The sequence below is a fragment of the Streptomyces sp. NPDC025721 genome (genome assembly GCF_055558595.1).
Genome location: NZ_JBVHMF010000001.1, coordinates 1 through 115,343 on the forward strand (window position 1 = coordinate 1; position 115,343 = coordinate 115,343).

Below are 115,343 nucleotides of genomic sequence, written 5' to 3' on the forward strand. Positions count from 1 at the left end.
CCCGAAAAACACCCCCTGGCCCCCGCAGCCGACCAGGCAACCACCAACGGTTTCGACACTGCGAGCGAAGCGGTGTCTCGAGGGGGGGGGGGGGGGGGTTGCCCCCCCCCCCCCCCCCCCCCCCCCCACCCCTGTGATGATCCGTCAGATCATCCTGCGCAGAGGGTCAGATTGACGGTGTCGCCCTTGTGGACGACGGTCGGGGCGTGCGGGGAGACGGCGATGACGGTGCCCGGCTTGCAGCCGGGGGAGGCCGTCTTGATGACCCGGCCGATCTTGAGCTGGGCCTTGTCCACCAGGACGGGCCTGGCCAAGTCGAGCGTGAAGCCCGCCAGTTGGATGGGAATCTCGCCGTACTGCACGGTGGTGCGGTTCTTGTCGGTCGTGGCGGACGTGTGGGCGGCGGGCCGCGAGTCGTGCGAGCCGCCGGAGGTGCCGATGGCCAGGGCGGTGCCGGTGCCGGCCACGACGAGGGCGGTGGCGATACCGGCGATGGCCGTGGCCCGCTTGCGACGGGCCCCGCGCGCGATGGCCGCGGTGTCGAAGTGCGGCGCCTCTGCGCCGTTGACGAAGTCGTTCATGGAGTTCACCAGTTCCTGCTCGAAGGGTGTGTAACCCGTGCAGCCGGAAGGCCGCGAACCGTGTGACGTCATCGTGTTCCTTCCGTGGGCTGCGGCGGCGAAGGGGCGGAGGGCGCGGGGAACCGGCCTCTGAGCTTGTCGATTCCGCGAGTGAGCTGGGACCGTACGGTGCTCAGCGAGATCCCCAGATCGGCTGCGATCTGGGCGTCCGACAGGTCGTGGAAATACCGCAGCACCACGACCGTCCGCATGCGCATCGGCAGACCCTGAAGAGCGCGGACCAACTGGTCCCGGGTGTCCACCTGTCCGTACTGGTCCCCCGGAGCGGCCCTGTCGACGCCGTCCTGATACGGGACCGTACGGCGGAATCTGCGCCATCTGTCGTTGGCCAGATTCACCATGATCCGCCGTACGTACGCGTCCGGGGAGTCCTTGGCGGCGATGGTGCGCCACTTGCGGCACGCCCGTTCCAGAGTCTCCTGGACCAGGTCCTCCGCCGTCTGCCGGTCTCCCGTCAAGACGAGCGCGCCGTGGAACAGTACGGCCGACCGGGCGACGACGAAGGCGTGGAAGTCGTTCTCCACCGGCTCGGGTCCGCTCAGTTCCGTACGCGGTATCCGCTCGGTTGCCAGTTCCAGATCCACACGCTCCTCCCTTCCTGTCACCCCTCCTTGACGTGGAAGCGGCCCCGTCTGCTGCACGGCCCCGGTGTGACCTGGACCACAGATCTGGCCTCGCCGGCCGGGTACGGCCGGTCGCCTACCGCGCGAGCACGGCGGACGCCGCCTGCCGGATCGCCGCCACAGCAGGGCGGGTTCGGGAGGCGGCCGACCAGGCCAGGGCGGAGGTGCAGGGTGCCACGTCGCTCAGATCGACGTACGCGACCCCGGGACGGGGGAAGAAGCCGCGGGCCGCCGCGGGGAGAAACGCCACGGCGGTACCGGCCGAAACGGTGTGGAGCAGCGCTTCCAGGTCGGCCGCGACCGGGCCGTACCGGACGGGCGAACCGTCCGGGCGCGGATCGGTCACCCAGAAGTCCCACCACGGGCGCGGTACTTCGGGAGGTACGTCCACCACCGGCCGACCCGCGAGATCGGCGAGCGCTACCGAGGCGCGGGCCGCGAGCGGGTCGTCGGCGGGCAGGCAGACGACCCGCGCCTCGCTGGCCATGTGGAGCGATTGAACCCCCGGCGGGACCGGCGGGCGCGAGAAGACCACGTCGACCTCGCCGTCGATCAACCGGGTCATGTGGTCGACGAAGTTGAGGTTGCGGATCTCCACGCTGATCCGCGGGTAACGGCGGCGGAGTTCGTCAAGGACGGCCCGGGCATGCGGCATTGACGTCTCGGCGCCGATCGCCCCCACCACCAGTTGTCCCGACGGCCCCCTGGCGTGTTCCCGCGCGGCCTCCCGCAGACGGTCCATCTCCCGTACCACGGACTCCGCTTGGGGAAGCAGCGCCAGACAGCCCTCGGTCGCCTCCACCTTCCGGCTGCCGCGCTCGAACAGCGGGAAACCGAGCCGCTCCTCCAGAGCCCGCACCTGTCTGCTGAGAGCCGGCTGCGACATGAACAGCCGCGCCGCCGCTCGCCCGAAATGCAACTCCTGCGCGATGACGAGCAGGAGCCGTAACTGGTGGACAGTGGGTTCGGGCCGACCCGGCCTGCTCGCCCTGCCGGTACCGTCCTCGGCTTCGGTCATAACCGTCAGTTTATGGATCAGGCCCTGAGTGTCATCGCCCCGTCCTGGAATTCCCGAATGGCCCTTGAAACGATTGGGTCACGCGGGGCGCATGGTGCGCCTCGGGGAGGGGACACGATGAAATTGCGTGGGCGCTCGGAGGCACGTGTCGGAAGGCGGCGGATCCGGGCGGGCCGGTTGGCGCAGGCGGCTGGTGTCGCCGTCGTCGCCACCGCCGCGGCTGTCGTGGCGGCGGGACCCGCGAGCGCCGGTACCGGCGCCATTTACACCACGGACGGCAATCCGGGCGGGGAGGCGTATTACACCGGCGCGGGCGACACCCTCCTTGCCTGTGACATCCAGGCGGACGGCTATCGCGCCTTCGCGGAGATGATCTGGATCGGTTCGGGAAAGAGCAATGTCGTGACGGTCGAGGACGCCGACGGCGCCAATGGAAATTGCGCGCAGAACGACTCGGCGAACATCCCCAGCGGAACCGCCATCAGTATCACCGTCTGCCTGAAGGACGGCGCGAACGGCGCGCGCAAGTGGTGCGCCACCGAGCACGGGAACGCCAACTGACCCGGCCTGACGGCACCGACCGATCACGGCCGTCTCGGTCTGAACCGGTGTACGTGTGACCGCGGTTGGACGTCAGCGGCGCAGGGGGGTGCTGACGTCCAACCGCCGCACGTGTGGGTCCTACGTGGTGGGGGTGTCGGCGTCGAGGGTGTTGGTGTGGCGTTCGGTGAGGGGGCCGACGCGGAGGTCCTCGCGCATGAGTTTGCGCATGTCGGCGGCGGCTTTGCCGCGTGCTTCCCAGCGGGCCCGGTCTTCGGTGCTGCCGAGGGCGGTGCCGGCGGCGTAGCCGTCGCAGATGCGGCGCAGGCAGTGGAAGACGTTGTTGGAGGCTTTGACGACGGGTTCGGGTGCGATGAGCCACATGCGTTCCGAGGCGGTGGCGATGCCTGACTCCCGGAAGGCTTCGCGCAGCGCGAACGCCCGTGCGTCGTCGGAGGAGTGGTCCCGTCCGGCCAGGGCCCGCAGGGTCTCGCCGAGCACTTTCACGGTGCTGGTGTACTGCGTGTAGATGTCCAGCCGCAGCCGGAGGGCTTCTTTGTCGTCCTCGCGCTTCCAGCGGTTCCGGTCGGCTATGAGGGTGGCGACGATGCCGATCGCGGCGCCGGCCAGGGTGGAGAGCAGTGGCAACCAGTCCATGCGGGCCACCTTGGGCCATCGCGTGACGGCGGCGCCAGAGGACGCCGGGAACGGACCCGCCGGCCGTCCGTATCGCGCCGCCCGTCCGTATCGCGCCTGCCGTACGGGGAGTTGACGGCCCGTCACTCCACAGTGGCCGCCGCCGTGTGGAAGGCGTGGCGGACGGCGGTGATGCCGTCGGCGGTGCGGGAGGGGTGGACGCGGTTGGTGAGGAGGACGGCGTAGCGGGCGGTGGCGGGGTCGATCCAGAGGCTGGTGCCGGTGAAGCCGGTGTGGCCGAAGGAGTCGGGGCCGGGGGAGGGGCCTACGGGGGAGCCGACCGGGTCCTGGCCCTGCCAGGCGAGGCCGCGGCGCAGGGCGAGGTGGTCGGTGTGGGGGGCCGTCATCTCGGCGAAGGTCTCGGGGCGCAGCAGTTCGCGCGCGCCGCCCGCGAGCGACCGGCCGAGCCGTTCCACGTCCGCGAGAGGGGCGAACAGCCCGGCGTGGCCGCCGACTCCGCCCATGACCACGGCGTTCTCGTCGTGCACCTCGCCCGCCACCACGCGTCCGCGCCAGGGGCAGTCCTCGGTGGCGACGGCCCGCGCGCGGCCCGCCTCGTCCGGGTTGAAGCCGGTGTCCTTCAACCCGAGCGGCGCGCAGACCAGTTGGTCCACGAGTGCGTCCAGCGGTTCGCCCGCCGCGCTCTCGGCGATGAGGCCGAGCAGGATGAAGCCCTGGGAGGAGTACTCGACCCGGGTGTCGGGCGCCGAGCGCGGCGGCAGGAGGCGCAGCGCCTCCAACAGGGCCTCGCGCGTGGGGTGTTCGCGGTAGAGCTGGACCTGGCCCGGCAACCCCGAGGTGTGCGTGAGCAGGTGCCGTACGGTGAGGTCGGCCTTGTCGCCGCCCCGGTAGGCCGGAAGATACCGTCCGACGGTGCCCGCGAGGTCCAGCGCCCCGCGGTCGACCAGGGCCATCACGGCGAGGCCGACGACGGGTTTCGTCACCGACGCCAGGTCCCACAATTCGTCGCCGGTGAGCGCGGGTCCGTCCCAGGCGCGGGTGCCGGTCCAGCCGCGGTCCAGCGGACCCGCCGCCGTACCGACGGACCAGGCGGCGCCCGAGTACGCGCGGCGCGTACGCCCGGCGGCGACGATCTCCCCGAGCGCGCTCCTGACCCCCACCCCGACGCCAGCCCCGGCCTCGACGTCAGCCCCGCCCCCGGCTCCGGCGTCAGCGCCGCCCCCGAACCCGGCCCCGAACTCGTCCCCGACCCCGCTCACGCCAGCTCACCCGCCTCGGTGTCCACCACAAGAAACGGCGTCGCGGGCACGCTGCCCAAGATGCCTCCCGCCGCGCCGACCGGGCCCCTGCCCGACACACCGCCCGAGCCGCCCACGCGCCCCGGGCCGCCCACACCGCCCAGCCCCCCCGACACCGTCCGCGCCGCCGCCCGCACCATCGGACCGAACATCTCCGCACTCCGCTCGTCCAGCGTGAAGGTCAGGCCGCGCACGCCGATCGCGCCCACCACCCGCCCCTCGCCGTCGAGGACCGGCGCGGCCACCGACCGTACGTCCGGCTCGTCGTACTCGTCGTCCACGGCGTAACCGGTGCTCGCCGCGTCCCGCAGCAGCGCGCGCAGCTCCGCGGCCTCGGTGAGGGTGCGCGGGGTGCGCGCGGCCAGCGGCCCGGCGTCCAGCAGTGCCGCCGTCTCGTGCGGCGGCAGCGCGGAGAGCATCGCGAGCCCCACCCCGCTGCTGTGCAGCGGGACCCGGCCGCCCGGCCGCCCGCTCATCCGGTACTCGCTGGCGGGCTCGGACTCCGCCAGCAGGACGGCCTCGTCGCCGTGGCGTACGGCGTACTGCGCGAGCAGTCCGGTGCGCCGCCGCAGGTCGGCCAGGACCGGGCGGGCGAGCGCGAGGTCGCGGCTGTCGTGCAGCGCGGCGGCGGCGAGCCCCAGCAGGCGGGGTCCGGCGCGGTAGCTGCCGCCCTCGGCGGGCTGGGCGAAGCCGTACTCGGCCAGCGTTCTCAGATGGCGGTGGACGGTCGGTTTGGTCAGTCCTGTGCGTCGTGCGAGATCGCCCAACCGGTGCGGGCCACCGGTCTGTACGAGCGCTTCGAGCACCTCCATCGCCTTGTCGACGGGACCCTTCGCGGGCTCTTGCTCGCTGGCTCGGGTGTTGACCGCTTTCGACATGTCGCTTAGCTTAACCCAACCGCATTCCATCTGCCGGAACGGATGTGTTGTTCAATGGAACGAATACGTCAAGGGCGGGCCGTGGACCGCAGCCGTCCGCGCCGCCGCGACGTCCTGCGCCTCGGCGGCCTGCTCGTGCCGGCCATCGCCGCGCCCGGGCTGCTGACGGGATGCGGCGCCAACCCGGCGAGCGGCGCGGGCAACGTCCTGCGGGTCTCGCAGCCGGGGGACCCGGTGACCATGGACCCGCAGAAGCAGGGCGACATGGTCTCGATGAACGCCCTGATCAACATGTTCGACACCCTCACCACCCGCGGGCAGGACAACACCCTCCACCCGCGGCTCGCGCTGACGTGGACGGCGCGCGACGAGCGCACCTGGCGGTTCACGCTCCGCCCCGGCGTGACGTTCCACAACGGCGAGGTGTGCGACGCGGCGGCGGTCAAGTTCTCCATCGAGCGGCTGCTCGACCCCAAGACCAAGTCACCGATCGTCGAACTGCGGTACGTGAAGAGCGTCTCGGTGGTCGACCCGCTCACCATCGACGTCCACACCACGCTGCACGACCCGATCCTGCCCGACAAACTCTCCCTGTTCGGCGGCGTCGTCGTGCCGCCGCGCTACCTCGCGGAGGTCGGCGACCGGGGCTTCGCGGCCCACCCCGTCGGCACCGGGCCCTTCACGTTCGTCAGTTGGCAGCGCGACCACGAACTGCGCATGCGGGCCTACCCGAAGCACTGGTCAGGCCGCCCGCACGTGGACGAACTGGTCTTCCGCCCGGCGCCCAACGCCTCGTCCTCGCTCGCCGCACTCCAGAGCGGCGGCGTCGACCTCGTCGCCGGACTCACCCCCGACGCCGCGCAGCAGCTCGACGGCTACCCCGGCGTCACCCTGGACGCCTACACCGGCATCCGCACCTCGTACCTGTCCCTGAACACCCTGGAGAAGGGGCCGCTCAGCGACCGGCGGGTGCGCCAGGCCCTCAACCACGCCATCGACGTACCCCTGTTGATCAAGGCGGTGCTCGGCGGCAAGGCGCGCGAGGTGCCCGCGATGATCCCGCACGGCGCCTTCGGCTTCGACCCCTCGGTCAAGCCGTTCACCCGCTCGGTGGAGACCGCCCGCGCGCTGCTCGCCGACGCCGGATACCCGCACGGCTTCAGCACCACGCTCACCGCCTCCAACAACGACTCCAACGTCGCCGAGGCGCTGTCCGGACTCCTCTCCAAGGCCGGTGTACGCGCCAAGGTCAGCCTTCTCGACCCCGGCACGTACGCCAGCCGGCTCACCTCCACCAACCACTCGGCGCTCGGCCCGATGTACCTGGCCGCCAGCACCATCTGGACGCTGGACGGCGAGAGCATGATCCAGTCGAACGTCCGCAGCGACCGCAGGCAGAGCCGGTGGCACTCGAAGGAGGCGGACCGCCTCGTCGACATCGAGGAACTCTCCGTCGATCCCGCCAAGCGCACCCAGGCGTTCGCCGACCTGCAACGGCTGATGCAGCAAGAAGCGCCGTTCGTCTTCCTCTACCAGCTCGACAACATCTACGCCCGCAACCGACGGCCGCGTTGGAAGCCGGGCCCCGCAGGCGTCCTCGACATGTCGAGCGCGGAGGTCTCCCGATGACCGACATCTCCCTCCAGCGGCGGCCGTCCGCCGCCGACGGCGAGCCGCGGGAACGCACCCGCGACCGCGCGGGACTGCGGCTGCTGCGCACCGTCCTGCTCAGGCTCGGCACCGCGCTGCTGGTCCTGCTCTGCACGGCGACCGTCTCGTTCTTCCTCGTCCGGCTCTCCGGCGACCCCGTCAAGCTGCTGCTGCCGCCCGACGCGACGGCCCAGCAAGAAGCCGTGCTGCGCGGGTCGTTGGGCCTGGACCGGCCGCTGTTCACCCAGTACCTCGACTTCCTGTGGGGGCTGCCGCGCCTGGACTTCGGCAACTCCCTCTTCTACAACGAGCCGGTACGCACCGTGCTCGCCGACCGGCTGCCCGCCACGCTCCAACTGGCCGCCGCCGCACTGGTGGTGACGCTCGTCGTCGCGGTCCCCGCGGGCATCTTCGCGGCGATGCGCCGCGGCCGGGCCTCCGACCGCACCGTGATGACCGGCGTGCTGCTCGGCCAGTCGACCCCGCCGTTCTGGGTCGGCATCCTGCTGATCCTGGTCTTCGCCGTCGGACTGCACGCGCTGCCCGCCTCCGGCTACGGCACGTTCGCCAACCTCGTGCTGCCCGCGGTCACCCTCGCCGTGTACTCCGTCGCCGTCGTCGCGCGGCTGCTGCGCTCCTCGCTGATCGACGTCCTGTCCTCCGACCACATCCGCACCGCCCGCGCCAAGGGCTTCGGCCCGGTCAAGGTGGTGCTCACCCACGGCCTGCGCAACGCGTCGCTGCCGGTGGTGACCGTGGTCGGCCTGGAGGTCGGCAGCCTGCTGGGCGGCGCGATCCTCACCGAACAGGTCTTCTCCTGGCCCGGCGTCGGACAGCTGACGATCGAGGCCATCTCGCACCGCGACTTCCCGCTCGTCCAGGCCACCGTGCTGTTCTTCGCCGCCACCTTCGTCGTGGTGAACCTGCTCGTCGACCTCTCCTACAGCTTCCTCGACCCGAGGGTGAGGACGTCCCGATGACCGTCACATCACCGGCCGTCGCCGCACCGGCGACGACGGCGGGGCCCGGCCCGCGCGCCGCCGCCCTGCGGACCCTGCTGCGCAACAAGCTCGCCGTCGTCGCGCTCGCCGTACTCACGGTCATGCTGGTCTTCGCGGTCTTCGCACCGCTGATCGCCCCGCACGACCCCAACGCCCAGGACCTGCTGCTCCGGCTGAAGCCGCCCGCCTGGCAGTCCGGGGGCAGCGGCGCCCATCTGCTCGGCACCGACCAGCTCGGCCGCGACATGCTCTCCCGCGTCATCTACGGCACCCGGATCTCGCTGCTGGTCGGCGCGGGCGCGGCGCTGCTCGCCGGAGTGATCGGAACCGCCGTCGGACTCGCCTCCGGCTACTTCGGCGGCTGGCTCGACCGGGTGCTCATGCGGCTCGCCGACGTCCAACTGGCCTTCCCCTCCATCCTGCTGGCCCTGGCCGTCGTCGGTTTCCTCGGCTCCGGGCTCTGGTACGTGATCCTCGTGCTCGGCTTCACCGGCTGGGTCTCGTACGCCCGCGTCGTGCGCTCCGAGGTGATGTCGCTGCGCTCGCGCGACTTCATCACCGAGGCCCGCGCGATCGGTGTCACCGACAGCGCGATCATGCGCCGCCACCTGCTGCCCAACGTGATGGCGCCGCTGGCCACCATCGGCACGCTGCACATCGCGGCGGCCATCGTCGCCGAGGCGTCGCTGAGCTATCTCGGACTCGGCGTGCCCAAGGAGACCGTCACCTGGGGCTCGATGCTCGCCGACGGCCAGCTCTACCTCGGCACCTCCTGGTGGGTCGCGGTGTTCCCGGGCATCGCCCTGATGGTCACCTCGCTCGCCGTCAACATCACCGGCGACGCCCTGCGCGACGTCGCGGACCCGAAGGCGTACCGCCGATGACTACCGACCGCACGAGGCCGACCGACCGCACGGAGCCGGCCGACCCTACGAGGCCGAGCGACCGTACGACACGGGCCGGGGCCGCACCCGCCCGCCCCGAACCCGTACTCGACATCACCGATCTGAGCGTCGACTTCAGGCTCGACAGCTCCACCGTGCACGCCGTCCAGGGCGTCAGCCTCCAGGTCGGCGCGGGCGAAACCCTCGCCGTGGTGGGGGAGTCGGGCAGCGGCAAGACGGCCACCGCGCTGTCCGTGCTCCGCCTCAACCCCGAGCCGCCGTGCGTGTACGCGGGCGGCGAGATCCGCTTCGGGGGACGCGACCTGCTCGCCGTGAGCGAGAAGGAACTCCGCGCGGTCCGCGGCCACGACATCGCCATGATCTTCCAGGACCCGATGACCAGCCTCGACCCGCTCCAGCGGGTCGGCGCCCAGGTCGCCGAAGTGCTCAGGCACCACAGGGGCGTCTCCCGCGCCGAGGCCAAGGAGGCGGCCGTCGCCGCGCTGGACGAGGTCGGCATCCCCGACCCCGAGCGGCGCTACCGGCAGTATCCGCACGAGATGTCCGGCGGCCTGCGCCAGCGCGTGATGATCGCGACGGCGCTGGTCGGACGGCCGCGCGTGCTCATCGCCGACGAGCCGACCACCGCGCTCGACGTGACCGTGCAGCGGCAGATCCTCGACCTGCTCGTCGCACTCCAGGAACAGCACGGCATGGCCGTCGTGCTGATCACCCACGACCTCGGAGTCGTCGCGGAGACGGCCGACCGGGTCGTGGTCATGAACGCGGGCCGGGTCGTGGAGAGCGGGGACGTCATGGACGTCTTCGACCACCCCGCCGAGGACTACACACGGCGGCTGCTGGACGCCACCCCACGATTGGAGTCGGCATGACGCTGCTCGAACTCGACGGACTGCGCAAGGAGTTCGGCGGCAGGCCGGTCCATGTGGCGGTCGACGACGTGTCCTTGACCGTGACCGAGGGCGAAACCCTCGCCCTGGTGGGCGAGTCGGGCTGCGGCAAGACCACCCTGACCCGGCTGCTGCTCCGGCTGATGGAGCCGACCGCCGGAAGCGTCCGGTTCGACGGCCAGGATCTCGCCGCCCTCTCCCCGGCCCAACTGCGGTCCGTACGGCGCCAGATGCAGGTCGTCCTCCAGGACCCGTACTCCAGCATGAACCCGCGCATGCGGATCTCCGATATCGTCGCCGAACCGCTGATCACCCACGATCCGGACGCCCGCGGCAGACGCGGCCGGGCACGTACCCGCGAACGCGTCGGCGAGCTGCTGGAGTCGGTGGGCCTGCCCGCGACGATCCAGGACCGCTACCCGCACGAGTTCTCCGGCGGCCAGCGCCAGCGCGTGTCGATCGCCCGCGCGCTCGCCCTCGAACCGAGGCTCGTGGTGCTCGACGAACCCACCAGCGCGCTCGACGTCTCCGTGCAGGCGCAGGTGCTCGACCTCCTGGCGGAGCTGCAACAGCGCCTCGGCCTCACCTATGTCTTCGTCTCGCACAACCTCGCCGTCGTCCGGCAGGTGGCCGACCGGGTCGCCGTCATGCGGCACGGCAAGCTGGTGGAGGTCGGCGCCGCGGCCGATGTCTTCGGCGATCCGCAGCACCCGTACACCCGGCAGCTGCTGGACGCCGTGCCCGTACCCGACCCGCGCCGCGCCCGCCGTACGCGGTCCCGCCCCCGTACGGAGGCGGTCTAGAGGTGGGGTCCGAAGCGGGACCTGAGGTGCGGCGTGTGGTGCGTCCGAAGGTGGGTTCGGCGACGGGGCCGGGCCTAGAGGCGGGAGAGCACCAGCCCCGCGCCGCCCAGCAGCGCCACATCGTCCACGGCCGCGCCGCTCACCAGTACCTGCGGCAGCTCGGCCCCCGCGGAGGCTCCGGCCGAGGCGACGTCGGAGCGCAGCCGTTCCTCGATCAGCGTCCGGAACCGTTCACCGCCCTCGCGCGCCTCGCCGTGCAGGACGAACAGCCCGGGCGCGAACAAGTGCTGGACGTTGATCAGCCCCAGGGCGACGTTCTCCGCGTACTCCTCGACCGTCCGGCGGGCCGCCTCGTCGTCGCGCTCCACCAGCGCGGCGAGGGTGGCGCCGTCGCCGAGCCCGGCCGCCCGCGCGCGCTCGCGCAGCCAGCGCGTGGTGGCCACCGTCTTCCAGCAGCCGCGCCCGCCGCAGGTGCACGCCTCGCCGCTGGCCGACACCGTCATATGGGCGCCGCTGCGGCCGCCGGCCGGGGCCAGCACCTGGCCGTCGTACAGGATGCCGACGCCCAGCACCTCACCGGTGGACACCGACGCGAACGTACGGCGGCCACGCCCGGCGCCGAACCACCGGTCGCCGAGCACCTGGAGCCTGGCCCGGTGCTCGACCCGTACCGGGGCGCCGGTCAGCGCCGCGAGCCGGGCGGTCACCGGATAGCCGTGCAGCGCCGGTACGTCGTTGACCTCGGTGATCAGACCGGCGCCGGGATCGACGATCCCGGCCGCCGCCACGCCGACCCCGACCGGTTCGTACCCGGCGAAGACCTCGGCGGCCAGCGCGAGCGCCGCGTCGATGTCGGCGGGCAGGGCCGTGGCGGCGTCGTACGACGCCTCGGCCCGGCGCAGCACCGCGCCGGACATCGTCAGCACCGCCGCCCGGACCCGTCCGGGCACCAGTTCGACAGCTCCGAGCGTCCGCGGCGGCCGGGGCGCGACCGTCCCCGGCGCGGGCTCGGGCACCAGCCGCAACGGAGAACCTTCATGGACCATGCGCCGACTCTGCCACGACACGGTTTCCGGGAGGTAGCGCTGTGAGAGATCTGACCCGGCTGACCTGGCGCGAAGTCCGCGGGGCCGGGGCGACCGGAATCGCCCTGCTGCCCATCGGATCGCAGGAGCAGCACGCCGCCCACCTGCCGATGGGCACCGACACGCTCCTCGCCGAGGCCGTCCTCGACGCCGCCGCCGCGCTGCTCGACCGGGACCCGACGCCCTCGGAGCTCGTACGGCTGCCCGCCCTCCCGTTCGGCCACAGCCCGCACCACCTGTTCGCCGCCGCCGTCTCGCTGTCCGCCGCCACGCTCGGCGCCGTACTCGACGACGTCCTGGACTCCCTGGTGACCAGCGGTTACCGGCGGATCATGGTCGTCAACGGGCACGGCGGCAACGACGAGATCATGCGGCTGGCCGTGAAGCGCTTCGCGCTGCGCGCCGACGTCACCGTCGCGGCCTGCTCGTACTGGACGGTCACGTCCGGTGACGGCGAGCCCGACGGGGGCAGGCCCGAGGTGACTCCGGGGCACGCGGGCTGGTTCGAGACCTCCCTGATGCTCGCCGCCCACCCGGAGCTCGTCCGTACCCCGGTCGCCGCCCGCGCCCCGGTCGATCCGCCGCCGCTCTTCGACAACCCGCCGTATCCGGGCCTGACCGTGGAGCGCCACGGCGAGTGGGCGCGGGTCGGCGGATCGACCGACGACGCCTCCGGCGCGGACGCGGGGGCCGGGCGCCGGCTGCTGGCCGACCGGGCGGTGGGGCTCGCGCGGGCGATCAGGGCTTTTGACGAGGCGACGGCGGGGGTTTTTGACGAGGCGACCGCGGGGGCTTTTGACGCGGCGACCGCGGGGCCTTTTGACGCGGTCACCGTACCTAGGGCCGACGCGGCCACCGCTGTCCCCGACGCGGCCACCATCCGAGCTGAGGAGAAGAATGAAGATCACTGACGTCGACGTATGGGTGGTCAATCTGCCCCTGCTCAACCCGTTCACCAGCTCCTTCGAGACCAAGACCGGGGAGACCAGGACGGTCGTGCGGATCCGCACCGACGACGGTGTCGAGGGCTGGGGCGAGACGATGTGGGGCCGGCCCGTCGCGGCGATCGTCCGGGCGATGGCCGACGATCTGATCGGCACCAGCCCGTTCGCCCTGGAGAGCTTCCACCGCAAGCAGCACATGGTGCCCTTCTTCCACGGCTACCTCGGGTACGCGGCGATCGCCGCCCTCGACGTGGCCTGCTGGGACGCCATGGGCCAGGCCACCGGCCAGTCGCTCACCGACCTGCTGGGCGGTCCCGTACGCGACGAGGTGCCGATCACCGCCCTGGTGACCCGCGCCGACGCGCCCGGCGCGAGCCCCGCCGCCCTGCCGGGACAGCTCGCCGAGCACGCGACGCGGGTGGTCGAGGAGGGCGGCTTCAGCGCCGTCAAACTCAAGGGCACCACCGATGTCGCGGGCGACGTGGCCATCCTGCGGGCGCTGCGCACCGCCCTGCCCGGCATCAATCTGCGGGTGGACCCGAACGCGGCCTGGTCCGTACCGGACTCGGTACGCGCCGGGATCGCCCTCGAGGAGCTGGACCTCGAATACCTGGAGGACCCCTGCGTCGGCATCGAGGGCATGAGCCAGGTGAAGGCGAAGGTCCGGATACCGCTGTGCACCAACATGTGCGTCGTACGGTTCGAGGACTTCGCCCCCGCGATGCGGCTCAACGCGGTCGACGTCATCCACGGCGACGTCTACAAGTGGGGCGGTATCGCCGCCACCAAGGCGCTCGCCGCCCACTGCGAGACGTTCGGGCTCGGCATGAACCTGCACAGCGGCGGTGAGCTGGGCATCGCCACGGCCGCGCATCTCGCGGTCGTCTCCAGCACCCCCGTGCTCTCCCGCGCGATCGACAGCATGTACTACCTGCACGCCGATGACATCATCGAGCCGCTGCACCTCGCGGACGGCCGTCTGCGAGTACCCACAGGGCCCGGCCTGGGAGTCAGCGTGGACGAGGACAAGCTGCGCCACTTCGCCGAGGCCAACGAGCGGGACGGGGATCTGACCGGATGACCAAGGAAGCGGTACGCACCGCCCACGCGCCCCAGCCCGCGGGCGCCTACAGCCAGGGCGTCGTCGCCGGCGGCTTCCTCTACACGGCCGGCTTCGGCCCCAAGGACCCCCTCACCGGCGAGGTCCCCGAACTCGTCGGCGACCAGACCCGCCAGGTCCTCCGCAACCTCACCGCCGTCCTCGCCGAGCGCGGCCTCACCCTCGACGACGTCGTCAAGGTCACGGTCCACCTCCAGCACCTCCACCGCGACTTCGCCGCCTTCGACGCCGCCTACCGCCCCTTCTTCACCGCCCCCTACCCCGTCCGCACCACCGTCGGCTCCGACCTCATGAACATCCTCGTGGAAATCGACGTCGTCGCCCTCCTCCCGACCGCCTGAGCCGCCCGCTCCGACGGTTCTCCGCGGTCCGTCGCGGCCGATACGGGGATCCCTCCCCCGGCCGCGGCGGAACCGTCCGGGGCGCCGGCGGCCGAAGCCGTACGCGTCGCGCTGAGCGGTGGTCCGCGTGAAGAGCGACGCGGGGGTTCGACTCCCCACCGGACAGCGCAGCTCAGCACCGCGTACGGGTACCGGCGTACGTCGCCCAGCACGGACCGGCACGGCGCTCGGTCGGCGGGCGGGGGCCGCCACCGGATGGCTCTTACTTCCGGCGCCTCAGCAGCCTTTCCAGGTCTTCCGCCGCCTCGGGCAGCCCAGCGTCCGCGGCTTTCCTGAGCCAGCTCTCGGCCTGAGCGAGATCCCCGGTGTGCCATGAGCTGACTCCCAGCTCGTGCATGGTGGCGGGATCCCCGGATTCGGCGGCCTTGCGCCGCCATATTCCCGCCTCAACGCGATTCCCGTCCCGTTCGAGCAACCGCCCAAGTTCCCTCATCGCGTCGGGTCGCCCGGCGCGCGCCGCCTCGCGGTACCACTGAACGGCACCGTCGCTGTCACCGAGCCGCTCGAGTCGGGTGGCCTCGTTGACCATCGCGGCCGGATCGGAGATGCCCGAGTGTGCCCGGTTCCTGGCCAGTGCGAGACGGCCGACCGTATGGGTGTTGCGCAGCTCGGGCCGCGGATGCCCCTTGCTGGGCAGAACCCTGGCGAGGTGCTCGTGAATGGCCTGCAGAGTGAGGAATTCTGCGGCGTCGGTGGTCCCGTGCCTCATGAGATCCAGCAACTCGCCGGTGTATGCGGTGTGGCGTGCGCCGACAGGAGCGTTGGAAGGGCGATTCGCCGGCGAGGACGTCAGGGTGCAGGTGCCGGCCACCTCCAGGTGGCCCGCCACTACGGAGCTGGTCGTGGCCATCGCGCCAATGGCCAGGCCGGAGAAGCAGCAGTCGAGAATGAGGACTCTGTTGTTCGCCCGCGCGTTCGCCAGCGTACGGCGTATCAGAGTGAACGGTATTCCCGTCCACGCGACCAGATCCGGTTCGCTGGAGGTTCCGGGCAGGGACAGATACAGCTCGCCGTCCGGGCCGATGAGGCCGTGACCGGCGTAGTAAACGAGCAGGAGGTCCTCGGCCTCATCGGCGGCGGCGGCCAATCGGGCTCCGATGGATGGTGCGTCAGCGAGCCCGGCGGTCGGCTCCGCTTTGCCGCGCCGTGCGCAGTGCTTGTCCGGGAGGGCTGTCCCCCACGGGCTGGTGAGCACCTCGGCCAGGTCGTCGATGTTGTGTGTCACGGCGGGCAGGTCCGTCAGCGCGGGATCGGTGAACGTGTCGAAACCCAGTAGCACCGCTCGGGACCGCAGCGGGTCGGGCAGGCGCATTCACCGCTCCAGGACGCGTCGGAGCAAGGGTTCCAGATCCGCCGCCGGCACGTCGCGCAAGGAGATCTTGACGTTCCGCCCGCTGGGGCCGGTCACCTCGATGTCCGCCGAGGGCCGGCGATGCCTGATCCACACGGACACCGACGCCGCCAGGACAGTCCCGGCTCCCTGAGCGCCGAGGGCCACGATCAGGACTTCGGAGATCCCGCCCATGTGGCCGGGGCTCGGCTCGGGCGGCTCGATGGCGGAGCAGCCGCGGAGCCCGTCCTCGCGCGACAGCCAGTCGGCCAGCCCTGTCAGATCCGCCCGGGCCGTTTCACCGGTCAGCCGTATGTACGCCTGCATCGCTCTCCCCTTCAGGGAGTCCCCTGTTGAGGACTTTCGCGGTTCAATTCCCGGGCCCGTGCTGTGCTTCCAGTACGGCCTTGAGATCTGTCACGGCATTGGGCACTCCGGCGTCGACCGCTTTTCTGCACCACCGCTCCCCGGCGGCCACGTCCCCCTGCGTGGCCAGGAGAATACCGAGCATCGCCATACAACTGCCGTTGCTGACGGCGGATCCCCGGCGGAGCCACATTTCAGCATCCTCCAACTCGCCTCGATTCATGCGCAGGTTGGCCACGAGGTACATGCCGAATTCGTTACCGGCCTGGGCGGCTCGCTCGTACCACCGATCGGCCTCGTCCACGTCGCCCTGCTGCCTCGCCAGCGACCCCGCCTTGACCATGGCCAAGGTGTTCCCGGTGGCAGCGGACTTCCGGTACCAGAAAAGCGCGTCGGCCGTGGCACCGCGCTTTTCGAGCAGATAGGCCAGCCGTGGCATCGAATCGTCGATCCTGGCTTCGCTCGCCTCCCTGTACCACTGTTCCGCCTCGGCCACGTCGCCTCGCTGTTCCAGCAGGGTGCCCAGGAAGTGCATCGCCGTCGGCACTCCCTCCTCTGCCGCGTGCCGGAACCACGGTTCCGCCTCGGCCGGCCGCTGCTGCTCCGCCAGCAGCGACGCCAGCATCAGCGCCGAGCGGAGGTGACCGGTCTCAGCCCCTCGCCGGTACCACTCCTCGGCCTCGACGAGCCGTTCCTGCTGATCGAACACGTTCCCGAGGCTGAGCATCGCGGGGACGTGTCCCTCGCCGGCGGCCCACCGCAGGAACTTCTCGGCCTCGGCCAACTCACCGCGCTCACACAGCAGCGAGGCGAGCAGGGTGAGCAGATCGGCCATGAGCGTGCGCCCCTGCTTCTCGGGCAGGTCGTCCGCCTTCGCCAAAGCCCCGGCGCCTTCCCGCAGAAGCCGCTCCGCCTCCGCCGAGTCACCGCTCTGTACCGCGATGCGCGCGAGATCCCTCATCGCGTCGCACCGCGCCAGAACCTGGCCCGCGTCGTCAGAACCCGCCGCTCTGCGCAGCCACTCTCGCGCGTCGTCGAGACGGCCGCTCTGCTCCAGCAGCAGTCCACCGCGCCACATGGAGAAGACGTCACCACGATCCGCCCCCTTGCGGTACCAGTCCTGGGCGTCCGCGAGTTCACCGCGCTGCTCCAGCGCGGATCCCACGTTGCCCATCGCGGGCACGTTCCCCGCGTCAGCGGCCTGACGGCTCCAACGCTCCGCTTCCGCGGACTCCCCGCGCTCCTGGAGGATCCCTCCCAAGCGGAACATGCCCTCTGCATGCCCGGCTTCGGCTGCTCGCCGAAACCACCGCTCGGCTTCTGAGCGGTTCTCCCGCTTCTGGAACAGCCAGCCCAACTGGATCATCGCGTCCGGGTCGCCGCCCTCTGCGGCTTCGTCGTACTGCTGTTCCGCCTGCTCTTCCATCGGGTCCCGTTCGTCGCGGCGGCTCAAAGGCGGCCTTTGGCGAGATCGTCCAGCATGCTCTCCTTCACGGGTGCCGGGCCGATGCGCTCGATCAGGCGCTTCGCGGTGCGCTTGTCCGTCGTCGCCAGCGTCCTCGCCATGTTGGCGAACGCGCCGTCCCGTTCGTGATCCGTCCTGATGGTCAGCGCGATGCGCTCGGCTTCAGGGGCGTTGACGGCGACCAACTGCTCGGCCAGTACGCGGACAGAGAAGTCCCGACCGTTCTGCACGATGTGGTCTTCGTAGGTGACGGAGTTCGCGATGCGTTCGGCCTCGGCGATGTCGCCCGGACCGATGGCCACCTGAACGGCCAAGTCGGTCAGGGCGGCTGCTCTCTGCCGCGCATTCGGGACGGCGCGGGCCATTCGCTCGGCCTGACGTATTTCTTCTCTGAGGCGGCGTCCCACCATGGCTTCCCCCTGAGGCCCGGGTGACTGCGTTGCTTTTGATGACAGCACGTCAGGTGCGAGGCCGCAAGGGGCGGTGAAGACCTCCACCGGCTCACGGCCGTGACCCTGCACCGGTCATCCGGCCTCGTGCGGTGCTGCTGCACGCGGCGACCAGGTCGCGCATCGTCGGTCGCGGTAGTGATCCGCTCTCGCTGCTCGTCGGTGGGCGGACCAGCCAGGTGGCGCCGTCGCGGATACCGATGACCGGGTGGCGCAGCTCGTTCGAACCGATCGTGTTGCCGCGCGTGCCGGTGGGGGGCAACTCCCTCATGGTGCGTCCTCCGTGGTGTCGTGGTGCGGTTCGTGCGCTTGCCGTCACCGCCGCCGCGCGGGTCGGCGATCGGGCTGAACTGCACTGCCGCCAGGCGTAGTTGGTCGTCCCCGCCGTTACCGCTTGCGTCACGGTCGGCGAGGACGGCGACGCGGGAGTCGCCCCCGGCGCGTTGGCCGCGGTGCGCGCAGTCGTGGCGGGCGTGGCCGATTCCGATCACGGTGTCCCCGTGGACGCGGATGGAGTCGAGCGTCCAGCCGAACGCGTACGTCACGAGGTCGCCGCCGCCGTAGCGATCGAGCAACTGCCCGCGGTCGAGGACGAATCCGAACGGTCCCGACCGTGGTGAGGTCATCGGTGACGAGCGCGGCCAAGGCGTCGGCGTCGCCGGTACGTTCGGCGTCGGCCCAGCGGTCGGTGAGTTCGGTGAGTTCGGTGAGTTCGGTGAGCGACGCGGCGGGGTCGCCCGTTGCGGTCGTCATGACACTCTTCTTCGTACGGGTGCGGGTACGGGCGTGGGCGCGGGCGCGGCGTCGACGGGTCGGTGACGGACGCCGTCAGAGCCAGTACGTGTCGTGACGGCGCATGAACTCGTCGCGCTCCGCGTCGCCCATCGGGTCCTCGGCCAGGGTGGCCAGCCGCTCGGAGTACTCCTCGCGCGGAGCGCCCGCTGAGAACAGCAGCAGCATCGAGGCGGCCTCGCCGGAGTCGTTGCGGAAGCCGTGGACGCCGCCGGGCGGGATTAGGATCTCTAAGCGTTGGATATCAAACGATTAGGTCAGCAAGGATCCGTTGTAGACTCGCGGCCATGCCAGCGCCGCAGGGCCCGCCGTTCGGGATGCATCTCACCCGGGTGGCGAAGGTCGTCTCAGGACAGTTCGACGCGGCGCTCACCGCTGCCGGTGGGTCGCTGCCGGTGTGGCTGATCCTGATGTCGCTGGAGACGACACGGTTCGGCAACCAGCGCGGTCTCGCCGCCGCCATCGGCATCCACGGCGCGACCCTGACCCACCACCTCAACGCGATGGAACGCGACGGCCTCCTCACCCGTCGACGTGCCGACGACAACCGCCGCGTCCACGTCGTCGAACTCACCGAGACCGGCCACGCGCTCTTCCTCCAACTCCGCGACGCCGCCGTCGACTTCGACCGCCGCCTCCACCTCGGCTTCACCCCCGCCGAACTCGCCGCCGTCTCCGCGGCCCTCGACCGCCTCGCCTCGAACGTCACCGACTGACCACCCGCCGCGCGGTTCCGCTGCCCCCCGCCGCCATGACGGGCCGACGCCGTATTGCCCGGTGAGAGCGATGGCGGAGGACACGAGATCCGAACTCGTGGAGGCCTCTACCCGAGATCCGGTACGGCGCTGGCGTGGGCGGCCAGGACGCGCCAGGTGCCGTCAACGTGGATCCAGGTGCGGGTGTAGCGAAGGCGCGCCTTGAACGGATGTCCGCCGGCGGTGCCTTCAAGCCCGGCCAGTACGCGGGTGATCCCGGTGGAGTCCACCACGGTCACGTCCAGGTCCTGCTGCTCGAAGACCTCGACGGCCAAGGTCCCGGACCTGTGCGCCCCCAGGTCCTCCTCCTTCGTCACGGTGCTGCCGTCCGGCCCCGTGTAGACGACCCGGTCGTCCAGGAGCACGTCCAATGCCCGCGCATCACCTGATCGAACCGCGGCCTGCAACCTCTGCTCGGCATCGTGAAGAGCGGCTTCAAGAGCCACCTGATCCATCCCCATCCCCATCCCCATCCTCCTCGCCCTGCCGACCTGTGAATCCTCGGCCGATCGCGACGGTACCCACCTCGCCGGATTCAGCGGTCCCAGCATCGAGGGGCTGGCGGAGACTGCTGGAACGGTCACCGCCGCCGTACGAGATCCGCCCCAGCCTGATCCCGGTCGATTCCCGTCGTGGCCGGCGAGCCTTCTGGAGAATATGGCTTTCGAACCGGTGAGGGGTTGCCTTCAACACGCTCTCCGACGTTCTGCTTTGGTGTGCGCCGGGGCGTGGATGGTCTGAGCTGGGCCGGGGTGGTGGCTCCAGGGCTTGCTGGACGCTCGTGGACGGGGGCGAACGCCCCCGACCTGCAACCTTCGGGGGTGCGGGCGCTGGCCCTGTCAAGCCGGTGTGTCGTGTGGTGGGCTGGGTTCAGCAATCTGGGTCTGGGGGAGGTGTGGGTCTCATCCCTGCTGCTTCTGCCAGCTGCGCTCGTGGGTTGGCCGTCTGGAAGTTGGTGCGGCCAAGGCGGCCAGGTTCGCGTAGCCGGGCCCCTCGTGGTGGCCGTAGGCTGGGCGACTGCGTGTCGGCCCGGGGCGGCAATACGTGTTTTGCGGCTTTCTCTGAAGTTGGTTCTGTGCGGCCTGCGTCCACGCAATGACTGCAGGTCAGGCAGCCTGTTCCCCGCGCGAGCGGGGATGGACCCCGATCTGGAGTTTCCGCCAGGCAAAGGCGACGCTGCTCCCGCGCTCGCGGGAATGGGCCCGCCACCTCCCTGCACAGCGCGGTGATCAAATACCGCTCCCCGCGCCCGCGGGGATGAGCAGCCGGATCTCCGGCGTGCCGTTGACCAGCGTCAACTCCTCGTTGTGCGCGGTGGAGCCCTGCATCGGCACGAAGCCGCAGATCTTCGCGGACTCGCTCTCCAGGTGGTCGCCGACGCGGGTGAAGGCAATGGAACGGGTCAGGCCGCGCATCCGCAGCGGCACCACCAGGCGGCCGTCGGGCTTGAGTTGGTCGATCCACGTCGGCGGGACGTCCCAGGCGTCGACGGTCACCATCAGGACGTCGACCTTCCCCAGGCCGGGAGAGGGCTGGGCGGCGTCGGCCGTGACGACGGTGACCCGGCTGTAGCCGTGCGCGTCCAGCGGCAGGCGGGCCCGGTCGGTCACGACGGGTTCGATGTCCACCGTGGTGACCTGGCCGTCGGCACCGCCGCGTACGGCTCGTACGCCTTCCTCACGCTCACCTCGGGGGTGAACGCGTGCCGGGAGACGGCACGCATCACGGCCTCGACCTCGGGAGTGGTGATCCACCCCTCCGCACAGAGGGTGTCCGTGACGAAGCCGGACCCCGGCTCCGCGCGATGCTCCACACGCGAGAGGCATGGGCATTGGCCGCGCTGGGCAGGACAGCGGCGTTCAACCGCGCTACGGAGCAAGCTCGGCACGTGCTTGCAGCCGCCGGTCTCGACGAGCCGTACTGGATCGGCTACTTCGATCAAGCGGAACTCGCCGGCGTCATCTCGCCCGGCGCGACCCTCGGCTCCACGCCGGGCATGCCGAGGAACAGATCCGCACCGCACTCACCCGTCGAGGACCGGAGGCCGGGAGATCACACGCGTTGGACCGCCTCGGCCTGGCCGAGGTCTATTTCCTCTCCGGCGACCTCACTGCAGCCGTTGCCGAGACCCAGCAGCCTGCGACGTCGCCGAGCGCGTCCACTCCGGACGCGTGCGAGAGGGCATGGCGGAGCTGTGCGCCTACACGGTGGGTCACGGTACTTCGGCACCCGTACGAGAAGCGCGCGCTAGGCTCCGCGAGCAACTCGCCGACTGACAAGGAACGCTGTGACCATCCTCGCCGTGACCGGCCACATGGACCTCACCGATGCTTCTGTCCCCCTGGTTCGCGCAGCCCTCGGCGAGTTGATGAGTGACGTGGCGGACGGTGAACTGGTCGGCGTCTCCTGCATCGCCGCCGGGGCGGACTCCTTGTTCGCCGAAGCCGTCCTCGACGCCGGCGGAAGCCTCGTCGCCGTGATCCCTTCCCGCGACTACCGCGAGACGAAGGTCAAGGATGCGCACGCCGCCCAATTCGACCGGCTTTTGGCTGCCGCCACCGAGGCAGTGGTGATGGACCACGCCACCGCCGGTCGCGACGCGTACGAAGCCGCCAACAGCGAATTGCTGCGCCGGGCCGACCGTCTTGTCGCCGTCTGGAACGGCATGCCGCCCGGCACCGAAGGCGGCGGCACCGCCGACGTCGTCGAAGAGGCCCGCGCCCTCGGCATCCCCGTCACCGTCATCTGGCCGACGGGAGCCGCACGGCGTATCGCGTGACCTCAACGCGTCCCTACTGTCGCTCCCAGCACGCGAGTTGCGAGTGGCGGTGCTACTCGGTCTGCCACCAGCCTTGTCCCGTATGCCAGTCAGTCGCCCAGGTCAGGAAGTCGCCTGCTTGCTGATCCTGAGGTGCATCGGCGTAGGGCGCGGCGCATCCGTCTCTGAGCCACCAGACCTGGCCGCGTTGCGGCCCGGCCACCACCAGGGTCCAGTACGCCCCTGGTCTTCCTTTGCCCAGCAGCGCCGAGCCGTGCAGGTAGGTCTCGTGGAGCAGCGGCGAGTGGAGGGTGTCGTCGGAGTAGTCGTACTCCCACTGCCACTCCTTGGCGAGGGGGAAGGCGATGCCGGGCACCCGTGCGGCGGCGCCGTCGAACGACTCGGGGCTCATCCAGCAGTCCGCCTCCCAGACGAACCAGCTGCCACCGGTCTCAGACGACCAGCCTGCGGGGCACTTACCCCCACCCGGCGCACCGTCAACCGAGCCCTCGCCCAGGCACGTACCCCCGTCGAACGCGGCATCGCACGGCTAAAGTCCCCTTCCGCTACAAAGCTCAGCGTTACCTCAACGCTGTTAAGCCCGCAGATCCGCGGGTGGTGAAATGTGATTGTCCCAAGGCGCCTTGGGAGAAATCCCGCGGATCCAGCAGATTCGCGTGAGGCAACGACTCTGAGCCCAGGGAGGAATTCAGTGGAAGGTTCTAGCGCAGTCGAACGGACCGAGGGGTCGGCTCCCAGACCTCGAACGCGGCGCGCGCCACGTGGGCGGTGGGGAGCAGTGGCGGTAAGCGTGTTCGCCGCAATCGCCTTCATCCTGGCCCTTTCGGCGCCCGCGCAGGCCAATGTGATCAACAAAATGCCGCAGAACGCAGACGGCACGGAGCAGGCATTCTCTCCCGCCTATGACTACGACGGGGACGGCTGCTACGCGACAGCGGCGATCAGCTCTGACGGATACGTCAATCCGGGACTGAAGCCGGGCGGCGCCACAAATGGGCACTGCCACGACTACGGTCAACTCGACCAGTCCAACACCTATTCGCGCAAGTGGTGCAACCACGGATGGTGCGCGATCATGTACGCCAGCTACTTCGAGAAGGACCAGGTCTCGGCATGCGTTTCCGGCGCCTGCGCTGGCCACCGTCATGACTTCGAGCACGTCATCGTCTGGGTCCAGAACAACCAGATCCAGTACGTCTCGGTCTCGCAGCACAAGGGCTGGGAGACCCACGACCGCAGTCAGGTTCGCTTCGACCCCGGCGGTCACCCGAAAGTCGTCTACCACAAGGACGGCGGCTCAACGCACTGCTTCCGATTCGCCAACAGCGGTGACGACGCGGTCGAGAACGTCACGGACAACTGGTTCTTCCCGCGCCTGGTCGGCTGGAACGGCTATCCCAGCGTCGCTTTCCGGAACAAGTTCATCTATCACACGAGTTTCGGCAGCGCCACGATCAAGCTCGGTACCGGCACATTCGGCGACCAGCTCAACCAGGCCAGGGGAAACCGGTACATCCCCCTCGACCTCCAGGGCGCATGACGCCTGCCGCCCACGCGGAAGCGCCCCGTTAACCACGGTGCGCTCCAGAGTGGTCACCCCGGCCAGCCCTGACTACCACGACGCCCCCGCCGACGCGGGGGCGTCGTGCGTGTCGGTCCGTTGTCGAACCCGCTGGCGGCGCGGATACCGGAACCGCCGCTCCCACTTGGGCAACAGCGGCTCGATCCGCTCCCACGGCGCATCCGATACGACTCACGGCGAGGCTCCCCCGACCAGCCCAACGCCGAACTCGGAGGCCGGACTTAGGCAGCCGCAGAGGTGGCGCATATGTGCGGTCAGCCATACGAGGTGACCTATCCTGCCAGACCACGGGACAGGGCGGGACATCGGAGCGCGGGGGATAGGCATGGGCGGACAAGACGTCGTTCTGCGGAATCGGTATCGGTTAGTGCGGTACGTCGGTTCGGGGGCGATGGGTGAGGTGTGGCGCGCACGGGATCTTGTGCTGGGACGCGAGGTCGCCGTCAAACTTCTTCACTCAGGCCTAATGAACAGTCCCCGGTTCTCCGAGCGTTTCCGGGACGAGGCGCGCATTCTGGCGAGCCTGAAGCATCACGGCGTCGTGACCGTCCACGACTTCGGCGAGAGCGACGACCCGCGTGCCGCCTTCCTCGTGATGGACCTGCTCGACGGGCGTCCCCTGAGCGAACTCACGGACTTGGGCGAGCCGCTGGGCGTCGTCCGCACGCTGACGATCGTCGTGCAGGTCCTCGACGCCCTTCGGGCAGTGCACGAGCGCGGGATCACGCACCGGGACCTGAAGCCGGCGAACCTGATGCTCGGTGACGGTGACAAGGTGATTGTCACCGACTTCGGCGTGGCCCGGGCGGTGGGAGCGGCCCGGCTGACCTCCCACGGCATGGTCATGGGTACCCCTCAGTACAGCGCCCCGGAACAGGCCGGGCCGGGCGAGGTCACGGCGTCAGCCGACTTGTACGCGGTCGGGGTCATCGCGTACGAGTGTCTGTGCGGTCAGCCGCCCTTCTACGCGGAGGACCCGGAGTCCTACGTCGCCCTGCACGCCTCGGCCCCGGTACCGGACATGCCCGAGGGGATCCCGGACGTCGTGCGGAAGCTGGTGCTGCGCGCGCTGTCCAAGGCTCCGGAGGACCGGTTCGCCGACGCGGCGGAGATGGCGGACGCCGTTCAGGCCGCTCTGGTCGGCCTCGGCGCCGATGGCGTATCGCGGTGGCGAAAGGGGGATGGCACTGCGGACCGGGCCTCCCGCACCGCGCCCGGTCGCCTCGCCGCCGTACTGCGGAACAGGGCCCAGGCCGGCCGGGGCGGCACGTCGGTGCCCAAACAGCGCCCCTGGCCCACCCCGTCGGTGTCCTTGGGCGCGGAGCCGGGTCGCCGCCGCGTGCGCGCGATTGTGCTCACGGCGGCCGCGGTGGTGCTCTGCGTCGGCGTGGCGGCAGTCCTGACGATGCCCCAGCACCACCGAGCGCGTCCGAGTGCGTCCGGCCCGCCCTCGCTCCCCGCTTCTGCGAACTCGGCCCCCACGGCCGGGGGCCCGCTGTCCACCGCGCCCCATCCGTCCCGTTCGCCGCGCCCGACGCACCACGGCGCGGCGGGCGGCCCCGCCGTCGGACCCGGTACGGAGGCCACGGGCGGCCCTCCCACGGGGGGCCCTGCCACGACCGACCCCACCACGCCGTCGACGGTGCCCACCCGGGCCCCGACCACTCCGGCGGGCGGCCCGTATTCCATCACCGCTTCTGTCACCTGCGACTCGGGAAAGCCGGTGGACGACGGCCTCTACGTGCAGGCGGACACGGGGAGGGGGGAGGCCACCAAGGTCGTCTCGGGCGGTGTGACGACGTGGCGGCGCACGCTTCCCAAGAGCGAGTACTACACGATGCACATCGGCTGCGGCACCGACGCGAACCGTGAATGGGAACCCCTGATGTCGGACGGGACGCGAGGTCTGCACACCGAATGGGTGACCGGCACCTACCACGCCTTCGCCTGTCACGACGTCCAAGGGGCCGCGGGATACGGCAAGTGCGAGGAGCGTCCCGGGGCGTAGCCCGGCATGGGGGCATCTCCAGCGAGGCCGGGACGCCGACGGGCGTCACGGCGCCGGTGCGGACCGACGGGCCGGGGCTGCGGTGCGAGGCGGACGGCGTGCGGAGCAGGTCCAGCGGCAGGTGACGCGCGGACGCTCGCACACGGGGCTCGTCCACCGACGCAGGGCGCTCCCGAACCGGTGCTCCGTCTCTCGGTCGTCGGGGGTGAGCGCCGCGAGGTGCTCGCCGATCCGGTCGGCCCCCTTCGGCCATCGCCCCCTGACGTTCTTTTGGAGCCGGAGGAGGGACTGGAGGATCTCGATCCGGTCATCGGTGTTGCGGAAGGCGAGCATCCCGTGGATTCCCGCCGCGCGGTCGAGGTCCCGCAGAGCGGGGCCGTACCGGTCAAGGTGGGTCAGCGTCCCGCATCGGGCCACCAGGATGTCGGCGAAGCTGGTGCGGTAGGTGTCGGGGAACCGTGCGGCGAGGTCCTCGCGGAGCCGGACGGCTCTGTCGAACGCCTCCAGAGCCTCCTCGGATCTCGACAGTGCGGTCAGGCACCGCCCCTGAATACTGAGCATCTTCGCCAGGCTGGCCCGGGTGTCGGGGAGGACGTCGCGGAACTGCTCCTGGATGCCGATTGCGCTGCCGATCGAGGCAAGGGCCTCCGGGTGCCGTTTGAGCCCGTGGAGGTACGCTGCCCGGTTGCGGAGGGCGGACGCCAACTCTGCCTGCCCGTCAGGGCTAGAGTCGGCCAGCTTCCTGTGGATCGCGATAGCGTGATCGATGACACGGAGTGCTTTCCCCCGTCGGCGCACGCAGTTCAACAGCGTCGCGCGGGTCCTGAGCACCGAGGCGTACAGGGACCTCTCCTCATCTGTGGCCCTGGCCCGCGTCAGTCGTTCGAGCCTTTTCTCGGCCCGGTCGGCGTACGCGAGACCGTCACAATACCGACCCGCGTCGAACAGCCTGAACGCGACCTCGCTCTCAGCCCGTGCCAGGTCCGCGAGACGTGTGCGGCGCTGAAGCGAACGGATCGAGCCGTGGCGACTGTACGACCGGCGGCGGTCGGACACCTGGCGGAGCGCCGCGGACAGGGCCAGTTCGGCGAGCATTTGCGTGCTCTGGGGAATTGCCTCAAGAAGAGCCGTCACGGCCCGGGCGTCGGTGAAGGATTCCATCCGCACCTCCCGGAGGGCCTCGGACAGGACGCGGCTCGTCCGGGAACGGAGCGCCACCTGGACAGCCGGTCGGGCGAGCCGCTCCGCGTGCTCGGTGATCAGCTCCCGGACAGGGCCTTCGAGGAGCGGAGTCTCGTCGGCCAGCGGGCCGAGGATTCCCAGGGCGCGCCCTGCCTGCCGGTCGCTGACGGCGGGAAGGACTCTGGACAGCAGGGCGCGCCCGTCGAGCTCCTCGGTGAGCGCCTTTTTCAACCAGTGTTCCGCGAGGCTGTCCGGTTGCAGGCTGCCCCAGTACTCCTGCCCTCCGGAGGACGGGTACAGGTCGCTGATCGTGGCGGCGAGGCGGCGGCGATCGGCTGTGGCGGCGGGGCTCGGTCCGGTGTCCAAGGCAGCAAGGGTGCGTTCGGCCTCGTCCCTGTCTGCGGCCCCCACCAGGAGGGCGGCGGTCAGCGCGGTCACGGGCGGCTCGTGACCGAGACCCCGGGACTCGGCCATAGACGCCCAGTAACGAGTCTCGTGGGCCAGGATGACGTCCATGGGCGCTTTCCCGCCAGTGGTTCTCCCGTCGACCGACGCCGCTTCAAGCACGGCGGCCAGCGCGGCGTTGTGGAGCGTCAGCGGATGACCGTCACGCAGCACATCCGGGGAGGGGGCGTCGAGCGGCAGGGGATCGAGGTCGGTGTGTGCGTAGCCCTCGACGCTCCGCAGTGCCGCCGCGAAGCACTTCACGGCCTCGGCGTAGGTCTCGGCGCGGTCCGCTTCCGCGAGCGGGCCCAGTTCGAGGGGCGGGTGCGAGAGGACCTGGTATTTGTCCTCTTGCTGAAGTTTCTGCCACCATTCCCCGTCGCTGCGAGCCAGCATGAGGACACGGACCTGGCTCAGCGGTGTGTCGAGGGCGAGGGTGTTGATCAGCGCCCGCATCGCGGTGACGTTCTTCTCGGCGTAGTCCACGACCAGCAATACCTTGGAGGTGGTGCGGGCGACTGCCTCCGCGACGTCACGCGACCCTGCCTCAGCGGGTGCGGCGCAGGCGGCCGCGTGCTCCGGGGTGCGGAGACGGCCGACGGTCCAGCCCTCGCTCAGAAGTTCCGCCGCCAGCTCGCGGGCCAGCCGGGTTTTCCCCTGGCCGCCTTTCCCGATCACCAGGCGTCCCGAGAGGGCTCCGTCGGCCGCGCACCACTCCCTCAGCTCGACGAGTTCCGCGCGCGACCGGAAAGGCACCGTCTCGTATTCCGGTCGGAGCAGGCAGGCCGGGGTCCTCGGGCGGATGTCGAGGTGCCAGGGGGCGAGGTATCCCTGGAGCTCGGCGGATTCCAGCATGAGGGGGCGCCCGGTCGCCTCCTCCACGAGCGCGCGGAATTCCGCACTGCGGGCCATGACGTACACCGGCAGCACACTCAGCCGTCTGCTTCCGAAGTTCTTCCGATCCTCGATGACGATGCCGCACACCAGGCGGCCGCAGGTCACCGCGGCCCCTGACATGCCGGCCCATCCCGAGCCGCCGGACGGGTCCCGGTCCGGGGCGATGACCAAACCCAACTGATATCGCTCCGCGCGTTGCCCGGCGAGGGGGCCGATGGACCCCTCGACCTGATCGGAATCACCGCCGCTGTCGGGATGACGGCGCACACTCGCGGGCAGCCCAACCGCGCTGACACGTACGGGTGAACTCCCGCTCAGCACACCCCACCTCAGCTCGGCGGTGACATCGGGCGGCCGCCAAGCGCTGTCGGCGGATTCCACGACCCGCAGCACAGCGGCGTCAAGGTCGCCGTCCCCCAGCCAGGCGACGGCGGCGCGGACGAGGCCGGGGCGGTTCAGGAAACGCACCGCGACGGTTTCCAGATGCCGCTCCTCGTCCAGCAGTACGTGCCGGGCAGTGAGGATCAGGTTTCCCCCGATCCACGTCCCGGTCCCGATCCGCACCTCGCCGCGCGGCAGGGGCTCCGCGAAGACCTCCATCACGCGACTTGTTCCACTGCTTTTCATGGCGTCCCTTCCGTCGGCTCGGCCTAGAACTCCGGGATCGCGGGGAGGGTGCCGTTCACCAGGATGTCGTGGCCGCGATCGTCCAGCGGGGAGAGCGTCAGCTTCAGGCGGTGCGTCACGGTCGAGGTCCGGTCCACCTTCCCGCTGAGCACGTAGACCTTGGCCCCGGCCCCGCCCGACCGGACCACGGACACGTCGAATTCGAGTTCCACCGGCCCGACCCTGAACCGCAGGTCCTGCCCCGCGCCCTCAGCCATCGCCGCCTGGAGTTCGGCGCGCACCCCGAGCACCGCCGCCGCGAGGCCCACGCTCGCGTCAGTGTCCACGAATGTGCTCCCAGGCAGGGAAGCCATGTCCATGGAGCGGTGCGGCCACACCGCGGGGGAGGGCCGGAGCCGCATCGAACTTCGAGATGTTCGAGTCGTTGCAGGCGCACAGTGACGCGACTCCCAGCAGGAAGATCGCGCAGCCCAGAGCGCCCCTGCGCCTGGTGTTCCCCGGTCCGCGGCTTTTCTTCTTGTTCATGTCCTCGGCAGCTCTCTCTTCGGCGAGGGGGCCCGATCAGTGCGTGTCCCCCCGTGGTTTCCTGCGGTGCCGGCCGCGCCGGAACCGGCCACTTCGAGCAGCCCCCGACGTGGCAGTGTTGCGTTCCCAGCTCACCACGACATGACCGCGGGGCACCTCCCGCGTTGAGCTGACGATGAGCTTCGGCGTGGTGTTGACTGACCGTCATGAAGGTGTTGCTCACAGGTCCCGTCCGTCGGCACAGGGAGATGGTGATCCTCCTGCAGCCAATGGGGTTCGCCCTTCTCACGGTGCCGCGGATCGACCAGCTGGCGCTGGCGGGCCACTGGCCGGACGTCGTTCTGCTGGAGTGCGACACGATCAACAATCCGGTTCTGGGAAAGTGCGGACGGCTGCGTGCCGCCTGCGGCGCCCCGATCGTCGCCATCACCCGGCACGCCGACACGGATGCCTGGAAAGCCGGGCGCGAGGCGGGGATCGACGAATTCCTCGTGGAGCCGTTCAGCCTGGATGAACTGGTCGCACGGCTGCGCATCGCGGGACACCCGGCCCCCGCCGTCACGACGGGAAACAGCAGCTCCCACATCGCCTACGGACCGCTCCGGATCTCCCAGGAGTCCAGGAGGGTGACCGTGCGCGGGACCGAAGTGGAACTGCGGCCGACAGAATACGAGTTGCTCGTGACGCTGGCCCGTCGGGCCGGCCAGGCGCTGAGCCGGGACCATCTCGTCAACTGCCTGTCACGCAACGGTGCGAAGGACCCGGAACGGGCGCTCGAAGTGCATATCCACGAACTGCGGTCGAAACTGGCCGTCCCCGGCCTCATCGCGACGGTGCGCAACGTCGGATACCGCCTCATCACTCAGGAGAGTTACCGGCGCCTGGAGGGGAACTGAACACGGTCCGTGTCCCACAGGGAGTGGCCGCAGAGCCACGGCCGCCGAGATCGCCGGACTGGTGGCGATCATCCAGCACCACCCCGGTGACCAGCGCGACCCGCTCGGCCACTCGCGTCCGCCGGGGACCACCAAGGCGCGCTTCGTTCTGTGGCCGACGCCCGCCTGATCGCGGAGCGCATCGACGGGAGTCAGGCCGCCGACACGTGGTTCGGCCACCCGCTCCAGAAACACCACGTCCACTTCTCGCAGGCGTTCACCCTCATGGGGCGTAGGCGCGAGGCCTACGCCGAGCAGGAGGCGGCGCTGGATCTCACCGCATCGCCGCCCGTGATGACACGGGCGATGCTGGGATAGGGACGCCGCCACTTCTCTGAAGTTGGTTCTGTGCGGCTCGCGTCACGCAATCACTGCAGGTCAGTCAGACTGCTCCCCGCGCGAGCGGGGATGAACCAAAGCCCGCGCCGCGCAGGAAGCTGCGACCGCCCTGCTCCCCGCGCGAGCGGGGATGGACCCCGCGCGAAGTCGAAGAGCCAGCCCATGGTCGGCTGCTCCCCGCGCTCACGGGGATGACCGGTCAGTAGCTGTGTCTGCCCTCCAGCTCACTCGCCCCGGAGCCGGATGGCCATGACGGTTCCATCGGCGCGGACGGACACCGCGTTCCACTGCTTCGATGTGCTGTGGTCCGGCCACTGCCCGCGCAAGTCGTGTACCTCGCGTCGGTATTCGTTGACGCGCCCATGGTGGAGGTGCAGGTACAGGCTCCTCCGGAGGCCGGAGAACGCCTCTACTCGGGTGCCGTTGAGGCGATAGATGTGATCGGTGCCGACGAAGTCGATGCCGTGGATGGTGTGCTCTGCGTCGCGCAGCCTGGCCGTGTTGGCGTTGGCGTCGTGCTGGAAGTGGCGTTTCCCTTGTTCCTTGGTCAGATACTGGACAGTGGGCTTGCCGCCTCCAGTGAAGGCCATGAGAGCGGCTGCTTCCGTCCGTGCCAGCACGGAGCTGAACCAGGCGAAGGAGTCGGGCATTATCTGGAATCCGGGGACGGTCGTCTCTCCGTGACCCGCGGGCCGTACGGTGTCGGCCGCGCGGTTCTCCTGTTCCAGGTAGAGGTCGAGATCAGGCGCCGATGGCTTTCCGGGCGGGCGGAGAGCGGTGGCGCCCGGCGCCTCCAAAACGTGCACGGCGAGGCTTTCCTTTGTGGGGATCTCGGTGCCGATGAGCAGGTACGGGACTGTGCCGTACGGTCCGATGTGCACGGACTCCACGTGGGCGCTGGCCGTGCTGAGCTGCTTGTGCACCTGACGAACGCTGCTGTGTGTGCCCTTGGAGGCGAGCAGGAGGACGTGGGACGGCTGCCCCGGTTGCCAGGCTTCGACGAAGAAGTGGGGCCGTCGCTGTAGCGCCTCCGGGCGGCCGTCGGTACCGGAACTGCGCAGAGTCCAGCCGGCCTTGAGGGCGACATCCGCCGGGATCACAGAGACCGAGTGGTCGGGGTACCGGGACCTGACGACGTTCTCGGCCAGCAGCGAAGCGAAGCCGGTGCCGATTTCCCCGGATTGCGTGGCCTTGTAGAAGCGCAGGAGATCGCGTCCCTCGGACGATAGCTGCAGGTAACGGCCCCGGTTGGCTTCCATGGCCTGGCTGTAGCGGAGGCTGCCCCAGTGCTCGGCGAGACCTCGCCCCGCGCCCTGGCGGCCCGCGGCGGCACCGAGGCTAATGGCGTGGATGACCTGCCACGGCGTGAGTGCCAACGATTGCGGAGCTGTCCGAACGGCTAGGTAGTCGGTGCGGCGGCGCAGCGGACCCCGCCCGTCCTCCAACCGTTTCTTGTCCTCCTCCGCTGCTGCCTTGCTGACCTGGTCGGCGAGTTCGGCGGATGAGCGGACCTGGACATGGGAGGTGGTGCTCAGCTCTTCGAGGATCTCGGCGATGGCTTTGGACTCGTCCCCGTTCACCGACAGCCCTTCCGTTGATGTCATATGACGTGAGCCGGAGGACGGTAGGACGAGGCGGGGGAGCGCAAGCAAGTGAGCATAGGTCGGCGCAGGTTGGTATTTGGCCAGACCGTGGCTCTGTCAGTGACCGCCGGGCGGGGACCGCTAACTGCCGTGCAACCACATCGCAACAGCGGCGAGGTCCGGGTCGGTGAGGCCGTGGCGGTGGTCGACACGGTGGAGAAGGGTTCGTGCGGGGTGGTGCGCCTGCGCCCACGTGCGGTCGGCGTCGGAGATCTCGTCGTCGAGCCAGGCGAAGGGGCGCTCGGCAGCCCAGTCGAGAAGAGTGCGCGTTTTCCAGTGCAGCCCGGACGGATTGCGTTCCTCTGAGGGTTCCGGCCAGGTGACCACGGGGAGTTGCGCCAGCCCCAGGAGCGGCGCGAGGCACTCGTTGGCCTCGGCTTCCCACGTGGTCGCCCACACCAGATTGCAGGGCAGCGCCAGCAACTTGCGCCCGAGAGCCGGATCGACCCTGGCAAGCAGCGGATTCGCACCGGCTTCCTGCGGCACGTACGTCGGATATCCGTCCGGGTACTCCTCCCGTGTCGCCCCGAAGGGAATGAGTGGTCCGTCGACATCGAGAAAGAGGAGGGGCCGGGGCGGGGGAGCGATCACACCCGCACCGTACGGGCAGACAGGTTGTCCCGGAAGCGGATCGCCGACTGTGCCACATGGTGTGCGCGCCGTTGGTGTGATGCACCCGCCAGGTGCCTCGCTTGCCGTCCGTATTCTGTTTGCTGGACGACTAGGTGTCGGCCCATGGGAAAAATATTCTTTTTGCGGCTTTCATTGAAGTTGGTTCTGCGCGGCCGACATCCACGGAACGACCGCAGGTCAAGCAGCCTGCTCCCCGCGCCCGCGGGGATGGACCCTCGCTCGGGGCCCCGTTCATGGGCCGCCCGACCTGCTCCCCGCGCCCGCGGGGATGGACCATATCAACTGGGGCCGACGCTCTGACCCTGGCCAGGGTGAGGGTCAACTTACGTGTTCATCAAACCGCTGGGCGGCCCGCTGAGTCCGAACACGGACTACCACGACGGGAAACGGCCCTTGGTGGGAGCCGGGCACGTCGGCGAGCATGCGGGCGCGGTACCTGCATGTGCCGGACGCCATGCTCAAGGACGTGGCGCGCAAGATCGCCGGTGCCATCTGGGGCCACCCGGGAACGCCCGCTGTGGGCAAAAACCAGGACACCGATGGCCCCCACCGCGAACGGTGGGGGCCATCGGCATATTGCCCGGTGAGAGCAATGGCGGAGGATACGAGATTCGAACTCGTGAGGGGTTGCCCCCAACACGCTTTCCAACTGTTCGTCCTGGGGTTCAGGCGGGTTCGCCACGGTCCTGACCTGTGCCGATGTGCGTCTCTGACGGCTAACGGACGCCGCTGAACGGAGGTGAATGCAACCCGAACTGCAACCCTTCCGTCCGTGCCCCTAGCGCTACCGGATGGGTGGGGGGCTCAGAGGCGGGCTGGAGGTCTCAGGTGGATCGCGCTGTGCCGGCGCGGACGCTGAGCCCGCTGAGGGAGACCTCCTCGACGTCCGAGCACCGGTCGTGGTTGACGAGGCGGCGGGTGGCCGGGGCCCACGGCTCCCGTTCGCCGGCGCAGTTCCTCCTCCCTCGTCTCGAACCAGGGCCGGCCGAGGTCGGGCAGCCGCCTGCGGGCGGGATCGGGGATCCGCATTTGTGGATAGTTGCCGAGTACGGCGCTAACCACGGCGTAGGAGCCGAGGTCGACCATCCGCAGGAGACGGGTCGTACCTCCAGCAATTCGCGGTCGGGGTCGGCGCCGTCGTCCGTCAGCGCCCCGGCGATCTCGTGGGCGAACCCGACCACAGCGACCCAGAGCACCGGGAGGCCGTCAGTGCCCGGGGTATCGGGGTCGACGCCAGCTTCGAGAAGAGCGGTGACCGCGCCCGCGTCCCTGGCGGTCACCGCCGCCACAAGCCGCTCGTCCAGCCCGTGTTCCGGCGTTGGCGTCAGCCACCCGTGATCGTCGACCGCATCACCGTAGCCGAGCCGAGACCCACGATCATGAGTGCCGGCCCGGCGGTGAACACCCGCTGGCCCGCGACGGCATCGATGGCGAGCATGGCACCTGTGTCAGTCGTGACGCGCGAGATCCGCGCCCTCTATTCCGCCGAGACGATCACGGTCTACCAGGCGTATTCGCCGGAGATCGCCTACCCGGCGGCTTCCGCGGGACGGTTTCCCGACGGCTACGACCGCGGGCGGATGACATGGATTAAGCCCTCGTTCCTGTGGATGATGTACCGCAGTTCCTGGGGTTCGGCGGTCGGGCAGGAGCGGGTGCTGGCAATCCGGATCCGCCGAGAGGGGTTCGAGTGGGCCCTCGCCCACAGCGTGTTGTCCAGATACGACGGCCGGGTGCACACGTCCCGCGACGAGTGGAAACGCGAGATGCGCCGCAGCTCCGTGCGCATCCGGTGGGACCCGGAGCGGGACCTCCGAATGCAGCCGATGCCGGATCGTTCCCTCCAGGTCGGCCTCCGCGGCGAGGCCGTTCACCGCTACCTCGACGAGTGGATCGTGGGCATCGACGACGTCACCGAACTCAGCCATGCGGTCCACGCACTGACCGGAGACGGCCTGACGGCTGAGGCCGCACGGCTGTTGCCGGTCGAGCGCCGCTACCCGCTGACCGGGCCACTCGCGTCCCGCATCGGCGCCAGGTCCCTGTGACGTCCGCCGGACGACGAACATCCCGACGGGTCGAGCGGCAGAGGAGGGGAGAATGCGGCCGGTGAGCGATGTCGAGTTCTACGCCGATGTGCTCTGCTCCGGCACCGTGCTGGGCCTCGATGCGCACAGCACGCCGGAGCAGGTGACTGCCGTGCTGGGAACGGACTTCGGTGAGTACCGGTCGCGCGGTGCGGTGATCTGGGATTTCGGACTGATCGAGTTCACGTGGGAGCGTCGGCGGGCCGACCGGACGTGGCGGGGAGTGGGTTTCGCCGTTCAGGTCCACCGGTTGGAGACGGTCGGCGCGGAAGCGGTCAGCCCTGCGATCACGGCGGCCTACGGCATGTTCCCCTCGGCGCTGCCCTGCCTCGAGGAGCTGAGGGCGCTGCTGGATGCCGAGCGGTGGCCGCTACGGGGTCTCCCCGGCCCCGATCCGGACTTCCATGAGCTGTGGCAGCCCGAAAGCGGGGTCTCCGGCCTGGCCGGCCCGCGAAGGAACATTCTGTCCTCCGGCACGGACGACCTGCGCGTCCTCCGGATCGGAGCACAGCTCACCGTTGGGCAAGCAGTCGTACGCTCCCAAGGCTTTGCCAGTCGCAGCCCGGCGCTGGACCGTCTCGACCACCTACTCGGGGCCACCCCGGAGGAGCGGTCGGACTGGCTCGCCCGTCGCGGACCCGCGCCGGAAGCGGGACGGACCAACTGGTGGCTCTATCACCTGCAAGTCATCGACTTCCGCATCGCCCAGCAAGGGGAGAGCCAGGTTTCCTGGATCGAACTCAAACTCTGGCTCCTCGACCAGGGCGAGCGGCAGGGGCTGTTCACCACCGCAGCGACGGTCGAATCGCGCGCCTGGTTCGTCGCGGCGCTCCATGACCGGTACGCCCCGCTGCCCGATCGGACCGTGCTCCCGGAGGCCGACACTCTGGTCCGCGACTGCCTGGAAGCGATCCCTGGCACGGCGGCGGATCTCGCCCGCCGCTGCGACCTCCGCTCCTGCTCCCGCACCGAGTTGCTCCGCTCGCGCCACGCCAGGAATCTCATCCGGGCCGCGGAGCAACACCGCAGCCGTCTTCGGGACCCACTGCTGGCTGCGCGACTGGACGACTGGTCCGCCTTGTGGCCCCAGCTGGTGTGATATCGAGGCTAGGGGTCGGCGTGTTGGCCTCAGCGCGGCGATGAGGGTCAGGCATGGTGTGCGCTGATGATTCGCCCGTAGTGGTGCTCTTGAGGCAGGGGTCGATGAACGTCCTGGGGATTGATGCTTGCGGCAAGCAGGGCTGGGTCGGCGTCAGGCTAGTCGACGGCGCGTACGGCGGCAGCCTGGTCGATGTGGACCTTGGCGCACTGGTTGCGCGGGCCGAGGAGTGCGGGACCGTCGCGGTCGACATGCCGCTCGGACTGCTGGAGACGGGGTGGCGTGCCGCTGACACCGAGGCTCGGGCGTACCTGGGACTCCGCTGGAGCAGCGTGTTCCTGACCGCGCCGAGGGCTGTGTGGCGCGAGGCCGACTATGCATCCGCCAGCGCCGTCTGCATGTCCATCACCGGTAAGGGTCTCAGCCGGCAGGCGTGGGGCCTCGCGCCCAACGCCGGCAGGCGTGGGGCCTCGCGCCCAAGCTCGTTGCGGCGCGGAGGACTTGGGCCGAGGCACCGGATCGTATCCACGAGGTGCATCCCGAGGTCTCGTTCCAGAACATGGCAGGTGGCACTCCGCTGACGCACAGCAAGAAGAGCTGGCGGGGTCAGGCCGTACGTCGTGCCCTCCTGGCCGCCGCAGGCATTCACCTCGGCGACGAACTCGGCGAGGCCGACTCCGTCCCCACCGACGACGTACTCGATGCCGCCGCGGCGGCCTGGTCCGCGCACCGCATCGCCACCGGGGCTGCGGCATGCCTGCCCGCCACTCCGGAGCGAGACGCCGAGGGTCGTCCGGTGGCCATCTGGTACTGAGCCTTCGGCTGCCTGTCCACACTGTACGCGGCACGACGGCGCCGTCTTCGGGCGCCGCTTCGGCGATACCAGTCCGGGAATGACCATCAAGGTTCATGTGCTCCTTGATCAGGCGCGCCAAGTCCGCTCCGTCGAGGAATTCGAGCCGTCCGTGCTCGTTGGCGAACACCCCACTGGCCCGGCCGAACACAGTCATGAGCTGGGCGCCTGGCGAGTCCGCGAGGATGTGCGCGCGGTACGTACACATCGCAGGTCCCATGCTCACAACGTCGCGCAGCAGGTCGGCAACGCCATATGGAGCGAACCTCAGGACCAGGCCGCAGACGAAGAGGACGCCCCGCGAGACTCCGCAGGTCGCAGGTGAGACGGAAACCGAGACAGGAGACATCGCTGGCCCCCATCGCGCACGGTGGGGGGCAGCGACGTCGTGCCCGGTGAGGCACTGGCGGAGGATACGAGACTCGAACTCGTGAGGGTTTACCCCCAACACACTCTCCAACTCTGCATGTGGAGGTACGTGCCCGTTCAACGATGTACAGCTCCCAGCGAACAGGCGCCTCTTCCCGTCCAGTGGACGGTGGCGAACGGGAGCGGATGAGACTGGGGCCTCGTGGGCAGATCGGTGGGTCTCCCAGACCATCACGGTCGGGCGGAGCCGATGCGCAACATCGTCGACCGGCTGACGAATCTACGCTGACACCGGCAAGATGGACGCGTGGACGTAGCGAAATTGGTACTGGAATATATTAAAGTCGCAATTTGGCCTCTATTGATTGCGCTGGTGACTTACGGCTTCAGAAAACCAATCGCCAAAGTGATCCAGGAGGGAAAACTAAAGGTCGACACCCCATTGGGCTCCGTCGATATTCAAGCAGCGGAAGTCCGGGCAGAAGCCGAACAGGTTGCAAATGATGACACCGCCGCCGCAAAAATTCCAGCACTAAATAGTCCTCTGGACAATCGCGATGGGCGGCCACCCATTCGCCCTGGAGGCGAGTCCGTTATCCATAAGATGCAGGCCCACGACCAGGCCATTATTGGGGCTCAGGATAGCGTAGCGGAATCACCGCTTGGCGCGATGCTCGCCGCTTGGAACGCACTGACGGCGGCTTGTGTCGATGTGCTCAGTCTGTACCAAGACCCGAAACCATCCGGGACTCACCATGTGCCATCAATCCTTAATGGACTAAAGCGCGCCGGGATGAAAGATGAGGAAGTCAGAATTATTGCCGAGCTGGGCAATATCAAGAATGCGGCAGTTCATCGATCGACCATGGTGAGCGCCTCGGCCGCATACGACTTCATTCGATCTTGTCGAGTTCTCCTGCGTGACTCACTGGAGGAGTTGGTCTGGGACTAACCGACTAATGCGCTCTTTCCTTAAACGAGAAGGAAGACGTAGCGCATTTACCCTTTTTACTGGCCCAACGCTAGGCGAAATTCTGAAATATCCTTCATCCACCATGAGCGTCGTTCGAGTGCGGCAATGCCAGCCGCAACTACTGGCAGTCGTTGATCATGGGCACGTATCGCCAACCTGTAGTTTTCGCCAGTCAGACGAACTTTCACGCGCCTCCGGCTGCGTCCAAGCACACCGTCGATAACCGCGACACCATCTTCTTTCCCATCTGCGCGTTCCAGCCGCACCACTTGACCCACTACTGACTCCGAGATCGACAAAGGCTGCTGGCGAAGCGTCCTGCTAGCTGCCGGAGCCCGCTCCGCCTGCTCTCGCGGCAGGACTACTCGATGAGGCGTATCCGGTGATGGCGCTGCGTGAGATGGTGACCACCGGAATGACATATCGAGTGAATTGAGGCCATCCCACGCGCCCATACGACCGATGGAGTCGATTAGCTCGGCGCTCATGCCCTGCTCTACTGCCGCTTCTTTTGAGATAGATGGATTTTCACCAAGAAATTCGTTTGCCGCTCTGAGTCCAGTTGCGAGAGTGGACATAACTCGCCGAGTGTATGTTTCGATCACTTCCGCTGACTGGCCCTGCGGATCGCCCAGTCGCGGACTCTCAGGCAATTCCTCATTCGTGCTTGCGTCGTGTCGCGCCAGGATCGTGATAACAAAGCTGCCGCGAAGCGTGTGCCCCATCCTCACTTCCTCGGTCAGAAAATCTTTCGCAGCATCAGGCTTACGGCCCGGGTACGCAGACCGAGGGTGAATTGCGCTGCATGCGGCGGCCAGCACCATTTGACTGGCACCGTTGATCAGGCTCTGTGCTTCATTCAAGGGAATCGAGCCGTCCAGCGTGGTTTGGTCGGCCCTCAAGAGCAAAATGTCACTGCGCGCGCTGGCAATCTCTAGCGCCAACGCCTCCCCTTGGACGTTGTGGACATCCGAAATAATGCGAAGGGCATCGTGCATTCGGGTGGAGAAGTCCCGATATGAGCGATTGTACGGGAGCATTAGAGTGGCACCCTCGCCCTCATTGCTCCAGATGCTGTTGATGCCTTCGCGTCGGTCTTCTTGTAGCCAACCGGAAGTACGGAGAAAGGCTTCGATAGCTACGGGGCTAAGATCCTTAAGAGGATCATACTGACGCACATGCTCACCGTAAGCAACGCTCATGGCCGGCCTCCGTTACCGACACGGTGCAAAATATTGAGCAACTGTATCACGTCGAAAGTCTGATCTTTCGGTAGATCCACCCAGGTGGAACCTGTTTCGATCGCCCCAAGCCCCTCAAGGCAGACCCAGTATGCCTTGCGCTTGAGGAGAAGATGCTCCTCGCCGAACTCTACCCAATCACTCAGTGACTTGGGAACCCTCAAGACGACAAGGATCTTCCGATTGTAAGTATCCTTATCCCGTAGCCAGTCATAGTGATCGCGGGATAGACGCCAGCGCAAACCTTCTTTGTACTCAAGATCTTGATCCGTGCATTTAAGCTGAACATCCACTTGAGATGACGTCCATTTTTTATGCTTAGCACTCTGGCGTACCGTGAAGTCGATTCTCTCGATATCGACTTTTAGGTCAGAGATCGTGCATCGAGCTGCCGTGGTTATGGCATGCGTGTAGGCAAGACTGAACTGCTGCTTACATTCGGCTGCGTGCAACGAACCGTATGGTACGCCGTCTTCTAGGGCGATGAATTTCCCGTCCCATGGAGAAGCCACCTGCGTCACTACCAAGCCCCCCTGGTGATCGACCGACTATGCAGTGTCGCACAGGTGGCGTGCCCCACACCAGATCCAGTCTTCACGCGTTTTACTTGTACGCATTTCGGCGTAGATGCAGTTGGTTCAATGCGCTCCGACACCTGAAAAGAGTGCGCGCACTTCCGCCTGAGAGGATCAGATGTTCGAATGTCTCGTGTGACGCGAGGCCGGGATCATGTCGCTAGGGCTGCCACGTAGCTGTCTTCGGTTGGGCCGTCGGGCCAACTGGAAGATCGGGCTCCCCATGCTCCGCCGAGGATGCGCACACCGTCATGAGTTCGCACGGTGCGGTGCTCGTGTCTAGGGTCCCTTGGGTCTACTCCAAGGCGAAGCACTGGGACTGCAATGACCGGACGTGGACTTGATCAACGGCACCATCCGCGTCAGGAAGAACCGACTGCGTCCGAAGTACCTGTACGGCTGTGGTGGCGACTGCGGCCGGACGCCCGGCTACTGCAAGCAGCGGGTCCGCAAGAACGAGGACACCGCCAACAGGAAGTCCCGCGCCGGCCGCCGCGTCATCGGCCTTCCGGACGAACTCGGTCGCCTGCTGCAACTCCAGAAGGAGGAACAGGCGCGAGCCGTCATCATGCTCCTGTCAGTGGTCAGCCTCGCAGGAGGGCGCCAATCTCGGGGTTCGGCAGAGGGATGTTCTTGCTGCGCGAGATCCAGTGCGTACGCCGGCGGGGTGCCAGCAGTTGGAAGTCCAGAGTCCGCAGCCCGTCGCCTTCCGTAAGGTGAGGCAGCGCAACGCGCCACAGGCCGTCGCGGTCCTCAACGGGTTCGACCGGGCAGCCGGTAAGAACGAGTTCCCACTGGTCGGTGCTGCCATTGTCCCTGTCGTCGTCGACCGTGACTGTGCCGGTGGCCCGATGGGGGAGTTCGTGGCTTTCCTGGCGCGCGAAGTAGTTTTCTGAGAGCTCCTTGATCGTGAAGTGCTTCTGCAGGTGGACTTCCACACCTTCAGATCCAGGTTCCAGGATGAACTTGCCCGCCGGGTAGATGCGCCCATCAGCACCGGCCTCAATCAGGTCCCCCTCGAAGTGCACTTGGACTCGCCGATCACTCGCGTTGGTGACCGTGAGGTGCTGCTGAAGGTATATCCGGTTGGCCCCGTCCTGCTGCGCTGGAAAGTGCCACTGATGCCCGTCGGGCCATGGGCTAACGGGCATTCCGCCAAGGGAGGGGGCGGAGGGCGGGGGCCAAGTCGGCGGCGAAAGGGTGACTCTCACGGCCGGCGCCTGCGAATCAAGCCGAGCCCGGATCGTGTCGGCGGCTATGAGCCGGTTGACCTTTCCGTCGGCCCGTGCGAGATATGCCTGCCACGCGATTGCAAAGAAGCCCGCCGTGGCGCCGATTGCGCCGAGAGCGACCCAAAAAGTGTCTGACATGGATGAATTGTGGACCCTGTAGGTGAGCAAAAGCGAATCCGCAGGCCACAAGGACCTTGGCGCGGCAGGGCACCGCACGGCACGGCCCTGCTGACGTGGCAGTGCCGCACTCTTCAAACGGGTGCCGCGTACGGGACGGGTCCGAACGGCTCCGTGTAGCTCACAGACCGAGCAGCCGCGGGGACAACGAGAGCAGCAGTGCACCGCGGCCTCATACTCGTCGATCTGGCGCTCAACCCTCGGAGCTTTAGGACAGCCGTCGGCGGCCGACCGGTGACCGGCTTGAGCTGGTGACTCGGTGGTGGCTCGCGGTGGTTGCCCTACTGCTTGCGGCGTCGTACTGGGGGCCGTTTGTGGGCACGACATCCCCAGCCGCCTTGTCTCCACAGGGAGGTGGCACAACGAGCCAGCTGCTCGAGAGACGGACTGTGTACTGGTACAGCGGAAGCATCGCTGTCCACTCGTACGGCGCCGTGGGCTCCCGTGCCCCGCGCTGCTCTTGCTCCTCGGTCCCGGCCTGCGTCGCTGGCGCCGGGTGGACGACCGCGAGCGACGCGTCGGCGTCGCCCTGGCCACCGGTGGGCCGCTGGACAGCCAAGGCGACAGCGACGGGACGGCGGCATCCAGCGCTGCAACTCGGTCTGCTGCAGGCGAGTAATCGCGCCTTGCCCGCCCCCGGCCGAAGCCGCCACGCCGGGCTCCTTCCCGCTGGCCGCTGTCACAGCTGGAAAGTGCCACGGCGCTGACCTGGCCGACGCGTACGATCCGTAGAACGCGGTGCGTGAAATCAGGGAGGACTGGGATGGCTGCTCTCGAAGATGACGGTGAGGTAGAGGCGACCACCCTGGGCAGGGGCCCGAAAGCCCCAGACGGACTGTGGAAGGGACTGGAAGTTTCGGACGTGGCTGCGGGAATGAAGTCGGCCTCGGCGGACCTTCGCCTGGCCAAGTCACGCATCTCGTCTTTGACCGACTTCGGGACGGCCTATGGCGAGGTCATCAGCCGGATGCCGGCGTTCAAAGCGCTTATGGCCGAGGGCACGGTTCTGCCGGGTCTCAAAGACGCCGTCGCCGATGCCGTGAGCTTGGGCGCCGTCGCAGAGGAGTTCCGGAAGACCATCGCTTCGGCCAGCTTCGCTCAGAGCGCCGCTAGTTTCCGCGTGATGGACCAGCTCGCAGGCGAGCAGCGGGCCTATCTGAAGGCAACGTCTGCGCTCAGCGAGTCAATTATCGGTTCGGGCACCATTACTGCATGGCGTGCGGCACTGCAGACCGAGAGCGCCCTGGGCGAGATCTTCAAAAGCTCCCTGTTCCAGACACCGACGATGTCGATCTGGGCTACCGACGACTTCCGTAAGGGTCTGGGTGCCACGGTCCGAAGCCAGGTTCATCTGACGGACTGGCTGGTCCGCGCCGATGACGGGCGCAGTCTTCTGTCCGCTGTCAGCACCAGCCCGCTGCTGCGGTACCGCGACTATTTGGTCGACCTCGGAGTCACCCCGACCCGCTTCGAGCTTGACGCCACCCTGTACTCCGGCTTGGGCGTAAACGGGCTGCTGGGCGCCGACGCGCTGAGTTCCGAGGACGTGCAGGATGACGTAGACCTAGATACGGAGCTTGCTGACCGGGTCGAAGAACTGCTGCTCACTCCCCAGCAGGCCGGCCGGCTGGCTGTGCTGGAAGACCTCCGCAGTGCACTGGCACGAGTCGACGGCACAGTCGTGGAAATGCTCGAAGGCGGCTGGGCTGTCGTCCACGAAGCCCCTCCAGCCGCCGCTGAGATGGCAGCGCACTGCGCAGTCGAAGCCATCGACCGTGCCCTTCGCGCGGCATCACCAGACGCCGAGGTCGAGTCTTGGCTGCCGGCGTCGGGGCGCCCGGAGAAAGAGTGGTACTCAACTAACCGTCGGCTCACTCGCGCCATGCGGATCCGCTTCATCATGCGTGGTCACAAAGGTGAGGCCGATATGGCATCACTCATGACCGACAGCCTGATCGCCCTGCAGAAGAAGACAAGCGACCAGGCACAGGCCATCAAGCACGCGTCGGCAGGCGACCTGTCCAAGGCCCGCGGACTGCTAACGACCGCCGAAAGTATCCTCACCCTGATCTTTCTCACCACGTAGTGGCTGGGCCTGTTCCCCCGGGTCGTCCCAAGTTCCGGAGCACAGACGCGGGGCGCCTCTGGCGGCCATGCGTCGTCACCCGGCCAAGGCCAGGGAGCGCTCAACCGGCCAATGTGGGGAGAGATACCGGGCGTTACGAGTGTCTTTAGCGTTGCCTCTCCAGGAGGAGGACGGCCTTGGCGGTGACGGTCATCTGGTTGGGGCTGATGCGAGATCTGCAGAAGATCTGCCAGGACTTCAGTCGTGCCATGCCGCGTTCGACGGGGGCTCGGGGCCTGGGCGGGTGCGCGGTTGCCCAGACGACTTCGTCGCCCGATCACTGGCCACGCTGAACGGCTCAGTGTCGGCTCCCACGCGCTTGCTTTCCAGTACGACGATCGGGCAATTGGGTGCAGCGGCGATCTTCATGAGGTTCGTTGGGGTGGCGCAGCGCCAGCCGGACTCGATCTCGCCCATCAGCTGCTCGCTGATGCCGATCATGTCGGCGAGTGCCCGCTTGATCAGGCTGGCCTTCTCCCGTGCCCAGGTGACTGCCTCGGGCTCCTGGTGGAGCCTGCTCGGCCGGTTACGGCGGCGGGTGGGCACCTCAACGTCCCTCGGGGTGATCGGTGTGACGGACAGGGTAGGGCGGCAATGAGGGCCGTGCGGTGGCCTCTGCCTGGGCCAGCCCTGGCGGCAGGGCTGACGTGGTGAGCGGTTGCTCCGGATGGTGGGCGAACCAGTCCTCACGGGCGGTGATGAGGGCGGGCAGGACTTCGTCGCGGAGCAAGTCGGCCTGGGCGCGCAGCTTCGACGCGATGTCGGCGAGTTCGCGCGGGTCCAGGCCGAGAATCCAGTGGGCGGGACTGACCTGGATGTTCACGACGGGAACGCGCAGGCGTATGTCGGTGTCGTAGGGGTTGCAGTCGATACTTCCCGCGAAGATCGCGTCTTCCTCTGCGTCGTCCCTGCTGCCCGTCGCGGTAAGGTCCACCATCGGACCCTCGAAGAGGTTCCGGTGGTTGATACCGCCCAGCCGTACCGGCAGTAGGTCGAGCGGCACGTCGGCCTCGCTGGGATCGTCCTCCGCCCCTTCGGGCAGATAGCCGAACGTCGCGAAACCGGACGTCGTGGTGATCGTCCATAAACCCGGTGTGCTCCACGGTCTCGGCTGCCCGACTGCGTCCGCAGGCTGCGGGGCCTGGGCGGCATGCTCCTCGTTGATTGCGGTCTCCTTGAGGGGAAGGTATTGGCTGGTGGTTGCGGCTCCACACTGTCGGGCTGGAGCCAGGAGTCCCGCTTCACGCTCGCCTCGCTGGGCGTCCCGCGCAGTGCTGGTCGTCGGAGTGCTCGTGCTGAGCCGGGCGGTCAGGCTTGGCGTGCGAAGCAGGGTCTTGTTACGCGTTCGCGCGGTGGTAGGCGCGCATGACGGATGTCCCCTCAATGGGTGGACGAGCCTGCACTGTCATCACCGCGTCTCCGCGACGCGCAACGTGCACCATGTGGTCGTGCCGCCGGGGCTCACTCCCCAGTCGTCGGCTATCGCGGCGACGAGGAACAGGCCGCGGCCGGTCTCGCTCTCCTCGTCGACGACGCTCAGCCGCGGGCGGCGGCCGGACCCGTCGTTCACTGCGATCAGCACCCCCTGGAGGGTGATCACGAGACGGAACCCGATCTCGCGGTCCTCGCCGTACCGCAGCGCATTGGTCACCAGCTCGCTCACCGGCAACTGAACGTCGTCCAAGAGCGAGTCCAGGCCCCAGGCGCGCACTTTGGCCGCGCTGATACGGCGAAGCCGCCCCACCCACTGGCCGTCCACGTCCCGTTCAAGGGTGCCGTCCGTGTTGGCGGCGCCGGAGACCCGTACCGCGAACTCATCGCAGATGGGCTCGGCGAGGTCCGGAACGGGGGCCGTAGGTGTGGTATCCGTCGCAGTGTGCGCGGTGCAAGCCATGGGGCCGGCTCCTTTCGACGGGCGCGGAGGAGACGCGACGTCTTCACAGCCGGGATCCGGGTACGCATCGGCGACGGTTGTGCTCGCCGGATGCAGGCCGGCGGCAGCCGAGAAGAGGTCCCGGCGGCGTTCGCGGTCGGCGGCGGTTCGCCGTGGCCGGGTCATGACGCGGCCTCCTGGCCGCCGGGGTGCAGCAGCGCCACCAGTTCACCGCAGAGCGCCTCGGCTTCTTCGGCGGTGAGTACCAGCACCGTCGCGGTGGCGGCGACACGCTTGCCGATTCGGCGGAGACAGACGGGGACGGTGACGCGGCCAGCCTGGGTCAGCTCGGCCGCGCCCGGGGCGCGTTCGATGCGCCAGGCTCGTAACGTCCCGCTCAGTGGTAAGTGACGTCTGGTCATGTCACGCACCGTAGGAGCACGGTTGCGGAGTGACCCTGAGAAAAAATCAGGGCTGACCGACGGTCAGGGCGTACAGATCTCTACGCGGTCATCCCGATGTGCTGCGCCACGTCTCTCAAATCCTGTCGCCACATGGGCTTTTCGCGCTTGAGCAGGTCCGCGACCGCTTCCCGGACGAGTGGCGAGAAGCCCACCTCTTCAGGGGACTGGGCGGTGATCCACTTGAGCATGTAGACGGTGGCGAAGTCGTCGCGCTGGATGCGGTTGCAGTTCATGACCTCGATCAGATAGCGCGTGCGGCGCTCCAGCGGCAACTCGGGTTTGTCGTCCACGTTGTCGGCCACCCGCAGCGCCTCCACCGTGTCGCCCTCCTCGGCCCGCAGGTGCACGGCGTGCATGGCCACGTTCGTCGGGCCGAAGCTGGTGTGCCAGTCGTTGCGGTCGTGCCCGAGTCGAGCGGCGACCCGCTCGGCACCGTGGTACAGATCCCACGCCACCGGGCCCTGGTGATCGCGTACGGCGGCCACGGCAGCCGACAGGTGAAGCGCTCCGTACGCCGACAGATACTCGGCCGAAGCACCCTCGCCCGGGCGGCAGTTGGCGATCGTCTCCCGCGCCAGGGCCACGCTGTCGGCCACATTTCCCGAAGCGGTAAGTACGCATGCCAGGCTCCATGTGGCCGCCGCGAGCAGCGCCGGGTCTCCGACCTGGTCGGCCGGAGCCACGCCCCGGTCGGCCGCCACGCGAGCCTGCACCGGCTCGCCGACGCGCCGCAGCCAGACCTGCGCCATGCCGTACACGGAGATCAGCAGCGCCACCGCCTGCCGCTCCTCTTCCTCGCCCTCCGCATCCCGCACGGCCGCGTAGCCCTGCCGCAGAAGGTCCGGCAGCCGGCCGCCGATGTCGGCGTACCGGTCCCGGGTCTGGGTCTCGTACACGCGCCACGCGTCGTCCACAGCCACCCGGAAGTCGTCCACAGGCATCTCGCCGACCCCGGACGGCAACAACGACGACGGCATGGACAGGACCCGGCGGATCGCGGGCACGGCGTCGTGCTCGGACGGCGACCCCGATACGGCACCCGTCAGGACGCCGCCGGTCAGGTCGGTGAGGTCGCGGACGTGCAGCACCCGCGCGAGATCGATCAGCACCGAAAGGCGGTCGATGGGCAGCATGCCTCTCTCGACCTTGTAGGCCCAGTTCTCCGTCTTGCCGACGAGCTCGGCCATGGCCTTCTGCGACAGGCCCCGGCGCTCGCGGTAGTACCGGATGCGAGCACCGATACCGAAGTCCTGCTCGACAGTCATGGACCGACGTCCCCTCGCCCGTACGGCAGTTGCTGCGCCTTCCCTCGCCAGCGTATGACTTCGGCCGGGACGGCGAGGAGGATCGGCCGACGGTTACCATCCGAGCTACAGCGTGCCCGCGTCCCTCGGGGCGAGTGACATCGATGGAGCCAGCAATGACCTACCGCGGCCTGATCCTCGACTTCGGCGGAGTCCTCACCATCCGGATGCGGCTCAACGGCGAAGCCTTCGAACGCAGCGAAGGACTCGCCCCCGGCACCTACACCCGCGCCCTGAACGAACACCCCGACGGCGTGGCGATCTACAAGGCGCTGGAAGTCGGCGAGGCAACCCAGGAACAGTGGAACCAGGTCATCGGCGGCATCCTCGGCATCGACCCCACCGACCTCATGCGCCGCGCCCTGGCCAACCTCCACCTCGAACCCCGCATGGTCGACGCCGCCCGCCGCGCCCGCGCCGCTGGCATCAAAGTCGCCATGCTCTCCAACAGTTTCGGCCTGACCCCCTTCAATCCCTACGAAGCACTGGGCATGTGGGACGGGCAGTGGGACGCGATCGTCCTGTCCGAACAGCTCGGCGTACGCAAACCTGACCCCGGCATCTACCTCCGTACCCTGGAACAGCTCCAACTGCGCGGGGAGGAATGCGTCTTCGTGGACGACCACGCGGTGAACCTGCCGCCGGCCGCTGCCCTGGGGATCCGTACGATCCACCACACGGACGCCGCCGAGACCGTGGCGCAGCTCGACGCGCTCCTTGATTACGCCGCGCCAGCGACGTAGCTACCCGGCACTCGACAGGTGGCCTCTGCCTTCGTAAGTCGCCGGAACAGAATCTGGAACGGGCAGATACAGGCCCGGATCAAGAAGGCGGCTCGGCATGCGACCTGGCGTGGCGGTTCTACTCGGTTCGCCACCAGCCTCGTCCGGTGTGCCAGTCGCTCGCCCAGGTCAGGACGTCGCCTGCTTGCTGATCCTGAGGTGCATCGGCGTAGGGCGCGGCGCATCCGTCTCTGAGCCACCACACCTGGCCGCGTTGCGGCCCGGCCACCACCAAGGTCCAGTACGCGCCTGGTCTGCCTTTGCCCAGCAGTACCGAGCCGTGCAGGTAGGTCTCGTGGAGCAGCGGCGAGTGGAGGGTGTCGTCGGAGTAGTCGTACTCCCACTGCCACTCCTTGGTGAGTGGGAAGGCGATGCCGGGCACCCGCGGTGCGGTGCCGTCCCTCGGCTCGGGGCTCATCCAGCAGTCCGCCTCCCAGACGAACCAGCTGTCCGGGTTCTCTCCCAGGGGCAGCAGACCGCCTTCGTCGGGCTGGGAAGATCTCGGCCAGGAGGGCGGTCGCACTCGACGTCGCATCGTCCACGCGCCATGGATATCAACGGGGGCCGACGCTCTGACCCCGGCCAGGGTGAGGGTCAACTTACGTGTTCATCAAACCTCTGGGCGGCCCGCTGAGTCCGAACACGGACTACCACGACTGGAAACGGCCCTTGGTGGGAGCCGGGCACGTCTGCCAGCATGCGGGCGCGCTACCTCCACGTGCCGGACGCCATGCTCAAGGACGTGGCGCGGAAGATCGCCGGTGCCATCTGGGGCCACCCGGGAACGCCCACTGTGGACAAAAACCAGGACAACGGGGGCTGAGAAGACACCGATGGCCCCCACCGCGAGCGGTGGGGGCCATCGGCATATTGCCCGGTGAGAGCAATGGCGGAGGATACGAGATTCGAACTCGTGAGGGGTTGCCCCCAACACGCTTTCCAAGCGTGCGCCCTAGGCCACTAGGCGAATCCTCCGGGAGGAACAGTACAGGGCGTGGGGGGGTGGTTGCGAACTCGATGGGGGGGTGGGGGATCGGGTAGGGTGGGCGGCAGCCCCTCACGTGGCGCTATCTCGCTGAACTCCCCCAGGGCCGGAAGGCAGCAAGGGTAGGTGGGCTCTGGCGGGTGCGTGGGGGGTCTTTGCGTGGGCCGGCGGGGATGACGGGGCCGGATGTCGGTGGGCCCGGATAACCTCGTAGGCGTGTCCCTTGCTCTGTACCGCCGCTACCGTCCCGAGTCCTTCGCCGAGGTCATCGGACAGGAGCACGTCACTGACCCGTTGCAGCAGGCGCTGCGGAACAACCGGGTCAATCACGCGTATCTGTTCAGCGGGCCGCGAGGCTGCGGGAAGACGACGAGCGCGCGGATCCTGGCACGGTGCCTGAACTGCGAGCAGGGGCCGACGCCGACGCCGTGCGGGGTGTGCCAGTCGTGCGTGGACCTGGCGCGGGGCGGCGCGGGGTCGATCGACGTGATCGAGATCGACGCGGCGTCGCACGGCGGTGTGGACGACGCCCGTGATCTGCGGGAGAAGGCGTTCTTCAGCCCGGCCAGCAGTCGGTACAAGATCTACATCATCGACGAGGCCCACATGGTCAGCCCGCAGGGCTTCAACGCCCTGCTGAAGGTGGTCGAGGAGCCCCCGGAGCACCTGAAGTTCATCTTCGCGACCACCGAGCCGGAGAAGGTCATCGGCACGATCCGGTCGCGTACGCACCACTATCCGTTCCGGCTGGTGCCGCCCGGCACGCTGCGCGACTACCTGGCGCAGGTGTGCGAGCGCGAGGCCATCGCCGTGGAGGACGGGGTGTATCCGCTGGTCGTACGGGCCGGGGCCGGGTCGGTACGTGACTCGATGTCGGTCATGGACCAGTTGCTGGCGGGCGCGGCGGCGGACGGCGTGACGTACGCCATGGCGACCGCGCTGCTCGGCTACACGGACGCCGCGCTGCTCGACGAGGTGGTGGACGGGATCGCCGCGGGGGACGGGGCGGCGGTCTTCGAGATCGTCGACCGGGTGATCGAGGGCGGGCACGACCCGCGCCGTTTCGTCGCCGACCTGCTGGAACGGCTACGGGACCTGGTGATCATCGCGGCCGTCCCGGACGCCGTGGACAAGGGCCTCATTGACGCGCCGCGCGACGTGGTAGAGCGGATGCAGGCGCAAGCCTCCGTGCTGGGCGCCGCCGAGCTGAGCCGCGCCGCCGACCTGGTCAATACGGGGTTGACGGAGATGCGCGGCGCCACCTCGCCCCGCCTCCAACTGGAGCTGATCTGCGCCCGCGTGCTGCTGCCCGCCGCCTACGAGGACGAGCGCTCGTTGCAGGCCCGCCTGGAACGGCTGGAGCGCGGCGTCGCCGCCGGGGTCTCCGCCGGATTCGCCCAGGGCGGCGGCCCGTCCAGCGGCACGGGTCCGGGTCCGGGTACGGGTCCGGCTGCGGGCGCGCCGCAGGCCGTCGGACCCGCCGCCGCCAGGGCCGCACTCGGCGGCGGCCGTACCTCGGGCGAGAACGGTACGGCGTACGCCCCCGCCCAGGCACCGCCCCCGCACCAGGTCCAACCGCAGGCCCAGCCCCCGGCCCCCGCCGTACCCGCGTACGTACCCTCAGAGGCACCCGCCGCCGAGGCCGCCGCGCCCGCCGCACCGCCCGTGCCGCCGCCCCCCGCCCAGACACCCCCGGCCCAGGTGCCGCCCGCCCAGGCACCCCCCGCCCAGCGCCCCGGCGCCTGGCCGTCCGCCGCCTCGCCCGGCCAGCCGCAGAACCGGACCCCGGCGCAGCCCCCGGCTCAGGCGCCCCCGCCCGCCGCGCCGCAGACCCCACCAGCCCAGACCCAGGCGCAGGCCCCCGCCCCGACCGCCTCGCTCGGCGACCCCAGCCGGGTGCGCCAGATGTGGCCGGACATCCTGGAGGCGGTCAAGAACCGCCGCCGCCTGACCTGGATGCTGCTGTTCAACAACGCCCAGGTGGCGGGCTTCGACGGGGAGACCCTCCAGGTCGGCTTCGACAACCCCGGCGCCCGCAACAGCTTCGCGAACAGCGGCAGCGAGGACGTACTCAAGGCCGCCATCAGCGACGCGCTCGGCGTGCAGTGGAAGATCGAGGCGATCGTGGCCCCGAACGGGGGCGGCGGCGCCGGGAGCGCGGGCGGGCAGGGCGGAGGCGGCGGTTACGGAGGCGGCGGTGGCGCCCCCCGCCCCTCGGGCCCGCCGCAGCCGCCGGCCGGTCGCCAGGGGCAGGACCGGCCCCAGGGCGCCCCGAGACCGGACTTCCAGGCCGGACCCCCCTCGTCCCAGGGCCAGGGACAGGGATACGGGCACGACCAGGGGCCGGGCCAAGGTCAGTACCAGTCCCACTCCTCGTCCCAGGCGCCGTCCGCGTCCTACCAGTCCGGGCCGCCCCCCATGGACGACATGCCGCCTCCGCTGGAGGACGACGTCCCCGAGGACGACGACCCGGATCTCGTCGACTCCGCGCTCAGCGGCCACGACCTCTTCGTGCGGGAGCTGGGCGCCACGGTCATAGAGGAGATCGCGCACGACTGAGGGCGCGGCGCACAGGGCGCGGCGCACAGGGCGCGGCGCCCTCAGCGCGGCGCACAGGGCACGGCGCGGGTGCACGGCTGAACGCACGGCGCGGGGCCCGACCGCGTCCGCGGCCCAGGACCCGGCCCAGGACCCGGCCCAAGACCCGACCCGTCCCCGGCCGAGTTCACCACCGGATTCGGGCACCCCACCGCTGGTGGACGCGTTGTACTCCCGTCGGGTGGTCTCCGCCCGGTTCCGATCCTCCGTACGGCGTAGGGCGCTGGGCCGTACGAACACGTAGGCTCGCCCTGTCACGAAAAAGGTGGCACCGCACCGCAGACGCCAGTCAGGAGTGAAACCGTGATTCCCGGTGGTCAGCCGAACATGCAGGCGCTGCTCCAGCAGGCCCAGAAGATGCAGCAGGACCTCGCCACGGCCCAGCAGGAGCTGGCCGAGACCGAGGTCGAGGGCTCCGCGGGCGGCGGCCTGGTCACCGCGAAGGTGACCGGCGCCGGTGAGCTGCGCGGCCTGGTCATCGACCCCAAGGCGGTCGACCCCGACGACACCGAGACGCTCGCCGATCTGGTGGTCGCCGCGGTGCACAACGCGAACGAGGCGGCGCAGGCGATCCAGCAGGCCAAGCTCGGCCCGCTCGCCCAGGGGCTGGGCGGCATGCCCGGCCTCCCGTTCTGACCCCTCCGGAAACCCCACCGGAGAACCGCGGAAACCGTGAGGAAGGCTCGTCGGCGTGTACGAAGGCGTGGTCCAGGACCTGATCGACGAACTGGGCAGGCTGCCCGGCGTGGGTCCCAAGAGCGCCCAGCGGATCGCCTTCCACATCCTTCAGGCCGATCCGGCGGACGTACGGCGCCTCGCGCACGTGCTGTCCGAGGTGAAGGCGAAGGTGCGGTTCTGCGGGGTGTGCGGCAATGTCGCGCAGGACGAGCAGTGCCGGGTCTGCCGTGACCCGCGCCGCGACCCCTCGGTGATCTGTGTGGTCGAGGAGCCGAAGGACGTGGTGGCGGTCGAGCGGACCCGCGAGTTCCGCGGGAAGTACCACGTGCTCGGCGGCGCGATCAGCCCGATTGAGGGCGTCGGCCCCGACGACCTGCGGATAAGGGAGCTGCTGAGCCGTCTCGCGGACGGCACCGTCACCGAGCTGATCCTCGCGACGGACCCGAATCTGGAGGGCGAGGCGACAGCGACGTACCTGGCCCGGATGGTGAAGCCCATGGGACTGCGGGTCACGCGACTGGCCAGCGGCCTCCCTGTGGGCGGTGACTTGGAGTACGCGGACGAGGTCACGCTGGGGCGGGCCTTCGAAGGGAGGCGGTTGCTGGATGTCTGAGACCGTGACGAAGAAGCAGGACCAGGACCAGGGCCAGAAGCAGGCTCAGGCGCAGGGCCAGAGGCAGGACCGGAAGCAGAAGCAGGACCAGATGCGGGGTCGGGCACAGGACGTGGCGGGCAAGGAGCAGGAACCGGACGAGTTCGCCGTACAGATCGCGGACCAGATCGAGAGCTTCATCCTCTCGGTCCGCGAGGTCGCCAAGGGCGACGATCCGGACAGCGCGGTCCCGTACCTGCTGCTGGAGGTCTCGCAGCTCCTGCTGGCCGGCGGCCGGCTCGGCGCGCACGAGGACATCGTCCCGGACGAGCGGTACGAGCCGGACGTCGGTCCCGAGCCGGACGAGGACGACCTGCGGCAGCGGCTCGCGGCGCTCCTCGAACCGATCGACGTCTACTCCGAGGTCTTCGACCCGTACGTGCCGCGGTCGACGCCGGTGGCCTGCCGTATCTCCGACGACATGGCCGATGTCGTGGCCGATCTCACACACGGCCTCGCGCACTTCAGGGCCGGGAGGATCTCCGAGGCGCTGTGGTGGTGGCAGTTCTCGTATCTGTCCAACTGGGGCTCCACGGCCAGTGCCAGCCTGCGCGCGCTCCAGTCGCTCGTGGCCCACGTACGGCTGGACAGCCCGCTGGACGAGCTGGACGGCCTGGACACCGGCGGCGACGGGGACGACGAGGAGGAGCTGGCCGAGGAGGCGGGCAAGGTCATGGAGGCCGAGCTGGGGACGCTGGGGCTGCGCCCGGCGACGTAGGACGCCCCCGCGCCTCCGGCCGTAAAACTTGCGGCTGATCACGCCTCGGGCGACGTATCTCACCATGCGATACGTGCGGGGCGGATCGTGCCTGCTCGTTAAACTGGGCCGACCGCAACAACCCCTGGAAATCCCCCGGCACCCCCTGGGAATCCCTGAGCGAGGAGCGCACGTGGGCCTTGTCGTGCAGAAGTACGGCGGCTCCTCCGTCGCCGATGCCGAAGGCATCAAGCGCGTCGCCCGACGGATCGTCGACACCAAGAAGGCGGGCCACCAAGTGGTCGTCGTGGTGTCCGCGATGGGCGACACGACGGACGAGCTGATCGATCTCGCGGAGCAGGTGTCACCGATTCCCGCGGGGCGCGAGTTCGACATGCTGCTGACCGCCGGTGAGCGCATCTCGATGGCGCTGCTGGCGATGGCGATCAAGAACCTCGGGCACGAGGCGCAGTCGTTCACCGGCAGCCAGGCCGGAGTGATCACCGACTCGGTGCACAACAAGGCGCGGATCATCGACGTCACGCCCGGCCGTATCCGTACGGCGCTTGACGAGGGCAACATCGCGATCGTCGCCGGATTCCAGGGCGTCTCGCAGGACAAGAAGGACATCACCACGCTCGGGCGCGGCGGCTCGGACACCACCGCGGTGGCGCTGGCGGCGGCGCTGGACGCCGAGGTGTGCGAGATCTACACGGACGTCGACGGCGTCTTCACGGCCGACCCGCGGGTGGTCAAGAAGGCCCGCAAGATGGACTGGATCGCCTTCGAGGACATGCTGGAGCTGGCCAGTTCCGGCTCCAAGGTGCTGCTGCACCGGTGTGTGGAGTACGCGCGCCGCTACAACATCCCGATCCACGTACGGTCGTCGTTCTCCGGGCTGCCCGGCACCTGGGTGAGCAGCGAACGGCCCGCGAACCTTCCGCGACCGCAGCAAGCGCGTGCCGCGTACGAGTCAGCACAGGGAGACAGTCCGATGGAGCAGGCGATCATCTCCGGCGTCTCGCACGACACGTCCGAGGCCAAGATCACGGTGGTCGGCGTGCCGGACAAGCCGGGCGAGGCGGCGACGATCTTCCGGGCCATCGCGGACGCCGAGATCAACATCGACATGATCGTCCAGAACGTGTCGGCCGCGGCCACCGCGCTCACCGACATCTCCTTCACGCTCCCCAAGGCCGAGGGCCAGAAGGCGATGGCGGCGCTGACCAAGGCGCAGACGGTCATCGCCTTCGACTCGCTGCGCTACGACGACCAGATCGGCAAGATCTCGCTGGTCGGCGCGGGCATGAAGACCAACCCCGGTGTCACGGCGACCTTCTTCGAGGCGCTGTCCAACGCGGGCGTCAACATCGAGCTGATCTCGACATCCGAGATCCGTATCTCGGTGGTGACCCGGGTCGACGACGTGAAGCCCGCCGTGCAGGCCGTGCACTCGGCGTTCGGCCTGGACAGCGACAGCGACGAAGCGGTCGTCTACGGAGGGACCGGGCGATGAGCGCCGCGCCGCGACCGTCGCTCGCCGTGGTGGGGGCGACGGGAGCGGTCGGCACGGTGGTGCGCGAACTCCTCAGCACGCGCCAGGACGTGTGGGGGGAGATCCGGCTGGTCGCGTCCGCGCGCTCGGCCGGGCGGCTGCTGCCGGTGCGCGGCACCGAGGCGGAGGTCGTCGCGCTCGACGAGGCGGCCTTCGACGGGATCGATGTCGCGCTCTTCGACGTGCCCGACGAGGTGGCCGCGCGGTGGGCGCCGATCGCGGCGGCCAAGGGCGTGGTCGTGGTGGACAATTCGGGCGCCTTCCGGATGGACGACGAGGTGCCGCTGGTGGTGCCCGAGGTCAACGCGCACGCGGTACGGATGCGCCCGCGCGGCATCGTCGCCAATCCCAACTGCACGACGCTGTCGATGATCGTGGCGGTCGGCGCGCTGCACGCCGAGTTCGGACTGACCGAACTGATCGTCTCGTCGTACCAGGCGGCCTCGGGCGCCGGGCAGGCCGGGATCGCGGCGCTGCGCGACCAGATGACGAAGGTCGCGGGGACGGACGCGGGCACGCAGGCGGGCGATCTGCGCCGCACGGTGGGCGACTTCGGGCCGTTCGCGGCGCCGCTGGCGCTCAATGTGGTGCCGTGGGCGGGCTCGCTCGCGGGCGACGACGGCTGGTCGTCGGAGGAGATGAAGGTACGCAACGAGTCGCGCAAGATCCTCGGGCTGCCCCATCTGCGGGCCACGGCGACCTGCGTACGGGTGCCGGTGATCACGACCCACTCGCTGTCGGTGCACGCGCGGTTCGAGAACGAGGTGACGGTCGCGCGGGCGCACGAGATCCTGCGGAACGCGCCGGGTGTCGTGGTCTCCGACGACCCGGGGCAGGGTGAGTTCCCGACGCCCGCGGACGCGGTCGGCACCGATCCCACGTGGGTGGGGCGCGTACGGCGCTCGCTCGACGACCCGTGCGCCCTCGAACTGTTCGTCTGCGGCGACAACCTGCGCAAGGGCGCGGCGCTGAACGCCGTCCAGATCGCCGAGGTGGTGGCGGCGGACATCGCCGTCTGAGGCCGCTCGGGCGCGTCCTCGGCAATGTGCCCGGGGGCTAAGTTGCTGGTCTGGACCACTTGAACTCACGTACCCGAACGTTGGAGACTTTGCATTCCCCCGCGGGAACCGACTCGCTCGGGGGAGCGTCTTTGTGTCAGCGCACTGCCCTATGGTCTGGTCCCTAAGGTGCTGCACACCGAGCGTGGTCCGGGGGGAAGCGTCGGTGCAAACAGGGCGTTGAGGAAGAGCTGGTACGCATGGGGATATTTGACGCTCCGTCGAGCGGCGTGTCTTGCGCGTACAACCCTGAGGGGGGGATGCGTGTCCAACAGTCGTGGCGGAGGCACTGGGTATCGAGACGGCATTCGGACGGCACGGGACGATCACGCCGCCCCGGCTGCCGCGTCCACGCACGTCGGCGTCCGGTGCGCTCTCCGGTGGCATCCCGGTGATCGCGCCCTGGCCGGTCGTGCGGGTCACGGCCGCGGAAGGCGAGGACTCTGACTCGGCGATGGCAGTAGGCACCACGGTCGACCACCTCACCGAGACCTACCGCGCGCACTACCGTTCACTGCTCGGCCTCGCCGCGCTGCTGCTGGACGACACGGCCTCGTGCGAGGACGTGGTCCAGGAGGCGTTCATCCGGGTGCACTCCGCCCGCAGCCGGGTCCGCGAGCCGGAGAAGACCCTGGCCTATCTGCGCCAGACGGTCGTCAACCTCTCCCGCTCCGCCCTGCGCCGCCGCATCCTGGGCCTGAAGCTGCTCTCCAAGCCGATGCCCGACATGGCGAGCGCGGAGGAGGGCGCGTACGAGATCCTGGAGCGCGACCAGCTCAAGGCCGCGATGCGTACGCTTCAGCGCAGGCAGCGCGAGGTGCTGGTGCTGCGATACTTCGCCGACATGACCGAGGCGCAGGTCGCCGAGACCCTGGGTATCTCCCTGGGCTCGGTGAAGGCGTACGGTTCGCGAGGCATCGCGGCGCTGCGCGTCGCGATGGAGGCGACGGCATGACCACCCCCGACGACGCGCACGGTATGGAAGACCAGAACAAGAACCAGGATCAGGACCAGGGCAAGGGCGCGGACCACGGCGAGGGCCGGGGCCGCGACCTGGGCTTCGGCTCCCCCGACGCCGCTGACGCCTCGGGCTCGGACGGCGCTTCCGCCTCGGGCTCCGGCTCCGACCGCACTTCCGCCTCGGGCTCCGACAGTGCGTCCGGCTACGGCTCCGGTGCCGACGGCCTCTTCGGCCTCGACGGCGGCTTCGACTTCGCCAGTCTCGAACTCGACCTCGACAGTGCCGACGGCGTCGAGCACACCCCGGAGGAGGCGGCGCTGCGGGCGCTGCTGCACAACGCCGTCCAGGGCATAGAGGCGTCCCCGGAGGCGCTCGACCACCTGCGGCGCGCGGTCCCGGCCCGCAGGCAGCACCGTCGGCAGGCGCTGGCCGGTGCCGCCGCGGCCGTGGTCCTGGCCGGCATGGCGGTGCCCGCGCTGATCCACGCCGCCGACACCTCCAGCAGCACCAACGCCCTCCCGGCGAACGTCTCCAGCACCCACGCCTCCGCCCCCGGCCAGGACGGCCACACCAACTACTGGGCGGGCGGCCCCTCCTCGGGCCAGGCGGCCACCGGCACCGGCGGCGCGGGCACCTCGACGAAGAGCCCCACCGACGATCCGCCGCCCGCGACCACCGCCCCCTCGGACTCGGCGGCGGTCTCCGCACCCGACTGCTCCAGCGTCCAGCTCGGCCAGGGCACCAGCTCCGCCGACTCCCCGGACTCCTCCGGCCGCGTCTACGGCTGGTTCCGCGTCGCCAACGTCTCCGGCGTCCCCTGTACGGTCCCCGGCAGCGGGCAGGTGCAGGTCCTCGCCGAGGGCTCGGCCGACCCCTCCCGTATCCAGGTCGTCGGCCACACCCCGGGCGACCCGGCGAGCAGGCTGCCCTCCGGCGTCGACGGACCCGTGGTGCTCGCACCGGGTGACACCTACGAGGTGCAGTTCGCGTGGATCCCCGCGGGCAACGGCACCGGCGGTTGCCCCACGACGCCCACCACGCCGCCGACCACCCCGACACCCACGCCGACGTCGAGCGACCCCGCGAGCACCGGCGGCCCCACCGGCTCCGACCCGGGCACCGGCACGGGCAGCGGCAGCGGCAGCAACGGCGCCTCCACCCAGCTGGGCAGCGGTGACCCGCCGACCAGCCCGCCCCCCGGCAGCGTCGCCCTCAACCACACCCCGGCCGCGGGCGCCCCCGTCGTCGACGGCCCCGTCATCCAGAACGCCTGCGCGGGCACCCTCTACACGACGGCCGCGCTCCCCGGCACCACCAGCGGCAACACCACCCCCGGTACGGGGACGAGCGGCGGCACCGGAACCGACTCGGGAGCGACCGGCTCCGGCTCGTAGGGCCTTCGGGCACTGCGGGTACTTCGGCGACTGCGGGTACTTCGGGGACTTCGGGGAACTCTCCCCGGACCCCCTCCCCGCACCTCGCGGGACCAGGACCGGCGCTCCTGGTCACCGGGGGCCGAGCCCTGCGCCTGGCCGCGCGCCCTGCGTCGGCTCCGGGCCGGTGCGGGTCCCCGGTTGCGGGGCCGCGAACGGCCCCCCGTACCGTTGTGGTGTGTACCGGTTCCTGCTCACCCCGCGCTGGCTGGCGGTCAGCGTGCTGTCGCTGCTCGCCGTGCCGTTCTGCGTCTTCATGGGCAGTTGGCAGTTGAGCCGGTTCGAGCTGCGGGTCGACTCCCACAAGAGCGCCGAGCACGCCCAGGGCAAGGCCGTCGCCGAGGCGGCGGTGCCGTTGGCGACACTGCTGCCGCAGCCGCGCACCCAGGTGCCCGACGGCGCCTCGGGTCGTTCGGTCAGCGCGACCGGCCGCTACGACTCCTCCCATCAGCTCCTGGTCCCCGGCCGCACCCTCGACGGCCACGACGGCTACTACGTACTGACCCCCCTGCGGGTCGGCGCGGACGGCGCCGCCCTGCCCGTCGTCCGCGGCTGGCTGCCGGGCGACGCCTCCTCCGCCGCGCGTACCGGTGCCGTACCGGCCGCGCCGACCGGCGAGGTCACCGTGACCGGCGCCCTCCAGTACCCGGAGAGCACCGGCACCGACGGCGTGCAGTCCAACGGCGCGCTGCCCTCCGGACAGCTCGGCATGATCAGCGCCGCCTCGCTGGTCAATGTGCTGCCCTACCCCGTCTACAGCGGCTGGATCACCGCGAGCGACCCCGCCGCGCCGCTGAAGGCGGTGCCCCCGGCGGCGGCCCCCAACAGCGGCCTGGACATCAAGGCGTTCCAGAACCTCGGCTACACCGGTGAGTGGTTCGTCTTCGCCGGCTTCGTCGTCTTCATGTGGTTCCGACTGGCCCGCCGCGAGGCCGAGACACGCGCCGACGCCGCGCTGGGTCTTGTCCCCGACGACGGTGACGACGAGCCGGGGTCCGGGCCGAAGGCGGAATCAGGGCCGGACGCCTCCGGCGCGGGCCGGGCGGACGCTGTGGTCACCGCGTCGGCGTCCGCCGACGCCTAGGGCCGGACGCTTCCGGCGGGGGCCGGGCGGACGCTGTGGCCAGCGCGTCTGCGTCCGCCGACGCCTGGAGCCGTACGCCGAGGCGCGCCCTGGCCGCATGTCCAGCCGTGCGCTGGCCCGGCTGACTGTCCGGATGCCTTTCGTCCGCCGAGGCGCACGTCCAGCTGTCCGGCCGTACGCGCATCCGCCCGCCCGGCCGCTTGGCCGGAGGCCCGGGGCTGGCCCTGGGGTCGGATCCGGGCCGGTCCAACCCCGGGGCCATCGCCCTGCCGCCTACCCGCCCGCGTGCTTCAGCGCGAAGGCCAGTTCCAGACGGACCTGCTTGATCCGCTCCTCCACGACCAGCGAACCGTGCCCCGCGTCGTACCGGTACACCTCGTGCGGCTTGTCCAGCTCCCGCAGCCGCTCGACGTAGTTGTCGATCTGGCGTATCGGGCAGCGCGGGTCGTTCATGCCCGCGCTGATGTAGACGGGGGCGGCGACCCGCTCGACGTAGGTGAGCGGGGAGGACGCCTCGAAGCGGTCGGGGACCTCCTCGGGGGAGCCGCCGAAGAAGGTGCGGTCCAGCGACTTGAGGGCCTCCATCTCGTCGGCGTACGCGGCCACGTAGTCGGCGACCGGGACCGCCGCTATGCCCACCGTCCACGCCTCCGGCTGGGTGCCGAGGCCAAGCAGGGTCAGATAGCCGCCCCAGGAGCCGCCGGACAGGACCAGCCGCCGCGGGTCGGCGAGGCCCGAGGACACAGCCCACTCGCGGACCGCCGCGATGTCCTCCAGCTCGATCAGGCCGACGCGGTGCTTGAGCGCGTCCGTCCACTCCCGGCCGTAGCCGGTCGAACCGCGGTAGTTGACCCGGACCACCGCGAAGCCGTGGTCGATCCAGGCCGCGGGACCCGCCGCGAAGGAGTCCGAGTCGTGCCAGGTGGGACCGCCGTGGATCTCGAACACGGTCGGGAACGGCCCCTCGCCGACCGGCTTCTGGACCAGCGCGTGGATCCGGCCGGCGGGACCCTCCACCCACGCGTCCTCCACCGGCACCGACTCCGGCGCCCGCAGCCCCGGCGCCTCCAGCACGACGGCGCCGGTCGTGGACCGCACCGCGGGCGGGCGCTGCGCCGACGACCACAGGTACTCCACCGTCCCGTCGGGCCGGGCGGTGGCGCCGCTGACCGAACCCGGCGGGGTGTCGAGCCGCGCCAGGGTGCCGGCCGCCAGGTCGTACCGGAACATCTCGCCGCGCGCCTGGTAGTCGTGGACGACCAGCAGCGCCGAGCCGTCCGGATACCACTCCGCGTGCACGTCACCGGGCAGGTCTATGGCCAGCCGCGTCTCCACGCCGGTCGCGGTGTCCCAGATCATCGGCAGCCAGCGGCCGGACCGCTGGTGTCCGACCAGGAGGCGGGTGTCGCCGACGACGGGGGCGAATCCCAGGCAGTCCAGGCCCAGCTCGGCCCGGCCGCCGTCGGTGTCGTCCAGCTCCGCGACCGTCGAGCCGTCCGCGACCGACAGCACCCGCAGCGCGCTGTGCATCGCGTCGCCGTGCTCGGTGTGCTCGATCACGACCAGCGTGCCGTCCTCCGAGAGGTCGCCGACGCTCGCCGACTCCGCGTGCCGGTAGACCTCGACCGGCTCGCTGTCCGGCCGCACCACGTACACCGACGTGCCCTCGTCGTCGGTGGACCGTCCGACCACGGCCAGGCCGCCGGGGCCCAGCGCGAGACCGGCCGGGTAGGACGCCTCCAGGCCGGGCGCCGCCGGTACGTCCTCACCGCCCGCGAAGGGCTGCCGCATCCATATCCCGAACTCGTCCCCGTCCGTGTCCGAGAACCACCACACCCACGCGCCGTCCCGGCTCAGCGTGCCGTCCGTCGTCCCGTTCGGCCGGTCGGTGACCTGCCGTCGCCCGCCCGTCGTCCGGTCCCAGGCGTACAGCTCGTACGTCCCCGTCACGTTCGACACGAACAGGCTGCGGTCCGGGGCGTCCTCGGCCCACTCGGGCAGCCCGACCCGCGGCGCCCGAAAGCGCTTCTCCCACTCCGGCATGGACCCCGCCGGGGATCCGGTGATCTCGTTCATGCCCCCATGATGCTCCGCCCCGACCACATTCGGGCACCCACTCTTCACAGCCTGTGGATAACTCCGTGCCCCGGCCGCCGCGGATCACCGCCCCGCTGCTACGACGCGCCGCCCGCGGGGGCCGTGCCCGCCGTGCCGCGTACGACCACGACAGGGCACGAGGCGTGCACGGTGACCGTGTGGCTGACCGAGCCGAGGAGGGTAGAGCGGAAGGTGCCGTGGCCGCGCACGCCCACCACGATCAGGTCGGCGCCCTCGCCGCTGTCGAGGATGGCCTGGGCCGGGTTGCCGAGCACGGTACGGCGGGTGACGGTCGCTGCCTGTTCCGGCGTGAGGGCCGCCTCGACGGCCCGCGCCAGGATCTGGTCCGCGTTGGCCTCCAGATCGACGTCGTCGGGCAGCCCCGGCAGCCCGGCCCAGCCGTACGCCGACGGCATCTCCCACGCGATGACTGCTTCCAGTGCGGCGCCGGTCAGGGCCGCCTGCCGCGCGGCCCAGCGCAGCGCCTTGAGCGACGGTTCTGAGCCGTCGACCCCGACGACGATCCTGCCTGCGGCCGTGCCCGTACCGGAGCCGATACCGGAGCCCGTGCCGGAATCGGCGCCTGATCCCGTGCCCGAGCCTTCGGCGGAGCCCGAGCCCGTGCCGGAGCCCGTACCCGCGCCCGCTGCCGTGCCCGTCCCCGTGTTCCGCGCCGCCTCGCCCATGGTCGTCTCCCTTGCCTCGCTTGCCCGTCCGACCCCGGAAACGGTCGGCCCACACGCCAAGCGTGCGTGACAAGCGGTGCGTGGCGGGGCATTTCGGGCGGTCGCCGGTCCGCGTCGGATACGCGTCCGGCTTCCGGGCCGGGTCGGCGCGCGCGGCTCCGCGCCGTCGTGGAAGCGGAGGGGCCGGGCCTTCGCGCCTTCGCTGGATACGGAGTTGGCGCCCGCGCGACTCACCGCTGCGGCCGTGGGAAACGGGCTACTGACGGAGGTAGCGGTCGCGCACCAGGGTGAACCGCATGGCCCACTCGGTCAGTTCGGCCAGGCTGCGGCTGGACACGCGGCCGGTGCGGATGGTGCCGTTCGTCAGGACGACGGCCATCCGGAAGACGGATTCGTGGTCCTCCACGACGCACTCGGCGAAACGGATCATCGGCCAGGGGAGGTCGACGGTCTGGCCGTTCTCGCCGAGGGAGATGCCGTAATCGTCCGCAAGTAGTGCGTTCTTCCGGTCCATCGCCAGGAATTCGGGGACGTCGTCCTCCGGCGACCAGGCCGGGACGCCCGGGACCGGGGCGGGCGAATGCGCCGGGTAGGCCGTGGCCAGCGAGGTCGACGGCGGGGTCGACGGCGGGATCGACGGCGGGATCGACGGACCGGGGACGCCGGGCGCGTACGGGGGAGGCGGCGGAACGGCCCCTGAGGCGTACGGGTTGGCGGCGGCCGGAGGAGGCGGGGGTACGGGAGTCCGCGGGTCCGAGGGGCGGGGGGCCGCGTCCCCGGTGCGGTGCGGGGCGTCGCCCGTACCCGCCTCGGCCGTACCCGAATCGCCCAACCAGTCGAGGAGTTGGTCCGTGCTCGGGCGGTGGGAGGGCTCCTTCGTGAGGCAGGCCGCGACCATCGGGCGGATCGCCTCCGGGACCGCGGAGACGTCGGCCTCGTGGTGCACGGAGCGGTACATCAGGGCGACCGGGGTGCCGCCGCCGAAGGCGCTGCCGCCCGCGGCGGCCACCAGGACCGCGCCGAGCGCGAAGATGTCGGCGGCGCCGTCCACGTCACGGCCCTCGGCCTGCTCGGGGGCGAGGAAGCCGGGGGTGCCGAAGGAGGTGCCCGTGGTGGTGATCCGGGTGTTCTCCACGGTGCGTGAGATGCCGAAGTCCAGTACGCGCGGGCCGTCTTCGGCCATGATGATGTTGCCTGGTTTGAGATCGCGATGCACCAGACCGCAGCGGTGGATCGCCTCCAGCGCCTCGGCGAGCGCGGCGCCCAGCGCCTTGAGCTGTACTTCGCCCATCGGGCCCCGCGCGGCGTGCAGTTGGCCGAGCGTCGGACCCTGCACGTACGCCGTCGCCAGCCACGGTGCCTCCGCGTCCGGGTCCGCGTCCACCACCGGCGCCGTATGGAAACCGCCCACCATGCGCGCCGCGGCGACCTCGGCGCGGAAGCGCTCCCTGAAGGACGGGTCCGCGGCCAGTTCCGGCCGCGCCACCTTTACCGCCACGTGGCGGCCTCCCCGCGAACGGGCCAGGTACACCAGGCCCATTCCGCCTTCGCCGAGCTTGCGAACGACGACGTAGCTTCCGATGCGGGTCGCTTTCGCGTCGGCGCCTGTCGCTGTGCCGTTGGAGCCGTTCGAGGCGCTCGCGCCGTTCGTATCGCTCGTGCCGCTCGTGTCGTTCGGGCCGTGCACGCCCAGCCGCCTCCTCGCGTCCCCCGTCTGGCCAGGCGCCCAGTATGACGGCCCCTCTGCGGAGTGCGGTCCCTCATTTCGCGCGGGTGCGGGCCCCGCCCTACGACAGCAGGGAGCGGATTGCGGCGCGGTCGACGGTGGTGAGGGCGCGGACGAGGGGCGGGGTGAGGAAGACGAGGAGGAGGCCGAGGAGGGAGGCGCCGGCGATCTGGAGGGGGGAGGAGAGGTAGTAGGCGTGGTGGACGCCGCCGGAGGTGTACTCGAAGAGGCGGTAGCCGGGCCAGTCGACGTAACGGGGGAAGACCCACGCGTAGGCGGGGTAGAGGGCGACGGTCCAGCCGGTGACGAGGAAGGTCAGGGTGAGGACGAAACTCGCGACGCGCCAGGGGAACATGAGGACCTGGAAGAGGAGGGCCTTCCAGGCCGAGGCGTCGCGGAGCCTGGCGGTCATGGCGGCCCAGCGGCCGGGGGTACGGGGCGCGGGTACGGGGGCGGGCTCGCCGACGCGGAGGGAGAGCAGGCTCCCGGCGCGGGCGCGTTCGGCGCCGCAGAGCGCGCGGGCCCCGGTCAGCATCGCGGCCAGGACGGGCACCCCGATCGCGGTGAGGACGAGGCTGGTGCCGACGGCGAACATCGTGACGGCGAAGACGAATCCGGCGATGGCGATCGGTAGCGATGTGAGCGCGTAACCGACCTCGCGGAAGGTGACGGCGGAGAAGGGCGCGCGCCAGAAGCCGGGCGGGACGCGGCCGGGTCCTGGACCCTTCGCGGGCGAACCGTACGCGGGATGCCCGGCGTCCGGAGCCGCCAGCAGGCCGGGCCGGGCCTGCGACGCGGCGGCGGGAGGAGAGGAGTGCGGCTGCGCGGTGGACGCCTGAGTGGCGGCGGCCTGAGTGGCGGATGCCTGCGCGGCGGACGCCTGAGTGGCGGCGGTCTGAGCGGCGGCGCTCTGAGTGGCGTGGGGGAATGTGCTGGCGGTCATCGCTGGCCTCGAATCATCGCGGTGGGGACCGTTCCGTCCTGATACCTAGACGATCCCGCTCGGCACCCCTCTCGCGGCATCCGGCAGCCCGGCCGGTCGGGGGTGGGGCCAGCCCCACCCCCTGCCATTCTTGAACGGTGCGCGAAACAGGAGACGTCCCGCCCGAATCCGGCCCGTCCGGCCCGTCAGACCCCGCCGGCCTGTCAGCCCCCGCAGCCCCCGCCGCCCCCGTCGTCATGAGCGGTACGCCCGGCTCCTTCGCCAGGAGCGTGCTGGCCGACCGCCACCCGGCGCTGATCAGGCAGGTAGCGGACGCCTTCCCGTACCCGCCCGAGCAGCGCCGCGCACTCGACGCGCTCGCGGAGGAGACGGCCGCGCCCGCCTCGGCCGACGCGACCTCGGGCCCGCCGATCGGCCCGCTGTCGACCCGCACCGGCACCGACACCCGCGCCGACGACGTCCGACGGTGGGCGGAATGGGGCGCGGAGGCGTACGTCGGCCGTACGTCGTGGTACGAGGTGCCCTTCCTGTGGGCGGAGAGCTACTTCTACCGCAGGCTGCTGGACGCGGTCGGCTACTTCGGGCCGGGGCCGTGGCAGGGCGTCGACCCCTTCGCGCCGTTCAAGCGCGCCGAGTTGACCGGGCCCGAGGTCGCCGACGAACTGGCCGCCCTCGACGCGCTCGACGACCTCGCCCCCGACGACCGGGACCGCGCCGTCCTCCAAGGCGCCCTGTGGGGCAACCGCGCGGACCTCGGCTTCCGCATCTCCGCGAACGGGCCTACGGCGCACGGGTCTACGGCGGAAGCGTCCTCTACGAACGCGTCCTCTACGAACGCGTCCTCTACGAACGCGTCCTCCACGAACACGTCCTCCGCGCACGCGTCCCCCACCCACGCCCCCACAAGCACCCCCTCCGACGACCTCCTCGCCGACGACAGCGCCGCCCTCTGGCGGCACCTCGCCGCCGCCCCGCCCGGCACCGCGGCGGTGACCGTGATCGCCGACAACGCGGGCCGGGAGCTGATCCCCGACCTGATCCTGATCGACCATCTCCTGCACACCGGCCGCGCCGCCACCGCGGTCCTGCACGTGAAGCCGTACCCGTACTTCGTCTCGGACGCGACGACCTCGGACGTCGTCGACTGCCTGCGCCGGATCGGGCAGGCGCCGGGCCGCAGAGCACGGGAGACGGGCGCGCGGCTGTGGTCGGCGCTGGGCACCGGCCGACTCGTCGTCCGCGCGCACCCGTTCGCCTGCGCGCCGCTGCCGTACGCGGACATGCCCGCCGATCTGCGGGCCGAACTGGGCCGCGCCACACTGACGGTGCTCAAGGGCGACCTCAACTACCGCCGCCTGGTGGGCGACCGCCTGTGGCCCCCGACGACCGAATTCTCCCTGCCCACCGGCTACTTCCCGAGTCCGCTGGCCGCCCTGCGCACCCTCAAGTCCGATGTCATCGTCGGCCTCGACGCCGGTACGGTCACCGCGCTCGACGCCAACAGCGCGGCGAACGGCGCGGCTTGGCGTACGAGCGGGACGTACGCCGTCGTCCAGGTGCGTACGGTCTGAAGCTCCGGCCCCGCGGGGAAGGACCGTCTCCGCCCTCTTCCCCGGCACGCCCGGACACACCGGGCCGCACCCTCTAGGCTGCAACCGCCGTACGCGCATGATCAGTTGATCAGACGCGTGCGGTGCAGCGCGCACCGACAGCGTGAGACGACACAGGACGACGACGTGAAGGGCGGACAGGGCGATGGGTGTGGCGATCCGGAGGGCCGGGGCGGACGACCGGGAGGTCGTGGTCGGGGTGCTGGACAAGGTGTTCAGGAACGACCCCGTGAGTAGCTGGGTCTTCCCCGACCCGGAGCACCGGCTGCGCAAGCACGCGTCGTTGATGGGCGCCTTCGCCGACCAGGTACTCGCCGACGGCTACGTCGACATGACGGAGGACGGCAAGGCGGTCGCCCTGTGGATGTCGATACCCGCGACCACCGACGCGCCCGAGGACGCCCAGGCGCACGCGGACGACGACGACCCCGCCGCCTTCCGCGAGGCGGTCGACCCGGACAACGAGCGTGTCGAGCAGATCGCCCGCATCCTCGGCGAGGGCCACCCCACGGGCCCCGCCCACGAATACCTGCTGCTCATCGCCGTGGACGCGGAGTTGCAGGGCCAGAGCCGCGGCACCGAACTGATCTCCGCCGTCCTCGAACGCTGCGACCGCGACGGCCTGTCCGCGTATCTGGAGGCCAGCAGCGAGCGCAGCCGCGGCCTGTACGAGCGGCTCGGCTTCGTCTTCACCGGCCGCACGATCGACCTCCCGGACGGGCCTCACATGTGGCCGATGTGGCGCGAGCCGCGCGCCGCGGCCGTATAGGCGTACGCGCAGCCGTACAGGCAGCCGTACCTCCTAGGTGGAGGTACGGCACCCCCGCCCGCGGGTAAGGAGCAGGAGAGGCACGGCTGTTGGTACGCGGCCGCGCGCGGGGGAGAGGCGGCGGGGCGATGACGGACACGGGAGCGGCAGCCGGTACGAATACGGGTACGGGTACGGGTACGGGCGGCGGTTCGCGGGACGCGGCGGGGACGAACGGCCCGGCCACCCTGCGCCAAGTCGCCGGACTCGCCCAACGGCACGGCTTCGGCGAGTCCCGCGCCGTCCACGCGCTCGGCGGCGGTGACGTCGGCTGCGTCGCCTTCGGCCTCGCGGTCGTCCTGCTCGCGCCCGGCATCGGCCTGGTCCTCCACCCGTACAACCCGGTGGTCACCTCGATCGGCGTCACCTTCCTCGTCCTCGCCCTCGCGCTGCCGATCACCGCGTTCCGTTACGAGAAGCGCCGCGACAACCGCATCCCGCGGCTGCACGTCTTCGACGGCGGCATCGTCATCACCCGCCCGGCCCGGATCGACGTCCACGCCTGGCCGGACATCCGCGTCGTCGAGCGCGAGGACTCCGTCGCCATCGGCCAGGGCGGCACGACGCGTCAGGTCCACCGCCTCGAACTGCACGCGATAGACGGCGACGTGCTGTGCTCCCTGGGCGACGCCTTCGACACCGTCACCGTCGTCAGAGCCGCGATCGCGGGCGGCGCGCATACGTCATAGCGACGCGCGACCGAGAGCGCGCAGGTCCGTCAACTCGGCACCCCTATCGCACCGTTCGGGTACCCGCCTTGTGGTTTTTTGGGGGCGGCGCGGGACTAGGAGGGGAGGCGCTCTTGGAGGTGGACCGTGACGGTGTCGCCCTCTTGTTTGCTGATGGCTTTGCGCAGCTCGGCGGTGACGGGGAGTTTGTGGGTGCCGTCGCCGAGGGCCATGAAGGAGCTCTGGAAGGGGTGGCCGTCGATCGTGCCCCGGACCTTGACGAGGCCGCGGGTGCCGAAGAAAGCGGCGGACTCGGGCCAGACGACGTAGGTCCAGCCGCCCTTGTTCGGGCTTTTCAGCAGGGTCGCGGTGAATCGCATGTCCATCGTGGATACCGCCTGTTCAGCAGCTTTCGGTGGCGCGCCCCGGCCCGGGTCGTCCGCGGGCGTTCACCAGGTAGGACCGGCGACGAGGCGGAAACTCATCGCGGGCCGCGAAGGCTGACGTGCGGGCGGCGGGGGCTCATCTACAGTGCTGCGGTCAGTGCCTGTCAGCCGGTGATGTGAGAAGGAACAGCGGACCATGCCGACCGAGACGTTCGAGTTCCAGGTGGAAGCGCGTCAGCTTCTGCAGATGATGATCCACTCGATCTACTCCAACAAGGACGTGTTCCTGCGCGAGTTGGTGTCCAACGCCTCGGACGCGTTGGACAAGCTGCGGCTCGAAGCGCTGCGGGACAGCGAGTTGGACGTGGACGTGTCGGACCTGCACATCGGGCTGGAGGTGGACCGGGAGGCCCGTACGCTCACCGTGCGGGACAACGGGATCGGGATGTCCCGGGAGGAAGTGGTTCAGCTCATCGGGACGATCGCCAACTCGGGGACCGCGAAGTTCCTGCGGGAGCTGAAGGAGGCCGAGGGCGCGGGCGCCGCCGAGGGCCTGATCGGGCAGTTCGGGGTCGGGTTCTACGCGAGCTTCATGGTGGCGGACGAGGTCACGTTGCTGACGCGGCGCGCGGGGGAGACCGAGGGCACGCGGTGGACGTCCAGCGGTGAGGGGACGTACACCGTGGAGACCGTCGAGGACGCCCCGCAGGGGACGGCGATCGTGCTGCGGCTGAAGCCGGAGGACGCCGAGGACCGGCTGTACGACTACACCTCGCCGTGGAAGATCAAGGAAATCGTCAAGCGGTACTCGGACTTCATCACCTGGCCGATCAGGATGGCCGCGGAGCCCGCGCCCGGAGGCGACGCCGACACCGACACCGACACCGACACCGAAGGCGACACCGAGGACGGTACTGACGCGGCGGCTCCCAAGCCCGAGCCCCAGCTCGAAACGCTGAACTCCATGAAGGCCCTGTGGGCCCGCTCCCGCGACGAGGTCAGCGACGCCGACTACCACGAGCTGTACAAGCACATCAGCCACGACTGGAACGACCCGCTGGAGATCATCCGCCTCCACGCGGAAGGCACCTTCGAGTACCAGGCGCTGCTGTTCATCCCGGCGCACGCGCCGCAGGACCTGTTCATGCGCGACTACAAGCGCGGCGTCCAGCTCTACGTGAAGCGCGTCTTCATCATGGACGACTGCGAAGCGCTGATGCCGCCGTACCTCCGCTTCGTCAAGGGAGTCGTCGACGCGCAGGACCTCTCGCTGAACGTGTCGCGCGAGATCCTCCAGCAGGATCGCCAGATCGAGCTGATGCACCGTCGGCTGGCGAAGAAGGTGCTGTCGACGGTCAAGGACATGATGGCCGCGCGGCCCGAGCAATACGCCACATTCTGGCGGGAGTTCGGCCGCGTCCTGAAGGAGGGGCTGCTCGGCGACTTCGAGAACCGTGACGCGATCCTCGGCGTCAGCTCCTTCGCCAGCACGCACGACAAGGACGCGCCGACGACGCTCGCGCAGTACGTCGAGCGGATGAAGGACGGCCAGGAGCACATCTTCTACGTCACCGGCGAATCGCGGCAGGCCGTCGAGAACTCCCCGCACATGGAGGCGTTCCAGGCCCGCGGCATCGAGGTGCTGCTGCTGACCGACCCCGTGGACGAGGTCTGGGTCGACACGGCACCGGAGTTCGGCGGCAAGCAGTTCCGCTCCGTCGCCAAGGGCGAGGTCGACCTCGGCACGGAGGAGGAGAAGCAGGAGGCGGGGACCGAACGGGAGAAGCAGCAGGAGGAGTTCGCGGGCCTGCTCGCCCGTATGACGGAACTGCTGAGCGAGCAGGTCAAGGACGTACGCCTCTCCTCGCGGCTCACCGTCTCGCCCGCCTGCGTCGTCTCGGACACCAACGACGTGTCACCGGCGCTGGAGAACATCTACCGCGCCATGGGCCAGGAGATCCCGCACGCCAAGCGGATTCTCGAACTCAACCCCAAGCACCCGCTGGTCGTCGGCCTCAACCGCACCCACGCCGAGCGTCCCGACGACCCCGCCCTCGAAGAGACCACCGAACTCGTCCACCAGCTCGCCCTGTTGGCGGAGGGCGCCGAACTCCCCGACCCCTCCCGCTTCGTGAAGCTGGTCGCGGACCGCCTCGAACGCACCTTGTGAGACGGGGTTCTTGAGGGCGTTGGGGCCGGGGGCCGTATGGATCGCCGTACGGCCCCCGGTTCTCCGCGTGAGCCCCTGTACGCGTGAGCCCCTGTGCGCGAGCCGCCGCACCGCGCGACCCCCGTACGAGAGCCGCCGCACGCGCGACCCCCGTACGGCGAACCCCCGTACGCGCGCCCTCTATACGTGCGGCGTCGCCGCGACCGCCTGCTCCGCCGTCCACCGGTCCATCCGCTCCCACTGCCCGAGCAGCCACTCGCTGCGCGCCGCGTCCCCGACCGGGACCTCGGCCGCCGGTATCCGCCACCAGTGGACCCGCACCGGGCGGCGGAACGGCAGGAAGTCCCAGGCGGCGCGCGCGGACGCGATGACGTCGAGGCCGGAGTGCACGATGAAGACCACCTCGGCGGTGGGCGCGGCGGCCAGTACGGCGAGGCTTCCGGCGTCCCGCGGCGGCAGCACGTACCGCAGCCGGGCCGCGCGGGCCGCGCGCCGGTACTGGCCGAGGCGGCGCAGGCTGGCGATGGCGCGGCGGTGGCGGCGCGGGGTGAAGTTGCCGCCCTCGGGGAAGATCACGAGCGCGTCGCGCGACCGCAGCCCCGCCGCCAGTTCGGTGATCGCGTCCTCGGCGGTGCCGTGCGCGGGGGGCAGGAAGCAGTGCGGGACCCGGCCGAGCAGGACGTCGAGGCACGGATCGGCGCGCAGGACGCCCTTCAGCACGGTGTGCGGCAGCAGGCGTACGTCGGTGAGCAGCGTCTGGAGGAGCAGGAACGAATCGCCGACACCCGCGTGCCGGACGAACACCACGAGCGGTACGTCCGGCGGCCGGTCGCCCACGGGCAGCGCGGGCGTCATCTCCACCTCCAGGCGGAACAGCCGGTCCGCCACCTTGCGCAGTACGGCCAGCAGCCGCGCGAGGAGTGCGAACGCCTCGGCCGCCCGCCGGTCCCGGTCCGCCCGGGGGTGGTGCAGGAAGAGCGCGGAGGCCGCCAGCACTCCCGTGAGGTCCACGACGAGGTAGACGAGCAGGAATCCGGCCATACGCGTCGGCCGCCACGCGCCGCGCGACGGGATCGACACGGGCGCGCTGAGTACGGTCACGGTGATGAGGAGCGCCGCGGCCACCGGTATCAGCGCGACCACGAGCGCGGTGGTGACCGTACGCCGGGCGGCCGTGACCAGCGCGGCGCCCGCGGCAGCGGCGGCGGTGCCGGTACGGGTACGGGTACGGGTACGGGTCGACGGCCGGACCCGCGCGGCCGGGTCGGCGCTCGCGAGCGCGTCCGTATCTGAACCCGCCGGGCCCGTGCTCGCTGGACCCGTAGCTGGACCCGTGCCTGAACCCGCCGGACCCGGCCCCGCGTTCAGGCCCGAGTCGAGGCCCGTCACGCCGGACCCTCGGCGGAGTGCGGGTCCTCGGCGCCGGAGCCCTCCGGGACAAGGGACTTGGGGGCGGCCCCGTCGAGCGCGCTCTCCAGATACCGCGACGACGCGGCGTAGGCCCGCTCGATACGGTCCGCCGTCTGCCCGAAGGCCCGGTGCCGCAACTGGCCCAGCGCCCCGGCCGCTTCACCGGACGCCGCCCCGCTGGGCAGTACGTGCACGGTCACGTCCGACGGCAGGTCGGCCATGTCGCGGGCGAACCGGTGCCTGCGGGCGATCTCGAAGGCGACCATGGCGACGTCCCACGGCAACTTCGGCGGCGTCAGCGGCCGTTCGATGCGGCCGACCTGGAGGACGTAGATCTCGCGCGCGCCCAGGGCGACGGCCCTGCCCACCGGGATGCTGTTGACGAGGCCGCCGTCCACGAAGTGCTCGCCGTCGACGTCGACCGGCGGCAGCAGTCCGGGCACGGCCGACGAGGCGAGCACCGCCTCGATCAGCGGGCCGCGGTCGAACCAGTGCTCGGCGGCGTTCTCGATGCTCGCCGCCACGCACTGGAAGGGCACCTCCAACTCCTCGATGAGCGCGACCTGTACGTGCTCACGCAGAAGGTCGACCAGCGGCGCCGGGGTGTAGAGGTGCGTACGGCTCCGCACGGCGGTGCTCACGCGGCCCATCAGCGAACCGGCGAACACCCCGGCCTTGCCCAGCCCCGTCCACAGCTCGATCAGCCGGCCGACGGCGGTCTGCGACGGCTCGGCGGCCACGGCGGCCCCGTTGATCGCTCCGACGGAGGTCCCGAGCACCATCCCCGGCTTCACCCCCTGCGCGAACAGAGCCTTGAGCATGCCCACTTCGTACGCCCCGAGGGCCCCGCCGCCCCCCAGCACGAACGCCGGTCCCCCCGCTTCACCCGCACTGTGGTCCATGCCAGAACGCGTGCCCCCGCTCCTTCCCCCCAATCAGCCGCCCGAACTCGCCACAGGCGCGGTGCCGCCTCGACGGCCGGGCGCTTTCGCGGCGGACGGCGCGGGCCGTAGCGGACCGGCGTACGCCGTCGGGGCGGCGGCTGCGTCCTTGCGCCGACCGGGGCTTCGCGAGCGGGGGGTGGCGGCGGGGCGGTTGGAGCAGACTGGTGGGCCGCGTCGCGTCGGGGCGAGCCGGGCGGGCCGAGCCGGTGCCTTCGTCCTCCTTCCGCCGAGCCGGTCCGGTGCCGACCGCCACGTCACGGCGAAGGGCGTACACCGATGACCGAACCCCCGACGACCGAAGAGCCTCCGACGACCGGCCAACCCCCCACGGCCACATCCACGGCGCGCACCGCTGCTGTCGGCGACGACGAAAAGGCCGTACCCGAGGAGGAGTTGCGCCTGACGTTTCCGGGCGACCGCAGCGAGGAGGCCGGTTACGCGATCACGCTGCGCGCCATGGCCCGCCGACTGCCCCAACTGGTGCGCCGGGCGCTCGGCATGGCCTGGCACGTGGACCGCAAGGCGGTCACCGCGCTGCTCGCCTGCCAAGTCCTGTCCGGCGTGCTGGAAGCGCTCGGCCTGCTGGCGGTGACCGGCACGATCACGGCCGTCATCGCGTCGGGCCACATCGACGAACGGCTCCGCCAAGCCGCGCCCTCCCTGGCCCTGTTGGCGTCGGCGGCGGGCGTACGGGCGGTGCTGGGCATCGCGATCACCGGTCTGTCCACGCGCCTGGCCCCGCGGATCTCGCGGGAGGCGGAGCTGCGGCTGCTGGACGCGGCGACCCACGCGGAGCTGACCGCGTACGACCACCCTGGCTACAACGACCGTTGGGACGCGGCCGACCGGGGCGTCGAGGTCTCGCAGGACATGCTCAACCAGTCCCAGAACATCCTCGCCGCCGCCGCATCGTTGATCGCCGCCGCGGCCGTACTGACCAGCGTCCACCCCGTGTTGCTGCCGCTGCTCGTCCTGGCCGCGCTGCCGCAGGCCATCGCGGGCGTACGGGGGGCGCGGCTGAACTACCTCGCGTCGCTGGAGACGATGAAGGACCGCCGCCTGCTGAGCGTCCTGCGGTGGAATCTGGTCGACAAGCAGCACGCCGACCAGATCCGTTCCGGCACGATGGCCGACTTCCTGCTCGGCAAGTACCGCGCGGCCGGGGCGCGGGTGGACGCCGCGACCGACCGGGCCGCCTGGCGCGCGGCGAAGATGTCGCTCGTCGGGAGCCTGGCCGGGGGAGTCGCGGCCGGAGCGGTCTGGGCGGCGCTGCTCTTCCTGATCAGCACCGGCCGCGTGTCCGTCGCGTCCGCGGGCACGGCGACGTTCGCACTGCGCACGGTCGCTTCAGGACTGCGCGGCATCATCGGCTACGGCGCCATCATCTTCCGTACCGGGATGTACCTTGACGACTGGTCAGATTTCCTGGACGAGGCCGGTGGCCACCGGATCGCCCGCGGCGAGACCGTACCGACCGGCCCGGCCGTCGTACGCGCCGACCGCCTCACGTACACCTACCCGCACGCCGACCGGCCCGCCCTGCTCGATGTCAGCCTCGACGTGCGGCGCGGCGAAGTCCTCGCCCTGGTCGGCGAGAACGGCTCGGGCAAGACCACCCTCAGCAAACTCCTGTCCGCCCTCTACCTCCCCGACCGCGGCGCCGTCGTCTGGGACGGCGCCGACACCCGCACCCTGGACGCGCACGCCGCCTGGTCACGCGTGGCCGTCGTACCCCAGGAGTACGCGAAGTGGCCGCTGACCGCCCGCGACAACATCACGCTGGGCCAGCCCCGAACCGACCACCCGCACAGGGCGGTTGATACGGCCGCCCACGCCTCCGGCGCCGACGAGGTCGTCACGTCCCTGCGCTCGGGCCTGGACACCCTCCTGGCCCGCGAGTGGTGGGGCGGCCAGGAACTCTCCGGCGGCCAGTGGCAACGCGTCGCCCTCGCCCGCGCCTTCCACCGCGACGCCGGACTCCTCGTCCTCGACGAACCCACCGCCGCCCTCGACCCCCGCGCCGAACACCGCATCTTCACCGGCCTGCGCACCCTCGCCGCCGACCGCGCCGTCGTCCTGGTCACCCACCGCCTCACCAACGTCACCGTCGCCGACAAGATCGCCGTCCTCGACCAGGGCCGCCTCGTCCAATACGGCACCTTCGCCCAACTCCGCGTCACACCCGGCCTCTTCCACGACCTCTGGCTCCTCCAGAACGACCGCGCGCCCGGCATCCCCGCCCAGCCCCCCGGCCCCGTGGAGCGGCAGCAGACGGCCGACCTCTGAGGCCGAGAGACGACTACGGAGGCGCCGGAATTTCCGACACGCCGCCGGTCCGGCCGCACTTCGCCCCGGCCGACGCCCCCTGCCGCTTCGTAGCGGAGCGTCCTATGATCGTCGCGCTACGTGGGAGGGGGTGGGCCATGGCGGCGGGGGGATCGGCTTCGCGGCGGGCTCAAGAGGCGCGTCGGCAGGAGCGGTTGCTGCGGGAGCAGTGGCAGGCGGCGCGGCGGCAGGCGCGGCAGTGGGAGAGCGCGAGCGAGGGCGAACAGCGCGTCAGCGCGCAGTTGTTGGTGCTGACCGAGCGCGGCTGGCGGCTTCTGGTGGACCGGCGGTGGCCGGGTACGCGGTCCGCGAACGTGGACATGCTGCTGGTCGGGCCCGCCGGTGTCTTCGTCGTGGACGTCAAGAACTGGCGCGCCGACCCGGAGGTCGAGGACGGCCGGCTCCTCGCGGGCGGTGAGGTGAGGGACGAGCACGCGCGCAAGCTCTCGGCGGTGACCAAGACCGCCGAGACGGCGGTCGCCTCGTTGGGGATGTCCCCGGTCGCGGTCCGGCCGCTGATGGTCTTCGCCGACAAGCGCGTGGACACCGCGCTGGGGAGAATCCGGCTCCTGGGGGAGCGGGAGGTCGGTCCGTATCTGCTGGCGGAGCGTCACCGGCTCAACGCCGCCTCGGTGAGCGTCATAGCCGACCACCTGGGGCGGGTGTTCCCCGAGTACGAGGGATCGTCCGTCACAGAGCCGGTCACAGAGCCGGCCACAACGTCGACTACGGCGCCGTCCAGCGTGCCGCGCTCCGGACGCCAAGAGCAGCTCGCCGCAGGGCTGTTCGACCTCGACGGCATGCGCGAGGCCGCGTTGGACGCCGCCATGCGGGCACCGATCGAGCAGTGGATGACCTTCCTCGCCCAGGACCAGATGGCCCTCGTCCGCCGCAACTGGTCCGGCCCCGCCCGTATCAGCGGACCCGCCGGTACGGGCAAGACCGTCGTCGGTCTGCACCGCGCGTCCTACCTCGCCCAACGCACCACGGGACGCGTCCTGTACGTGACCTTCGCCAGCAACCTCCCGCGCGTGCAGGAGACGTTCCTGCACGCGATGTCCCCCGCGGTCGCCGACCGGGTGGAGTTCCGCAGCCTGCACTCGTGGGCGCAGCAGTACACGCAGGACCGCGGTGTGCCGGTGAATCTGAACGGGGACAAGGCCGAGACGGCCTTCAGCCTCGCCTGGACGCACGCCGGGCGCGACAGCCCGCTGACCGAACTCGACCCGCTGCCGCGCTACTGGAAGGACGAGATCGACTACGTCATCAAGGGCCGCGGGATCACCTCCTTCGAGGAATACGCCGTCCTGCCGCGCCGCCGCCGTCGGGTGGGCCTGCGAAGGCCCCACCGGCAGGCGGTCTGGGGACTCTACGAGGCGTACGAGTCGCTGCGCGTCCAACGCGGCGTGCACGACTTCAACGACGTGCTGACCCTCGCGCTCGCCGAGGCGAGCAGCTCCACCGAGGCCGCGCCGTACGCGGCCGTCATCGTCGACGAGGTCCAGGACCTGACCCTCGTCGGGGTCAAGCTGCTGCACGCCCTGATCGGCGACGCTCCCAACGGCCTGCTGCTCGTCGGGGACGGACAACAGGCCGTCTACCCCGGGGGATTCCGGCTCTCCGACGCGGGCATCGACATCCGCGGCGAGCGCGGGCAGGTGCTCAGCACCAACTACCGCAACAGCAAGAACATCCTCGACGCGGCCCTCGCGGTGGTCGCCGACGACGCCTTCGAGGACATCGACGGCGTACGCAGCTCCGGCGCCAGGGAAGTCGACCTGACCTACCACGACGGCCAGGTGCGGCGTGTGGACCGGCCGACCGTCGAGGACCACGACCGGGCCCTGCTGGAAGCGCTGTTGGCCCTGACCCCCGCCGAGCGGGCCGACTCCGCCGTGCTCTGCCCCTCCGTACGGGCCATCGGCCGCTACCGCGACCTCCTCACGGCTTCCGGCCTCCCGGTCTGCCCGCTGGAGCGCTACGCCGGTCACGCCGTCGAGGGCGTCAAGCTCGGAAGCTACCGGCGCGCCAAGGGACTTGAGTTCAAACGCGTCTACCTTCCGCGGTACGACACCTCCCTGCTGACCGGCGCCGAAGGGCTCTCCGAGACCGAGCGCGAGCGCCGCGAACTCGGCCGCAGCCAGCTCTTCGTCGCCATGACCCGCGCCCGCGACACCCTCTGGCTGGGCAGCGTCACTCCCGTCGTCCAAGCGTGACGCGTCTACGGACGCTCGGCGCGCAGCCTCCGCAGGAGGTCGCGGCTCGCGACGGTGAAGGGGTGGTCCTGGCCGAGGCTCTGGGCGCGGCGCGCGACGACGTCGTCCATGAGCGCGATGCCTTCGTCGGTGTGACCGAGCGCGGTGCGGGTGCGGGCCTGGAGCTGGCGGGCGGCGAGGGCGATGGGGTAGTCGGGTCCGAAGCGGTGCAGATAGGTCTCGGTCACCTCGCCGATCTCGCTGTCGGCTTCCTCGAGGCGGCCCAACTGGAAGAGCGCCCAGGCGTGGTTGTGGCGGGCCCCCACGGAGACGGTGTGGTCGACGCCGAGGTGTTCCGCGCACTGCCCCGGCAGCGACAGCAGGCCCGTGCGTCCGTCCTCCGCGGTCAGTTCCGCGGCGCCGAGCGCGGCCAGGATGCTGGACCGGGAGCGCAGCGTCAGCGGATGCCACGGCCCCAGCGCGGCCTGGCGGCCCGCGGCCGTGGCGTACAGGAGCGTCAGCGACTCCTCGGCGTGGCCGAGATTGCGCAGGACGAGTTGGAGCCCGTGCGCGCTGTCGAGGCTGTCCGGGTCGTCGGCTCCGAACCGCTGCCGCTGGGCGGTGAGCGTGCGCCGCAGCGACTCCTCGGCCTCGGTGTAGCGGCCCAGCCGGAACAGGACCCGTCCGGCGCGTGAGCGTGCCGCGAGTACGGCCCGGTGCCCGTCGCCGAGCGTCCGCGCCGCGATGTCCGCCGCCGCGCCGACGGTCTCCCACGCCGACGGGTAGTCGCCGGTGCGGTGCATCGCGGTGGCCAGCCGGGTGGCCACCTCCAACACCTCGGCGACGACGGCGGGTTCGCCCGTCCGCCGGAGCAGTGCGCGTACGTGGGGCGCCAGGAGCCGCAGCCGCGGATCGTACGGGCCCGCGTCGGGCACCTCCGGCAGCGCGGCGCCGAGCAGGCGGCCGGCCGTCGCGTCCAGCACAGGGGCCTGCGCCGCCGGGGTGGCGGCCACGACACTGTCGAGCAGTACGCCGTGCCCGAGAACGCAGCGCAGCCCCGCGTTGTCGCCGACGTCGACCCGTTCGACGAGCGAGTGGTCGAGCAGGGCGCGCAGCGCCGACTCGGCGCGACCGCGGGGCAATACGGCGCTGATGCCGTCGTCGTTGAGGACCGACAGCGGCAGCGGCTCGGGGGCCAGCCGGGCGATCAGACGCAACAGGTCGACCGCTTCGGGCAGTCCGCGCGCCGCGAAGGCGTCGAGCGTCAACTGCCAGGTCTGTCCCACCAGATGGCGGGGGTCCGCATCACTCAAGGCATCGGCCCCTCGGTCGAGCAACTGGACTGGGAGTTCTTCCTCCAGATGGCGTCCGTACACATCCATCGTCCAGGGCTCTATGACCTGGTGGGAGAGGAAGCCGCCCGCGAGGGTGAGCGCGAGCGGGAGGCGGCCCAGGCGGTCGGCGATCTCGGCGGCCTGGGCGAGCGTGCCGGTGTGCGGGGCGAGGTCGCGCAGGACGCGCGCCGCGTCCTCGCGCGGCAGGACGCCGATGTGCTGGAGTTCCGCGCCGGGCCACCAGCGGGGTGCGGCTCGGCGCGTGGTCACCAGCACCGTGCCCCGCGGACTGGTGCGCAGCCAGCTGCCGTCGCTGAGGATCGCGGGGTCGTCCGCGTTGTCGAGCACCAGCAGCCAGGGATCAGGGGAGCCGGCGAGGTACCGCCAGACGAGGTCGGCCGCGGGCCGGTAGCCGTTGCGGGCGGCCAGCAGTTCGCCGTCGGCCGCGCCGCGGTCCGCGGCGACCGCGAGCATCCCGGAGCGCAGGCTGGCCCGGTCCGTGGCGTTCACCCAGAGCCCCACCCGACCGTACTCGGCGGTGGCGGTCTGGAAGAAGGCGTGGGCGACCGCGGTCTTGCCGCAGCCACCCATGCCGTACAGCACGAAGATGTCGTCGCCGCTCTGCGCGGTGAGGGCGCTCCTCAACCGGTCGAGGACTTCGGTGCGGTCCCGCAGGACCAGGGGCGGGCGGCCGACGGCGGGCCGGCGCACCGAGTCGGGACCGGCCGGGGCCTGCGGCCCGCCGTCGTAGTGGTGGTGCTCGCTGATGTGCTGATCTCCCGACGCCTGGTAGACCCGGCCGTCGTCCTGGGCGCGGCCGTCCATGGACCCGCCGGTCGTACCGCTCACCGCTCGGTGACGCGCTGGGCGCGGCGGGTTTGGGCGCGGCCGGGCGGGAAGCGGCCGGTCCGGAGGCGAGCGGGCTGGAAGCGACCGGTCCGGGCGCGGCGCCCTTGTGCCAGGACGCGGTGACGCGTGGTCCGCCAGGCGTGGGTCGCCATCGGGGCGACCACGGGGGCTCCGGCGGTCCGCGTGAGCACCGCGAGTTCCGGATCCACAGCTCCCCCTACCATTCAATAATCTGATCATATTGGCTTTGAGCCAATTCGAGGACCGTTCACGTCCGGCGTGGATCATTATTGCACCGGGAGTCGAATTGCGATAGGCATCCGAAGGCGGTCGCCGCCGTCGTGGCATATGCCAGACGGCTGGTTATCGGGTACGCTCCGGCTGTAGTGACGCCGATGCGGGTACGATCCGCACGCGGTACGACAGTACGCAGCCGATCCTGGGGGCAACCATGACCAGACCATGGGAAGCAGATCCCGACACCACATTCTTAAAGCGCCTCGGTAAATCACCTCAGGAGCTGGGGAATACGACCGACACCCCCGACTGCCCCGACATCTGGGAGCTGGAGAACGGCGACATCGCCGTCATCGGCCGGGATCTGACGGCCTCCCTCGGGCGGAATCTGCCCGCCGGGGTCTCGGTCGGCTCCGACGAGCGACTCGTCGTCATCCCGAGAAACATGCTGATCGCGGCGAAACCGGACATTCCCAGTGTTTGACTCCTTTCCCAACGGCACCTTCGAACGCCTCGCCCGGCCCGCCTACCACGAGGAATTCTTCCGGATCCTCAAAAGCGGCGTCAGGAGCCAGGACAAGCTGGAACGCGGCCAGCATTTCCAGGAACGCGGTTTCGCGAGCTGGGAGGCATTCGCCGCCGGGCGCTGGGAAGAAGCACTCGCGCTCATCGAGGAAAGGCGTCCGGCCTACGCCCGGCAGTTCGCCGAGGCGGAGGATCTGGGCGTCGCGCAGCGGCGGCTCCGAGTCGTCGAATTCCCCGTGACGCCGTACGTGCAGTGGGAATTGCACGTCCTGCGCCTGCGCGCGGCCGTGGGCGACCGGATCAGGGTCCTGGACGCGCGGACGATCGCGGACATCGAGCGCGAGCGCACGGTGCCGGAGGTCGTGATCCTCGGTGACGTGGTGATGTACGAGGTGCAGTACGACGACGAGGGAAACGCGGACGGGGCCAGGAGGTACGCGGAACCCGCCCTGATCGCCGAGACCAGGGCGGGGTTCGCGTCGCTCTACGCGCGGGGCGAGCCCTTCGGCGACTTCTTCGACCGCGAGATCGCCACGCTCTCACCGCCGGTCATCGACGGCGTCGGCTAGTCGGCCGCCGACCGCCGGGCGGCCCCTAGGCGTTCGCGAGGACCACGCAGGCGGTGAGGTGCCAGGTGGGGGCCGCGGAGCGGACGCGTCCGTCCGGCGTCTCCCCGCATCCGTCACGGGTCGACTGCCGCGCGGCGGACGGGTGTTGGGGGCCGGGGCGCGGCTGGCCCCGAAGGGTGAATGTCCATACATATGTGCTTGTGGTGGCGCGAGCGCGTCCCGGCCTACCGTTGATTGTTGCCCGCTGTCGCCGCGCGACGGCGGGCACGGGTGCTTCGTGGTTCGGGTCGAGGTCGAGGGGGACCGCTCATGGCCAGCGCGTTTCAGGAGCAGAAGCTCAGGGGGATGTTCGGCGCGTTCGACGCCGACGGTGACGGCTACCTGCGCGAGGAGGACTTCAGGGCGCTCGTCGCCCGCTGGAACCGGCTGCCCGCGGTGGCGCCGGGCACGGAGTTGCGCGCACGCGTCGAGACGCTGCTGATGGGCTGGTGGGCGGCGCTGCTGGAGACCGGCGACACCAATGGGGACGGCGCGGTCGACTGGGGTGAACTGCTCGCGCTCGTCGACCGGTTGCCCACGATGATCGCGGACGTCGTCGCCACCGCCGACACCGTGTTCGAGGCCGTGGACGCCAACGGTGACGGCGTCATCTCCCCGGAGGAGCACCGCACGCTCGTGGAGACCTGGAACGGCCGGCCCGTCGACATGACCGGCGTCTTCGAACTCCTCGACCTCAACGGGGACGGCCACCTCAGCCGTGAGGAATTCACCCTGCTGTGGCGCCAGTTCTGGATCAGCGACGACCCGGCGGAGCCGGGCAACTGGCTGTGCGGACGGTTCCCGACGCAGCGGCACTGAGGTCGCCGCCGCGGGCCCGTGCGGGGGGCGCCGGGCCCGCGTCACGACGGCAGGCGCGATCACCTCCGGCATCCCCGGCAAGTGCGTCGACATCGCGAACAGCGGCACCGCGAACGGCACGGCCGTCCAGCTCTACACCTGCAACGGCGGCGCGAATCAGCGCTGGGTCGCGCGGTCCGACGGGCCGCTGCTCAATCCGCGGTCGGGCCGCTGCCTCGACGATCCGGGCTTCTCGGCGGCCGACTGGACGCGGTTGCAGATCTGGGACTGCGACGGGGGCGCGAACCAGGCGTGGACGCTTCCGGGCTGAGCCCGGCCCGGCCTCGGGCGGGTGGGCGGCCGGTGCATCGAGAAGCCGGTGCGCGGGTCCCGGCCGCGGCGGGAGGGGCGTACGTGCCCGCGTACGTACGCCCCCGCGGTACGTCTCTACGCCCGCCCCCGACGCCCGGCCTCCCCGACCGGGCCCGGACCAGCCACCGGCCGCTCCGGGTTCAGGCCCGGATCAGGCCCCGACCATGCCCCGGCCGCTCCCGGAATCAGCCCGGACCAGGCACCGGCCGCACCCGCGGCCCCTGTGCTCACGATCACACCGCTCGGCGTCGCGGTGCCCGTGGCCGTGGCGTGCCCGGCTCCCCGCCGCCGCCCGGCCTCCCGCGGCGGGAGAATGTGGCCCGCCCGACCGCTCCCCGCCCCCGTCCGTGGTTATTGTTGCCATACGTCAAATGTTTGGCGTCCGTCGGTGTGCGCGGCGGCTCCTCTCTGGCCCCCGGTCGCGGGTGGCCGGGATCGTCCGGGAGGGCGCTGCGATGCAGGGTGTGGCTTTCCGGGGCGGGCTGCGGGCGGACGGGCTGCCCGCCGCGCTCGACGATCCGCGGCGGCTGGCCGCGGTGGCGGCGACCGGCCTGCTGGACACCGGTCCCGAGCCGGAGTTCGAGGACCTGGCGGCCCTGGCCGGTGCGGTGACCGGCTGCTCACGGGCGTTCATCACGCTGGTCGACGAGCGCCGCTCGTTCTGGAAGTCGTGCGTCGGGGTCGACATCACGGAGATCGCGGGTCGGCAGAATCCGGTGCGGGAGAGCTTCTGCTACTTCTTGGTCGGCCTGGACGGCGAGCCCTTCGCCGTCGAGGACGCGGCCACCGACCCGCGCACCCGCGACCACCCCTCCGTACAGCCGATGAAGATCGGCGCGTGGGCGGGTTACCCGATTCTCGGACCGGGCGGCGAGGTGCTGGGCAGCATGTGCGTGATCGACGACCGCCCGCACGCCTGGCGCCCGACGGAACTGGCCACGCTGGCCACCCTCGCGCGGGCGGTCGGCAACGAGATCAATCTGCGGACCTCGCTGGAGACGGCGCGCACCGCGCTGGCCGCGACCACCGACCTCGTACGCAGCCTCCAGGACAGTTTCCTGCCGCCCGTCCTGCCGACGGTCTCCGGTCTGGACGCCGCCGCCTCGTACACCCCGGCGGACGGCGGCATGGTCGTCGGCGACTTCTACGACCTCTTCCAGGCCCGCGGCCCCTGGTGGTGCGCCACGATGGGCGACGTGTGCGGGAAGGGCCCGGAGGCCGCCAAGGTCACGGCGCTGGCCCGGTACACCCTGCGCGCGCAGGCCACGCAGCACCTGTCGCCCGCCGTGGTCCTCGACCACCTCAATTCCGCGCTGCTCGACCAGCGCACGGACGGCCGGTTCCTGACCGCCGTGCACGCCACCTTCCGTACCACCGCCACCGGCGTGTCCGGCCGCCTGTGCACCGCCGGGCACCCGCCCGCCCTGATCCTGCGCGCCGACGGCCGCGTCCAGGAGTCGGGCCGCCGCGGCAGCCTGCTGGGCGTCCTGCCCGACGTGCACCTCACCGACGTCCGCTTCCGGCTCGCGCCCGGCGACACGCTACTGCTCTACACCGACGGCGCCACCGAGGCCCGTCCCCGCCCCATCGTCCCCGGAGCCCCGCGGCCGCTGTTCGGCGAGGAGAATCTCGCCGCCGCCCTCGCCGCCTGCCACGGCATGGACGCCCCTTCCGTCGTCCAGCGGATCGGCCGCGTCCTCGACGACCACAGCGGTGGGTGGGCGAGCGACGACACCGCCCTACTGGCGCTCCGCGTCCCGCCCCGCACGGCCGGTCTCTGACCTGACCGCCCCGCACGGCCGGTCTCTGACCCCGCCCCGCCCCGCCCCGCACGGCCGGTCTCTGACCGCTCGCGCCGCCGGGCCGCCGCCCCCTGCTCACCTCAGCGATTCACCTCGGCGCCCCGAGGACAAAAGCCGCATAGCGCCCTAGCCTCGTCTCATGGCTGACCTCCCTTTCGACGACGTACGGGACTTCGCGAACGCCGACCGCGGCTTCGTCGCCGCGCCCGCGTCCACCGCGGTGACGGCCGAGGACGGGTCGGTGGTGTGGGACTGCGGGGCGTACGCGTTCATGACGGCGGCGCAGTGCCCGCCGACCGCGAATCCGTCGCTGTGGCGGCAGGGGCAGCTCTGCGCCCGGTACGGCCTGTACGAGGTCACGCGGGGGATCTACCAGGTCAGGGGGTTCGACCTGTCGAACATGACCCTGGTCGAGGGGGAGCGCGGCGTCGTCGTCATCGACCCGCTGATCTCGACGGAGACCGCGGCGGCGGCCCTGGCGCTGTACCGCGAGCACCGCGGCGACCGCCCGGTCACCGGATTGGTCTACACCCACTCCCACGGCGACCACTTCGGCGGCTCGCGCGCCATCGTCCCGCACGGCAGCGAGCAGGACATCCCGGTCCTGGCCCCGGCCGGATTCCTGGAGCACGCGGTCGCGGAGAACGTGTACGCGGGCACCGCGATGACCCGCCGCGCGGTCTACATGTACGGGGCGGAGCTGCCCAAGGGACCGGCGGGCCAGATCGGCGCCGGTCTCGGCGCGACGACCTCGACCGGCACGATCAGCCTGGTGCCGCCGACGGTGCACATCACCAGCACCGGGCAGGAGGAGACAGTCGACGGCGTACGCATCGCCTTCCAGCTCACCCCCGGCACCGAGGCCCCCTCGGAGATGAACTTCCTCTTCCCCGACCACCGGGCCCTGTGCATGGCCGAGAACGCCACCCACACGCTGCACAATGTGCTGACCCTGCGCGGCGCGGTCGTCCGCGACCCCCGGATCTGGGCGCACTACCTCTCCGAGGCCCTGGCGATGTTCGAGGGCAAGGCGGACGTCGTCTTCGCCTCGCACCACTGGCCCACCTGGGGCCAGGAGGAGATCACCGCGTTCCTCACCGGGCAGCGCGACCTCTACTCCTACCTCCACGACCAGACCCTGCGGCTCATCAACCAGGGCCTGACCGGCCCGGAGATCGCCGAGGAGCTCACCCTCCCGCCCGCTCTGGAACGTACGTGGGCGGCCCGCGGCTACTACGGCTCGGTCTCGCACAACGTCAAGGCGGTCTACCAGCGCTACATGGGCTGGTTCGACGGCAACCCGGCCCATCTGTGGGAGCACCCGCCGGTCGAGCAGGCCCGCCGCTTCGCCGCCGACTACGGCGGCACCGACGCCCTCGTGGCCAAGGGCCGGGAGTACGCCGACGCCGACGACCTGCGGTTCGCCGCCACGCTCCTCAACCACGCCGTGTTCGCCGAGCCCGGACACCGGGGCGCGCGCGAGGCGCTGGCCGCCGTCTACGACCGCCTCGGCCAGGGCGCGGAGAACGGCACCTGGCGCAACTTCTACCTCACCGGCGCCATGGAGCTGCGCGGCCGCCTCGCCAAGGTCCGCCTCGACACCGCCAACCCCGAGATGGCGATGGCCCTCACCGTCGACCAGCTCATCGACTCCCTCGCCGTCCGCGTCGACGGCCCCCGCGCCTGGGACACCCGGCTGACGATGGACTGGCACGTCACCGACCACCGCCGCACCTGGCGCCTGACCCTGTCCAACGGCGCCCTCACCTACCGGTCCACTCCCGGCGCCCCCACCGCCACCACCGCGGACCTCACCCTGACCCTCACCCAAGCCCAGCTCCTCACCGCCCTCGCCACCCGGAACCTCGACAACGTGACCACCGAGGGCACCCCCGACACCCTCTCCCGCCTCCTCTCCCTCCTCGCCACCCCGGACCCGGACTTCCCCCTCGTCACGCCGTGAGCGGCGCCCGTCGTTCTGGGTGATGAGAGCGCACTGGTACCGCGGTACCAGTGCCGTGCCGAAGGGTCTCCCACGGTTCCAGGGATCGCCCCGCCCGCCCTCGTAACGTCGAAGGTGCGGGTCGCGCCGCGTTCTCGACGAGTGCGAGGAGCGCGACGAGCGCGATGAGTGTGACGAGCGCGACGAGCGCGACGAGCGCGATGAGTGCGACGACTGCTGCGAACGCGGTGAGCGCGTGAGTTCCGTACGCGAGGCGTGCGCGCGGGACGTGAGAGGACCAGGGGACCAGAGGCCGATGATCGAAGTGCGTGAACTGACGAAGCGGTACGGGGACAAGACGGTGGTCGACCGGCTGTCGTTCTCCGTGAAGCCCGGTGAGGTGACGGGCTTCCTCGGGCCGAACGGCGCGGGGAAGTCGACGACGATGCGCATGATCGTCGGCCTGGACGCCCCGACCCGGGGCTCGGCGACCGTCGGGGGCCGCCCGTACGCCCGGCACCGGGCGCCGTTGCGCCAGATCGGCGTCCTGCTCGACGCCAAGGGGGTCCACCCGGGGCGCAGCGCGTTCGGGCACCTGAAGGCGCTCGCGCTCACGCACGGCATTCCGCGCGGCCGGGTGGACGAGGTCATCGAACTGGCCGGACTCGGCAGCGTGGCGGGCAAGCGGGTGGGCGCGTTCTCGCTCGGCATGGGCCAGCGCCTCGGCATCGCCGCCGCCCTGCTCGGCGACCCCGAGGCCGTCATGCTCGACGAGCCGGTCAACGGCCTCGACCCCGAGGGCGTGCTGTGGGTGCGCAATCTGCTGACCGGGCTGGCCGCCGAGGGCCGGGCCGTGATGCTCTCCTCGCACCTGATGAGCGAGATGGAGCTGATCGCCGATCACCTCGTGGTCATCGGGCGCGGACGGCTCCTCGCCGACACCTCGCTCAAGGACTTCACGCACCAGGCCGGCGGCGGCGGGGTGCGGGTCGTCAGCGGCGAGGCCGCCCGACTGCGGGACGCGCTGGCCGCGCCGGGCGTCACCATCACGTCCTCCTCCGACGAGGAGTTGCTCGTCCACGGCTGGGCGGCCCGCGACATCGGTACGGTCGCCGCGCACTGCGGGATCGCGCTGTACGAACTGGCCCCGCAGACCGTCTCGTTGGAGACGGCCTTCATGCGCCTCACCCATGACTCCGTGGAGTACCACAGCGACCCCGCGGGCACCGAGCGGAAGGCCGCCTGATGACCACCGACACGATCGCCGTCGCCGTACGCGCCGACCGGGACGGGCAGGGGGTGACCGGCCGCCGCGTCCTGCGCTCGGAGCTGAGCAAGTTCCTTTCGCTGCGCTCCAGTTGGATCACCCTGGGGGCCTCGGTCGCCGTACTCGTCGCCTTCGGCGTGATCGCCGCCGCCGTCTACCGTCCCCCCGGCGCCGACGCGACCGGGACGCCCGACGACCCGGTCGGCCTCGCGCTGACGGGCGCGGGCGTCACCGGCCTGATCGTCGGCGTGCTCGGGGTGATGATGTCCGCGGGCGAGTACAGCACCGGCATGGTCCGTTCGACCTACGTGGCGGTACCGCGCCGGTGGCCGGTCCTGGCGTCGAAGAGCGCCGTGATCGGCTCGCTGGTCCTGGTCCTCACCGCGGTCGCCGCCGTGGTCACCTTCGGCCTGGGCGCGACGAGCCTGCGCGGCGACGACATCGCGCTGTCCCTGGGCGACGAGGGCGTGCTGCGCGGCCTGGTCGGCGCCGGCGTCTACCTCGCGCTGTTCGCCGTGTTCGGCGTGGCCCTGGGGACGCTGATCCGCTCCACCTCCGGGAGCATCGCCGCCCTGGTCGGCCTGCTGATGCTGCTGCCCGGCCTGACCGCGCTGCTGCCCGACTCGCTCCAGGACGCGGTCGAGCGGTACACCCCCGGCAATGCGGGCTCGGCGATCTACGCCCTGCACAAGGCATCGGACTCCCTGTCGCCCGGCGCGGGACTCGCCGTCTTCGCCGCCTGGGTGGCCGTGGCCCTGGGCGCCGCAGCCATCCGGCTGAAGCGGTCCGACGTCTGATCGTCGCGGCGGCCGACCGTTCGTCGGAAGGGTCACCAGCGGTGACAATGAGGCTTATGCACCGGGACCGGGACTTCAGGGCCACGATCGCGGCCCGGGGCCGGGATGTCAGGGACGGGCTTTCGGCGCGGGGCCGGGATGTCAGGGCGCGGGGCCGGGATGCCAGGGCGCGGTTCCTGGCCGGGAGGCGGGATCTCAGGGTCGGGTTTCTGGCCAGGAGGCGAGACCCCCGCGTCGAGGTCTCCGCCCGGGACCGGGGCCCCGGGGCCGGATTCTCCGACCGCGACCCCCGAACCGCCTTCGCCGCCCCGGACCGGGGGACGCCGGTGCCGTCCCTCGGTCCCGAGGCCGCCCTGGGGCACCCGGTCCTGAACCTCATGCTGCAAGCCAGCGGCCTCCTGCGGGAGTACGACCGGCGGCACCCCTGGCTGCTGGACACCGCGGTCGTCCTGCTCTTCGCGGGCGTCTGCCTGCCCAACCTGCTCTCCGGCGGCGCGCCCGCGGCCGTCGCGGCGGCCGACGCGCACGGGGCGCCGTCGACCGCCACCCTCTACGTGCTGTTCGCCGCGCTCGTCCTGCCGCTGTGGTGGCGCCGCCGCGCCCCGGCCACCGTGCTGGTCGTGACGATCGCCGCCTTCCTCGTCCAGTCCGCGATGGACGCCGGGCTCGTCGCCTCGTTCAGCCCGCTCATCGCCCTGCACAATGTCGCCCGGCACAGCTCCCCGCGCGTGCTGGGCTGGGCCACCGCCGTGGCCGCCGCCGCGAACGTGGTCGACGTCTTCGCCCTGGAGCCCGCGGGCAGCGAGTTCCTCGTCCTCTTCTTCCTCCTCGGACTGGTGACCGCCGCCGTCGCCACCGGTCTGACCCTGCGGACCCGCAGGTTGTACCTGACCGCGCTGGAGGACCGCGCCCGGCGCCTGGAGGTCGAACGGGACCAGCGCGCGAGGCTCACCGCCGCCGCCGAACGCACCCGTATCGCCCGCGAGATGCACGACATCGTCGGCCACAACCTCTCCGTCATGGTCACCCTCGCCGACGGCGCCTCGACGCTCGCCGCCCGCAACAACGAGAGCTCGACCCCGGTCCTGCGCATGGTCGGCGACACCGGGCGGCAGGCGCTGGGCGAACTGCGCCGCGTGCTCGGCGTCCTGCGCGGGGACGACGACGCCGCGGACCGGCGGCTCAGACCGCAACCGGGCATCGGCGACCTCGACATGCTCCTCGCACGGGTCCGCGCGGCGGGCCTCGCGGTCACGTACCGCACCACGGGCGAACTCGCCAAACTGGGCGAGGGCCTGCAACTCACCGTCTACCGCATCGTCCAGGAAGCCCTGACCAACACCCTCAAGCACGCCGGTACGGCCACCGCCTCGCAGGTCACCGTGACCGCCGACGCGGGGACGGTACGCATCCGCGTCACCGACACCGGCCCCCCGTCGCACGCCGCCGGCCCCGCGGCGCCCGCCACCGGGGACGACGAGCACGGCCACGGCCTCGTCGGCATCCGCCAGCGCGTCGCCCTGTACGGCGGTACGGTCACCATCGGCCCCACCACCGACCAGCCCGGATGGACCGTCGACGTCCAGCTCGACGCGACCGTCGACCCCACCGACCACAAGGCGGAAAGCCACCTGCCATGACCACCTCCGTGCTGATCGTCGACGACCAGCCCATGCAGCGCTTCGGCCTGCGCATGCTCCTCGAGGGCAGCCCCGGCGTGACCCCCGTCGGCGAGGCCACCCACGGCGCCGAGGCCGTCCGCATGGCCGCCGAACTGCGCCCCGACGTCGTCCTCATGGACATCCGCATGCCCGGCATGGACGGGCTGGAGGCCACCCGCCAGATCATCGCGGCCGGCGGCCGTACCCGCGTCCTCATCGTGACCACCTTCGACCTCGACGAGTACGCCTACGAGGGTCTGCGCGCCGGGGCCAGCGGCTTCCTCCTCAAGGACGCGGGCCCCGAGGAACTCGTCTCGGGCATCCAGGCCGTGGCCACCGGTGACGCCGTCGTCGCCCCCAGCCTCACCCGCCGCCTCCTCGACGCCCACGCCCACCACGTCCTCACCCCGCCCGACTCCCCGGCCGCCCAGGACCCCCGACTCCGCGAACTCAGCGCCCGCGAACGCGAAGTCCTCGTCGCCATCGGCAACGGCTGGACCAACTCCGAGATCGCCCGCCACCTGGTCCTCTCCGAGTCCACCGTCAAAAAACACGTCGGCCGCGTCCTCGCCAAGATCGGCGCCCGCGACCGCATCCAAGCCGTCATCCTCGCCTACGACGCCGGCCTGGTCCGCTCCAAACGCTGACCGCCGGAACGTACGGATTCCGCCGCCCTCCCGCCACGTCCCACGTCCCACGTCCCACGCTCAGCTCGGCCCGCGCCCGGCCCCGAGGTCTCGCGGGACGGCGGCTTCCGGCACGGAACCGATCCACCCGTACGCGCCCGGCGATGCGTACGGGCAACGGGAATCCCCGGGGCGCGGGCCCGAAACCTCGGGGTGCGGCCTCGCGCTTCGTGACCACTAGGATCCCGCCATGTCTGACGATCTCGGCTTCACGTGTTCGTGCTGCGGAAACCATCACGCGGAGCTCCCCATGAGCTACTCGACCCCCGCCCCGGACGTCTGGGACCCCGCCTTCGAGGCCGATACGAACAGCATGCTGTCGTCGGACCAGTGCGTCATCAGGGGCCAGCACTTCTTCATCAAGGGCCTGATCGAGATACCCGTGATCGGCGGCGAGGACGTCTTCTCGTGGGGCGTCTGGGTCTCCCTGAGCAAGGACAGCTTCGCCCGCGCCGTCGACCTGTGGGACACCGAGGGCCGCGAGGCCGAGAAGCCGTACTTCGGCTGGCTCAGCACCGAGCTGTCCCTCTATCCCGAGAGCACCACCGACCTCAAGACCAACGCCCACACCCGGCCGCTCGGCACCCGCCCCTTCATCAAGCTCGAACCCACCGACCACCCCCTCGCCGTCGAACAGCGCACCGGAATCACGCCCGCCCGCGTCCGCGAGATCGCCACGGCGGTACTCCACCCGGCCTGACCACACCCGAGGCAAACCGATATGGCCCGGCGCCCGCGTTCCCGATCGCGTCAAGTACCCCACCACCGCCGGGCATTGGCTCGCCGGATCGGTGTCCCGCCAGCAGCCCGGCAGTGCGGGGGAAGGCGCGGGTGGTTCGTATCTGCGGACGATGACCTCGCTGAAGTTCTTCAAGACCGAGCGCGAGTGCACGGAGCCGTCCTACGGTTGGTGGCTGGCGGAGAAGCGCCCGGTGGAGGCGGGGTTCGGGGACATCGACGGCGACCGGTACGCGGACGTGCTGTCCCGCGACCTGGCCGGTCGGCTGTGGTTCGTTCCCGGCAGCAGCGGTCGCGGACGGCTGATCGGCCCCGGCTGGAATTCCATGACGGCGATGACCCGGCACGGCGACTTCACCGGTGACGGCATCGAGGACCGGCGCCGATTGGTACGGCCTCAACGGCACCTTCTGACCCCGGCACGCGCCAACTCCCGGCTTGCGCAGCACAGTTGATCACCAGGTGGGAGGTGTCACTGTCGACGTCGGCCGGGGCGCGGAGCCGCAGATCAGTCAGGTTGTCGGGGTCCGGGCCCGCCGCGCGGACCTCGGCGATCAAGACCGTGGACTGCTACGATCCTGGCGAATTCGAACGTGGGGGGCCGCCGGAGGATTCACGTTCCCGGCGGATCGGTACCGTTCGAACCGTCCCTCCTCGCGCCTCGCGCCCCGCGCTACGCCGCCGTTGCCGGTTCCGGCGGATGTCATCGGCGCCGGTACGACCGGCTTCCTCTCGATCGGCCTGGACTCCGACCTGCTGTGGACCCGGTACGCGGGCGGCGCCACCACGCCGCTCGGCAGGGACATCGGCCGGTCCACCGCGACCTTGATGCACGGGTCGGTGTCCGACGTCGTGGCCCTGGAGCGCGGCACCGAGTACGACACGGACCACCGGGTGGAACTGCACGACATGGGGACCGGTGACATCTCGGTCGTTCCGTTGGGTAGGAACCGTTCCCTGAAGGGGGTCGTCGGATCGACGGTGGTGGCGTGCCGGGTGCCGCATCCCACGGATGACACGTGCACCGAGGCGCACTTGATGAGTGTCGCTGACGGAGTCACGACCGACCGGGTGGTCACGGGCCTGCCCAGCGGTGCCTTCGGACTGCGGGCGGCGGCCGCCACGACCGGCGCGCTCGCGCTGTCCTACAAGACCTCCACGGCGGGCGGGACCACGGCCGACGGTCTCGCGGTGGTCGACCTCGCGTCCGGTACCGCGACCACGTCGCACCTCGCCTCGGCCGGATTCACGACCGCCATTTCCCCGGCGTACGTGTCCAGCGTGAGCACCGGGAACGCTCCGGTGCTGAGCGTGGAGAACCGGGCCACGGGCACGGTGACGCGGCTGTCCGCGCTGGGTCCCGGCTACCCCCTGACCGGCCTGGCAGGGAACTGGGCGGTGTTCGGTCCGGACACACAGCTCGGGGCGGGCTCGGCCGACTGGGACTTCTCCTTGCGGGCCGTCCCGGTGGGCGGCGGCGCCGTGCGCAAGGTCCTGGACCACGCCACCACCGTCGTCCCGGCGCCGGACGGCGCGGTGCTCGTGACGGGCGGCACCGTCGCCAAGGGCGAGGGCGTGTACCGGGTTTCCGTCGGCCCCGACGGCGCGCCGGTCGCCGACATGGTCGCCAGCAAGGGAGCTCCGACCAAGCTCGCTCTCCTCGGCTCCAGCGTCCCCGCGGTGGCGACTCTCGACCCGGCGCCGTGGAAGGCACGGTGGCAACTGTCCCGCAGTAACGTCGAAGTGACCGTCACCCTCCGCCACACCGCGACGGGAGCCGTGGGCCGGTGGCATCTGGACCGGACCGACAACACCACCGATTGGGTGCGGATGGACTGGGCCGGGCGGATCTTCATGGACTGGACGGGGGGGATCGACAGCGGCTCCGCCCCCAACGGTGCCTACACCTGGCAGATCACGGCGAAGCCGTACGACAACCTCGGGCCGACGCTGAACGTGAGCGGCGGCTTCACCGTCGCGCGCCCGCCCGCTCCGCACGACTACACCGACAACGGCTCCCCGGACATCCTGGCCCGCGACAGTTCCGGCGTCCTGTGGCGCGAGGACACCGTGTACTACCCCGAGAGCCACCAACTGACCGGCTCCGACCGGGTCAAGGTCGGGCCGGGCTGGAACATCTACAGCCGGATCGTCGCGGTCGGCAACATCGCCGGCTCCTCAGCCGGTGACCTGATCGCCCGGGACAACGCGGGCGTCCTGTGGCTCTACACCGGTACGGGCAAGGGCACGTTCGCCGCGCGGGCGAAGATCGGTCCGGGCTGGAACATCTACACCCAGATCACCGGAACCGGAGACTTCACCGGCGACGGCAAGCCCGACCTCATCACCCGTGACAGCACCGGCACGACATGGCGCTACCTCGGCACCGGAAACGCCGCCGCCCCCTTCGCCAAATGAGAGCTCACCGGAGTCCTCCCCGCCCACCCGTACAACACCGCCCTCTGACCGCCAGCTCCCCGCCGCGTAGCAGCTCGCGCGCTATCCGCGTGATCCATGGGGGACGATGACCCGGCCGGATGCCCTCCGAGCCACGGCCGGCCCGGTATCGGCGACCGAGCCGGCGGAGCCGTCCCCGCACTGGTCCGCTCCGCGGCACCGAACACGCCGACGAGGCGGACCAGGAACCCCTGACGGGCCCCACCCCGCCCCCCGCCGACCACGTCGTCACGGCCTCCCTGACAGCCGTTGTCAAGGACATGGCCGGCGGCGTCGCCAACGCCGAACTCCACTGTGGCTGTCCCTCCGGTCAGCCTCGCTGTGATGACCGAACCGTGAACCGCCGCATACGGCTCAGCGAAGTCCCTCAGGGCATGGGCCCAACAGCCGGGCTTCCGCCTCCTGAAGCAGTCGGACTCAGTCCCCCCGCTGATCGCAGCCCCATTCTTCGAACCTGCCGTCAGCACATACCGCATCTGTGCCGCCGCCGCCTCCAACCTCGACCACCCGGGAGGCTCCCACAACGCCGTGGGGGCGGGTCTTCCGCATCGGAAGACCGCCCCTCACCTGCAGTTTCACCAGTCGGAGCGGCAGGATTTGAACCCACGACCACTTCGTCCCGAATGCCGTCGAACGAAGGTCGCTGGCTGGACATTTGGCATTGTTGCTGGTCAGAGGGTTGGCCTGGATGGCCTCGGGTTGGCCTCGCGGGGTCTCGGGGAGCCAATCGGCTCCCATATGGCTCCCAGGGTCACGGTGGTCGTCGGAGTCTGGATCCTGTTCCAGGGCGGGGAATCCTCGCCGCTCCGGTTGCTTCAGCCGGATCGTGAGGGCGTCTGCGTCGAGTCCGGCTGCCGGCCCGCCGAACTCGCCCAGTTTCCCCATGCCGTTCGGGACGGTCAGGTCCGCCAGGAGCTCTCCGCAGGAGACCCGCACGATCGCAATGTGCTCCGGCCGCTCATGTGCGCTGAAGCGCGCGGACGCGTCCAGCGGACTTTGGGCTTGTCGTCGTCGAAGTCCCAGCAGCGCACCGGGAGTGGTCGCCTCAATTCTGGCGAGGCCACGTGGAGTAATCGACTGCGTTTGCGGGTGGCTGAAAATGCTCCGCGGCCACGCTGACGCGATAACTGGCTCTCCTGGGTGCCACCGCTTCAGCACCAGATGGAGCCAGACGCGCGAACCACGCCTCTCAATCAGCCTTCGGCGACATCAACCATGCCTCGGCACCGCTCAGGAACTCGCCCATGGCACCGAGGGATATCGGCGACGACTCGTACTGGAGTGACAGATTGACCTCGTACAACTTGTAGGCGGCCTCGGCTTCCCGTGCGGCAGCGCACGACGCTGCCAGCGCCCGGACCGCACGCTCGCGGTCGCCCGTCTCCACCGCCGCCACGAGGTCGGGCCACAGCGTGTCACCGATGTGGTCAATGAGTTCCGTGATGTGGACCCCTGCCTGGTTGGCCCGGTCCTTCACTGCTTCCCGCTCGGCATCAGCGTGGTCCTCGGCCCGATGGGAGTCCCGTTCGCCGAGGTCCTCCCAGGAGTGATCACCCCAGATCTCTTCCCAGTCCTGGTCCGCCCGTGCCAGCGCGATCTTGAACGCGCGGTCCAGGTCCTCCTGCGACAGTTGAGGATGATCCCAGGAACTATCGTCGTCGAACGATGACAGGGGCAGGCTGAGATCGGGAACGGGCCCGTCGTCGCGCAGGGCGGTGAGGAGCAGCACGGCGTCTATTGCCGGAAGGACTGTCTCCATGTCCACCAGCCCTCGCAAAGAGGCGACGGACTGCTCGACAGCCATGTAGTCGTGCTCGGCGATCTGATTGTCGAGATCGCCCTGGAGGTCGAGGACCTCAGCACCGACAGCCTCGATCTCTTCCATGTGGGCAGTGATCTCGGTATCGAGCCGCTCCACGATCTTTCGCAACTCGCGAATGTCCTGGACCTCATTCTCAAGTTCCGCTACTGCTTTGGCTAGATCGCCCATTTCTTCTCCCGGTTCCGGCTGCGATGGTCTGTCTTCGCGGGCACACTAACGACGGAGGTCGTGCGGTCCGTCGCCATTTGGTCACGGAGGTCGTTGCTCCGATACGGCTATGTCGGCGTTCGCCCAAGCCGCGACGCAGGGGTGGGGCTTGGGAGCCTGCTGGGTTTCAACCTGTCTCACCGTGCGCCTGCGCTCGTATGGGTGGACCGTGGATCCAAGATGGCCCACCGCAGAGATCGGTGCGTTGACGACGCTAACACGACGTCGCTTGCTCAGTTTCTGATTTTCGTGTACGTTCCTTCCGCGGGTACTCCTGTCTGTCACAGTGGGCGCGCCCGCCATATGGGGAAATCGCGTGCCCTCTCGGCGGGCCGCAAGGGGAGGCAGCAGCATGAGTGAAGGCTCCGAGACGGTCGCAGAGCGGTTCCGCCTGCTGAGCTACGTCGACTCGGGAAACATGGGGGAGGTACACCGCGCCGAGGACCTGGATGAGGCCGAGGACTCTCCCGACCGTGTCGTGGCCCTCAAGCTCATCCGCCGCCGCCGCTCGGGCACGCTGGTGGAGACCCGCACCGACCCGAAGGCGGTGGAGCGGTTCGCGCGCGAGGTGCGGATCATGCATCTGATGAGCCACCCCAACCTGCCCCGCACGATCGACGGCGGAGTAGACGAGACCAACGGCGACCTTCCCTTCCTGGTCATGGAATTCCTGGACGGGCATCCGCTCGCCGACCTCGTGGCGGAGGAAGGGCAGCTTCCGGTGTCCTGGGCCGCCGCCATCGGGGCACAGATGGCCGACGCCCTGGCCGCCGCTCACGTTGCCGGCGTGGTCCACCGGGACCTCAAGCCCCGCAACGTGATGCTCACCCGTGGTGGCGCAGTCAAAGTCCTCGACTTCGGTATCGGCCGGATTGTCGACGATCCCGACGGCACCAAGCTGACCAGCACGGGAGTGACCGTCGGCACGGCCCGCTACATGGCACCGGAACAGTTCGAGGGCAGCCTCGTCACCCAGGCCGCCGATCTGTACGCCCTTGGGTGCATGCTGCACGAGATGCTCCTGGGGAACCCGCCCTTCATGGGCAACACCGCCTTTGATTTCCGCGACAAGCACGTCAATCAGGAGCCGACGCCGGTACGTCTGCTCCGTTCTGATGTGCCGGAGGCGCTGGCCCGCCTTGTGGACCGTCTCCTTGCGAAGAACCCCGCCGACCGCCCTGCTGACGCGGTCGCCGTCCGGGATGCGCTGCTTCTTTTCGTGGCGGAGGGCAGCGCTCTTCCTGTCTGGCAGGACTTCGACCCGGTGAAGTGGCTGCTGCGGCCGGCCAACGAGGCCGCCTCGGTCACCGAGCCGCAGTCTTCCGAGCCGGCGGCACCGGAGCCCGTGAAGCGTTCCTTGTCCGGCTCGGGCATGGACGTCTTCGGTGTGCACGAGCAGCTCATCAAGGACTACCGCTCGTTCACCGAGGGCGGCACCGTGATCCGGGACGAACGCATCAAGGACTTCGTGAAGAAGGACCTCGATGACAAGTCGCAGTGGCCCAACCCCTGGCTGTCGCTCAACCCCTTCTTCGCTTCCGCCGGAACGGTCGCGGAACTCGCCGCGCAGAAGGTCCTGCAAGACGAGTGCGCAAAAATCTTCCAGGCGGGGAAGTCCGAGAACTCCACCGTTTGCGACGGCCGCTCGCTCACCCTGCACCGTCACCAGCGTGCGGCGATCGACGCGGCCGCGGCCGGCGTCTCCTACGTCCTGACCACCGGCACCGGTTCCGGCAAGTCCCTCGCCTACATGGTCCCGATTGTCGACCGGGTTCTCAAGGAGCGGAAGCAGGCCGGGCCCGACGCGCCCAAGCGGGTGCGGGCCATCATCGTCTACCCGATGAACGCCCTCGCCAACAGCCAGCTCAAGGAGCTGGAGAAGTACCTGCGCAACGGTTACGGCGCCGGCAACGAGCCGGTCACCTTCGCCCGCTACACGGGCCAGGAGGACGACGAGACCCGCAAGAAGATCCGCAAGAACCCGCCGGACATCCTGCTCACCAATTACGTGATGCTGGAGCTGATGCTCACCCGGCCCGACGACCGCGACAGCCTCGTGGCCATGGCCGAAGGATTGCAGTTCCTCGTCTTCGACGAACTGCACACCTACCGGGGCCGGCAGGGTGCGGACGTCGCCCTGCTGATCCGCCGGGTGCGTGACGCCTGCCACGCCGACGACGTGCAGTGCATCGGCACCTCCGCGACGATGTCGACCGAAGGCAGCCTGGAGGAGCAGAAGAACGTGGTGGCCGACATGGCGACCAAGCTCTTCGGCACGAAGGTCAGCCCCGAGCACATCATCGGCGAGACCCTGGTCCGCGCCACCGGCGAGACCCCGACCGTCGTACCCGCCGAGCGCCTCACGGAGACCGCCGCCCCACGCGCCTACGCCGACCTTGTGACCGATCCTCTCGCGCGCTGGATCGAGACGTACTTCGGCCTCGGCACCGACGAGGCCACGGGGCAGCTCGTGCGTCAGAAACCCCGGAAGATCGAGGAGGCCGCCGCCGAACTCGCGGGGCAGAGCGGGGTGCCGGAGGAGCAGTGCGCGGACGCCCTTCGGGCCACGCTGGAAGCGGGCTCGCAGGCGTACCACCCCGTTACCGAACGCCCCTTGTTCGCTTTCCGGCTCCACCAGTTCCTGTCCAAGGGCGACACCGTCTACGTCACCCTGGAGAACAAGGCCGACCGCCACCCCACCCGTGACTACCAGCGGGTCCGTCCGGGCACCGACGGACACGTCCTGATGCCGCTCGCCTTCTGTCGCGAGTGCGGTCAGGAGTACCTCACCGTGTGGCGTACGGAGAAGGACGGCGAGGTCCGCTACGAGCCGCGCCGCGACACCGCCGCCACGGGGGGCCGCGCCGGTGACGGCTACCTCTACCTCGACACGGACCGTTACCTGCACACCCCTCCCTGGCCCCACACCCCGGAAGAGGCCATCGCTGACCGGCGGCTGCCCGAGTCCTGGCTGGAGATCGACGACAGGGGCCAGGAGGTTGTCAAGAAGTCCTACCGGGACCGGCTGCCGCGGGCGGTCACCGTCGATCCGTACGGAATCGAGTCCAAGGGCGAACTGCACGTGGCGTTCATCCCCGCCCCGTTCCTGTTCTGCCTGCACTGCTCGGTCTCCTACGAGCAGACCCGCGGGAAGGACTTCGCCAAGCTCGCCACCCTGGACCAGGAAGGCCGCTCCTCGGCGACCTCGCTGATCTCCGCATCCGTCGTCCGCTCGTTGGACAGTGTGCCGGAGGCGGCGCTCCCCAAGGAGGCACGCAAGCTCCTCACGTTCGTCGACAACCGGCAGGACGCCTCCCTCCAGGCCGGCCACTTCAACGACTTCGTCCAGGTCACCGAATTGCGTGGGGCGCTGTACCGGGCCGCCGTCGCCGCAGGCCCGGACGGTATCCAGCACGAGGAGCTGACCTCTCGGGTCTCCAATGCCCTCGCCCTGGAGCCCGCCGTGTACACGGGCGAGTCCGACCTGCCCCCGCGGCTGGCCGCCGCCGCGGCAAGGACCCTGCGGGATGTGATCGCTTTCCGGCTCTACCTCGATCTGGAGCGCGGCTGGCGCGTCACCATGCCGAACCTGGAGCAGACGGGGCTTCTGGAGATCGACTACGCCGACCTTCAGTGGGTTGCCGAACGCCAGGAACGCTGGGAGCAGGCGCACCCCTCCTTGCGTGGGGCCGACGTCTCCCTGCGTGCCGAGATCATGAAGGCGCTGCTCGACGAGATGCGCCGGTCGCTCGCCATCGACGTCCAGTATTTCCGTGACGACTTCGACTCGCTCCAGAGCGCCAGCGAGGAGAGGCTGGTCGACCCGTGGGTCCTCTCCAAGAGCGACACGCCCAAGGTCGCCACCGCCTATCCCCAGTCCTCGAAGCCGGGGATGGACCGCGCGGGACTCTTCGTGTCCGCGCGCGGCAAGTACGGCAAGTACCTGCGCCGCACGCATCGCGGCTTCCGTGAGGGCCTGGACAACACCGATCTCCAGACGGTCATCGAGGATCTGCTGAAGGTCCTCAGGAACGCCGGGCTCGTGACCGAGGTGTCCGTGGCCCCGCAGAAGGCCGGGCGCTTCCGCAAGCCGTCGACGACCGCCACCGGTTACCGGGTGTCGGCCGCCTCCATCATCTGGCGGGCCGGCAAGGGCGAAACCGGTGCCCATGATCCCCTCACCCGTACGTACGCCAGTGGCGACGGCCCGCGCGTCAACGCCTTCTTCCGCCAGCTCTACCGCGAAACGGCCGACGGCCTGTCCGGCCTGTTCGCGCGCGAGCACACCGCGCAGGTCGACCCCGAGGACCGGCAGAAGCGGGAGGAAGCTTTCAGCAAGGCCGAACTCAAGCTGCTCTACTGCTCCCCGACGATGGAGCTGGGCGTCGACATCTCCTCGCTCAACGCCGTCATGATGCGCAACGTCCCTCCCACTCCGGCCAACTACGCCCAGCGCAGCGGTCGTGCCGGGCGCAGCGGCCAGCCCGCCCTCGTGACCACCTACTGCGCCACCGGCAACAGCCACGACCAGTACTACTTCCGCCACTCCGCCCGCATGGTGGCCGGCGCCGTCGTCCCGCCACGCCTGGACCTGGCCAACGAGGACCTGGTCCGCTCGCACCTCCAGGGCATCTGGCTCGCCGAGGCCGGACTCACGCTGGGGCGGGCCATCCCGCAGATCCTCGACATCGCCCACAGCGAGACCTTCGGGAGCCCGGCTCCGGGCCTCGCTCTCCGCGACGACATCCTGGCCGCCTCCCACGAGACCGGCGCGCAGGCCCGCACGGTGGACGCCGCCCGGCGCATCCTCGGCCCGCTGCTGCCCCAGTTCGGTGAGACCACATGGTGGGACGAGCGGTGGATCGAGGACGCCGTGCGCAAGGCGCCGCGCAACTTCGACCGGGCCTTCGACCGCTGGCGCGACCTGTACCGGGCGGCCCTCGTCGACCAGTACGTGCAGAACAAGCGGGTCCTCGACCACACCCTGACCGAGGGCGACCGGCGGCAGGCGTTCCGGCGCCGCACGCAGGCCGAGACCCAGCTCAACCTGCTCAAGAACGAGAGCCCGGACAACCGCTCGGTCCTGTCCGACTTCAACCCCTACCGCTACCTCGCGTCCGAGGGCTTCCTGCCTGGCTACTCCTTCCCCCGGCTGCCGCTGGCCGCCTTCATCCCCACCCGGGGTGGCCGTCAGGGCGACGGGGACTATCTCCAGAGGCCCCGCTTCCTCGCGATCCGCGAGTTCGGCCCCGGCGCGCTCATCTACCACGAGGGCGCCCGCTACCAGGTCACCCGCATCCAGCTGCCGCCCGACTCCTCGGGCGACATCTCCACCAGTGAGGCCCGCCGCTGCGCCCACTGCGGCTACCTCGACGAACCCGAGCAACGCCGGGACAAGTGCGAGATGTGCGACAAGCCGCTGGGTGCGCCCACCTACAATCTGCTGCACCTGCACACCGTCTATACCCAGCGCCGGGAGCGGATCTCCTCCGACGAGGAGGAGCGCCGCCGGGCCGGGTTCCGACTGGAGACGTCGTACCGCTTCCGGCGGCACGGCACGCGCAGGGGGCGCCAGGACGCCCGGGTCGCCGACTTCGCCGGTCCGCTCGCCACCCTCACCTACGGTGACTCCGCCACCGTCCGCATCACCAACGTCGGCAGGCTGCGCGCCAAGGACAACGAGCCGGCCGGCTACTGGCTCGACCCCACCGACGGGCGTTGGATGAACGAGCGGGACGCCTCCGACGCCTCGGGCGACTCCAGCGAGATGCCTGTCATCGACGAGGACGGCAAGGAGAAGCGCCGCAAGAAGCGGGTTATCCCGTTCGTCGAGGACCGCCGCAACATCCTCGTCGTCACCCTTGACGAGCCGCTGCCGGACCCGGTCGCCCTGACGTTGATGTACGCCCTGGAGCGCGGCATCGAGACCGCCTTCGAGCTGGAGGACTCCGAGCTGACCAGCGAACTGCTGCCGCCGGCCGACGGACCGCGCGACCGGCTGCTGTTCACCGAGGCCGCCGAGGGAGGAGCGGGCGTCCTCCGGCGGCTCCAGGCCGAACCGCAGGCTCTGGCCAAGGCAGCCCGGCAGGCTCTCGCCATCTGCCACTTCGACGAGCACGGTGAGGACGAGAAGGGACCCCACCCCGACCGGCCCTGTGCGCGAGGCTGTTACGAGTGCCTGCTGACATACGGCAACCAGCTCCACCATGGCGTGATCGACCGCGGCTTGGTCACCGCCCTGCTGCTGCGGCTCGCGTCCGCCGAGGCGACGAGCGAGAGGCGCGGCGAAACGACGACCGATCAGCACCAAAGGCTGGTGGTGGCGGCGTCCGCCGCTGCGACCATCAGTGAGGCCCCGCAGCTCACGTCGGTGGAGGCGGAGTTCCTGACCTGGCTCAGGGAGCGCGGCCTCCGGCTGCCCGACGAGGCGGGGATCACGGTCCCCGAGGCCGACGCCCGCCCCGACTTCGTCTACCGGATGCCCGGGGTCAACCTCGCCGTCTTCCTCGGCGGCGCGGACGCCGAGGAAGACGCGGCGCGGGACGAGGACGCCGAGGAGCGGCTGTACCTCGCCCGGTGGGACGTCATCCGCTTCCCGGAAGGAAGCGACTGGGACGCCATCGCCGCCGAGCACGCCCGTTACTTCGGCCTCGGACCGTCCTCATGACAGCCCGCCCGCACCGTCCGCCCCGCCCGGCCGTGGAACCGGCTGACACCTCCGCGAGGAAGCCCCGATGATGCACACCTACACCCCTGGCTCCCTGGTCACCGCCCGTGGCCGCGAATGGGTCGTCCTTCCCGACAGCGAGCCCGACCTGCTGGTGCTGCGTCCCCTGGGCGGCTCCGACGACGACATCTCGGCCGTTTTCCCCGCGTTCGAGCAGGTACGGGACGCTCAGTTCGCGCCCCCGTCCCCGGCCGACCTCGGCGATCAGCGGGCGGCCGGGCTGCTGCGCTCCTCCCTGCGGATCGGCTTCCGCTCCGGCGCAGGGCCGTTCCGCTCCCTCGCCGGCATCGCCGTGGAGCCCCGCGCCTACCAGCTCGTCCCTTTGCTGATGGCCCTGCGGCAGCAGACCGTACGGATGCTCATCTCCGACGACGTCGGAATCGGCAAGACCATCGAGGCGGGCCTGATCGCGAAGGAACTCCTGGCCCAGGGTGAGGCCAAGGGCTTGGCCGTGCTCTGTTCGCCGGCCCTGGCCGAGCAGTGGCAGGAGGAGCTGCGGACCAAGTTCGGCATCGACGCCGAACTCGTCCTCGCCTCCACGGTCTCCCGCCTCGAACGCGGCCTGGACCTCGGCCAGTCCCTGTTCGACCGGTACCCGCACGTCATCGTCTCCACGGACTACATCAAGTCCACCCGGCACCGCGACGACTTCGTACGGCACTGCCCTGACCTCGTCATCGTCGACGAGGCCCATACCTGCGTCGCCGCCGACGACACCGTCTCGACCCAGAACCAGCTCCGCTACGAGCTTCTGCGGCGTGTAGCGGCGGACACCGACCGACACCTGCTGCTGGTCACCGCGACCCCGCACAGCGGCAAGGAGTCCGGCTTCCGCAATCTCCTCGGTCTGGTGCTTCCGGAACTGGCCGACGTGAACCTGGAGACGGACCGCGGACGAAGGCTCCTCGCCCAGCACTTCGTACAGCGCAAGCGTGCAGATGTACGCCAGTACCTCACCAAGGAAAGCGGGCTCGCCGACAACAGTCTGGCCGAGGAGACCGCGTTCCCCTCCGACCGTGAGTCCAAGGACGAGAAGTACAAACTGTCCCCGGCCTACCGGGCGCTGCTCGACGACGCCATCGCCTACGCCAGCGAGCGCGTCCAGGCGGCAGGTGAGCAGGGGCGGCGCGAGGCGCGTATCGCCTGGTGGTCCGCGATCGCCCTGCTGCGCTCCCTGGTCTCCTCGCCGCGGGCCGCCGCCCAGACCCTCTCGACCCGCTCGGCCGCAGCCGTCGCCGCCAGCGCCGAAGAGGCCGACCGCCTTGCCGCCCCACTGACGCGGGACTCCGCGGACAGCGACACCCTGGAGGGCCTGGACGCGGTTCCCGGCGCGGAGACCGAGGGGGCCGGAGCCCGGCTGGCCGACCTCGCCGAACGGGCCGCCGCCCTGGAGGGCCCGGATAGCGACCTCAAGCTCGCGGCCCTCGTCCGGCACCTCAAGGCGCTCCTGAAGGATGGCTACCACCCGATCGTCTTCTGCCGGTACATCCCGACCGCCGAGTACGTCGCCGAGCACCTGGAGAAGAAGCTCGGCGCCAAGACGGTCGTCAAGGCCGTCACCGGTACCCTCTCCCCGCAGCAGCGGCTCACCCGCATCGAGGAGCTGGCGACACTCGCAGGAGACGACTCCGCTGCCCGTCGCGTCCTGGTCGCCACCGACTGCCTCTCCGAAGGCGTCAACCTCCAGCACCACTTCGACGCCGTCGTCCACTACGACCTCGCATGGAACCCCACCCGCCACGACCAGCGCGAAGGCAGAGTGGACCGGTACGGACAGAAGCGCGACAAGGTCCGCGTCATCACGCTTTACGGCATCGACAACGGCATCGATGGCAAGGTCCTCGAAGTCCTCATCGCCAAGCACCGTCAGATTCGCAAGGACCTCGGTATCTCGGTCTCCGTCCCCGACGAAGCGTCCTCCGGCGTGACCGACGCCATCGTCGAATGGCTCCTCATGCGCGGCCAACAGCCCCAGCAGGAAGGGCTGTTCGGGGCCGAAGCGCTGGAGACTGTGGACGCGAGGGCCGCCGCACTGGAGAGCGAGTGGAACTCCGCCGCGGAACGCGAGACGACCTCCCGCTCCCGCTTCGCCCAGCGTGCCATCCACCCCGAGGAGGTTGCCCGCGAGGTCGCCGCCATTCGCGACACCCTGGGCCGTGCGGACGAGGTGAGCGGGTTCGTCCGCCACGCGCTGGCCGCCCTCGAAGCACACATCGTCGAAGCCGGTGATGGTTCGGGCGACTTCACGGCCGAGGTCAGCGGAGCTCCCGCCGGACTGCGCGACGCCCTCGCCCCTGTGGCGGGAGCCGAGGCGGTCGAGTCCGGGCGGCCCATCCCGTTCCGCACCACGTCTGCCGTGGCCAGGGGCGAAGCCGCCCTCGTCCGTACCGACCCCGTCGTCGGAGCGGTCGCGGCCCACGTCCTCAACGCGGCCCTCGACGCCGAGGCCGCCGGCCGTCGCCCCGCCCGGCGCTGCGGGGTGGTCTCCACGGAGGCCGTGACCGTCCCCACGACGCTGCTCCTGGTCCGCTACCGCTTCCACCTCACCCTGCCCTCCCGGCAGGGCACACGCCGGATCGTCGCAGAGGATGCCCGCCTCCTCGCCTACCGGGGCTCGGCGAAGAACCCCGTCTGGCTCCCCGAGGAACAGGCCCTGGACCTGCTCACCGCCGAGGCCGTCGAGAACACGGACGACTACTTCCAGGAGCGGACGATGCGCCGCACCCTGGGACAACTGGACGCGGTACAGGACCACATGACGGCATACGGCGACGAACTCGCCGCAGAGCTCCACGAGTCCCACCGGCGGGTCAGGCGAGCATCCGACGAAATCGTGCAGGGCCTGAAGGTGACCGCCCAGCAGCCCGCCGACATCCTCGGCGTCTATGTCTACCTGCCCCCGATCACCGCAGACGGAGGGGCCGCCTGATGTCCGCCACCACCCGCAACCAGGTCTTCTCCGCCGTCCACACCGTCGGCGGGCTGCTCCCCGCCGACATGCTCGTCCGCATTTCGGAGAGCAAGGAGGGCAAGGACGTCCCGGGTTCCGGCCCCGCCGACTACCACGTGATCGGCCCCCGGCGGTCCGTCCGCGACGAGGCCGAGCGCCACTGGGACTACCTCAAGGCCGTCTGGCGCGAACTCCGCGAGAAGCTGCCAGTCAGCGCCGAGGCCGAGCTGCCCGCCGACCCGACCGGCCTCGCCGCCGACCAGTGGCTGGAACCGCTCTTCACCGAGCTGGGCTTCGGTCGGCTCACCACGGTCGCGGTCGGCGAGTACCGGGCCGACAGCGACCCGGAACGCGTCTTCCCCATTAGCCACAGTTGGCACCACGTGCCCGTCCACATGGCCGCCTGGAACGCCCTCCTCGACAAACGGCCCGGCGGCGTGGGCACCGTACCCCCGCACTCCCTCCTCCAGGAGTCCCTGAACCGGCGAGAAGCTCACCTGTGGGGCATTCTCACCAACGGTCGGCAACTGCGCCTGCTACGCGACTCGAACGCCCTGGCCACCGCCGCGTACGTTGAATTCGACCTCGAAGCGATCTTCGACGGCGAACTCTTCAGCGAGTTCGTACTGCTCTACAGGCTGCTGCACGTCTCCCGCTTCGAGACCGGGGAAGCGGGAGTACCGTCTGCGTGCTGGCTGGAGCAATGGCGCGCAGAAGCCATCGCCTCGGGAACCCGGGCGCTCGACCACCACCGCGACGGAGTCCAGCGGGCCATCACCACTCTCGGCACGGGCTTCCTGCGCCACCCGGCAAATACGAAACTACGCGAAACCCTTGACGTCGACCGCTTCCACGCGGCGCTGCTGCGCCTCGCCTACCGGATGATCTTCCTTTTCGTAGCCGAGGACCGCGAGGCCCTCCACCACCCTGACGCGAGCGAGGACGCCCGCAAGCGGTACGCCAAGTATTTCAGCTCAGCCCGTCTTCGCCGCCACGCCCTGCGCCGCCAGGGCACCGCGCACGCCGACCAGTACGCCGCGCTGCGGATCGTCCTCGACGCGCTGGGGTGCGAGGACGGTCGGCCTGAGCTGGGCCTGCCCGGGCTCGGCGGCCTCTTCGACGACATCGACGCCGACGCCCCTCTGCGGGGGTGTTCCGTGTCGAACGCCTCGCTGCTGGAGGCCGTGCGCCATCTCGCGCGCGTACGGGACGAGAAGACCGCGCGCTGGCGGCCGGTGGACTACCGCAACATGGGCTCCGAGGAACTCGGCTCCATCTACGAGTCCCTGCTGGAACTGGTCCCCAAGCACAGCGCTTCCGAACGCTCCTTCGAACTGGTCAACCGGCTCGGCAACGACCGCAAGAAGACCGGCTCCTATTACACCCCCAGCTCGCTCATCGAGACCCTGCTCGACTCCACCCTCGACCCGGTGATCGATGACGCCCAGAAGCGCGGCGAGCAGGCCGCCACGGCGGCAGGCGAGCAGGACTCGTCGGAGGCGATCGTCCGGGAATTGCTGTCGCTGACTGTCTGCGACCCGGCCTGCGGTTCGGGCCACTTCCTCGTCGCGGCGGCCCGCCGCATCGCCAAGCGGGTGGCGGCGGTACGGGAGAGCAACCCGGAGCCCCCGCCCGTCGCCGTGCGCACCGCCCTGCACGAGGTCGTCGCCCGCTGCGTCTACGGCGTGGACCTCAATCCGATGGCGGTCGAGCTGGCGAAGGTCTCGCTGTGGCTGGAGGCTCTGGAGCCGGGGAAGGCACTCGGTTTCCTGGACGCGCACATCAAGCACGGCAATGGTCTGGTGGGCACAACGCCCACGCTGATGTTGGGTGGCATCCCGAACACGGCGTTCAAGGCCGTCGAGGGCGACGACGAGAAGTACGCCAAGTTCCTGGAGAAGCAGAACGACCAGGAGCGCAAGGGCCAGAGCGGCCTTTTCAAGGTGGTCGTCGAGACGAAGGTCTCCAACACCGCCTTCGCCTCAGACCTGCGCCGGATTATCGCGGCCCCCTCCGGCGACCTGCGGGAGGTGCACGCCCAGCAGACGGCATACGAGGACTTGCGGAAGCAGACGGAGTACGTCCACGCCCGGCACGTCGCGGACGCCTGGTGCGCCGCCTTCATGTGGTGCAAGACCAAGGACGCCCCGACCCCCGTCACTCACGAGGTGTTCCAGGCCATGCTGGACCCCGAGGCCCGGTCGGCTTCGAAGGCGACCCACGACGAGATCGACGACCTGCGCGACCTCTACCACTTCTTCCACTGGCACCTGGAGTTCCCGGAGGTCTTCACGGTCCCTGGGCAGGCCGGCGCGGGTGATACGGGCGAAGCCGTGGACCCGGCGACGGGGTGGACGGGCGGCTTCTCGTGCGTGGTGGGCAACCCGCCGTGGGACAAGGTCGACTTCGAGGACAAGAAGTACTTCAGCGTAGTCGAGCCGTCGATCGCGGCGATCGCGGGGACGGCGCGGCGTACGAAGATCGTGGAGTGGGAGGCCGAGAACGCGGAGGCCGGGAACCCGGAGGCGGGGAGGCGATACCGGACGGCGCGGCGAGCGGTGAAGTCCACGTTCCTGTTCGCGGGGGCGTCGGGGGCGTTTCCGCTGTGCGGGAGGGGGTTGACGGTCAAGGGGGTCAACTCCCTCCAGACCGACCAGTTGTTCGCGGAGCGCTTCGCGACGATTGCCGCGCCCAGGAGCCGCTTCGGCTGCATCCTCCCGACGGCCATCGCGACCGGCGCAGGAGCGCAGTACCTGTTCAGCGACTTCACCCGGCGGGGGGCGGTGGCGGCACTGTGCGACTTCGAGAACCGCAAGCCGCTCTTCGTGGGGGTGGACTCCCGCTACAAGTTCTGCCTGCTCTCGCTGGTCGGCAGAGACCTTCGGGAGGATGCGGCCCGATTCGCGTTTTTCCTGGAGGACCCGGCGGACTTGGACGATTCGGAGAGGGTGTTCGCGCTCAGCCCGGAGGAGGTCGCCCTCATCAATCCCAACACCGGCACGCTGCCGATCTTCCGGACGCGACGTGATGCGGACCTTACGGCAGACATCTATCGGCGTATTCCGGTGCTGTGGAACGAGACGGAGCGGGGTGGCAATCCGTGGGGGATCGCCTTCAAACGGCTCTTTGACATGACCGACGACTCCGACCTTTTCCGTACCCGCGAGACGTTGGAGGGGGAGGGATGGGAGCTGACCGGCAATGTGTTCACGCGGGATGGGAAGCGGATGCTGCCCTTGTACGAGGCGAAGATGGTTAATTTCTTCAACCATCGCGCAGCGGACGTAGTCACGAGTGCGACGGCGGTTAACCGAAAAAATCAACCCAGGTATCTGACATCCGCTGAGCTCCAGGACGCAGCGCGTTCCGCCCTCCCTCTGAACTGGATCGCAGAGCAGGGTCTTATCCCCACTCACAGGAATGGCAAGGAAGTTGAGGTTCCTGGTGTTAATTTGCGCTTGAATGAGATGAAGTGGGAGCGTGATTGGCTGTGCGGATGGTGTGATGTCACGGCATCGACTAATGAGCGCACGGCGATCCCAGCTTTCATTCCGCGTACGGCTGCAGGACATAAATTCCCGTTGATGCTGCCTGCCGTATCGGGTGTTCTTATCGGCGCTCTGATCTCCGCTCAGTGCTCTCTCGTATTCGACTACGTGAGCCGACAGAAGATCGGCAGCACGAGCATGGGGCTATTCATCTGGAAGCAGCTACCTGTTCCCGCTCCGCATCTAATGGAGTCGCACACACCGTTCATTACCCCGCGCCTTCGAGAGCTCGTTTACACCGCCTTCGACATGGCTCCGCTCGCCCGAGACCTAGGTGACACCGGCGCCCCCTTCCGCTGGGATGAGGATCGCCGAGCACAGACCCGCGCCGAGCTCGACGCGTACTTCTTCCACCTCTACGGAATCAGTCGCGACGACGCGGATTACATCCTGGAGTCCTTCCGGACGGAGTCAGGCGGCCTGAAGAACAACGAGATCGCCAAGTACGGCCACTACCGCACCAAGGATCTCGTGCTTGCCGAGTACGACCGCATGGCCGTAGCTGGCGTAAGCCTCACCACGCCCCTCGTGGACGGCGAGAACTACATCTCCACGCTCACCCCGCCGCCCGGCCATGGCCCGCGTCACCCCGCCGAGCCTGAGACCGCCTGACGAGCGCGGTCCAGGCGGGCCCCCTTGCTGCTTGCCCGCCCGGACCGCTACAGCAGGTGATCGGCGTTGCCGGCCCTGATGTCCCGGATGAGGGGTGCGCAGGGCCTCCCGCGTGTCCGTCAGGTACGTCTCCTTCTGCCCCGCGACCGCGATGTACGCATTGTCGTCGGCGTCGATGCCGACGCGGAAGCGGTTGGAACTCTCCGCGCAGAAGAGTTCTCTCCACATGATGTCGGGCACGGCGTTGCCTCCTACGCGTGCACCCGGGCCACGCTCTTACACCTCCCGCGATTTCCTTCGGGGCCGGAGGCTATCCCTGAGCGAGCGGCCTGACACCACGGAACCGTTCCGCCGCCGCCCTCGACATCGTGGTGCCCGCAGGTGCCTCCGGACACCAGCCGGTCGAATGCGGCGGCCGACGGATCAGCTGTCGTCCCGCTGCCGTTCGTCCGCACACACGAGCCACAGCGCATAGGAGTGCCGCAGCTCAGCGAGGGCTTCCTCGTTCAGTGCCGGGTCGGAGACCGAGACGTTGGCCAGACGCATGACGATCTCCGTCATGTGTTCGGCGACGACGGCTGAGCGGCGGGCGTGCGCGGCGGCGCGCTGGGCGGCGATCCTCTCCCGGGCGGCCATCATGTCGGTCAACGTGCCGTAGCCGGGCTGTTCGGCGTCGTACAGGGAGGGCACCCGAGGCAGCCCGGCCGCTGTGAGCGTGGATACGGGATCGCGGTCGTCCGCCGGCGTCCGCGCGCCCTCTGTCCCAGCATCTTCCATGCCCAGGATGCGCAGAACGACCTGCCGCTCAGACTCGGAAACGGCCACCTTGGCCGCCAAAGCGTCGAGTTCGTCGAGGATGCCGGGCACGGCACCGGAGTCCCCCTCGGCGAGGTGGTCTTCGAGTTCCCGCGCAAGGGCGTGAGCACGTTTGGAGGCCGCGTCGAGCAGCGAGTTGCATGCGTCGATCTCGGCGAAGGCGCGCTGGGCTGCCTGTAAGGCCATGTCGAGGACGTCGCCGGGCTCGCCCGTCAGCATGCGGGTGTGGTGGAGCAGGGCGTGTACGTGTGTACGCGCCGTCTCCAGCGGATCGTGCTCCAGCTCTTCCTGCACCCCCTGCCATTCCTCGGCCACGAGGTCTTCGGCCCCGTTCGGTCGGGTGGGCTGCACTTGTTGACCCCTTCTCGTACTTCGGTTCAGAGGGGTTGCATTCGCGGGTTCCGGGCGAGTGGGCCGCCTACGTGGCCACGCCGGGATCTATATCGTACACGTTTTCGAGTTTCTGAGCATCGCAAAGTCTGTTGACATTGCCAACGTATCTTGTGGAAGATAGGGGAGTGAACAGCGCGGCGGTCCCGTCGTGCTCTCCGTCTGATCGTGCAAGGAGCACCGACATGACCGACGACACCCCTCTGCGTCAGTTGCTCGACGACCGCCTCACCGCGGGCGTCGCCGCGTCCGAACTGGCCCCGGAGGCGGCCGACCTGCTGCGCGGGATGCTTCCCGAGCCGACGCCGGAGAGGACCGGACGCGCCGGCCCTGTGTACCTGCGGTCCATCACGGCGGCGGGCTGGCGGGGCGTCGGCCCCGAGACCACGCTCGACCTTCCGCCCGGCCCCGGGCTGACCGTCGTCGCGGGCCGCAACGGCACCGGCAAGTCGAGCTTCGCCGAAGCCGCCGAGATGGCGCTGACGGGCTTCAACGCCCGCTGGGACGGCAGCAACGGCAAGGCTCGTACGGCGGTGTGGAAGGAGGGGTGGCGCAACCTGCACGACTCCACGGTCCCGACCGTCTCTGTACGGCTCACCCTGGACGACACCGGCGACCCGGTCACCGTGCGCCGCACGTGGTACGGGGCGAAGGTGGACGAGGCGCGTACGACGGTGGAGCGGGTGGACGGCACGGAGCAGAAGCTGGAGGAGAGCATCGACGCCTCGACGCTCTCCCTCTACCGTCCGTTCCTGCCGTACAGCGAGCTGGGCTCGATGGTCGAAGGGACGCTCAGCGCCCTGCACAACACCCTGGCCCGGTTCATCGGGCTCGGCCAGCTCGGCGACATCGACGACCTGCTCGCGGCCCGCATCAAGGAGTGCAAGGACATCGAGAAGCGGCCCGGCGCCCTCAAGACCGCGGCCGTCGACGCTCTGACCGGACTCGATGACCAGCGTGCCGTCGAGGCTGCTCGGGCACTCGGCGGACGTACCCCCGATGCGGACGCCGTCTGCGCCCTGCTCGACCGGGACGCGGTCACCGACTCGGGTGCGGACGTCCGCCTCCGGGCACTCGCCACCCTGACCGGCCCCGACCAGCAGGAGGTCGCCGGGGCGCTGGCCCGGCTGCGGGAGGCTGCTGCCGCAGCCGAGGACGTACGGCACTCCGACGCCGAGGATGCGCGACGGCTCGCCGGGCTTCTGGAAAGCGCCCTCGAACACCGCCGCCGCTCCCAGAGCGCCGACTGCCCCGTCTGTGGCACCGCGGACCGTCTGGACCCGGCCTGGGCGGACGGCGCGCGGGCGGAGATCGAGCGGCTCCAGTCGGAGGCGGCGGGGGCCGAAACGGCCCGCCGGGCGCTCGGCGCCGCGCAGCGTGCCGTCCACGACCTGGTGCAGCCGGTCCCCGACCTGCTGCGGGCGGAGGAGTCGGAACTGGCGGGTCTCTGGCGCGAATGGGCCCTGTGCCGGAGCCTGACCGACCCCGCCGAGCTGGCGAACCGCGTCGAACGCGTCGCCCCGACGCTGGGCGCGTCATGTCGCCAGACCAGCGAGGAGGCCGCCCGCAGGCTCACCGACCGCAACACCGCCTGGCGGCCCGCGGCCGTGCGGCTCGCCGAGTGGCTCAATGCGACGGAGAAGGCCGGGGAGGCGAAGGAGCAGCGCACGGAGACCGAAGCGGCTCGCTCCTGGTTCAAGACGCTGACGAACGAGCTGAGAGAGGAGCGGATGGCGAAGTTCGAGAAGCAGTCGCAGGATGTGTGGAACAAGCTCTGCGAAAGCAGCAGCGTGTCGCTCGGGTCCATCGCGCTGAAGGGCACGGCCGCGCGGGGGAGCGTACAGCTCGGCGTCTCCGTGGACGACCAGGAGGCGCCCGCGTACAGCGTGATGAGCCAGGGTGAACTGCACTCGCTCGCCCTGTCGCTGTTCATCCCGCGCGCGACGCACGACGACAGCCCGTTCGGCTTCCTCGTCATCGACGATCCGGTGCAGTCGATGGACACGCAGAAGGTGGAAGGGCTGGCCGCCGTCCTGAGCGAGTGCGCCCGCCACCGGCAGGTGGTCGTCTTCACCCACGACACCCGGCTGGAGCAGGCCATCTCCCACCTGGGCATCGAGGCGACGATCCTCCACATCTCCCGCGAGAGCGACTCCGTCGTCACCGTCGAGAAGAGGAGCGATCCCGTCAAGCAGGCGTTCCAGGAGGCCCGTGACCTCTCCTACGATCAGCATCTGCCTCAGAGCGTCGCCGACCGGGTGATTCCGGCGATGTGCCGGCATGCACTGGAAGTCGCCTGCATGGAGACCGCGCGCCGTACCCTGCGGGACGACCATGGCCTTGGCCTCGCGGAGATCGAGGAGCGCATCTCCCCGCTGGTGCGCACTAAGGAGCATGTGGCCCTCGCCCTGCTCGGTGACTCTTCCGGGAGGCCGCAGACGGTGGTCGAGAGCCTGTACGCCGGGGGATGGGCGCTGATCAACGAGCTCAACGAGGGCTCTCACCCAGGGCTGCCGACCCTGGACGACCGCAAGCAGCTCGTGACGCGTACGGAGAGGCTGGCCGAGGCGATCCGGCGTGGCCGGGGAACGGTCGTGTCGCAGGGCGGTGCCCGATGACGGACAACGCCCGCGAACTCGTCTCCGATGCCGAGGCCCTTCTGCAGGCTCCGGCGGGCACGCCGGGACCGCTCAGCCCCGGCGTACGGGCCCGCGCCGCCGCCGTGCTGCTGCGCCTCGCCCTCGACCAGCGGCTGGACGACTTCTGGCACAGGGTGGCCCCTGCTATGACGCGCAACGCCAAGCACCGCATGCTGTGCCTGGAGGCGTACACGGATCGGGGGACCGCCCGGCGCTGGCGTCTCACCTGGTCCGCGCTCAGCGGCGTCTGCCACCACCGCACGCACGAGTTGCCGCCTAGCACCACCGAGATTCAGGGGCGTCTGCTGGAGGTGAACGCCCTGCTCGACGCACTCGACGGGGCGCCCGCTGCCCCGGCCGCCGTGGTCATCCCGGCTGCCCGGACCACGGCGCCGACAGCGGCTCCCGCTGCGCCCCCCGCTCGGGAACCGCAGGCGGGCCGTCCCGTACCGAAGCCCGGTCCGCCGCCGGGACCGTGGGCCGACCCTCCGGTCGTCGGCGGCCCGCGAACGTAGAGGAGGCCGTCCGCGTCGTCTACGGCTACGACCGGACCAGATCGGGCAGCCAGCCTATGTGGCGGAGTGTCGGCGCGACCCGACTGAGCAGGAAGAACACGACCGGCGTCTCGTCATCGTCCCGAGGGAAGAAGAGAGCGTGCTGAACGGAATCCGTGTCCTGTGGCTCGTCCAGATCGATGAGCGGTGGGTCCGGCCGCTCGAAGGCCACGTCGAGTACCACCCCGGGCCGAGCGGTTAGCTCACGCAGATCGTGGAGACCGCAAACGTCGGCGAAGTCGGCAGTGGCGAACGTCTTCTTGAAGCTTGGGCGGTCGTCGGCAACGGCGACCCAACCCATGATCCGCAGTTCCCCGTCGCGTAACCCGGACGCCTGGATACCGGCCCGCCGCCGGTTATGCAGGTTGGACAGCGGAGCAGGCATCTCCGGCACGGGCGAGTGCAGCTGACCGGCCACCCCGGTCTGACGATTCACGACACGCGGTGGGAGAACGGGGAGCGTGATCTCGTCCTGTACCAGCCCGCGGTCACACCCCTGGACCGCGCCCCGGAACATGTAGCGGCGTAGTCCTTCGGCGTCGTGCCGTCCCGTCGCAACGTGAGCTGATCCATGATGGTCATGGCGACTGTGCCCCCCCGTGGGTGACACATACCGTGCTCCCCTGGCGGGAGATTATGCGCTTAACTACGCCGAAAAATAGGGTTATTGGGAAAGGTGGCAGTGCCTGTGCCGCCCGGAACGGGGGAGCAGACATGACCGAGTCCAAAGACGGGACTACCGGCTCGGGGGAGCCGCCGGAGTTCCTACTGCGACTGCCGGGGGCGAGCGGGGTCGATCGGGCTCGTGGGGTGCTGCTGGACGAGGTGGGGACCAACGGAAGCCGGAAGTTCCGCATCCTGGCGGGCTCGCCCGCCCGGGACCGCGAGATGCCGTCCTTCTCCAAGCACTTCTCCGGCACGGCCATCGCGCGGGAGACGATGAAGAACGCGGGTGTGCTGCGCGCGTCCACTCGCTG

At 70.1% G+C, this 115,343-nt stretch carries 95 protein-coding genes, 1 tRNA gene, 1 other RNA gene and 8 pseudogenes (1 of these 105 running past the window's edge); 61 read left to right on the forward strand and 44 right to left on the reverse strand.

What is annotated here, in order from left to right:
* Positions 1–149: 149 nt before the first annotated feature.
* The 3 genes from ACZ4EF_RS00005 to ACZ4EF_RS00015 form a co-directional block, all read right to left on the reverse strand.
* Entirely contained in the window at positions 150–653 is a 504-nt protein-coding gene (locus ACZ4EF_RS00005; protein ID WP_401850995.1) for a PASTA domain-containing protein, read from the reverse strand.
* A complete protein-coding gene (locus tag ACZ4EF_RS00010; RefSeq protein WP_355336418.1) occupies positions 650–1,219 on the reverse strand; it encodes a SigE family RNA polymerase sigma factor in 570 nt (189 codons plus the stop codon). Before ACZ4EF_RS00010 ends, ACZ4EF_RS00005 begins: the two co-directional genes overlap by 4 nt.
* Before the next feature lie 121 nt (positions 1,220–1,340).
* On the reverse strand, positions 1,341–2,282 hold the full coding sequence (locus tag ACZ4EF_RS00015; protein ID WP_467501859.1) for a LysR family transcriptional regulator: 942 nt from the start codon (positions 2,280–2,282) through the stop codon (positions 1,341–1,343).
* A 177-nt stretch (positions 2,283–2,459) separates the two neighbouring features.
* Between ACZ4EF_RS00015 and ACZ4EF_RS00020 the strand changes: the two genes are divergently transcribed.
* Positions 2,460–2,843: a hypothetical protein gene (locus ACZ4EF_RS00020; RefSeq protein WP_467501860.1), complete on the forward strand. Its 384-nt coding sequence runs from the start codon at positions 2,460–2,462 to the stop codon at positions 2,841–2,843.
* A gap of 120 nt (positions 2,844–2,963) precedes the next feature.
* Here ACZ4EF_RS00020 and ACZ4EF_RS00025 read toward each other — a convergent pair whose 3' ends face one another.
* From ACZ4EF_RS00025 to ACZ4EF_RS00035, 3 genes are all read right to left on the reverse strand, one after another.
* Positions 2,964–3,479, reverse strand: a complete 516-nt coding sequence (locus tag ACZ4EF_RS00025) for a hypothetical protein (RefSeq protein ID WP_467501862.1) — start codon at positions 3,477–3,479, stop codon at positions 2,964–2,966.
* A 122-nt stretch (positions 3,480–3,601) separates the two neighbouring features.
* Entirely contained in the window at positions 3,602–4,639 is a 1,038-nt protein-coding gene (locus tag ACZ4EF_RS00030; RefSeq protein WP_467502610.1) for a serine hydrolase domain-containing protein, read from the reverse strand.
* Between the two features lie 95 nt (positions 4,640–4,734).
* Positions 4,735–5,655, reverse strand: coding sequence for an IclR family transcriptional regulator (locus tag ACZ4EF_RS00035; protein ID WP_401718379.1), 921 nt, complete (start codon positions 5,653–5,655; stop codon positions 4,735–4,737).
* 54 nt (positions 5,656–5,709) lie between these two features.
* On the opposite strand from ACZ4EF_RS00035, the gene ACZ4EF_RS00040 reads away from it, so the two are divergent.
* From ACZ4EF_RS00040 to ACZ4EF_RS00060, 5 genes are read left to right on the forward strand one after another with little or no spacing between them, the layout of a single operon-like run.
* Positions 5,710–7,284 (forward strand): ABC transporter substrate-binding protein, encoded by a 1,575-nt coding sequence (locus tag ACZ4EF_RS00040; protein ID WP_355335818.1) that lies wholly within the window; start codon positions 5,710–5,712, stop codon positions 7,282–7,284.
* Entirely contained in the window at positions 7,281–8,285 is a 1,005-nt protein-coding gene (locus ACZ4EF_RS00045) for an ABC transporter permease (RefSeq protein ID WP_355335820.1), read from the forward strand. Before ACZ4EF_RS00040 ends, ACZ4EF_RS00045 begins: the two co-directional genes overlap by 4 nt.
* The gene (locus ACZ4EF_RS00050; RefSeq protein WP_401718383.1) at positions 8,282–9,190 is read left to right on the forward strand and encodes an ABC transporter permease; all 909 of its coding nucleotides are present in this window, start codon (positions 8,282–8,284) and stop codon (positions 9,188–9,190) included. Before ACZ4EF_RS00045 ends, ACZ4EF_RS00050 begins: the two co-directional genes overlap by 4 nt.
* The gene (locus ACZ4EF_RS00055; protein WP_467501865.1) at positions 9,187–10,083 is read left to right on the forward strand and encodes an ATP-binding cassette domain-containing protein; all 897 of its coding nucleotides are present in this window, start codon (positions 9,187–9,189) and stop codon (positions 10,081–10,083) included. Before ACZ4EF_RS00050 ends, ACZ4EF_RS00055 begins: the two co-directional genes overlap by 4 nt.
* The gene (locus ACZ4EF_RS00060) at positions 10,080–10,904 is read left to right on the forward strand and encodes an ATP-binding cassette domain-containing protein (RefSeq protein WP_355335829.1); all 825 of its coding nucleotides are present in this window, start codon (positions 10,080–10,082) and stop codon (positions 10,902–10,904) included. Before ACZ4EF_RS00055 ends, ACZ4EF_RS00060 begins: the two co-directional genes overlap by 4 nt.
* Positions 10,905–10,978: 74 nt before the next feature.
* Here ACZ4EF_RS00060 and ACZ4EF_RS00065 read toward each other — a convergent pair whose 3' ends face one another.
* A complete protein-coding gene (locus tag ACZ4EF_RS00065) occupies positions 10,979–11,950 on the reverse strand; it encodes an ROK family protein (RefSeq protein ID WP_467501867.1) in 972 nt (323 codons plus the stop codon).
* Positions 11,951–11,991: 41 nt separating this feature from the next.
* On the opposite strand from ACZ4EF_RS00065, the pseudogene ACZ4EF_RS00070 reads away from it, so the two are divergent.
* The 3 genes and pseudogenes from ACZ4EF_RS00070 to ACZ4EF_RS00080 all read left to right on the forward strand — a co-directional run.
* A pseudogene (locus ACZ4EF_RS00070) lies at positions 11,992–12,750 on the forward strand (creatininase family protein); the annotation flags it as partial.
* 136 nt (positions 12,751–12,886) lie between these two features.
* On the forward strand, positions 12,887–14,014 hold the full coding sequence (locus ACZ4EF_RS00075) for a mandelate racemase/muconate lactonizing enzyme family protein (RefSeq protein WP_401718391.1): 1,128 nt from the start codon (positions 12,887–12,889) through the stop codon (positions 14,012–14,014).
* Positions 14,011–14,394, forward strand: a complete 384-nt coding sequence (locus ACZ4EF_RS00080; protein WP_467501869.1) for a RidA family protein — start codon at positions 14,011–14,013, stop codon at positions 14,392–14,394. The genes ACZ4EF_RS00075 and ACZ4EF_RS00080 overlap by 4 nt, the downstream gene beginning before the upstream one ends.
* Before the next feature lie 262 nt (positions 14,395–14,656).
* On the opposite strand, the gene ACZ4EF_RS00085 is transcribed toward ACZ4EF_RS00080, so the two are convergent.
* From ACZ4EF_RS00085 to ACZ4EF_RS00110, 6 genes are all read right to left on the reverse strand, one after another.
* Positions 14,657–15,766, reverse strand: coding sequence for a caspase, EACC1-associated type (locus ACZ4EF_RS00085; protein ID WP_467501871.1), 1,110 nt, complete (start codon positions 15,764–15,766; stop codon positions 14,657–14,659).
* Positions 15,767–16,111, reverse strand: coding sequence for an effector-associated constant component EACC1 (locus tag ACZ4EF_RS00090; RefSeq protein WP_467501873.1), 345 nt, complete (start codon positions 16,109–16,111; stop codon positions 15,767–15,769).
* Between the two features lie 43 nt (positions 16,112–16,154).
* Entirely contained in the window at positions 16,155–17,576 is a 1,422-nt protein-coding gene (locus ACZ4EF_RS00095; RefSeq protein WP_467501875.1) for a tetratricopeptide repeat protein, read from the reverse strand.
* A gap of 23 nt (positions 17,577–17,599) precedes the next feature.
* Positions 17,600–18,025 carry a hypothetical protein gene (locus ACZ4EF_RS00100; RefSeq protein WP_467501877.1) on the reverse strand — a complete coding sequence of 142 codons (426 nt, stop codon included), beginning with the start codon at positions 18,023–18,025 and terminating at the stop codon, positions 17,600–17,602.
* A gap of 91 nt (positions 18,026–18,116) precedes the next feature.
* The gene (locus ACZ4EF_RS00105; protein ID WP_467501879.1) at positions 18,117–18,335 is read right to left on the reverse strand and encodes a hypothetical protein; all 219 of its coding nucleotides are present in this window, start codon (positions 18,333–18,335) and stop codon (positions 18,117–18,119) included.
* Between the two features lie 557 nt (positions 18,336–18,892).
* Positions 18,893–19,024 (reverse strand): hypothetical protein, encoded by a 132-nt coding sequence (locus ACZ4EF_RS00110; RefSeq protein WP_467501881.1) that lies wholly within the window; start codon positions 19,022–19,024, stop codon positions 18,893–18,895.
* A gap of 119 nt (positions 19,025–19,143) precedes the next feature.
* Here ACZ4EF_RS00110 and ACZ4EF_RS00115 point away from each other — a divergent pair, with 119 nt between their 5' ends.
* The gene (locus tag ACZ4EF_RS00115) at positions 19,144–19,572 is read left to right on the forward strand and encodes a MarR family winged helix-turn-helix transcriptional regulator (RefSeq protein ID WP_402710405.1); all 429 of its coding nucleotides are present in this window, start codon (positions 19,144–19,146) and stop codon (positions 19,570–19,572) included.
* A 107-nt stretch (positions 19,573–19,679) separates the two neighbouring features.
* Here the strand turns inward: ACZ4EF_RS00115 and ACZ4EF_RS00120 are convergent, their stop codons facing one another.
* From ACZ4EF_RS00120 to ACZ4EF_RS00130, 3 genes are all read right to left on the reverse strand, one after another.
* Complete coding sequence (locus ACZ4EF_RS00120; protein WP_391042429.1) at positions 19,680–20,162, reverse strand: nuclear transport factor 2 family protein; 483 nt, start codon at positions 20,160–20,162, stop codon at positions 19,680–19,682.
* Between the two features lie 678 nt (positions 20,163–20,840).
* The gene (locus ACZ4EF_RS00125; RefSeq protein WP_391159172.1) at positions 20,841–21,239 is read right to left on the reverse strand and encodes a class I SAM-dependent methyltransferase; all 399 of its coding nucleotides are present in this window, start codon (positions 21,237–21,239) and stop codon (positions 20,841–20,843) included.
* Positions 21,218–21,424, reverse strand: a complete 207-nt coding sequence (locus ACZ4EF_RS00130; RefSeq protein ID WP_467501883.1) for a hypothetical protein — start codon at positions 21,422–21,424, stop codon at positions 21,218–21,220. Before ACZ4EF_RS00130 ends, ACZ4EF_RS00125 begins: the two co-directional genes overlap by 22 nt.
* A 474-nt stretch (positions 21,425–21,898) precedes the next feature.
* Here ACZ4EF_RS00130 and ACZ4EF_RS00135 point away from each other — a divergent pair, with 474 nt between their 5' ends.
* Positions 21,899–22,390, forward strand: coding sequence for a hypothetical protein (locus ACZ4EF_RS00135; protein WP_467344494.1), 492 nt, complete (start codon positions 21,899–21,901; stop codon positions 22,388–22,390).
* 52 nt (positions 22,391–22,442) lie between these two features.
* On the opposite strand, the gene ACZ4EF_RS00140 is transcribed toward ACZ4EF_RS00135, so the two are convergent.
* Positions 22,443–22,781 carry a hypothetical protein gene (locus ACZ4EF_RS00140; protein WP_467502652.1) on the reverse strand — a complete coding sequence of 113 codons (339 nt, stop codon included), beginning with the start codon at positions 22,779–22,781 and terminating at the stop codon, positions 22,443–22,445.
* A gap of 33 nt (positions 22,782–22,814) precedes the next feature.
* Here ACZ4EF_RS00140 and ACZ4EF_RS00145 point away from each other — a divergent pair.
* The 3 genes and pseudogenes from ACZ4EF_RS00145 to ACZ4EF_RS00155 form a co-directional block, all read left to right on the forward strand.
* Positions 22,815–22,928: pseudogene (locus ACZ4EF_RS00145) on the forward strand (IS5/IS1182 family transposase); the annotation flags it as partial.
* Between the two features lie 318 nt (positions 22,929–23,246).
* Positions 23,247–23,930: an NPP1 family protein gene (locus ACZ4EF_RS00150; RefSeq protein WP_467501885.1), complete on the forward strand. Its 684-nt coding sequence runs from the start codon at positions 23,247–23,249 to the stop codon at positions 23,928–23,930.
* A 367-nt stretch (positions 23,931–24,297) separates the two neighbouring features.
* Positions 24,298–25,980, forward strand: coding sequence for a serine/threonine-protein kinase (locus ACZ4EF_RS00155; protein ID WP_467501887.1), 1,683 nt, complete (start codon positions 24,298–24,300; stop codon positions 25,978–25,980).
* Positions 25,981–26,025: 45 nt separating this feature from the next.
* Here ACZ4EF_RS00155 and ACZ4EF_RS00160 read toward each other — a convergent pair whose 3' ends face one another.
* Together ACZ4EF_RS00160 and ACZ4EF_RS00165 are read right to left on the reverse strand one after the other, a co-directional pair.
* Positions 26,026–28,623, reverse strand: coding sequence for a P-loop NTPase (locus tag ACZ4EF_RS00160; RefSeq protein WP_467501889.1), 2,598 nt, complete (start codon positions 28,621–28,623; stop codon positions 26,026–26,028).
* A 530-nt stretch (positions 28,624–29,153) separates the two neighbouring features.
* Entirely contained in the window at positions 29,154–29,456 is a 303-nt protein-coding gene (locus tag ACZ4EF_RS00165; protein WP_355335899.1) for a trypco2 family protein, read from the reverse strand.
* Between the two features lie 447 nt (positions 29,457–29,903).
* Between ACZ4EF_RS00165 and ACZ4EF_RS00170 the strand changes: the two genes are divergently transcribed.
* Both ACZ4EF_RS00170 and ACZ4EF_RS00175 read left to right on the forward strand, forming a co-directional pair.
* Complete coding sequence (locus tag ACZ4EF_RS00170; RefSeq protein WP_355335901.1) at positions 29,904–30,551, forward strand: response regulator transcription factor; 648 nt, start codon at positions 29,904–29,906, stop codon at positions 30,549–30,551.
* A gap of 150 nt (positions 30,552–30,701) precedes the next feature.
* Positions 30,702–30,908 carry a hypothetical protein gene (locus ACZ4EF_RS00175; protein ID WP_391042443.1) on the forward strand — a complete coding sequence of 69 codons (207 nt, stop codon included), beginning with the start codon at positions 30,702–30,704 and terminating at the stop codon, positions 30,906–30,908.
* Between the two features lie 245 nt (positions 30,909–31,153).
* Here the strand turns inward: ACZ4EF_RS00175 and ACZ4EF_RS00180 are convergent, their stop codons facing one another.
* Entirely contained in the window at positions 31,154–32,509 is a 1,356-nt protein-coding gene (locus ACZ4EF_RS00180) for a hypothetical protein (protein WP_467501892.1), read from the reverse strand.
* A 144-nt stretch (positions 32,510–32,653) separates the two neighbouring features.
* Positions 32,654–33,163 carry an HAD domain-containing protein gene (locus tag ACZ4EF_RS00185; RefSeq protein ID WP_402710415.1) on the reverse strand — a complete coding sequence of 170 codons (510 nt, stop codon included), beginning with the start codon at positions 33,161–33,163 and terminating at the stop codon, positions 32,654–32,656.
* A gap of 360 nt (positions 33,164–33,523) precedes the next feature.
* Between ACZ4EF_RS00185 and ACZ4EF_RS00190 the strand changes: the two are divergent.
* The 7 genes and pseudogenes from ACZ4EF_RS00190 to ACZ4EF_RS00220 form a co-directional block, all read left to right on the forward strand.
* Positions 33,524–33,749 (forward strand): annotated as a pseudogene (locus tag ACZ4EF_RS00190) (site-specific integrase); the annotation flags it as partial.
* A gap of 619 nt (positions 33,750–34,368) precedes the next feature.
* Entirely contained in the window at positions 34,369–35,253 is an 885-nt protein-coding gene (locus tag ACZ4EF_RS00195) for a DUF4291 domain-containing protein (RefSeq protein ID WP_467501894.1), read from the forward strand.
* 61 nt (positions 35,254–35,314) lie between these two features.
* Positions 35,315–36,391, forward strand: a complete 1,077-nt coding sequence (locus ACZ4EF_RS00200; RefSeq protein ID WP_467501896.1) for a hypothetical protein — start codon at positions 35,315–35,317, stop codon at positions 36,389–36,391.
* Positions 36,392–36,495: 104 nt separating this feature from the next.
* A pseudogene (locus tag ACZ4EF_RS00205) lies at positions 36,496–36,741 on the forward strand (DUF429 domain-containing protein); the annotation flags it as partial.
* An 83-nt stretch (positions 36,742–36,824) separates the two neighbouring features.
* Positions 36,825–37,205 (forward strand): DUF429 domain-containing protein, encoded by a 381-nt coding sequence (locus tag ACZ4EF_RS00210; RefSeq protein ID WP_467501898.1) that lies wholly within the window; start codon positions 36,825–36,827, stop codon positions 37,203–37,205.
* A gap of 79 nt (positions 37,206–37,284) precedes the next feature.
* Positions 37,285–37,569: a hypothetical protein gene (locus ACZ4EF_RS00215; RefSeq protein WP_467501900.1), complete on the forward strand. Its 285-nt coding sequence runs from the start codon at positions 37,285–37,287 to the stop codon at positions 37,567–37,569.
* 351 nt (positions 37,570–37,920) lie between these two features.
* A complete protein-coding gene (locus tag ACZ4EF_RS00220) occupies positions 37,921–38,565 on the forward strand; it encodes a hypothetical protein (protein WP_467501901.1) in 645 nt (214 codons plus the stop codon).
* Positions 38,566–38,621: 56 nt separating this feature from the next.
* On the opposite strand, the gene ACZ4EF_RS00225 is transcribed toward ACZ4EF_RS00220, so the two are convergent.
* The 3 genes from ACZ4EF_RS00225 to ACZ4EF_RS00235 form a co-directional block, all read right to left on the reverse strand.
* On the reverse strand, positions 38,622–39,788 hold the full coding sequence (locus tag ACZ4EF_RS00225) for a hypothetical protein (RefSeq protein WP_467501903.1): 1,167 nt from the start codon (positions 39,786–39,788) through the stop codon (positions 38,622–38,624).
* Positions 39,785–40,348: a DUF4365 domain-containing protein gene (locus ACZ4EF_RS00230; RefSeq protein WP_467501905.1), complete on the reverse strand. Its 564-nt coding sequence runs from the start codon at positions 40,346–40,348 to the stop codon at positions 39,785–39,787. Before ACZ4EF_RS00230 ends, ACZ4EF_RS00225 begins: the two co-directional genes overlap by 4 nt.
* A gap of 638 nt (positions 40,349–40,986) precedes the next feature.
* Positions 40,987–41,772, reverse strand: a complete 786-nt coding sequence (locus tag ACZ4EF_RS00235) for a hypothetical protein (protein ID WP_467501907.1) — start codon at positions 41,770–41,772, stop codon at positions 40,987–40,989.
* A gap of 802 nt (positions 41,773–42,574) precedes the next feature.
* On the opposite strand from ACZ4EF_RS00235, the gene ACZ4EF_RS00240 reads away from it, so the two are divergent.
* Complete coding sequence (locus ACZ4EF_RS00240; RefSeq protein ID WP_467501909.1) at positions 42,575–43,897, forward strand: pPIWI-associating nuclease domain-containing protein; 1,323 nt, start codon at positions 42,575–42,577, stop codon at positions 43,895–43,897.
* A 145-nt stretch (positions 43,898–44,042) separates the two neighbouring features.
* Here ACZ4EF_RS00240 and ACZ4EF_RS00245 read toward each other — a convergent pair.
* The 6 genes and pseudogenes from ACZ4EF_RS00245 to ACZ4EF_RS00270 all read right to left on the reverse strand — a co-directional run.
* Positions 44,043–44,199, reverse strand: a pseudogene (locus tag ACZ4EF_RS00245) (IS5/IS1182 family transposase); the annotation flags it as partial.
* 79 nt (positions 44,200–44,278) lie between these two features.
* A pseudogene (locus ACZ4EF_RS00250) lies at positions 44,279–44,482 on the reverse strand (helix-turn-helix domain-containing protein); the annotation flags it as partial.
* A gap of 1 nt (position 44,483) precedes the next feature.
* Positions 44,484–45,320, reverse strand: coding sequence for a DUF6907 domain-containing protein (locus ACZ4EF_RS00255; protein ID WP_467501911.1), 837 nt, complete (start codon positions 45,318–45,320; stop codon positions 44,484–44,486).
* Between the two features lie 24 nt (positions 45,321–45,344).
* Positions 45,345–45,830: an ATP-binding protein gene (locus ACZ4EF_RS00260; protein ID WP_467501913.1), complete on the reverse strand. Its 486-nt coding sequence runs from the start codon at positions 45,828–45,830 to the stop codon at positions 45,345–45,347.
* A gap of 161 nt (positions 45,831–45,991) precedes the next feature.
* Positions 45,992–46,231, reverse strand: coding sequence for a hypothetical protein (locus ACZ4EF_RS00265; RefSeq protein WP_467501915.1), 240 nt, complete (start codon positions 46,229–46,231; stop codon positions 45,992–45,994).
* Between the two features lie 80 nt (positions 46,232–46,311).
* The gene (locus ACZ4EF_RS00270; protein ID WP_467501916.1) at positions 46,312–47,538 is read right to left on the reverse strand and encodes a helix-turn-helix domain-containing protein; all 1,227 of its coding nucleotides are present in this window, start codon (positions 47,536–47,538) and stop codon (positions 46,312–46,314) included.
* A 155-nt stretch (positions 47,539–47,693) separates the two neighbouring features.
* On the opposite strand from ACZ4EF_RS00270, the gene ACZ4EF_RS00275 reads away from it, so the two are divergent.
* Positions 47,694–48,320, forward strand: a complete 627-nt coding sequence (locus ACZ4EF_RS00275; protein WP_467501918.1) for an HAD-IA family hydrolase — start codon at positions 47,694–47,696, stop codon at positions 48,318–48,320.
* Positions 48,321–48,438: 118 nt separating this feature from the next.
* On the opposite strand, the gene ACZ4EF_RS00280 is transcribed toward ACZ4EF_RS00275, so the two are convergent.
* Entirely contained in the window at positions 48,439–48,894 is a 456-nt protein-coding gene (locus tag ACZ4EF_RS00280) for a hypothetical protein (protein ID WP_467501920.1), read from the reverse strand.
* A 59-nt stretch (positions 48,895–48,953) separates the two neighbouring features.
* Here ACZ4EF_RS00280 and ACZ4EF_RS00285 point away from each other — a divergent pair.
* Positions 48,954–49,182 (forward strand): annotated as a pseudogene (locus ACZ4EF_RS00285) (site-specific integrase); the annotation flags it as partial.
* Positions 49,183–49,246: 64 nt separating this feature from the next.
* On the opposite strand, the gene ACZ4EF_RS00290 reads toward ACZ4EF_RS00285, so the two are convergent.
* Positions 49,247–49,334 (reverse strand) — tRNA-Ser (locus tag ACZ4EF_RS00290).
* A gap of 73 nt (positions 49,335–49,407) precedes the next feature.
* Between ACZ4EF_RS00290 and ffs the strand changes: the two genes are divergently transcribed.
* The 10 genes from ffs (at position 49,408) to ACZ4EF_RS00340 (ending at position 60,060) form a co-directional block, all read left to right on the forward strand.
* Positions 49,408–49,504: signal recognition particle sRNA small type (gene ffs, locus ACZ4EF_RS00295), an RNA gene on the forward strand.
* A gap of 26 nt (positions 49,505–49,530) precedes the next feature.
* Entirely contained in the window at positions 49,531–51,903 is a 2,373-nt protein-coding gene (locus ACZ4EF_RS00300; protein ID WP_467501922.1) for a DNA polymerase III subunit gamma and tau, read from the forward strand.
* Positions 51,904–52,245: 342 nt separating this feature from the next.
* The gene (locus ACZ4EF_RS00305; protein ID WP_391042507.1) at positions 52,246–52,578 is read left to right on the forward strand and encodes a YbaB/EbfC family nucleoid-associated protein; all 333 of its coding nucleotides are present in this window, start codon (positions 52,246–52,248) and stop codon (positions 52,576–52,578) included.
* A 55-nt stretch (positions 52,579–52,633) separates the two neighbouring features.
* A complete protein-coding gene (recR, locus tag ACZ4EF_RS00310; protein WP_355335946.1) occupies positions 52,634–53,233 on the forward strand; it encodes a recombination mediator RecR in 600 nt (199 codons plus the stop codon).
* A gap of 91 nt (positions 53,234–53,324) precedes the next feature.
* A complete protein-coding gene (locus ACZ4EF_RS00315) occupies positions 53,325–53,990 on the forward strand; it encodes a DUF5063 domain-containing protein (protein WP_391043543.1) in 666 nt (221 codons plus the stop codon).
* Positions 53,991–54,162: 172 nt separating this feature from the next.
* Positions 54,163–55,485: an aspartate kinase gene (locus ACZ4EF_RS00320; RefSeq protein WP_355335948.1), complete on the forward strand. Its 1,323-nt coding sequence runs from the start codon at positions 54,163–54,165 to the stop codon at positions 55,483–55,485.
* Entirely contained in the window at positions 55,482–56,543 is a 1,062-nt protein-coding gene (locus tag ACZ4EF_RS00325; protein ID WP_467501925.1) for an aspartate-semialdehyde dehydrogenase, read from the forward strand. Before ACZ4EF_RS00320 ends, ACZ4EF_RS00325 begins: the two co-directional genes overlap by 4 nt.
* A 364-nt stretch (positions 56,544–56,907) precedes the next feature.
* Positions 56,908–57,537 (forward strand): SigE family RNA polymerase sigma factor, encoded by a 630-nt coding sequence (locus ACZ4EF_RS00330; RefSeq protein WP_355336423.1) that lies wholly within the window; start codon positions 56,908–56,910, stop codon positions 57,535–57,537.
* Positions 57,534–58,937: a hypothetical protein gene (locus ACZ4EF_RS00335; RefSeq protein ID WP_467501927.1), complete on the forward strand. Its 1,404-nt coding sequence runs from the start codon at positions 57,534–57,536 to the stop codon at positions 58,935–58,937. Before ACZ4EF_RS00330 ends, ACZ4EF_RS00335 begins: the two co-directional genes overlap by 4 nt.
* 217 nt (positions 58,938–59,154) lie before the next feature.
* Positions 59,155–60,060 carry an SURF1 family protein gene (locus ACZ4EF_RS00340; RefSeq protein ID WP_467501929.1) on the forward strand — a complete coding sequence of 302 codons (906 nt, stop codon included), beginning with the start codon at positions 59,155–59,157 and terminating at the stop codon, positions 60,058–60,060.
* A gap of 273 nt (positions 60,061–60,333) precedes the next feature.
* Here the strand turns inward: ACZ4EF_RS00340 and ACZ4EF_RS00345 are convergent, their stop codons facing one another.
* From ACZ4EF_RS00345 to ACZ4EF_RS00360, 4 genes are all read right to left on the reverse strand, one after another.
* The gene (locus tag ACZ4EF_RS00345) at positions 60,334–62,136 is read right to left on the reverse strand and encodes a S9 family peptidase (RefSeq protein WP_467501931.1); all 1,803 of its coding nucleotides are present in this window, start codon (positions 62,134–62,136) and stop codon (positions 60,334–60,336) included.
* Positions 62,137–62,234: 98 nt separating this feature from the next.
* Positions 62,235–62,714, reverse strand: a complete 480-nt coding sequence (locus ACZ4EF_RS00350; RefSeq protein WP_391159583.1) for a universal stress protein — start codon at positions 62,712–62,714, stop codon at positions 62,235–62,237.
* A gap of 385 nt (positions 62,715–63,099) precedes the next feature.
* Positions 63,100–64,425, reverse strand: coding sequence for a serine/threonine-protein kinase (locus tag ACZ4EF_RS00355; RefSeq protein WP_467502613.1), 1,326 nt, complete (start codon positions 64,423–64,425; stop codon positions 63,100–63,102).
* Positions 64,426–64,630: 205 nt separating this feature from the next.
* A complete protein-coding gene (locus ACZ4EF_RS00360; protein ID WP_467501933.1) occupies positions 64,631–65,512 on the reverse strand; it encodes a sensor domain-containing protein in 882 nt (293 codons plus the stop codon).
* 236 nt (positions 65,513–65,748) lie between these two features.
* Between ACZ4EF_RS00360 and ACZ4EF_RS00365 the strand changes: the two genes are divergently transcribed.
* The 3 genes from ACZ4EF_RS00365 to ACZ4EF_RS00375 all read left to right on the forward strand — a co-directional run bounded on the left by ACZ4EF_RS00365 (position 65,749) and on the right by ACZ4EF_RS00375 (position 68,619).
* A complete protein-coding gene (locus ACZ4EF_RS00365) occupies positions 65,749–67,083 on the forward strand; it encodes a damage-control phosphatase ARMT1 family protein (RefSeq protein WP_467501935.1) in 1,335 nt (444 codons plus the stop codon).
* A gap of 184 nt (positions 67,084–67,267) precedes the next feature.
* Positions 67,268–67,891, forward strand: a complete 624-nt coding sequence (locus tag ACZ4EF_RS00370; RefSeq protein WP_355335962.1) for a GNAT family N-acetyltransferase — start codon at positions 67,268–67,270, stop codon at positions 67,889–67,891.
* A gap of 128 nt (positions 67,892–68,019) precedes the next feature.
* A complete protein-coding gene (locus ACZ4EF_RS00375) occupies positions 68,020–68,619 on the forward strand; it encodes a hypothetical protein (RefSeq protein ID WP_467501937.1) in 600 nt (199 codons plus the stop codon).
* Between the two features lie 95 nt (positions 68,620–68,714).
* Here the strand turns inward: ACZ4EF_RS00375 and ACZ4EF_RS00380 are convergent, their stop codons facing one another.
* A complete protein-coding gene (locus tag ACZ4EF_RS00380) occupies positions 68,715–68,984 on the reverse strand; it encodes a DUF1905 domain-containing protein (RefSeq protein ID WP_467501939.1) in 270 nt (89 codons plus the stop codon).
* 196 nt (positions 68,985–69,180) lie between these two features.
* On the opposite strand from ACZ4EF_RS00380, the gene htpG reads away from it, so the two are divergent.
* Entirely contained in the window at positions 69,181–71,154 is a 1,974-nt protein-coding gene (htpG, locus tag ACZ4EF_RS00385; RefSeq protein WP_467501941.1) for a molecular chaperone HtpG, read from the forward strand.
* Between the two features lie 180 nt (positions 71,155–71,334).
* Here the strand turns inward: htpG and ACZ4EF_RS00390 are convergent, their stop codons facing one another.
* Positions 71,335–72,543 carry a lysophospholipid acyltransferase family protein gene (locus tag ACZ4EF_RS00390; RefSeq protein WP_467501943.1) on the reverse strand — a complete coding sequence of 403 codons (1,209 nt, stop codon included), beginning with the start codon at positions 72,541–72,543 and terminating at the stop codon, positions 71,335–71,337.
* Complete coding sequence (locus ACZ4EF_RS00395) at positions 72,540–73,466, reverse strand: patatin-like phospholipase family protein (protein ID WP_355335972.1); 927 nt, start codon at positions 73,464–73,466, stop codon at positions 72,540–72,542. The genes ACZ4EF_RS00390 and ACZ4EF_RS00395 overlap by 4 nt, the downstream gene beginning before the upstream one ends.
* Positions 73,467–73,784: 318 nt before the next feature.
* Between ACZ4EF_RS00395 and ACZ4EF_RS00400 the strand changes: the two genes are divergently transcribed.
* Complete coding sequence (locus ACZ4EF_RS00400) at positions 73,785–75,794, forward strand: ATP-binding cassette domain-containing protein (protein ID WP_467501945.1); 2,010 nt, start codon at positions 73,785–73,787, stop codon at positions 75,792–75,794.
* A gap of 194 nt (positions 75,795–75,988) precedes the next feature.
* Entirely contained in the window at positions 75,989–78,049 is a 2,061-nt protein-coding gene (locus tag ACZ4EF_RS00405) for a nuclease-related domain-containing DEAD/DEAH box helicase (protein ID WP_467501947.1), read from the forward strand.
* Positions 78,050–78,054: 5 nt separating this feature from the next.
* Here the strand turns inward: ACZ4EF_RS00405 and ACZ4EF_RS00410 are convergent, their stop codons facing one another.
* Positions 78,055–80,187 (reverse strand): tetratricopeptide repeat protein, encoded by a 2,133-nt coding sequence (locus tag ACZ4EF_RS00410; protein WP_467502615.1) that lies wholly within the window; start codon positions 80,185–80,187, stop codon positions 78,055–78,057.
* 475 nt (positions 80,188–80,662) lie between these two features.
* Between ACZ4EF_RS00410 and ACZ4EF_RS00415 the strand changes: the two genes are divergently transcribed.
* From ACZ4EF_RS00415 to ACZ4EF_RS00475, 13 genes are all read left to right on the forward strand, one after another.
* Complete coding sequence (locus ACZ4EF_RS00415) at positions 80,663–80,932, forward strand: hypothetical protein (RefSeq protein ID WP_188284120.1); 270 nt, start codon at positions 80,663–80,665, stop codon at positions 80,930–80,932.
* Positions 80,925–81,542 (forward strand): DUF6879 family protein, encoded by a 618-nt coding sequence (locus ACZ4EF_RS00420; protein WP_401718473.1) that lies wholly within the window; start codon positions 80,925–80,927, stop codon positions 81,540–81,542. Before ACZ4EF_RS00415 ends, ACZ4EF_RS00420 begins: the two co-directional genes overlap by 8 nt.
* 309 nt (positions 81,543–81,851) lie before the next feature.
* Positions 81,852–82,400 (forward strand): EF-hand domain-containing protein, encoded by a 549-nt coding sequence (locus tag ACZ4EF_RS00425; protein ID WP_355335982.1) that lies wholly within the window; start codon positions 81,852–81,854, stop codon positions 82,398–82,400.
* Positions 82,300–82,710, forward strand: a complete 411-nt coding sequence (locus ACZ4EF_RS00430) for a ricin-type beta-trefoil lectin domain protein (RefSeq protein WP_467501950.1) — start codon at positions 82,300–82,302, stop codon at positions 82,708–82,710. Before ACZ4EF_RS00425 ends, ACZ4EF_RS00430 begins: the two co-directional genes overlap by 101 nt.
* 496 nt (positions 82,711–83,206) lie before the next feature.
* A complete protein-coding gene (locus tag ACZ4EF_RS00435) occupies positions 83,207–84,532 on the forward strand; it encodes a PP2C family protein-serine/threonine phosphatase (RefSeq protein WP_391042544.1) in 1,326 nt (441 codons plus the stop codon).
* Positions 84,533–84,692: 160 nt separating this feature from the next.
* Positions 84,693–86,516: an alkyl/aryl-sulfatase gene (locus tag ACZ4EF_RS00440; protein ID WP_401314709.1), complete on the forward strand. Its 1,824-nt coding sequence runs from the start codon at positions 84,693–84,695 to the stop codon at positions 86,514–86,516.
* Between the two features lie 295 nt (positions 86,517–86,811).
* Positions 86,812–87,741 (forward strand): ABC transporter ATP-binding protein, encoded by a 930-nt coding sequence (locus ACZ4EF_RS00445; RefSeq protein ID WP_355335988.1) that lies wholly within the window; start codon positions 86,812–86,814, stop codon positions 87,739–87,741.
* Positions 87,741–88,559 carry an ABC transporter permease gene (locus tag ACZ4EF_RS00450; protein WP_467501954.1) on the forward strand — a complete coding sequence of 273 codons (819 nt, stop codon included), beginning with the start codon at positions 87,741–87,743 and terminating at the stop codon, positions 88,557–88,559. The genes ACZ4EF_RS00445 and ACZ4EF_RS00450 overlap by 1 nt, the downstream gene beginning before the upstream one ends.
* Positions 88,560–88,936: 377 nt before the next feature.
* Complete coding sequence (locus ACZ4EF_RS00455; protein WP_391042552.1) at positions 88,937–90,199, forward strand: sensor histidine kinase; 1,263 nt, start codon at positions 88,937–88,939, stop codon at positions 90,197–90,199.
* The gene (locus tag ACZ4EF_RS00460; RefSeq protein ID WP_355335994.1) at positions 90,196–90,867 is read left to right on the forward strand and encodes a response regulator transcription factor; all 672 of its coding nucleotides are present in this window, start codon (positions 90,196–90,198) and stop codon (positions 90,865–90,867) included. Before ACZ4EF_RS00455 ends, ACZ4EF_RS00460 begins: the two co-directional genes overlap by 4 nt.
* A gap of 289 nt (positions 90,868–91,156) precedes the next feature.
* Positions 91,157–91,606, forward strand: coding sequence for a DUF2199 domain-containing protein (locus tag ACZ4EF_RS00465; protein ID WP_355335996.1), 450 nt, complete (start codon positions 91,157–91,159; stop codon positions 91,604–91,606).
* Positions 91,607–91,757: 151 nt separating this feature from the next.
* Positions 91,758–92,099 carry an FG-GAP repeat domain-containing protein gene (locus ACZ4EF_RS00470; RefSeq protein WP_467501956.1) on the forward strand — a complete coding sequence of 114 codons (342 nt, stop codon included), beginning with the start codon at positions 91,758–91,760 and terminating at the stop codon, positions 92,097–92,099.
* Between the two features lie 229 nt (positions 92,100–92,328).
* A complete protein-coding gene (locus ACZ4EF_RS00475; protein WP_467501957.1) occupies positions 92,329–94,062 on the forward strand; it encodes an FG-GAP repeat domain-containing protein in 1,734 nt (577 codons plus the stop codon).
* A 1,228-nt stretch (positions 94,063–95,290) separates the two neighbouring features.
* Here ACZ4EF_RS00475 and ACZ4EF_RS00480 read toward each other — a convergent pair.
* Positions 95,291–96,091, reverse strand: coding sequence for a hypothetical protein (locus ACZ4EF_RS00480; RefSeq protein ID WP_467501959.1), 801 nt, complete (start codon positions 96,089–96,091; stop codon positions 95,291–95,293).
* A 391-nt stretch (positions 96,092–96,482) separates the two neighbouring features.
* Here ACZ4EF_RS00480 and ACZ4EF_RS00485 point away from each other — a divergent pair, with 391 nt between their 5' ends.
* The 3 genes from ACZ4EF_RS00485 to ACZ4EF_RS00495 all read left to right on the forward strand — a co-directional run bounded on the left by ACZ4EF_RS00485 (position 96,483) and on the right by ACZ4EF_RS00495 (position 109,967).
* Positions 96,483–102,797: a protein kinase domain-containing protein gene (locus ACZ4EF_RS00485; RefSeq protein WP_467501961.1), complete on the forward strand. Its 6,315-nt coding sequence runs from the start codon at positions 96,483–96,485 to the stop codon at positions 102,795–102,797.
* Positions 102,798–102,864: 67 nt separating this feature from the next.
* Complete coding sequence (locus ACZ4EF_RS00490) at positions 102,865–105,786, forward strand: helicase-related protein (RefSeq protein ID WP_467501963.1); 2,922 nt, start codon at positions 102,865–102,867, stop codon at positions 105,784–105,786.
* Positions 105,786–109,967, forward strand: coding sequence for an Eco57I restriction-modification methylase domain-containing protein (locus tag ACZ4EF_RS00495; protein WP_467501965.1), 4,182 nt, complete (start codon positions 105,786–105,788; stop codon positions 109,965–109,967). The genes ACZ4EF_RS00490 and ACZ4EF_RS00495 overlap by 1 nt, the downstream gene beginning before the upstream one ends.
* Positions 109,968–110,014: 47 nt before the next feature.
* On the opposite strand, the pseudogene ACZ4EF_RS00500 reads toward ACZ4EF_RS00495, so the two are convergent.
* A pseudogene (locus ACZ4EF_RS00500) lies at positions 110,015–110,207 on the reverse strand (hypothetical protein).
* A gap of 183 nt (positions 110,208–110,390) precedes the next feature.
* Positions 110,391–111,134 carry a hypothetical protein gene (locus ACZ4EF_RS00505; RefSeq protein ID WP_467501967.1) on the reverse strand — a complete coding sequence of 248 codons (744 nt, stop codon included), beginning with the start codon at positions 111,132–111,134 and terminating at the stop codon, positions 110,391–110,393.
* Between the two features lie 224 nt (positions 111,135–111,358).
* Between ACZ4EF_RS00505 and ACZ4EF_RS00510 the strand changes: the two genes are divergently transcribed.
* Together ACZ4EF_RS00510 and ACZ4EF_RS00515 are read left to right on the forward strand one after the other, a co-directional pair.
* Positions 111,359–113,791 carry an AAA family ATPase gene (locus tag ACZ4EF_RS00510; protein ID WP_467501969.1) on the forward strand — a complete coding sequence of 811 codons (2,433 nt, stop codon included), beginning with the start codon at positions 111,359–111,361 and terminating at the stop codon, positions 113,789–113,791.
* A complete protein-coding gene (locus ACZ4EF_RS00515; protein WP_467501971.1) occupies positions 113,788–114,327 on the forward strand; it encodes a hypothetical protein in 540 nt (179 codons plus the stop codon). The genes ACZ4EF_RS00510 and ACZ4EF_RS00515 overlap by 4 nt, the downstream gene beginning before the upstream one ends.
* Before the next feature lie 25 nt (positions 114,328–114,352).
* Here the strand turns inward: ACZ4EF_RS00515 and ACZ4EF_RS00520 are convergent, their stop codons facing one another.
* The gene (locus ACZ4EF_RS00520; protein WP_467501973.1) at positions 114,353–114,802 is read right to left on the reverse strand and encodes a hypothetical protein; all 450 of its coding nucleotides are present in this window, start codon (positions 114,800–114,802) and stop codon (positions 114,353–114,355) included.
* A 278-nt stretch (positions 114,803–115,080) separates the two neighbouring features.
* Here ACZ4EF_RS00520 and ACZ4EF_RS00525 point away from each other — a divergent pair, with 278 nt between their 5' ends.
* Positions 115,081–115,343, forward strand: partial view of a DUF4357 domain-containing protein gene (locus ACZ4EF_RS00525; protein WP_467501975.1) — the 5' end (the start) only. 1,606 nt of this gene lie beyond the right edge of the window; 263 of the gene's 1,869 nt are visible here — the first part of the coding sequence; its start codon is at positions 115,081–115,083; its stop codon lies off the right edge, out of view.

Coding starts and splice junctions, on each gene's coding strand:
- ACZ4EF_RS00005 (WP_401850995.1), bottom strand. CDS start 653: ATGACGTCACACGGTTCGCGGCCTTCCGGCTGCACGGGTTACACACCC.
- ACZ4EF_RS00015 (WP_467501859.1), bottom strand. CDS start 2,282: ATGACCGAAGCCGAGGACGGTACCGGCAGGGCGAGCAGGCCGGGTCGG.
- ACZ4EF_RS00025 (WP_467501862.1), bottom strand. CDS start 3,479: ATGGACTGGTTGCCACTGCTCTCCACCCTGGCCGGCGCCGCGATCGGC.
- ACZ4EF_RS00035 (WP_401718379.1), bottom strand. CDS start 5,655: ATGTCGAAAGCGGTCAACACCCGAGCCAGCGAGCAAGAGCCCGCGAAG.
- ACZ4EF_RS00040 (WP_355335818.1), top strand. CDS start 5,710: ATGGAACGAATACGTCAAGGGCGGGCCGTGGACCGCAGCCGTCCGCGC.
- ACZ4EF_RS00045 (WP_355335820.1), top strand. CDS start 7,281: ATGACCGACATCTCCCTCCAGCGGCGGCCGTCCGCCGCCGACGGCGAG.
- ACZ4EF_RS00050 (WP_401718383.1), top strand. CDS start 8,282: ATGACCGTCACATCACCGGCCGTCGCCGCACCGGCGACGACGGCGGGG.
- ACZ4EF_RS00055 (WP_467501865.1), top strand. CDS start 9,187: ATGACTACCGACCGCACGAGGCCGACCGACCGCACGGAGCCGGCCGAC.
- ACZ4EF_RS00060 (WP_355335829.1), top strand. CDS start 10,080: ATGACGCTGCTCGAACTCGACGGACTGCGCAAGGAGTTCGGCGGCAGG.
- ACZ4EF_RS00065 (WP_467501867.1), bottom strand. CDS start 11,950: ATGGTCCATGAAGGTTCTCCGTTGCGGCTGGTGCCCGAGCCCGCGCCG.
- ACZ4EF_RS00075 (WP_401718391.1), top strand. CDS start 12,887: ATGAAGATCACTGACGTCGACGTATGGGTGGTCAATCTGCCCCTGCTC.
- ACZ4EF_RS00080 (WP_467501869.1), top strand. CDS start 14,011: ATGACCAAGGAAGCGGTACGCACCGCCCACGCGCCCCAGCCCGCGGGC.
- ACZ4EF_RS00085 (WP_467501871.1), bottom strand. CDS start 15,766: ATGCGCCTGCCCGACCCGCTGCGGTCCCGAGCGGTGCTACTGGGTTTC.
- ACZ4EF_RS00090 (WP_467501873.1), bottom strand. CDS start 16,111: ATGCAGGCGTACATACGGCTGACCGGTGAAACGGCCCGGGCGGATCTG.
- ACZ4EF_RS00095 (WP_467501875.1), bottom strand. CDS start 17,576: ATGGAAGAGCAGGCGGAACAGCAGTACGACGAAGCCGCAGAGGGCGGC.
- ACZ4EF_RS00100 (WP_467501877.1), bottom strand. CDS start 18,025: ATGGTGGGACGCCGCCTCAGAGAAGAAATACGTCAGGCCGAGCGAATG.
- ACZ4EF_RS00105 (WP_467501879.1), bottom strand. CDS start 18,335: ATGAGGGAGTTGCCCCCCACCGGCACGCGCGGCAACACGATCGGTTCG.
- ACZ4EF_RS00110 (WP_467501881.1), bottom strand. CDS start 19,024: ATGCTGCTGCTGTTCTCAGCGGGCGCTCCGCGCGAGGAGTACTCCGAG.
- ACZ4EF_RS00115 (WP_402710405.1), top strand. CDS start 19,144: ATGCCAGCGCCGCAGGGCCCGCCGTTCGGGATGCATCTCACCCGGGTG.
- ACZ4EF_RS00120 (WP_391042429.1), bottom strand. CDS start 20,162: ATGCTGGGACCGCTGAATCCGGCGAGGTGGGTACCGTCGCGATCGGCC.
- ACZ4EF_RS00140 (WP_467502652.1), bottom strand. CDS start 22,781: ATGAGCCCCGAGTCGTTCGACGGCGCCGCCGCACGGGTGCCCGGCATC.
- ACZ4EF_RS00150 (WP_467501885.1), top strand. CDS start 23,247: ATGCCGCAGAACGCAGACGGCACGGAGCAGGCATTCTCTCCCGCCTAT.
- ACZ4EF_RS00155 (WP_467501887.1), top strand. CDS start 24,298: ATGGGCGGACAAGACGTCGTTCTGCGGAATCGGTATCGGTTAGTGCGG.
- ACZ4EF_RS00160 (WP_467501889.1), bottom strand. CDS start 28,623: ATGTCAGGGGCCGCGGTGACCTGCGGCCGCCTGGTGTGCGGCATCGTC.
- ACZ4EF_RS00170 (WP_355335901.1), top strand. CDS start 29,904: ATGGTGATCCTCCTGCAGCCAATGGGGTTCGCCCTTCTCACGGTGCCG.
- ACZ4EF_RS00215 (WP_467501900.1), top strand. CDS start 37,285: ATGACCATCAAGGTTCATGTGCTCCTTGATCAGGCGCGCCAAGTCCGC.
- ACZ4EF_RS00225 (WP_467501903.1), bottom strand. CDS start 39,788: ATGAGCGTTGCTTACGGTGAGCATGTGCGTCAGTATGATCCTCTTAAG.
- ACZ4EF_RS00235 (WP_467501907.1), bottom strand. CDS start 41,772: ATGTCAGACACTTTTTGGGTCGCTCTCGGCGCAATCGGCGCCACGGCG.
- ACZ4EF_RS00240 (WP_467501909.1), top strand. CDS start 42,575: ATGGCTGCTCTCGAAGATGACGGTGAGGTAGAGGCGACCACCCTGGGC.
- ACZ4EF_RS00260 (WP_467501913.1), bottom strand. CDS start 45,830: ATGGCTTGCACCGCGCACACTGCGACGGATACCACACCTACGGCCCCC.
- ACZ4EF_RS00265 (WP_467501915.1), bottom strand. CDS start 46,231: ATGACCAGACGTCACTTACCACTGAGCGGGACGTTACGAGCCTGGCGC.
- ACZ4EF_RS00270 (WP_467501916.1), bottom strand. CDS start 47,538: ATGACTGTCGAGCAGGACTTCGGTATCGGTGCTCGCATCCGGTACTAC.
- ACZ4EF_RS00275 (WP_467501918.1), top strand. CDS start 47,694: ATGACCTACCGCGGCCTGATCCTCGACTTCGGCGGAGTCCTCACCATC.
- ACZ4EF_RS00280 (WP_467501920.1), bottom strand. CDS start 48,894: ATGCGACGTCGAGTGCGACCGCCCTCCTGGCCGAGATCTTCCCAGCCC.
- ACZ4EF_RS00300 (WP_467501922.1), top strand. CDS start 49,531: ATGTCGGTGGGCCCGGATAACCTCGTAGGCGTGTCCCTTGCTCTGTAC.
- ACZ4EF_RS00315 (WP_391043543.1), top strand. CDS start 53,325: ATGCGGGGTCGGGCACAGGACGTGGCGGGCAAGGAGCAGGAACCGGAC.
- ACZ4EF_RS00325 (WP_467501925.1), top strand. CDS start 55,482: ATGAGCGCCGCGCCGCGACCGTCGCTCGCCGTGGTGGGGGCGACGGGA.
- ACZ4EF_RS00335 (WP_467501927.1), top strand. CDS start 57,534: ATGACCACCCCCGACGACGCGCACGGTATGGAAGACCAGAACAAGAAC.
- ACZ4EF_RS00345 (WP_467501931.1), bottom strand. CDS start 62,136: ATGAACGAGATCACCGGATCCCCGGCGGGGTCCATGCCGGAGTGGGAG.
- ACZ4EF_RS00360 (WP_467501933.1), bottom strand. CDS start 65,512: ATGACCGCCAGCACATTCCCCCACGCCACTCAGAGCGCCGCCGCTCAG.
- ACZ4EF_RS00365 (WP_467501935.1), top strand. CDS start 65,749: ATGAGCGGTACGCCCGGCTCCTTCGCCAGGAGCGTGCTGGCCGACCGC.
- ACZ4EF_RS00370 (WP_355335962.1), top strand. CDS start 67,268: ATGGGTGTGGCGATCCGGAGGGCCGGGGCGGACGACCGGGAGGTCGTG.
- ACZ4EF_RS00375 (WP_467501937.1), top strand. CDS start 68,020: ATGACGGACACGGGAGCGGCAGCCGGTACGAATACGGGTACGGGTACG.
- ACZ4EF_RS00380 (WP_467501939.1), bottom strand. CDS start 68,984: ATGGACATGCGATTCACCGCGACCCTGCTGAAAAGCCCGAACAAGGGC.
- htpG (WP_467501941.1), top strand. CDS start 69,181: ATGCCGACCGAGACGTTCGAGTTCCAGGTGGAAGCGCGTCAGCTTCTG.
- ACZ4EF_RS00395 (WP_355335972.1), bottom strand. CDS start 73,466: ATGGACCACAGTGCGGGTGAAGCGGGGGGACCGGCGTTCGTGCTGGGG.
- ACZ4EF_RS00400 (WP_467501945.1), top strand. CDS start 73,785: ATGACCGAACCCCCGACGACCGAAGAGCCTCCGACGACCGGCCAACCC.
- ACZ4EF_RS00410 (WP_467502615.1), bottom strand. CDS start 80,187: ATGGACGGCCGCGCCCAGGACGACGGCCGGGTCTACCAGGCGTCGGGA.
- ACZ4EF_RS00415 (WP_188284120.1), top strand. CDS start 80,663: ATGACCAGACCATGGGAAGCAGATCCCGACACCACATTCTTAAAGCGC.
- ACZ4EF_RS00425 (WP_355335982.1), top strand. CDS start 81,852: ATGGCCAGCGCGTTTCAGGAGCAGAAGCTCAGGGGGATGTTCGGCGCG.
- ACZ4EF_RS00435 (WP_391042544.1), top strand. CDS start 83,207: ATGCAGGGTGTGGCTTTCCGGGGCGGGCTGCGGGCGGACGGGCTGCCC.
- ACZ4EF_RS00440 (WP_401314709.1), top strand. CDS start 84,693: ATGGCTGACCTCCCTTTCGACGACGTACGGGACTTCGCGAACGCCGAC.
- ACZ4EF_RS00445 (WP_355335988.1), top strand. CDS start 86,812: ATGATCGAAGTGCGTGAACTGACGAAGCGGTACGGGGACAAGACGGTG.
- ACZ4EF_RS00450 (WP_467501954.1), top strand. CDS start 87,741: ATGACCACCGACACGATCGCCGTCGCCGTACGCGCCGACCGGGACGGG.
- ACZ4EF_RS00455 (WP_391042552.1), top strand. CDS start 88,937: ATGCTGCAAGCCAGCGGCCTCCTGCGGGAGTACGACCGGCGGCACCCC.
- ACZ4EF_RS00460 (WP_355335994.1), top strand. CDS start 90,196: ATGACCACCTCCGTGCTGATCGTCGACGACCAGCCCATGCAGCGCTTC.
- ACZ4EF_RS00465 (WP_355335996.1), top strand. CDS start 91,157: ATGAGCTACTCGACCCCCGCCCCGGACGTCTGGGACCCCGCCTTCGAG.
- ACZ4EF_RS00470 (WP_467501956.1), top strand. CDS start 91,758: ATGACCTCGCTGAAGTTCTTCAAGACCGAGCGCGAGTGCACGGAGCCG.
- ACZ4EF_RS00480 (WP_467501959.1), bottom strand. CDS start 96,091: ATGGGCGATCTAGCCAAAGCAGTAGCGGAACTTGAGAATGAGGTCCAG.
- ACZ4EF_RS00485 (WP_467501961.1), top strand. CDS start 96,483: ATGAGTGAAGGCTCCGAGACGGTCGCAGAGCGGTTCCGCCTGCTGAGC.
- ACZ4EF_RS00490 (WP_467501963.1), top strand. CDS start 102,865: ATGATGCACACCTACACCCCTGGCTCCCTGGTCACCGCCCGTGGCCGC.
- ACZ4EF_RS00495 (WP_467501965.1), top strand. CDS start 105,786: ATGTCCGCCACCACCCGCAACCAGGTCTTCTCCGCCGTCCACACCGTC.
- ACZ4EF_RS00510 (WP_467501969.1), top strand. CDS start 111,359: ATGACCGACGACACCCCTCTGCGTCAGTTGCTCGACGACCGCCTCACC.
- ACZ4EF_RS00515 (WP_467501971.1), top strand. CDS start 113,788: ATGACGGACAACGCCCGCGAACTCGTCTCCGATGCCGAGGCCCTTCTG.